The organism is Dermabacter vaginalis (genome assembly GCF_001678905.1).
GTDB lineage: Bacteria > Actinomycetota > Actinomycetes > Actinomycetales > Dermabacteraceae > Dermabacter > Dermabacter vaginalis.
In genome coordinates, this window is record NZ_CP012117.1 from 1,786,406 (window position 1) to 1,901,748 (window position 115,343).

A 115,343-nucleotide genomic window follows, 5' to 3' on the forward strand; every position below is an offset into this window, starting at 1 on the left:
TGAGCGCCTCGGCGAACTCTCGCGTGAACGCCTTCGTACGGGAGAAGAGATGCGGTTGGAAGACGGCGACGAGTTTCCCCTCCTCCGCGCGTTCACGTCCAGCTGCCAGAGCCGCCGCGACCTCGCGGGGATGATGGGCGTAGTCGTCGATCACGGCCGTCCCGCGAACTTCGCCCGCCACCTGGAAGCGGCGATCCGCGCCCGCAAATTCCGCGAGCCCCGTCAGTACTCCCTCACGCGAGATGCCGAGGATATCGAGGGCGGCGAGCACACCGAGCGCGTTCAGCACATTGTGGCGGCCTGGAACGCGCAGCGAGAGGTTGAGGCGTTCCCCGCCTGGGGCCTCGATGTCCACGTGTGCACCGGCGGCGCTCGAGCGATCAGCGGTGATCCGCCACGTCGCTTCGGGATGTTCGCCGTACAGCACCACGCGGTGCCCCGCTGCCCGGGCGTCGCGCGCGAACGCGAGTGAACCGGGGTCGTCGGCGCACGCAACAAGGGTGCCGTTCGTCTCCGCAAGCCGCGCCGCGAATGCGGAAAGCACCGCGCGAAGATTCTCTTCGGTGCCGTGGAAGTCGAGATGGTCGGCCTCGAAGTTGGTGAGCACGAGAACCGAGGGGGCGAAGGCCACAAAGGAACCGTCGGACTCATCCGCTTCTACGACCGCGTACGTGCCCCCTCCCTGGCCCGCGTTCGCCCCCAGCTGGGGGACGGCAGCGCCAACGGCCCAAGCCGGCTCAGCGCCTGCCGCTCGCAAGGCGAGTGTGGCCATCGCACTCGTCGTGGTCTTTCCGTGCGTTCCGGCAACGGCAACGAGTGCCCGATTTTTCAGGAGGCCGGCGAGGCCCGCCGCTCGGTGAATCACCGGAATGTCCAGCTCATGTGCACGGCGTACCTCGGGATTATCGGCGCGCACGGCCGTCGAGACGATCACGAGGTCGGTGCCATCCTCGATATTGGCGGCGTCGAAGCCAACGGTGATACGCGCACCGAGGTCACGAAGGGGCGGGAGGAAGCGCCCCTCTTGCGACTCTGATCCCGTGACGTCAAATCCCGCCTCGAGCGCGAGGCGCGCAACAGCGCTCATACCCGCGCCGCCAATGCGGATGACGTGGATTTTGCGCACGTGAGTCTTCGGCCAGGCAGCGTCGGTGACGACCGCACCCGGCCTCAGCATCGTGCGTATCTCCCCCGGGGAAAATGGCCGAAGATCGTCGAGAAGATCAGTGGTGGGCATCACCGGGCACCTCCCTTGGGGCGCTGCGTTGCAAGGGTCGGAATCGACGCCGCAATGCGGTCGGCGACCCTCTCGGCGGCATCGCGCTTACCGAGTGCGAGCGCCGCATGTTCCATGCGAGTGCGCACCTCGGTGTCGAGCATGCACTCGGCAACGGTTTCGATGAGAAGTTCGGGAGTGAGAAGGGCGTCCTTAATCATGCGCGCACCGCCTGCCTCGACCATATCGGCGCCGTTGAGCGCCTGCTCACCATTGCCGATGGGGAGGGGAACAAAGAGCGCGGGCAGCCCCACGGCTGCGACCTCGCACACCGTTCCGGCTCCCGAGCGCGTCACCGCGAAGTCCGCCGCGGCGTAGGCATCCTCCATCCCGTTCACGTACTCGACCTGCACGTAGTGCTTCCCGCTCACGGGAATCTTCTTGCCCTTACCCGTCACGTGGAGGATCTGCACCCCAAGGCCCTCGAGCGGCACAATCGCGGAGGTGAGTATTTCGTTGAGGCGCTGCGCTCCGAGCGAGCCTCCCGTCACGAGGAGGGTCGGCATATCGGGGTCAAGACCGAATGACTCGCGTGCCGCCGCACGGCGCGCTTCGCGATCGAGGTGGGCAATTTCCGGCCTCATGGGCATTCCCACCCATTCGGACTTCGAGAGCGGTCCCGACGTCTCACTCATATCGAACGCGGTCATGACTTGCGCGCCAAGCCTTGCGCCGAGCCTATTGGCCATACCGGGCCGCTTGTTCGCCTCGTGAATGAACAGGGGAATTCTCGCGTGCTTGCCCGCAATGTAGGCGGGCGGGCACACGTAGCCCCCGAATCCAGCGACAGCATCAACGTCTTCGTGGCGAATAAACCGGCGAACATCGCCAAGACCGCGCCCGAACTCGCGAGGGAAGCGCAGCGCGGCAGCGTTAGGTCGGCGAGGAAAAGGCACCTTGTCGATCGTGAGCAGCTCAAAGCCGGCGGCGGGCACGAGATCTGCCTCGAGGCCCACTTTCGTGCCGAGAGCCACGACTCTCACGCCTTCGTAACGCTCGGTGAGGGCACGCGCGACCGCGAGCATGGGAGACACGTGGCCAGCGCTTCCGGCTCCCGCCACGAGAACGGTCGCGTTGGTGCGCGCGTGGGTGCTGGCAGTGGAGGTCATGAGCGCGGTCCCTTCCTGGTCAGTTGTGCCGACGCCGGCTTCGCGACAACCGTTGCCGATTTCTTCGAGTAGCGAGCGTGGGCCCGTAGTGCCTCCTTCGCACCGGGTTCCGACTTTGCGAAGGCGAGCAGCACGCCTAGGGCAAGCATCGAGGCAATGAGGGCTGAGCCTCCTGCCGAAACGAACGGCAGCGGCACGCCCAGAACGGGCAGGAGTCCCGTCACAACCGCCATGTTCACGAATGCCTGGGCGAGAATCCATGACGTGATGCCCGCGATCGTGATCTGCACGAACGGGTCGCGAATACGGAACATCATGCGATAGAGAAAGATGGCGAGCAGTGTAAAGAGGAAAACGATCAGGAGGGTGCCAAATAGGCCGAGTTCCTCGCCGATGATCGAGAAAATAAAGTCGTTGTCGGCCTCGGGGACACGGCCCCATTTCTGGCGAGATTGCCCGATGCCCACGCCCCACCAGCCGCCGGTGGCAAGGGCCATGAGGCCATTGTCGGCCTGGTAACACGAGTCTCCGGCGCACTCACCGTGCAACCAGTTGAGGGCGCGCGCCATGCGATTCGGGCTCGCGAGCACGAGGCCGAGCACGACGATAGCGGCCCCGCCACCGGCTGCGAGAAACCAGCGCTTTGGCAAGCCGGCAACCCAAAATGCTCCCGCGGCAAGAATGCCGACCATCATCATCGTGCCGAGGTCACGCCCCAAGATGATCAGGCCGAGCGCCGCTCCCGTACCAACAAAAGCGGTGCAGAGAACTGGAAACTCACGTAGACGGTGACGATTTTTCGACAGAAAAGCACCCAGCCACACCGCGAGCGCGAGTTTGAGAAATTCCGATGGCTGGCCGCGGATGGGACCGACCTGAATCCAGTTCCGGTTACCACCCTTACCGAGCCCGAGAGGGGTAAACACGAGACTCTGAAGGAGAAGCCCGAGAAGTAAGAGCGCTGAGGCTACGGCAATGTTCTTGTACCACCTCACCGGGGTGAGGGCTGCAGCGATGAGTAGAACGAGGCCGATGACCGCGAAAACACCCTGGGTTATGAACGACGCATAGGGCGAATGTCCCTTCGCGATGTTGGTCACCGATGAGCTTGAGAGCACCATGACGAGACCGATCGTGATGAGGATCCCGCCGATCGCGGCAATCGCGTAGAAATCAAGAGCAGGGGATTGAAGCCAGCGGCCGAGTGTTGATTTCACTTCCCCGCCGACGTCACCGAGCGGGCGCTCCTCGCTCGGGCGCTGCCTCGCGCGCTCGTTCACGCGCCGCTCCCAAGGTCCCGCGCCGCTTCGGCGAAAAGGTTGCCGCGTTCGGCGTAATTGGCGAATTGGTCGATGCTCGCGGCGGCCGGGGCGAGCAGCACGATGTCGCTGTCGCTCGCGTACGAAGCCGCCGCTTCCACAGCCTTGTGCATGAGGATACGTGTGTCTTCGCAATCTGCGGGGTCGATCCACACACGGGGGACGTTCGGCGCGTGGTCGTCGAGCGCTGTCGTGAACGGTGTGGGGTCGAGCCCGATGAGCACGACGGCTTTGAGGCGCGCTGCCTGCGCGGCGATGAGGCCGTGAAGATCCGCGCCTTTGGCGTCTCCCCCGGCGATCCACACCACGGAGGGTGCGGCGCCGAGCGCTGCGGCAGCCGAATCGGGATTCGTGGCCTTCGAGTCATCAACAAAAGCCACGCCGTCTTTGACATGAACGATTTCGCTGCGGTGCTCCCCCGCACGGTAGGCGGCGAGCCCTTCGCGCACGTGAATCGGCTGCACCCCGAACGAGCGCGCGAGTGCAGCGGCAAAAAGCGCATTGAGAACAACGTGGGGCGGGGCGCCGTGCGGTCCAAGGTGAGCCAGCGTGTCGAGGTTCGCGATCTCTGCTGCCTGCGAGTGCCGATTCTCGCAAAAAGCGCGGTCGACGAGGAGATCCTCCACGATGCCGAACTCACTCGGGCCGGGAGCGGAGAGGCTCACACCGATCGCGCGGCAGCCCTCAACCACATCGGCTTCTTCGAGGGCGTGACGCGTGCGCTGATCAGCCTTGTTGTACAGGCACGCGTGCTGCGTTCCCGCATACACCTTTGCCTTTGCCTCGGCGTAGGCGTCCATTCCACCGTGCCAGTCGAGGTGATCGGCGCCGATGTTGATGATCGCGCTCGAGTGCGCACCGAGATTCTCCGTCCAGTGCAACTGGAAACTCGAGAGCTCGAGAGCAATGGCCTCAAAGCCCTCCGGATCGAGCGCCGCTTCGATCAGGGGAAGCCCCACGTTGCCCGCAGCCACCGAACGCACACCGGCGTTCAGCAAAATCGACTCGAGCATCGTCACGACGGTCGTTTTCCCGTTCGTGCCCGTGACAGCGAGCCACTCAGGGCCATCAGCCTTTTGCATGCGGCGCGCGAGCTCGATCTCCGACCAGATTTCGATCCCCGCGTCCTTCGCAGCGACGAGGAGGGGGTGGTCAGGCCGCCACCCGGGAGACGTGACAACGACGTCGAACGGGGAGCCGTCGGAATTTTCAGGCAGCGCGCGCGTGTGCTCTTCGCCGAGCAGGATCCGCGCACCGAGAGTCTCGAGAACCTTGGCGCGCTCAAGGTTTGATTCTGAACGCGAAGCGTCCACCGCGGTCACATGCGCGCCGCGCTGAAGTGTTTGGTCCACAATCGCGTACCCCGAAACCCCGAATCCCGTCACGAGGATGCGGGCGCCCGAAACGTCAAGGCCCGGGAAGGGACGCTCGGGAAGTCGCACAGAAGTTTCAGAAGAAGTCACGCGATGACACCTGGCAATAGGTCGAAAACGGATGGATTAGATGAAGCGCAAAGCATCGAGGTAGAACAGGCCGAGGCCGAGCGCCGCGAACATGCCCGCAATGATCCAGAAGCGCACGACGATCGTCACCTCATTCCACCCCTTGAGCTCGAAGTGGTGCTGGAGGGGAGCCATGCGGAACACGCGTTTGCGCGTGAGTTTGAAGCTCGTCACCTGGATGATGACCGAGAGCGAGATGATGACGAAGAGCCCTCCGATAATTCCGCCAACGAGCTGCGTGCGCGACAGGATTGTGAGGGCCGCAAGCACGCCACCGAGGGCAAGCGAGCCCGTGTCTCCCATGAAGATGCGCGCGGGCGAAGTGTTCCACCAAAGGAAGCCCACGCACGCGCCGAGAACCGCGGCAGCGACGATCGCAAGATCAAGCGGGTCCCTCGCGGCGTAGCACGAGCGGAGCTCTTCAATACCGCACTGCTGGCGCCACTGCCAGAAGGAAATGAGCACGTAAGCGCCCGCGAAGATAATGGTCGCGCCGGAGGCAAGGCCGTCGAGCCCGTCCGTGAGGTTCACGCCGTTGGACCACGCGGCCACAAGGAAGTTCGCCCAAATCGCGAACAAAACGATGCCGAGGGCCGTGCCGGCAAAAGCGAGGTTGAGCCAGGGAATATCTCGCACAAACGAGATATGCATCGACGCGGGCGTGTGCCCCCAGCGATCGGGGAACTGAAGTGCGAGCACGGCGAAGGCCGTGCCGATGAGTCCCTGGCCCACGAGCTTCGCGCGGGGAGAAAGGCCGAGCGACTGTTTCTTCGCGATTTTGGCGTAGTCGTCCATGAAACCGAGAATGCCGAGCCCCACCATGAGTAAAAGCGCGAGCATGCCCGAAGCCGAGGGCGCTCGAAAAATACTCAGATGCCCAACCGCGTACCCGACGAGGGTTGCCAGGATAATCATGACGCCGCCCATCGTGGGGGTTCCACGCTTGGTCGCGTGCGTCGTGGGCCCATCGTCTCGCACGAACTGGCCATACTGCTTCTTCACGAGGAAGCGAATGTACAGCGGGGTAAGAGAGAACGAGAGCACCGCGGCCAAGGCCCCGGCGACCAAAATTCCGATCATTCCTTCTCTCCTCGGTTATCCGCCTTCGTGGACTCGGCTCCCCACGCACGCACGAGAGATTCGCCGAGCTTCGCGAGGCCCGCGCCGTTGGACGACTTGAGCAAAAACGTGCTCTCGGGCCTCCTCAATGTTTCTAGCACAGCGGGAGCATCCTCGAGGCTTTCGACATACACGGCCCCCTCGTGTTCACCGCGGGTTTCGGTCACACCTTCGTAAATGTCCCGTGCTCCCTCACCGACCGCGACAACCACATCGATCCCGCTGCGAGCAGCATAGGAGCCTATATCGCGATGCGCTTTCGCGCTTTCGTCCCCGAGTTCGAGCATCTCGCCGAGCACGGCAATCGTGTGGCGTTCACGACCGAGAACCGCAAGCGCATTAAGCCCCGCGCGCATCGAATCGGGATTAGCGTTGTACGCATCGTTGATGAGCGTCACTCCGTTTGGCAGCTCACTCACCTGCATGCGTCCCGGGGAACGCTGCTCGGCGGCGTTGAGGCCCGCGGCAATCTCCTCGAACCTCACGCCCGCCGCGGAAGCCGCAGCGGCTGCCGCAAGCGCGTTTTTCACGTGGTGTTCTCCCGTGAGAGTAAGCGCGATAGGCAGCTCGCTGCCGCCCATGTGGAGCGTGAAGCTCGCACGCGCCAAGGCATCGAGCCGCACGTGATCGGCATAGGCCTCGGCAGAGCAATCGTTTAGGGAGAAATGCGCGAGATGCGCTCGCGTGCGAGTTCCCATCGCTTTCACTCGAGCGTCGTCGGCGTTGAGAACTGCCGTTCCGCTTTCCTCAAGCGCTTCCACGAGCTCCCCCTTGGCCCGCGCGATGTTCTCCACACCGCCGAACTCGCCAACGTGGGCGGAGCCAACATTGAGAACGACAGACACATCCGGGCGCGCGATATCCGTGAGGTGGCTGATATGCCCGATACCTCTCGCCCCCATTTCAAGGACGAGAAAGCGCGTCGTCTCTGTCAGCTCAAGGACCGTGAGCGGAAGGCCGAGCTCATTATTGCGGCTGCCCACGGGGGCAATCGTTTCTCCTACGGGTGCAAGGATCGCGTGCAGCAGATCCTTCGTACTCGTTTTCCCGTTGGAGCCGGTCAACGCAATAACGATGGGCGGCTCCGCACTTGCGCGCGCGCTCTCAAGTTCGTGACGGGCGAGGATGTCGAGAGCAGCGAGAGGATCCTCGACCTGAATCGCGGGGAGGGCGAGGGCCTGATCCGTTTTCGTCACGAGCGCCGCGGCAGCACCGCCCTTTTCGGCGGCGCTCACGAAGTCGTGGCCGTCGACGTGCTCGCCTTCGAATGCCACGAAAAGATCACCTGAATCGATGACGCGCGAATCGACGCTCGCCTTTCCGTGCACACACTCCTCCCCCGTCGCGCCCCCAACGAGGCGGCCACCCACGAGGCGCGCGATTGCCCCTGTCGTCGTCTTACGCATCGTGGTCCTCCTTCATCATCCTGGTGGCGTTCCTCTTCGCCCATGTACGAAGCGCATCGCGTGCGTGCACGCGATCATCAAAGTCGATCGTGTGATCTGCGAGCACCTGCCCGCTTTCCGCTCCCTTTCCCGCGATGAGCACAACGTCATTGATCTTGGCCTCACCGATGGCTCGTGCGATCGCCTCGGCTCGATCACCAACGTTCTCGACTCTCGCGCGAGAGCCCTCCGGGATTCCCGCAAGCACGTCCTGCCTAATCAACGCGGGCTCCTCATCGCGCGGATTGTCGTCCGTCACGAACACGCGATCCGAAAGTCGCGCCGCGACTTCCCCCATAAGTGGCCGTTTCAGCGCATCGCGGTGCCCCCCAGCACCAAAAACTGTGACGATTTCCCCCACGTTCTCAAGGGTGTGGAGAGTCTCGAGGGCGTGCTCGAGCGCATCGGGCGTGTGCGAATAGTCCACGACGACACGCGGGCAAGCGTCGGACTGACCGACCCTTTCCATGCGACCGGGCACCGTGCCCGCGGCCGCGAGCGCCGTGCGAACTTTCTCGCCCTCACAACCGAGCGCACGAAGCACAAGGGCAACCGCGAGAGTGTTGGCGACATAGTGGGTGCCGGGGAGTGCACTTTCGAGCGTGAACGGCGCACCTTCCGACGGCTGCACCGTAAACACCGTGCCATATTCACCGCGATTGATTTCCCCCACCGTGAAATCAGCTTCGTGCCCGTACGCCGAGTACGTGGTGACCGGGATCGTGGCCCGTTTGGCGAGCCGGCGCCCCCATTCATCGTCAACGCACACGATGCCGCGCCTCGCATGCACGGGGGTGAAAAGCGAGGCCTTCGCCTCGAAGTAGTCCTCCATGTCTTTGTGGAAGTCGAGGTGATCCTGGCTGAGATTAGTGAAAACCGCGACGTCAAACGAGACTCCCGCGACCCTGTGGAGAACCATGGCGTGACTCGAAACCTCGAGCGCAGCGGAAGTCATTCCTTCGTTCACCATGTGGCGCAAGAGCGCGTGCACGTCGGTGGCTTCGGGAGTTGTGCGCTCCGTGGGAATCTTTTCCTCGCGCCCGCCCGCCCACGCGAGGAAGGTGCCGTTCGTGCCAACAATGCCGGCATTCTCGCCAAGTTCCTGAAGCGTGCGCGCACACATCGTCGTCACGGAAGTCTTCCCGTTCGTGCCAGTCACGCCGACAAGCGGAATCTCGTGCGAAGGCTCCCCGTACACAAGATTCGCGGCAAAACCCGCGAGCGCTCGAGGATCCTCGCAAAGCAGAAGCGCACACTGAGTTTCTGGGTGATGGGCACTCACGATCGAAGCTCCCGCTTCGTCCGTGAGAATCGCGCGGCAGCCCTGCGCGAGAGCCGCCCCAGCGTAACTCGCGCCGTGGGCGTTCTCGCCCTGGACCGCAACGAAAAGGGCCTTCTCCCCCGCCTTGCGGGAATCGATCGTGACACTCGAAATCGGCACGCTCTCACCGCGCAACTCGAGCGCTCCCGACCCCGGGGCGCCCTCGAGTTGGCGAGCGAGGTCTCCCAGCATGAGATTGGTGCGAGCACTCACGACTTTCACTTCCATTCGTTTTCAAGTTCGGTACCGGGGTGCCCCGAAGGTGCGATCCCGCGGCGTTGCAGCGCGTAACCGAGAAGCTCCGAAACGGCAGGACCCGCAACCGTTGAGCCGGACTGGAACCCGTTGATCCCGTACACGAACACGCCCACTACGAGCTGCGGATCGTCCATGGGCGCCATCGAAATGAACGAAGACGTGTAGGTTCCGCCAGGGACCTGCGCCGTTCCCGATTTTCCGCCAACGGCGTATCCCTCAACGCTGCCCGCGGCCTTGCCGTTATCGTCGATATCGTTATCCATGAGATCGCGCATTGTCGCAGCCGTGTCGCTTGAGACGACGCGCGTGTGCTCACCTTCCGGCTCGGGGGTGAAGGAATCGTCCGTTCCCACCCGCCCTTTGACGATGCGAGGCTCGATGCGCACGCCATCGTTGCCGAAGGCGCCCACCGCCGAGACTATCTGCAGCGCCGTAACGGCATAGCCCTGCCCGAAAGCGGTCGCGTATTGCGTGCGACCACGCCAGTCCTTCGCGGGGTGCAGGATTCCCGCGGATTCTCCGGGAAGGTTGACATTCGTTTTCGCGCCAAACCCGAAATTCCGCAAGTACTCCTCGCGCTTCTCGTTCGGGATCCTTCGTGAAACCTCAACCGTGCCAACGTTCGAGCTGTACTTGAGCACTCCGGCAAGCGTGTAATAGCGCTCGGGGTGCTCGTGCGAGTCCTTGATGCTCTCCCCGCCGAAATCCTTTCGGTACGGGATCGAGAAATGATCGTCGACCTTTGCCTTCCCCTCGTTGATCACCGACGCCATGGTGAAAAGCTTGCCCGTCGAACCAGGCTCGAAAACATTCGAGATGGATTGATTACCGCGATACTTCGCGTCAGTCGCGCCGGGATTGTTCGGGTCGTACGTGGGGTAGTCGGCAAGGGCGAGCACGTGGCCGGTTTTCGGGTCAATCACGACGGCAGTGCCGCCGCTACCCCCAAAATCCTTGACCCGCTGCGCAAGAATCTCCTGCGCACGGTACTGAAGGTCTCTATCGATCGTCAGTTCAATACTCTCGCCATCGATCGCAGCCTTCTCGCTGACCTGCGCCGAGGGGATCAATTGTCCACCTGCACCGCGCTCATACTGACGCTCGCCATCGGTTCCGCGCAGGGCCTCGTCGAAGGAGAGTTCGGCGCCCGCGAGGGCCGTACCGTCCGAACCCGTGAAGCCCACGATATTGCCCGCAACTTGGCCCGCCGGATACAAACGCTCGGCAACCCGCTCGGATGTCACGCCACCGATGCGAAGCTGCTTGACGGCAGCTTCGACCTCGGGGCTCACGTCCTTGGCAAGGATCGTGTACCCCGACTTGCCCGTGAGCTTCTGTTCGAGCTCATCAACGCTCATCGACAGCAGCGGTGAAAGTTCCATCGCGACCGCTTTCACGCCCTTGACCTGCGCAGTTTGGGACTTTTCGCGGTACCTGGGCATCTGCCGCTGATCCACGATGATGGTATAGCGTTCGGTGCTCGTGGCGAGCACCTCGCCGTTCGCGTCAAGAATGTCGCCGCGAAGCGCGGGCACTCGCTCGGTGTGGAGGCGATTCGCGCGTGCCTCAGCCGCTAACTGAGCAGAATTAATCCCCTGGATCCACACGAGGCGCATGCTGACCGCAAGGGCGGCGATGAGCATGAGCACCACGATCACGCTGTGGCGGCGATGCGGCTCGTAGCCATTGCGGCGCGGGTGCGCTCCCGCTCTCGACTTTCGAGGAGCGTGAGAACGCCCGTCACGCACTTTGCGCGCCGGGCGGCTGCGAGAGTCTCGCGGCACACGAGAATCCGGCACGTTTAGCGCGCCCTCTCATTACCCATGCCGTAATCGTAAAGATTCTTAGGCGCTTTCGCGACGTGTGGAATGAGCGCTGTCGCCCCCTGAGCCGCGGCTGCCGGCTCGCCGATAATGCTTCCGTTTGCGAGGTCAATGTAGGCAACTTTTCCCGCGGGCACCATTCCCAGTTCGCGCGCCTGACGTTCAAGCTCTTGAGGTGTTCCGAGTAGATCCGTCTTTTCCTCGAGCACCTGGGTCTGCTCGCTCAGCTCACGAGATTCCCGCTGGAGCTTCGTCACCTCGTAGCTCATGTTCGTCATCGAAATATTGAGCATAAGGGTCGCGATCACGGCAGTGAGCAGCACGAGCGTGCACAGCACCGTGAAGGGGAGAGAGCTGCGCTGGATATTCGGGCGCGCGACAAGCGCGAGGTTCGCCGATCGCGCGTGCGCGGGAGCGATGCCGGCACGCCTGCGGGAGGCGGGGGTAGCTGCGAGCTGTGCCATGGCTATGAAATCTCCGGTGGTGTCGTGCGTTCGATGGCGCGCAAGCGCACGCTCGCCGAACGCGGGTTGGTTTCTTGCTCGTGTGCGGGCGCCTTCATGGCTCCGCGCTTGACGAGCGAAAAGTTCGGGGCAAACTCTGCGAGGTCAACGGGAAGGCCCGCGGGAGTTTTCGAGGTGCTCGCCGCCACGAACGCTTCCTTGACCATGCGGTCTTCGAGTGAGTGGTAAGACTCGATGACGAGCCGACCGCCGAGCGCTAGTGCCCCGAGGGCACTGTCGAGGGCGTCGCGAAGGATATCGAGCTCCTCATTCACGGCAATCCGCAGCGCTTGAAACGTACGCTTGGCCGGATGGCCACCTGAGTGGAGGGACTTCGCGGGCAGGGACCGCTCGATCGCGCTCACAAGCTGGGGCGAACGCTCAAAGAGCTCCGACGCCCGCTCTTGCACAATTGTGCGCGCGATCCGCCTCGAGAATTTCTCTTCTCCATAGCGGTACAGGATGTTCGCGATGTCCTGCTCGCTCCACGTATTAAGAATGTCCGCGGCGGTAAGCGAGTCGCCGTCGGGATTCATGCGCATATCGAGAGGAGCGTCAACGCTGTAGGCGAAACCGCGCTCGCGTGTATCAATCTGAAAACTCGAGAGACCGAGGTCCATGAGGATACCGTCAGCCTTCTCACGCCCCGCTTCCGCTAGCGCATCCACGATTCCGTCGTAAGTGGTGTGCACGAGTGTGAAGCGCCCGTCGAAGCCTTCCTGGATCAGGCGCTCGCGAGCGAGGCCGAGCGCTGCTGCGTCACGGTCGATCCCCACGAGGTGGGTGTTCGGAAACGCCTCGAGAACAGCGCACGCGTGTCCCGCCATGCCGAGGGTGCAGTCCACGTAGGTGGAGTTCGCGCGCTCGAGTGCGGGGCGTAGGAGCTCGAGGCACTCCTCGCGCATCACGGGTGCGTGAAGCTGGGACGCGTCCATCGTGCCTCCCCTCGCTCGCTATCGCCATTCGGCGTCGGTTTCCTGATCGTTTCGCGGGTGACGTCATACCGTCAGACATCTCCTCGCTTGCGTCCCGCCACCGGGGAAGATGCGTCGGGGCGCAAGCGAAGAGATGCCTCGCGGCACGTCGTCTAGAACAAACCTGGAACGATCTCGGTTGCCGTTTGAGCGAAGGCCTCCTCGGTCTCTCCCAGATATGTCTCCCACGCTTCGCTCGACCAGATTTCGATGCGGTTGCCGGCACCAATAACCGTGCATTCGCGATCGAGCCCCGCGTATGAGCGAAGGTGCGAAGGAATGGTCACGCGGCCCTGCTTATCCGGCACGACGTCTTCCGCTCCCGAGAGGAGCACGCGAAGGTAATCGCGCGCATCCTTGCTCGTGACCGGCGCCTGGCGCAACTGCTCGTGAAGGTTCTCGAACTCCCGCATCGGGTACACCGTCACGCAGTGTTCCTGACCTCGGGTCATCACGAGCCCCGCCGCGAGCTGATCGCGAAACTTTGCCGGAAAGATGAGCCGCCCCTTGTCGTCGAGCTTGGGCGTGAAGGTGCCAAGAAACATGGGCACCTCCATTCCCCGTCTCGATCCGGGTGGACCTCTCCTTACGCCCCCACTTTACCCCACTTCCCACCACAAACAACACCCCATTCACCACATCGTCACCAAATCAGCATAAAAACGCAGGCCAGAAAGGTGGAGGTAAGTGGAGGAGATTCGCCGCACAACCCCTTCAAGGGCCACAATTGGAGGGATTTCCCAGGGAAAACCCGTCGAACGCATCGTCGAGCTCGAGCGCCCCGCAGACTCAACCTATCTCCTAAACATGCAGGTCAATACGCAGTTTTTGGGTTGCATAAGACCCCGCGCGCCAGTTGGAGGAACCGCGGCGGGGTGAGGTGGTGGAGGAAAGTGGAGGCAGTGGAGAGAAGTGGAGGTGGTGGAGGGAAATGGAGGCAGTGGTGGAAAGTGGAAGCCGCGGATGGGCATCGCTCGCAGAGGGGCATCGAGGTTGAGAAAGTTGCAGGGGCACGCCCGAAATCACGGCCTCGAGGTGAGTGTTCAACACCCTCAAAAAGAGCAAGCGCTGATGGATGCTGATTCAGCACCCGCGCTTAGCGCTCGTGTCTCACGCTTATGGCTAGCGCTCGCGCCCGCGTTCGTCCCATCGCTGCTCGAGCTTCTTCATGAAGCTCGACTGTGCCTTCGAACCTTTTGCGCCTCGCTTCGAGGCCCCAGAAGTAAAGGACGGATGCATACGGCGCGGATCATCCAAGGGGATCTGTTTTGGCGATTCCGATGAGAGGCACACAAACGCGCCCACCACCATCACAACGAAGGCGAGAACGCCCAGCCACACCGCGGGAAGTGACACCGCGAAAATGAGGAGTGCGAGACCGGCGACGATAACGCCACCGCCGAGGGCAAGGCGGCGGGTATTGAAGGACGACGATTTTTCGGGCTCACCGAACTGGTGCGCGAGCGTGGGATCATCACTCGAGAGCTGCTTCTCGAGCTCATCGAGAATCCTCTGCTCCTTTTCGGAGAGTGGCATTGGTGCCTCCTTACACCGAAGTACAGCGGGCCCTACGAAAGCGCGCGGATGAGGGGTGCTGCTCGGCGGATCGTCGTGGTCTCAGTGTAGGCAGCAAACCTGAGATTTTCGAAACCGCGTTCACCTAGGAGCACACGACCTCAGGCATCGCCATTGCCCGAGTCAGTGCCGTCTTTCGCCTCGAGATCGCGTTTTTCGAGGCCCGATGCGCGAGCGAGTGCGCTCACCCCAAAGCGTTCCCGGGCACGATCCATGGCCCGATCCACTTCGCCCCACGTTGCAGATCGCCCTTCGAGATCGCCTTGCGCATGGACGCTCGAGGCGAAAACGAGATGCTCCGCTCGAACCCCGAGCAAACGCACGGCACCTACGCCCGCGAGTGCTCGCTCACACACCACGAGGGCACGCTCACGAAACTCCTCACTCTCGTACACCGGGACGGGGAAGCTCCCCGTGCGCGTGAGAGTCGACCAATCGGGCCGGCGAACCTTGATCGAGACGCTTTTCGCAGCCAACCCGCGAGTGCGCAGCCGATAAGACACTTCATCTGCCATGCTCGTCGCGATCGAGCGAAGACGCACCGGATCGGCGATATCGGTCGAAAAAGTGCGCTCCTTGCCAATGCTCTTGTCTTTTGCATTCGCCCCCACGGGCCGCGAATCCTCCCCGCGCGCAAGCGCGAGCAACGCGGGAGCGCCGGAGCCCACAGCCCTGTGGACAACGCTCGGCGGGAGCGCCGCAAGCTCGCCGACGGTTGCCACGCCCAGGTTCGTAAACTTCTTTTGCGCAACGGGCCCCACGCCCCCGATGGCCGAAAGCGGCAGTGGTGCGAGGAACGCGGCGGTGCGTTCAGGCTCGACCACGTCAATCCCGTGGGGCTTCGCGCGCGACGAGGCGATCGTCGCAACGGACTTCGAGATTCCCACACCGACGGAGCAGGTCAGATGAACCTCGTCCCACACGGCCTGGCGGATGGCCCTCGCGATTTCCTCTGGAGCGCCAAGGAGCCGCTGCACACCGGAGATATCGAGGTAGGCCTCGTCAACGCTCACCGCCTCCCGAAGCGGCGTGAAACGATCGAGCACCGCCATGATCTGTGCGGAAACTTCACGGTAATGCGCGTGACGACCGGGCAAGACGATGAGGTCAGGGCAGAGCGAGCGCGCCCGGCTCATAGGCATCGCCGAGTGCACGCCGTACCGGCGAGCTTCGTAACTTGCCGTCGCGACGACGCCTCGGGGGCCGTCCCCTCCTACCGCAAGGGCACGGCCTCGAAGGCGCGGATCATCGCGAACCTCAACAGAGGCGAAGAACGCATCCATATCGACGTGGGCGATGGCACGCGGCCACGGCTCAATAGGCACACTCTCACCTCCTCACACTCGAAAGTTAACCCTACGCGTTTAGGCGGCGAGAGCCTCGAGACCAAGGAGTTCCTCCTTGACCTCGTAGAGATAGGCGAGGGTTTGCTCGGCATGTTCGCGAACATCCCGTTCGCTGATCGCCCCCGTTGATTCCCAGTACGAGCCGGCGGTGCGGCGAAGTTCCACGAAGCGCGCGGCCTCGCGTGCGCGCACGCGATGCACGCCGCCCATGCGCTCGAGCGCCTGCCACACGTTGAGTGGGAGCTTTCGCTTTCGTTGCGCATTTGCGCGCTCAATCGCAAGCCCCGCGACCTTGAGTGCCGCGCGGTGGACGCGTTCGAAGCGCTCCGCCACGTTCAATTCCCTCTCGGCGCTGCTCTCGCGAATGTCGGTTTCAAGAGCGTCGAGCCGATCAAGGCTCGCATTGAGCTGCCGAATTTCCCTGAGCGCCGAAGGCGCCGCTGAGGTCAAGGTGAGTTGTGGTGTCGATGTCATGCTGCTTCCCCTTTCTCGACACCCACGACAATAGAAAGGGGGTGAGACATTTAAACTCGAGTCATGGCACGCAACCGTCGACCCAACCGCCTTCCGCTTACCCTCCCCTTCTTTGAGGACATCGACACGACTTTCGGGATCGTACGCCTTGAGCCAGAAACAGACGGCTCCTACACCGTGATCATCGACGGTATGGAGAGCTCCCACATCCACCCCGACCCCGAGAACCTCGTATTCGAGTACATGAGGTGGATCGCCTCAATAATCACGACAACCTACCCGAGCGAAAGCCCGCTCAACATCGCCCACCTCGGAGGCGGCGCCGCCTCGCTCCCCCGCGCACTCGCGCACCACTTCCCCCATTCACGCAACTCCGTGGTCGAGCTCGACGCGAAACTCATCAGCCTCGTTCGGGAATGGGTCGACCTCCCCGCCTCTCCACGCGTCGCCATCCGCGAAGGTGACGCCTTCACCGTTCTCCCCACGCTGCGCTCGGCGCGCTTCGACATCGTGATCCGCGACGTGTTTTCCCATTCCCGCACGCCACTTCCCATGCGCAGCCTCGAGGCAGGGCGCGAGCAGCGCCGCATTCTGAAGGACGACGGCATGTTTCTCGCGAACATCGCCATGGATCGTGACCAGCGCGAACTCGCCGACGAGATCGTCACCCTTCGCGAGGCCTTCGGCGACATCGAGCTCATTGCTGAGCCAAGCGCTATAAAGAAAAGGCGCCGTTCAAACTGCATTGCGGTCTACACCCCCGGCGGGCTGAGCGCCGCCGCGCGCCGCGCGATTCGAACCGACGCCGTCACCGTACGCACGTTGGACCAGAAAACCGTCGATCGGCTCGCGAGCGGGGGAACCATCGTCGAGCTCGGCGACGATGCGGGCGCGGCAACCGTCGGACATTAAAAAAGTTCCGCACCCGAAACGGGTGCGGAACGAAAGCCTAGTGAGGCGAGCTTACGCGAGCGAGCGCACGTGCGCGGCCTGCGGTCCCTTGTCGCCGTCGACGACCTCGAACTCGACGCGCTGGCCCTCGTCGAGCGTACGGAAACCATCCATGTCGATGCTCGTGTGGTGAACGAAGACATCGGCGCCGCCGCCATCAACCTCGATAAAGCCGAAACCCTTTTCGGCGTTGAACCATTTAACTGAGCCCTGTGCCATGCGTGGACTCCCCTTACTTCTCGTACCAAATTGCGCATAAACACGCGCACCCACCATCATTCCACGCCATGCACATGCGTACACAGTTTCCACTCAGCGTGTCGACGCAATTCTCCACTTCGATAGCCGCGGCAGCCTAAGGTTGGAACGCTCATGAAAAGCGACCATAATGGAATGTCGCTTATGCCCCGCACGGGGCATGCAAGTGGATCATGTCCCATCCTGGAAGGACCCCACGTGGCTTCCTCTGACGAGCAGATTGCCCTCGAACAGCGCTACTCCGATCGAGTCTATGCACGCATCGACGAACAGATTGCGCGCCTCGAAACACAGCATTCGAGCGTGATTGGCGCTCAAACGGCGAGCACCCACCAAAACCGCAGCGAGCGGGATTCCTTCGCCACCTTCTACGAGGACCGCATCGGGCTCCTCAGGTCGGTTTCGTCAAACGCCATTTTTGGCCGGCTCGATAGGTCCGACGCCAGCCGGCACTACATCGGCCGCATCGGTGTGTTCACCGCCGAAGGCACACAACTTCTCGTTGATTGGCGCGCACCTGCCGCCGCCGCGTTTTATCAGGCAACGCCCAAGTGCCCGGGCGGGGTGCGGCTTCGCCGCCATCTCGTGACGTCGGGGCGCACCGTCGTGGACATTGAGGACGACGTTCTCGACGGCTCGCTTCTTGACTCGGATGAGCACCACTCGAGCCTCCAGGGCGAGGGTGCTCTCCTCGCGGCCGTCTCCGCGAAACGCACTGGCCGCATGGGCGACATCGTCGCCACCATTCAGGCCGAACAGGATCGCATCATCCGCCACGAAACCCGCGGCGCACTTGTCGTCCAAGGCGGCCCCGGCACGGGCAAAACCGCGGTTGCTCTCCATCGCGCTGCCTACCAGCTCTACACCCACCGCAAGAGGCTCGAACACTCGGGGGTGCTCATCGTTGCTCCTACGCGCGGGTTCCTCCGTTACATCGAGCGCGTGCTCCCGAGTCTCGGCGAGACAGGCGTCGTGACGCTCACACCAGGCGAACTCGTTCCGGGCATACGGGCTGACAAGCGCGACCGCGAGGAAGTCGCGCGTGTGAAGGGATCTCTCGCGATGACGAAAGTTCTGCGTCGCGCGATCAAGGCCCGCCAGCAAATCCCCAAAGCTCCCATCGATCTCAACATCGACGGCGTGCACATCACTCTCACGCCAAAGGACGTGCGCGCTGCACGCGCCGAGGCCCGTGCCACCGGCAGACCGCACAACCTCGCGCGCACGACCTTCGTGCGCGCTGCACTTGAGCGCCTCGTGGAAACCTATTGCGCGGAGCTCACACGCCTCGAGCGGCCGTGGGCTGAGGAAGATCGCGCGGACCTCCTCCATGACCTGCGCACGAACCACGACGTCAAGGTCGCGCTCAACCGCTGCTGGCTGCCGTACAGCCCGCAGTCTTTCGCCCGTTCGTTCTTCGCGAGCAAGGATCGGCTCGTACATGCCGCCGGCGAGCACATGAGCGCACGCGAGGCGAAGCTGCTGCATCGCTCGAAGGACGCCGAATGGACGGTCGACGATGTCGCTCTGCTCGACGAGATTGCCGAACTTCTTGGCGACGACGACAGTGCAGCGCAGCGCGAACAGGACAAGGCCCGCGCTGCCGAACGCTCGAACCTCGAATACGCCGAGAAAGTTTTGAGCATGATCGACTCCTCCGAAGGCATCGTGAGCGCAGCTGAGCTCGCGGCTCAGGTGGGCGCCCGGCGCGATGGCCGCTCTCTTGCGGAGAAAGCCGCAGCGGATCGCGCATGGACATACGGCCACATCGTCGTTGATGAAGCGCAAGAGCTCTCCCCCATGATGTGGCGCGCGCTCATGCGCCGAAATCCCACAAAATCGTTCACGATCGTGGGCGATGTTGCTCAGACCTCTTCAATTTCGGGGGCGGACTCGTGGGACTCGGCGCTTTCGCCGTTTATCGACGATCGCGCATGTATCGAGGAACTTACGGTCAACTACCGCACGCCTTCGCGCATCATGCGCCACGCTTCTACGCTCGCCGCCGCTCACGGACTCAGCGTGACGGAAGTAAGGAGCGTGCGTAAGGGTGAGCATGACGTGCGATTCATCGAGGCGCCCGAGGCCGACCTCGTAGAAAAGACCCTCGTCGAAGCCCGCACCCTCGCTGACCTCACCCGCGGCCGAGTCGCGATTCTCTGCCTCGATGACCATCTCGATGCTGTGCTCGCGGGTGCCTCCAGCCTTTTCGGCGAAGCGGCCGTGGGGCGCGGATCAGTGGGTATCGACCGGGAGGTGTCGGTCATGACTCCCACGGATGCCAAGGGCCTCGAATTTGACGCTGTCGTGATCATGCAGCCCCGTGAGATTCTCGAAAGTCACGCTCGTGGCGCGAATGATCTCTACGTCGCACTCACGCGCCCAACGCAGGCGCTCAGCGTGGTCTACGCAGGCAATTTGCCCACCGGCCTCCAGCCGTAACGGCGCGCCTCGCGCACACCCGCGTAAACGGGCATAAAAGAACCGATGGCCGCGGCTTCCCCTCCGCGACCATCGGCCAAGAAAATCATACAGGGTTTTTGGAGGGCCCCCGACCACTTTCACAGGAATCTCAGGCTTCGCGGTTCCGCTTCTAGCGCGGCGAAGAGTCTTCGCTCTCGGCTCGTAGCTCTTCAATGGCCGCCTCGAAGTCTTCAAGGCAATCGAATCCGCGATACACGCTCGCAAAACGCAAGTAGGCAACGAGGTCAAGTTCCTTGAGCGGTTGAAGAATCGCGAGGCCCACGTCGTGAGCATCGATCTCGGAGACGCCCTTGAGGCGAATCGCTTCCTCAACGCGCTGCGCTAGCACCGCGAGTTGGTCGTCGGTCACCGGCCTCTCCTGGCAGGCCTTCCGTACCCCCGAAATCACTTTCGATCGCGAGAACGGTTCGCTCACTCCGGAGCGCTTGTGCACGGCGAGCGACGCCGATTCCGTTGTACTGAACCGCTTATTGCATGCGGGGCACTGCCGACGGCGGCGGATGGTCATGCCGTCGTCAGCGGTTCGCGAGTCCACAACGCGCGAATCTTCATTCCTACAAAAAGGGCAATGCACCCCGCAATTCTACCAGGGTGCCTGTCAACAGGCGCCATGCGGCCGGGGCCTAAAGGTTCGGGAGGGCGAGCTCCTGACCCGGATGGATCACCGATCCTTCGAGATTGTTGATGTCCTGGACCAGCATGAGGTAATCACGCACATCAGTTCCTGCGGGCGCGCTGCTCGACGCGATACCCCAGAGGCTCTGCCCCTCCTCAACTCGGACGGTCGTGTATGCCATTGCGCCATCGTCGCCCGCGGCCGCGGAGGGCGAGAGCGCGACTGCGCCGGCAACGAGAACGACGGCAGCAAGGACGAAGGTGACCAGTGCGACGACGGCGACGCGGCCACGGCGCGTAAGACGAAGGCGAACATTCTTTCGAACCGGCTGGGCGCTATACGTAGAAGTGCTCATTTTTAGAATCCTTGTTCGATTGACGATATGACGAGCGTACGATCAAGCGTTCGAAAAAGTCAAGACATTTTCGAACACCTGTTTGGAACAAGCGTTCTGTTCCGGTACCTTTGAGGTACGCCTCCACTCAACAACGGGGGTGAGACATTTAAACTCGCCCCACCGAAAGGATCGGCGCATGGCCTCCTCTGCACACGGCACCTCAGCCGGCTCCCCGGCTCTCACCGAACGCCAGCAGCGCATCCTCGACACGATCGCGCGGTCCATTCGCGCGAACGGATACGCACCCACGATGCGCGAAATCGGTGAAGCCGTCGGCCTTCAGTCGCCGTCGTCGGTCTCACATCAGCTTTCCGAGCTTGAGCGCAAGGGCTATATCCGCAAAGACCCGAAACGCCCTCGCACGCTTTGGCTCGTCGATATGGACGATGAGGGTGACCCACTCCCGAGCGAGTACGACGCACCGGGTTCCCCCGCCGTCAACGTCCCGCTCGTGGGCACTATTGCCGCAGGAATCCCGATCACCGCGGAAGAACAGGTGGAGGACGTCTTCGCCCTACCCGCGCAGCTCGTGGGTGATGGGGAGCTCTTCCTTCTCAAGGTTCAGGGCGATTCGATGATCGATGCCGCTATTTGCGACGGCGACTGGGTTGTTGTGCGCCAGCAGAAAGTGGCGGAAAAAGGCGAAATCGTCGCGGCCATGATCGACGGTGAGGCGACCGTGAAAACCTTCGCCCGCAGCGATGGCCACGTATGGCTCATGCCCCACAACCCGGCCTTCACACCAATCCTCGGCGACGAAGCCGAAATCCTCGGCAAGGTCGTCGCCGTTCTCCGCTCGGTCTAGTCCTCGATCTAGTCCTCGGTCTGATCCGCAGCTACTCGGAGAGCTCGGAGCGCAATCGTTCGAGCGCGGCAATCGCCACTTCCGGCTCACGCGTGGCCCACAGCGGCGGGATTGCCTGGCGAATCGCCGAACCGTAGGACTTCGTGGCGAGCCGCGAGTCGAGCACCGCAACCATCCCGCGATCGGTTTCCGTGCGGATCAGGCGCCCCGCGCCCTGTGCCATGCTCAACGCCGCGGATCGCACTGCAACCTCGTAAAAACCATTGCGTCCGAGCCGTGCAAGCCGCTCCTGACGCGCCGAAGCGAGCGGGTCATCCGGCCGTGGGAACGGGATCCGATCAATAATCACGAGCCGGCACGCCTGCCCCGCAACGTCGATGCCCTGCCAGAAGGTCCGCGTTCCAAAAAGACACGCGTCACGGCTTTCCCGGAACCTCGCCGCGAGCGCCGCGTTCGAATCTTCCCCCTGAAGCAGCACTGTCCGGCCCGTCATCCGTCGGACATACTCCGCGGCCTCCTCAGCTGCTCGCCGAGACGAAAAGAGCCCAAGCGCCCCACCCCCGGAAGCTTCGATGAGTTCGACGATGTGCTCGAGCATCTCACTCGAGGTGCCGTCGCGACCCGGTGCCGGCAAATGGGAGGCGACGTACAGAATTCCCTGCCGCGCATAGGCGAATGGCGAACCAACATCGAGCGCCGACCACCACTCGCGCGGCCCTTCTCCACTGCTCGCTCCCACATCACTCTCGAGCTCCGCCCGCTTCTCACCGCGAAGCCCGAACGAGTATGCGGCGCTATCGAACCGCCCGTTGAAGGCGAGCGTTGCCGAGGTGAAAATGGCGGTGCGCTCATCGAGGATGCCGTGCTTGACGAGGCCCGCAACGCTGAGCGGGGCGACGTCGATAAAGGTTCGGCCGAGAGCTTCACTGTGGTTGAGGTAGATGACGTCGTCCTCATGCGGGTCGAGAAGTCGGTCGCACACGTTGAGGATTTCGGCAAGCCTCGCGCGCACCGAGGCCCGGGCACCCGCCGTTGATATCTCGGCGGCATCGCCGGCATTTTTCACGTCATCGCGCGCAGATTCAGCTTCGGCGCGAATGATCGTGAGCGTGTCGCGAAGTCGGGGTTCGAGCTCGCCGCGCACGCGTCCATCGGGAAGCGGCGAGAGCGCCTCTTCGAGGGCCACTCCCGCATCGTCGAGTTCAATGGCCGTGATCCCGAGCCTTCGCAGCTCGCGCACGGCCCCGCGGATAGCACCCTGGTGAAGTGATTCGGTCACTGAGGACGTCACGCGATCCACGAACTCGTGAGCCTCATCCACGATCACCACATCGTGTTCGGGGATGATTCCATGCCCGTCAAAAGCATCGATCGCGTAGAGGGCGTGGTTCGTCACCACGACATCTGCTTCGCGTGCGAGCGCCCTGTTGCGTTCGGCAAAGCACTCGTCGTGAAACGGGCACGACGTGCCGATGCATTGCGAACCAGTGACAGAAACCTGCCGCCAAGCGCGGTCCGACACGGGTGTGTCGAGCTCGTCGCGGTCACCGGTGTCGGTTGCCTGCGCCCACTCGCGAAGGCGCTGCACCTGCGCACCGAGGCGTTCGGAGTCATGCTTCACGCCCGTCACGGACGCTTCGGCGAAGAGGGCTCCGGGGTCGAGATCATCGGGGTAGCCTCCCTCAAGTTTGTGGAGGCACACGTAGTTGCCGCGTCCCTTGAGGAGGCTGTAACTGGGCACGCGGCCGAGGTCGGTTCCGAGCGCCTCGACGATGCGCGGGAGGTCCTTCGCGACGATCTGACTCTGAAGCGCGAGGGTCGCGGTGGTAATGACGACGGGTGTTCCGCGCTCGACGGCACGCTTGAGTGCGGGGACGAGGTAGGCGAGCGACTTGCCCGTACCGGTGCCTGCCTGAGCGATGAGGTGCCGGCGAAGATCGATGCTGCGTTCGATCGCGCTGGCCATGGCGCGCTGCCCGGGCCTATCGGCTCCTCCGACCGCTTCGACAGCCGCGGAGAGCAGCTTCTCGAGCCCCGGATCCGAATCGTTCACTGGCGCGCGGAAGCGAGATCGGCGGCCAGGGATTCGTCGACTCGTGCCACAAGGCGCGTGCCCTCGGGAAGAAACTCCTCGCTCATGAGTTCGCCCTGGGTGTGCACACGCGAGACGAGGTCACCTCGGGTGTAGGGCACGACGATATCGACTTCGACCGAGGGGCGCGGAAGCATGTCGGCGATCAGTGCGCGTAGCTCTTCAATTCCCTCACCCGTGCGTGCCGAGACGACTGCCGAATGCTCCACTTGCGAGCGGAGCCGCGCGAGAGTTTCGGGGCTCGCGAGATCAGCTTTGTTGAGGGCCACAATCTCGGGCACGTCAAAGCCGTCGATATCGGAGAGCACGGCACGGACCGCGCGAATCTGCCCCTCCGGGTCGGGGTGGGAGGCATCGACGACGTGCAAAAGCAGATCCGCCCCGGCAACTTCTTCGAGTGTGGAGCGGAACGCCTCCACGAGCTCGGTGGGCAGAGAGCGCACGAATCCAACGGTATCCGCAAATGTAAATTCACGGCCGTCAGGCGTCACCGATCGCCGCACTGTCGGGTCGAGTGTGGCAAAGAGGGCGTTCTCTACGAGGACGCCGGCACCCGTGAGCCGGTTGAGAAGCGAGGACTTCCCGGCGTTCGTGTAGCCCGCGATCGCAACAGAGGGGACCTTGTTGCGCTTGCGGTCAGCGCGCTTCGCTTCGCGCGAAGGTGCCATCGCCTTGATATCGCGCCTGAGTTTCGCCATACGCGTGCGGATGCGCCGGCGATCGAGTTCGATTTTCGTTTCGCCGGGGCCGCGCGAGCCAATCCCCGCGCCGCCCGCAACGCGGCCGCCCGCTTGCCGGGACATTGATTCGCCCCAACCGCGAAGGCGCGGGAGGAGATATTCGAGCTGCGCGAGCTCCACCTGGGCTTTACCTTCGCGGGACTTCGCATGCTGGGCGAAGATGTCGAGGATGAGCGCGGTGCGATCGATGACCTTGACTTTGATGATGTCCTCGAGCGCACGGCGCTGCGACGGGGCAAGCTGGCCGTCGCAGATCACCGTATCGGCCCGAAGATCAGCGACGATCTCGGCGAGCTCTTTCGCCTTGCCAGAGCCGAGGAAGGTCGCGGGGTCAGGATGAGCGCGGCGCTGCATCACACCGTCGAGAACCCGCGAACCGGCAGTTTCGGCGAGTGCGGCGAGTTCACGCATGGAGTTTTCAGCGTCTTCAACGTTGCCGGTCGTGAAAAGGCCCGCGAGTACCACGTTTTCGAGTCGAAGCTCGCGGTACTCGACCTCGGTGACATCCTCGAGATCGGTACGGAGCTGGTCGACGCGACGAAGCGAGTGACGCTCGGCAAGATCGAGCTGTTCGCCATCGGCATCGCTCTCATATGTGGTCGCCGAGATCGACGCGTCACCTCTCGAGAGCACGCGCTCCATGATCGAAGCTTCGCGCGCTCCACTGCTCGCACCTTCAGGCTCCACTGCCTCGCGCGGTGCGTTGGGGGTCTCGAACTCGTGATCGGGGACGAAGGGGGTCAAGTGCGCGTGTACTCCAGATTCTCTCGTGCGGGGCCTCGCATGAGGCATGCGTATAAGTGTGTCACGTCCTTCCCGCCAAGGGGAGCTTTTCGCGTGCTGCGCCACTACACTCCTCACTGTGACAAGCCACGCCCACTATTTCTCCCCCACGCCCGGCAAAGACCTCGAACACCGCGCCCTGCGCGTGCACCTCGCAGGTGCCGAGCGAAGCCTCGTGAGCGCAAAAGGGCTCTTCAGCTTCGACGGGCTGGATAAGGCCACGGCGGTTCTTCTCGCGCACACGGATCTTTTTGCGCCGATCACGCCGGGCAGCGAGATTCTCGATGTCGGCTGTGGCTGGGGGCCGATTGCCTTGAGCCTCGCATTGCTCCAGCCTGACTGCCATGTCACGGCAATCGACGTCAATCCCCACGCGCGCACCATCACTCGCGAGAATGCTAAGCGTCTTGGCCTCACGAACGTCACGGTCGCCGCTCCCGAAGACATCCCTACGAGCGCGCGCTTCGATGCGCTCTGGTCGAACCCCCCGATCCGCATCGGCAAGAGCGAACTCCACGCCCTTCTCACGCGGTGGATCGGGCAGCTTCACAGCTCGGGAAGCGCCGCGATGGTGGTGGGCAAGAACCTCGGTGCCGATTCGCTCGCCACGTGGATGGAAAAGCAGTTCCCCGCACGCCCGGTCGAAAAGGTCCACTCCTCGAAGGGCTTTCGCTTGCTCGCGGTGGGCCCGGAGCGTTCGGAAGGCTAGACAAGCGCGGTGGCACGGGTGGCGTCGGAATTCCGACGCTTGCCTAGCCCTCGTGTTCCCCGCGCGCTCGGGCGGGACCGCCGGCCTTGAGATCGCCGAGCTCCGCAGGGCCCGTGAGGGTCATGTTTCCGTAAGCATCCCAGCCGATCTCGAGGCGCCCTCCGCGCACGTCCACGAGCCACGGCTCGCGCGTCTCGTCTCCGCGCGCCGCCGCAAGCGCGGCCACGACCGCGGTCGCGCCCGTTCCGCACGAGAGGGTCTCCCCCACGCCCCTCTCGAAAACGCGCATGGCGACGTGCCTCTTTCCCTTCGTCTCGACGAACTCGATATTCGTACCGTTTTCGGGCTCGGGCTCAAGATCAGGGCGCTCGGCAAGGTCGAGTTTCTCGAGTTCAAGATTTTCGGGCAATTCGACGACCGTGTGGGGGTTGCCAACGTTGACATCGGTCCCCTCAAGGAATCGGTCACTCACCCGCACGATTCGCGTCGTCCCCTCGACTGTGGCGGGTCCCATTCCCACGCGTACTCGCCACACTGGGCCATCCTCGAGCACCTCAACGGTGCGCACGCCCGCGCGGGTCATCACGTCGAACACCCTATCCTGCACGTAGCCGCGATCCATGAGGAAGGCCGCGTAGGCCCGCACACCATTACCGCACATCTGCGCGATCGTGCCGTCCGCGTTGCGGTAGTCCATAAACCACTCGGGCGGATTCTCGAGACCCGCGCTCGACGGGTCCCCGAGGCAGCGCGTGCGGATCGCGCGAATCACACCGTCGGTACCTGCAGGGCCGGCGAGCTCGCATACGCGTGCGCTGTTGAGCTCTCCGCGACCCGCGGGGTCGTCAATCATCACGAAATCGTTTTTGGTGGCACTCGCGTAGCTCAGGGCTTTGCGAGATTCAGGGCGTGAAGGTGCAGTGGCCATGGCCCGATCATAGGCACGCCCGGGCGGGACCTCACGCCTCAGCGGTGGAGGGGTGCGCGGCGGCGTGCGCAATCTCGCGCTTGATCATCGCGAGAGCGACCTCGGAATCCTCCCCCGGAACCCACGTGAGGCGCTTATCGCGGCGGAACCACGTGTCTTGCTTCCGCACGAGGCGACGCGTGTTCGTGATCGTCGACTCGATCGCCGCCTCAAGGCTCAGCTCGCCACGCACGTGCGCGATCATTTGGGCATAGCCGATCGCCTGGCGCGCCGTTGTGCCTTGCTCGATTCCTGCTTCAAGGAGGGCCTCCACTTCCTCGCGAAACCCGCTCTCCACCATCCGGTGCACTCGCTCCTCGACCCGCTTGTGGAGTTTGCTCCTGTCCAGTTGCACGGCAACGTACGCAATCGCAGGGTCGTGGAACGTGTAGGTGGGCAGGAACGCCGAGAACGGCTTTCCGGTCAAGCGATGGACTTCGAGGGCGCGCACGATCCTCCGTTCATCTCGCGGCGCAATCTTCGCGGCCGCATCCGGATCTGCCGCGGCGAGCTCGACGTGGGCAGCCGCCGTGCCTATCTCGCGCACATGGGCTTCCATCTCTGAGCGCACGGCTGGATCCGACGGCGGAAAGGCCATCACGTCGGTGAAGGCGCGCACGTAGAGGCCCGAGCCACCAACGATGACGGGAAGCTTCCCTCTTTCGCGGATCTCGTTCGCGAGGCGGCGTGCGTCGCGTTGAAAAGTCGCGACGTTTGCTTCTTCGGTGACGTGAAGGATGTCGAGAAGGTGATGGGGAATCCCTCGGCGCTCACGCGGGGTGACCTTCGCGGTCCCGACATCCATACCGCGGTAGAACTGGAGGGCGTCGGCATTGATCACCTCACCGCCGAGCCGCTCAGCGACGTCAATCGCAAGCGCGCTCTTGCCGGTCGCCGTTGCCCCTGCGATCACCAGGAGAGGAGGCCTCTCTCGGGCAGCATCCCCGTGGCTTTGGCCACCCTGTGCGGGGTGAGACACGTGGTCTCCTTTCGATCTCGCCGAGATGTTTCGCGCGGTGCGCCGAAAATCGGTAGCGTGGTTGCGAAACGTCGCATCCCGGCCACCGGGCCGGGCACACAGAAAGGCAGCCGATGCCGAACGGCCACTCGCATGATGCCGCACCCGCCGGCAACAAACTCACGATTGAACGTCTCGAGGAATCACTCGAGCGACTCGGCTACGCCTTCGTCGAAGACGATGACACGCCCAATGTTCTTCGCGCACGCTTCGACCACTATCCTTTCACGTTCGCCGTCGCGGGCGAGCACTCGCACATTCTCGTCGTTCGCGGGCGCTGGGATGAGCTTCTCTCTGTTCAGCAGAAGCTCGAAGCCACGCGCCTTTGTAACCACTGGAACATGGAGCGGATGTGGCCAAAAGTCTATGTGCGCCGCGAGAACGATTCTGCGCTCGGAGTGTACGGTGAGCTGGTTTTCGACTACTACTACGGCGTGAGCGACGAGGCGATCGATCGCGCGATCACCTGCGCTCTCTCGACCACGGTCGCATTCTTCTCGAGTCTCTCCTCGCAAGTGAGCGACCAAGATGAGGCTGACACCTGAGCGGACCCCTCAGAAACTCGCCGTGCCTTAGCTCCCGGGCCGCCTGAGGCGAGGAAGACCGAGGCTCACGGGTCCGCCGGGACCGGGAGTGCCGCACGCATCGGGCTCGTCCTCGCCATTTTCCCGGCGCTCCCACGCATCGCCAGCACGCGTGCGACGCACCTCGAACTCTCCGCCCTCGGCGCCCGAATCGGCAATGAGGTAAAACGGCGCAGCTTTGGTCACCCGCGCGCGCACAACATCGCCGGGACGTGGCCTTTCCGCCTCTGGATACCCTTCGGGAAGCGCAACGTGCACGAGACGACCGTCTTCGGCTCGGCCCGAAATGCGGTGGGTCTCGGCATCGCGGTCTCCCTCGCCTTCGGCGATGAGCACGTTCACTTCAGCGCCAACCTTTTTCGCGTTCTCTTCAGCGGAAATGCGGTCCTGAAGAGCGACGAGACGTTCGAACCGCTCCTGCACAACCGCCTTCGGGATCTGCTCCTCCATTTCCGCGGCGGGGGTTCCGGGGCGCGGCGAATACTGGAACATGAAGGCGCTTGAAAAGCGCGACGCCTCCACCACGTCGAGAGTTTTTTGGAAGTCCTCCTCGGTTTCGCCGGGGAAGCCCACGATGATGTCGGTCGTGATGGCGGCATGTGGGATCTTCTCGCGAACCTTCTCGAGGATCCCGAGGAACTTCTTCGAGCGGTACGAGCGGCGCATAGCTTTGAGCACGGCGTCGCTTCCCGACTGGAGGGGCATGTGCAGCTGCGGCATCACGTTCGGAGTTTCCGCCATCGCCTCGATCACATCGTCGGTGAACATCGCCGGGTGCGGCGACGTGAAACGCACGCGCTCGAGCCCTTCGATCTCACCGCATGCGCGAAGAAGTTTCGCGAATGCCCCCCGGTCACCGAATTCAACACCGTAGGAATTGACGTTTTGCCCAAGCAACGTCACTTCAAGCGCGCCCTGGTTCACGAGCTCCTGAACTTCAGCGAGGATCTCGCCGGGGCGGCGATCCTTCTCTTTGCCGCGTAGCGAAGGGACGATGCAGAACGTACACGTGTTGTTGCAGCCCACCGAGATCGACACCCATCCCGCATAGGCACTTTCGCGCTTGGTGGGCAGTGTCGAGGGGAATACCTCGAGCGACTCGAGAATCTCAACTTGCGCTTCTTTCTGTACGCGTGCGCGATCAAGAAGCACGGGAAGCGAACCGATGTTGTGCGTGCCAAACACCACGTCGACCCATGGGGCGCGGTCGGTAATCATTGAACGATCCTTTTGGGCGAGGCAACCGCCCACGGCGATCTGAAGATTCGGATTCGCATCCTTCGCGGGGCGCAATTGGCCGAGGTTGCCGTAGAGGCGGTTATCGGCGTTTTCGCGCACGGCACACGTGTTGAACACGATGACGTCAACATCGCCGTTCAGCGGATCTGCGCCCTCGGCGGCGGGAGTGTAACCCGCTTGCTCAAGGAGGCCCGTGAGGCGCTCGGAGTCGTGGACGTTCATTTGGCAGCCGAACGTGCGCACCTGGTAGGTGCCGCGCGCCGGCGCGTCATTGTCGTTCAGGATCGCTGTTTCGCTCATCGTGAATCAAGAATACGTAGTTTGCTGCGTGAGGCGGAACTTTCTGTGACGTTGTGGACGCCACCTCGGCACTCCTGTTGTGCCAATTCAAGCCGCGTTCGTTTCCCTCTTCCATCGTGGCCTTGAGGTTGAATCCGGCCTTTCCGCGTCCCTTGGGGTCGACAGGTGCGCGCCACCGACGTGAAGTAACCACCAGGGTGGTGGCACCACAAAAGAGGGTGGTGTTCGCAGTCTCTTGGACTGAGAACACCACCCCGATCACGTGCGTGACACGCGCGAGCAGTGACCGACGGCCGGACTAAGAAAACCTTCTCAGGACTCCTAGCCCGCCCGCTACGGTGCTACGAGCGCCTGCTGCGGCGCCCAGCCACCATGATCACGCAACCCGCAAGAACCGTGAGCACACCAGCCGCAGCACTCAGACCAATCGGCGCACCCGTACGCGGCAGCGGCAAACCAGACACCGGCTTGTGCGGCTTCGACGGCTTCTGCGGAACGGCAGGCGTCTTCGGCTTTTCAACCGTGTTGCACGCCGTGTTATTAGCCGCACCATCAGAATCACCCGCCATGCTCACCTGGTTGAACAAGCCACTCGTGGTGCCATCAGCATCGCACCTCGAGGCCTTCGCCCAGTCAGCGTTTGCGCTGTACGAACCAGAGAGCACGACCGTGAACGACTTCGCGCCACCAAGACCGAGCTCAACACCATCGGTCACCGTAAACGAACCGTCCTTCACGGCAACACTCTTACCGTCAACCGTCGCACCCGTGACAGTAAACCCAGCGGGAACACGGGGCGTGTCCGCCACGGGCTTCGACTTACCAGCACGCTCGCCGGTGTTCGTGACCGTGACCGTGTAGGTCGAGGACCACTCACCGTTCACAGCAGACGCCTTGCCCGATTCCTTCTTCACTGCAAATGCCGGATCCTTCGTCACCGTGGTGCACGCCGTGTTGTTGTCCTCACCGTCAGTATCTCCCGGCATCGCAACCGTGTTGACGAAACCGTGGGCACCTTCAGCGCCGTCAGCACCACACTGACCCGCGGCTGCCCAATCGGCATCAGCCGGCCTGTACGAACCAGAGACCACGACCGTGAACGACTTCGACTCGCCAGGAGCAAGCTCAACACCCTCAGTGACCGTCACCGAGCCATCCTCAAGCGTGGCGTCAGCACCGTCAACCGAAACCTTCTCCACCTGGAACCCAGCCGGAGCAGAAGGCGTATCCGCAACAGGCGCAGACTTACCAGCAAGCACACCGGTGTTCGTCACCGTCACCGTGTAGGTCGAGGACCACTCACCATTCACGGCAGACGCCTCACCGGAGGCCTCCTTCTTCACCGCGAACTTCGGCGCCTTCTCCACCGTCGTGCAGGCCGTGTTGTTGCCCTCGCCGTCAGAATCACCATCGAGCGTGACGCCATTGACGAAGCCATGAGCACCCTCAGCACCATCACCAGCGCACTGAAGAACCTCAGACTCCTTCACCTGGTGAGGATCAAACGAACCCGACACCACGACCGTGAACGACTTCGACTCACCAGGAGCAAGTTCAACACCATCGGTCACCGTGAACGAGCCGTCCTCAAGGGCAACCTCAGTCGCTTCACCCGCACCTTCCTGCTGAACCGTGGCCTTTTCCACCTGGAAACCAGCAGGAACCGACGGTGTATCCGCAACAGGCGCAGACTTACCAGCAAGCACACCGGTGTTCGTCACCGTCACCGTGTAGGTCGAGGACCACTCACCATTCACGGCAGACGCCTCACCGGAGGCCTCCTTCTTCACCGCGAACTTCGGCGCCTTCTCCACCGTCGTGCAGGCCGTGTTGTTGCCCTCGCCGTCAGAATCACCATCGAGCGTGACGCCATTGACGAAGCCATGAGCACCCTCAGCACCATCACCAGCGCACTGAAGAACCTCAGACTCCTTCACCTGGTGAGGATCAAACGAACCCGACACCACGACCGTGAACGACTTCGACTCACCAGGAGCAAGTTCAACACCATCGGTCACCGTGAACGAGCCGTCCTCAAGGGCAACCTCAGTCGCTTCACCCGCACCTTCCTGCTGAACCGTGGCCTTTTCCACCTGGAAACCAGCAGGAACCGACGGTGTATCCGCAACAGGCGCAGACTTACCAGCAAGCACACCGGTATTCGTCACCGTCACCTTGTAGGTCGAGGACCACTCACCATTCACGGCAGACGCCTCGCCCGAGGCCTCCTTCTTCACCGCGAACTTCGGCGCCTTCTCCACCGTCGTGCAGGCCGTGTTGTTGCCCTCGCCATCAGAATCACCATCGAGCGTGACGCCATTGACGAAACCATGAGCACCCTCAGCACCATCACCAGCACACTGAAGAACCTCAGACTCCTTCACCTGAGCCGGATCAAACGAACCCGACACCACAACCGTGAACGACTTCGACTCACCAGGAGCAAGCTCAACACCATCAGTGACCGTCACCGAGCCATCTTCAAGCGTGGCGTCCGCACCGTCAACCGAGACGTTCTCCACCTGGAACCCAGCCGGAGCAGAAGGCGTATCCACGACAGCCGCAGACTTACCAGCAAGCACACCGGTATTCGTCACCGTCACCGTGTAGGTCGACGACCACTTACCGTTCACAGCGTTCGCTTTGCCAGAAGCTTCTTTCTTCACCGCGAACTTGGGCGCCTTCTCCACTGTCGTGCAGGCAGTGTTGTTCTTCGCACCATCCGAGTCACCCTTCATCGTGACCTGGTTGAAGAACCCGCCCTTGGATGCATCCTGAACCGCAGCATCACACTGCGACGCAGCAGCGCCATCAGCCTGACCAGAAACATACGTTCCCAACACCACAACCGTGAACGACTTCGACTCACCAGGAGCAAGCTCAACACCCTCACTCACGGTGAACTCACCGTTCGTCAGCGTCACAGGCTCACCCTTATCGATCTTCGCACTCGTGATCAAGAAACCCTTCGGCGCAGCCGGTTTATCCGTCACTACAGGAGACTTACCAGCAAGCACACCGGTATTCGTCACCGTCACCTTGTAGGTCGAGGACCACTTACCGTTCACAGCGTTCGCTTTGCCAGAAGCTTCTTTCTTCACCGCGAACTTGGGCGCCTTCTCCACTGTCGTGCAGGCAGTGTTGTTCTTCGCACCATCCGAGTCACCCTTCATCGTGACCTGGTTGAAGAACCCGCCCTTGGATGCATCCTGAACCGCAGCATCACACTGCGACGCAGCAGCGCCATCAGCCTGACCAGAAACATACGTTCCCAACACCACAACCGTGAACGACTTCGACTCACCAGGAGCAAGCTCAACACCCTCACTCACGGTGAACTCACCGTTCGTCAGCGTCACAGGCTCACCCTTATCGATCTTCGCACTCGTGATCAAGAAACCCTTCGGCGCAGCCGGTTTATCCGTCACTACAGGAGACTTACCAGCAAGCACACCGGTATTCGTCACCGTCACCTTGTAGGTCGAGGACCACTTACCGTTCACAGCGTTCGCTTTGCCAGAAGCTTCTTTCTTCACCGCGAACTTCGGCGCCTTCTCCACCGTCGTGCAGGCCGTGTTGTTGCCTTGGCCGTCAGAATCACCATCGAGCGTGACCCCATTGGCAAAGCCCTTACCGTCCGAAACACCTTCCTCGCCGGTGCAGTGAAGAACCTCAGACTCCTTCACCCGTGCCGGATCAAACGAACCCGACACCACAACCGTGAAAGTCTTCGACTCACCAGGGGCAAGCTCAACACCATTAGTCACCGTGAACGAGCCGTCCGTCAGCGTGGCATCCTTACCGTCAACCTTCGCTCCCGAGACAGTGAAACCAGCAGGAACCGCTGGCGTATCCGTCACAGCCTTCGAGGTGCCCTTCACCTCGCCAGTGTTCGACACCGTGACCTTGTAGGTCGAGGACCACTTGCCGTTCGCGGCAGACGCCTCTCCCGAGGCCTCCTTCTTCACCGCAAACTTCGGGGCCTTCTTCACAGGATTACACGCTGCGTTGTTCGAAGTGCCGTCGGTGTCGCCATCCATCGTGACCGTATTGACAAGACCACCCGTAACGGAACCGCCGCCAGCAGTCTCACACTTCGCCACCGACGCCCAATCAACGTCAGCCGCCTTATAGTCACCGGAGATCTCAACCTTGAAGGTCTTCGACCCACCCGGCGCAAGCTCCACACCATCAGTCACAGGGAACGAACCAGACTTAGCATCAACCGTCGCCCCATCAACCTTGGCCCCCGAGAGTGTGAACCCCTTCGGAAGCGAAGGCGTATCCGCCACTGAAGCAGACTTCCCCTCAAACGGCCCCGTGTTCTTCACTGTCACCGTGTAGGTGGAGGACCACTTACCATCCTCAGCAGACGCCTTCCCAGACTTCTTCTCTACCGCAAACTGGGGTTGAGCGACACGAGCAGCACCAACCTTCGGCGCCTCAACAGGAGGCAAGGACTGACCGCTAGCAAAGCTCGCCTTCGCCGCCACCGAATTCCACAACACATCCGTCGGTTTCATTACTGGAACGGAGATCGTGTACTCGAGCGCCAGAGTTTGCTTCGGCTTTAGCTCACCGTCATACACAAACTTCAGGGCTTTCACATTCTTCGGAGCAGTTTCCGACCAGTCATTCACGCAACCGCTATTGGCGGCATTCGGGAATACTTCCGGACGGCAAGGGTTCAGTGAGGGCGAGTAGTAGACCTTCACTCCCTGAGGGACCTTCGTCATTTCAGTGAACGAGCCAGACTGCGTCGACCCACGGCTCTGATCCGCAAGTTTCTCGCTCACACCCGTATCTCCCTTATGCGGGAGCACGTCGTAAAACACGAGTCCGTTCGTTGCATCGCTCGAAGAGTTCGTAGCCTCAATGCGATACGTGACCGGACCGCCCTTGGCAGGAACGACCGCTTTCTTTGGGGTGTAGGCGAAAGAGGCGTCTTCTGGACCTTTCACCGCCTTCGCAAGTGAGAGCGCTCGATAGCCAGCAGGGGCGTCGATCGACCAGGAAGAGGCGCCGTGGCAGGCTTTAGCGGTGGCGCTATCCTCATCCAGATTGAGGACGTCCTCGGGCGTGTCTAACGCGCACCGGAAATTTGGCTCCGCCGCATCCGTCAGGTACGCATCGTTGGTATAGGAGCCGGCATAGCGGGGCTGCGCAGCGAACCGGAAACGCCCGACCACATCGACATTGCCGGACGGATCGGGATCGGCCCACGTATGAGGGATCCTCCACTGCACGAGCGTGCGGCCGTCCTGGTAGTTCTCCACGACCTTGGTCTCGACTTTCCGCTTCGAGGCGCCGCCGCTTACTCCTCGAGTGAATTCAGCCTCGTCATAGGTGTAGACCGCATCCGTGATATCACTTTTTCTATGAATTTTGGAAGGGTCGGTCACGATTTCCATGCCGCGCGGAAGGAGGTCGCTGACGACAATATCTCCAGACGACTGCGCCTTGCCACGGAAGGAGAAATCGACCTGCCAACGGATACCGGCCTTCGAAACCTCATTGTTTGGCTCAAGTGGAACGAACTGGTTTCTAATGGAAAACCAGGTTTTCTCCACGTGATGAAGGCTCCCCAGAAGGTGCAAATCTGCAATAGGAGAACGTCCGTCGATAAACGGTTTAGTTTGCTTGTTGGCAGTGACCGTCACTCGCGCTTTCTGATTGCGCAGGATCGCGTCGCCGCCGAGTTTCTCGTCAGCGAAGCCGCCGATCGTCATCTTCCAGGTTTTTGCCCCGTCGAGTGGACGCCCCGGTGCAGCAACGATCCTCGCTACCTTGCCACGTGCGCTCTCGGGAACCGAGTACACCACGGAGCCAATCCGCTTCGGCTTGTCTTTTTCTGCAACCTCAACGTCCCCCAGTTTCTTAAGGGAGACTCGACTTCCATCCGTCAGAACGGCGACCGGCACGAAGTCTCCAACGCTAAGGCTGCCGGGGGCGTCAGTACGGATCTCCACCGCCGTCACGTGAAACGCAGGGCGCTGGCAAAGTTTGCCATCGGTCCGGGACGTGTACAAGACGCCTTCTTGCACGGTCGCCGGATCCATACACGGCACATCGTCTTCGTAGCTTTGGGTCAACGGAAGCAGTGAACTTCCGTCCTTCACTGGAGTGTCTCCCTCTTTGACAGCCACGTCGACCGTATAGCCGCCCGCGACCAACGAGGAACGATCACCGTTGAGACGGTCATCGGCGTCGTGGGCTTCTTGCGGCGTCCGCCACAAAGCTTTGCCATCCCAGTTTTTGTCGTTGGCGTCTTGATAGCGGAGGGGAAAAATGCCCTTTCGGGTCTCGTCGCCTTCCTTCACAGAAACCCCGAGGGCGGTCTTACTAATGACTCCATCGGCATCCGGGCGCCCCGCGAGAGATACGGACGCTTGAGCATCCGCTGTGAGATCGTCAGCACCGTTATAGTGCGCCGTTGCCGTTACCGCATTTTCGGACTTACCTACGCACGGTTCAGGCTTCCCCTGACAGGCTGCAGAGGTGACTTTGGTGTGCACCTCAAATTTGTATACGTCATTCGCTTTGTCACGTTCCGGAACTTGAATTCCCTCAACCGACCATTGCAGCTTTCGGTTCTTATTGTCGTAGGTAAATTCGACGTTCTGACCTGCATACTGGATCTCAGTCGGCTCAAACCCAATCGGGAGGACGTCAGAAAACTCCAGCTTCAACGGCCGGTGAACGCCCAACCCTTCGTATTTCTGACCATCGTTGATGTCCGCCGCGACTTGCCACACGACGGTATCGCCAATCCATGTTGACTGCTGAAGCGCCTTCTTATCGAGTTTAAGTTTTCGGTTAGCTACGGCAGTAGTGTGAATGGTTTCGCTCTTCAGCGGGTTATTGAGCTGATCCGAAGTCAGGTTTGCCGTCAAGTCCCACGAAGTATTGTTTGGCGTGACATAGTTCGGCGGAGTGACGGAGACTTCAAACGAGAACGTCGCCCCCTGTTTGCCGATGGTTTTGACATTCGCAGTGCGGCGCCCGCTATTAACGGAACTGAGTTGATCACTGCCGCCAATTTCGAAGTTCCAGCCGTCCGGAACGCCGTCAAACTTCAATACGCCGCCCGTAAGGCAGTCGTCTTCGCTTTCCTGACCGTTCAGGTATTCACATTTGACGGTTACCTGGTACCTATTTTTGAAGCCAGTTGGCCGATTGTCGTCGGTGAGTCGTTTGAGCGTGATCTCGATGTTCGGTTTCGCGGGCTCGGCGAGGGCGCCCGAGCCGCCCCCGAGCAACGATTGCATGACCAAGACGCATGCGAGCGCCATCGCGAAAAGCACTCGCACGGCGGCATGACGATAGACCTGAGGGGATTTCATCGTGGACCTTCTTCACAGGGAAAGAGACAGTGGCACGGGCCGATAGTAACCCACTATTACAAGGGGCGCAATACCTCGCACATTGCAATCGAGTGCAGTCTCGACAGACGACCACGCACCGCATCCATGCAAACGGCGACTACCCTTATAGTTTGTCTCCCACTCAGGCTCAAACCCCTGCAGAAAATCAGGTGCTGAACATCGTCAGCACGCTCACGAAATTTCATGCCCGTAGGCATCCGGGTAGCGGGTTCGGGTCCCTCGACAGGGATCGATCAGGACCAGGTCACTCCTGCCGCATCGAGCTCACGGTTGAGCACGAAGAGCGTGAGGTTCTCCGAGTATCCACGACGCGCGAGCGCGCCACCGATGCGCCGTAGAGCTGCCCCACGATCAAGGCTCTCCGCCCCGCCGCCTTTGCGCAGTTCCTTTGCGAGCCGCTCGCGGGCGAGGGTCTGGCAGCGCTCCTTTTCACTGTCATAGGGAGCCGCTTCCTCGAGAACCGTGTTGATATCGCGCGACGAAACGCCCTTGCCCTCAAGTTCGCGTCTCAGAGCGGCAGTCGCGAGGAGCTTATGGGCGCGTCGCTGCTCAATCCATGCCCGCGCAAAAGCTTCGTCATCGATGAGCCCGGCACCATCGAGGCGCCGCATGATCTCCTCGAGAATCTCCTCGTCACACACACGCTCAGCAAGTTTGGAGCGAATCTCGGCTTCACTTCTGCTCCGATGGGCAAGAAGGCCGAGCACATACCGGCATTCCTTCACGACAGCTTTCTCCGTATCGCTGTCGCGAAAAACCCCTCCGCGATGCGGGTTGCTGCCCTCCCCAGGTGCGGCTTCCCCCGCTTCTATCGCGGCGATGTGCTCGGCAAGCTCCTCGATGACGCCCTCGCGCCAGTCCCCCTCCCCCTCAGGGTGTGGGGACTGGCACTCAGATTTGTGCGGGTGCTTCATCGTCAACGAATTCGCCATCCCCCACAGGCGCATCGGCCGCAGCCTGCTTGGCCGCCTCGTCTGCATACTGACCGATGCCGAGCTTCATGAGGATCTTCTGCTCGATGTCGGCGGCGAGATCCGGGTTGTCTTTAAGGAACTGACGCGCGTTTTCCTTGCCCTGGCCGAGCTGGTCGCCATCGTACGTGTACCAGGCACCAGACTTGCGCACGATGCCGTTCTCGACGCCGAGATCGATGAGGCCGCCTTCGCGCGAGATGCCCTCCCCGTAAAGGATGTCGAACTCGGCCTGTTTGAAGGGCGGAGCCATCTTGTTCTTCACGATCTTCACGCGAGTGCGGTTGCCAACGGCATCCGTGCCCTGCTTGAGGGTCTCGATGCGCCGGATGTCCATGCGCACCGAGGCGTAGAATTTGAGCGCCTTGCCGCCCGTGGTGGTTTCGGGGCTTCCAAAGAACACGCCGATCTTTTCGCGGAGCTGGTTGATGAAGATCGCGGTCGTGCCACTCGAGTAGAGCGCACCCGTGAGCTTACGGAGCGCTTGCGACATCAGACGTGCCTGAAGGCCCACGTGGGAATCGCCCATTTCCCCTTCAATTTCCGCTTTCGGCGTGAGGGCGGCGACGGAGTCCACAACGAGGACGTCGATTGCGCCGGAGCGCACGAGCATGTCGGCGATTTCGAGGGCCTGCTCACCGGTATCCGGCTGCGACACGAGAAGCGCGTCGATATCAACGCCGAGTTTCTTCGCGTATTCCGGATCGAGCGCATGCTCCGCGTCGATAAAAGCCGCAATACCACCCGCACGCTGTGCATTGGCAATCGCGTGGAGAGCGACCGTAGTTTTACCACTGGATTCCGGGCCGTAGATTTCGACCACGCGACCGCGCGGGAGACCGCCGATGCCGAGCGCCACGTCAAGTGCGACCGATCCTGTGGGAACGACTTCAACGGGCGGGCGTGTGTCATCGCCGAGGCGCATAATCGAGCCCTTGCCGAACTGGCGATCAATCTGCGCGAGCGCATTTTCGAGCGACTTATCGCGATCCTTGGCGGCAGCTGCCATGGCAGTTCCTTTCGTTTGTCACCCCGTTCCGAGGCGCCCTCTTACTGGACACACTCAACGGTAGACGTGGGTGAGACATTTAAACTTGACCCCGGCGCGGATGTGGAGCAACGGCCACTGTGGAGGTCGAACAGCACCATCGTAAACGAACACCTGTTCGATTTACACTCTTGGGCGCACGCGTGTTCGATTCGTGTCGCGCCTCTCACGCGCGCACTATGCTCTCGGGCGCGCCTCGGGCGGAACTTCCCAGCGCCTGTGCTGCGGGACATCCATGTCATCGCAGAGCGCGTGCCACACTTCTTTGACGGGGTAGCCGGCTTCGATCGCCTCGTTTGCGCTGAGATTTCCGCAGGCAACAAGCGTGAGTTCACGGCAGTATGTTTGCGCGAGCTCACTACCAAAAACATGGGCCGCGAGCTCGCGAAACTCGCTTCGCCTCACGCGAGTTACCGCGCGAGCGCGTATTCGGCACCCTGGACGCCGCGCTCGAGCTCGGCGGGAACGGTGTCGGGAATGACGATGCCTTCCGCGAGGGCCACGCGATCGGCAACCTCGCGAAGGATGACGGACATCGGGTATCCAAGCGCCTCGGTGACGGAGGCGAGCAGTTCGCTCGACGCTTCCTTTTGGCCACGTTCAATCTCACTCAAATATCCGAGCGACACGCGGGCGTCGGCTGACACCTGGCGCAGGGTCTTTCCCTGGCGGCGGCGCGCATCGCGCAAAACGCCGCCCAGTTCCTGGCGGAAGAGCACCATGCGAGTTTCTCCCTTCCTCGTCGGTGTCATGTCCTTCTTTGTGGCCGGCCTGCGGCCAAGAACGGACGTGGGGCGTGGCTGCGAGGCTCGCACCCAGTTTCGCTGTATGGGGGCACCGGCCCCCGCATTCTTGTTCGTGTTCACGTCCGTTCAACGCACGAACATTTCTTCTTGTTCCGCCATCCTATGGCGCGAGGAGGCGTCGGTTTTCAGGTTACATACACGTCAAAGGCGCGACGCTTCCACGTTTTCGCTGGTCAGCGCTTCAATCGCGAGCGTGATGGCGAAATCCACCACTCCCGCACGGATCTCCGAACGAGTTCCCCTGAGGCGTACTTCACGCACAATTTCACGATCAGGCGCACTCACGGCAACGAACGCAAGCCCCTCGGGGTTGCCGTACTCATCGCTCCCGGGTCCCGCAACGCCCGTCGTCCCTATCGTGAGATCCGCGCCGTACACACGTCGGGCGCCGCGTGCCATGGCACGCGCCACCTCGCCCCTCACGGCACCACCTTCTCGCAGATCCGTGAGGTCGAGCCCCAGCAGAGAGGCTTTCGCCTCAAAGCTATAGGTGCATGCACCACCCTGCACAACCCGGCTCGCGCCCGGCACATCCACGAGCCGTGCCACGAGCATCCCGCCCGTAAGCGATTCGGCGGTCGCGAGGCTCAGCCCGCGTTCCTCGCACGCGGCAAGGAGAGCATGTGCCGACGCTTGCTGCACAACCGGTGCCCCCATCGTTCTTATGCGTTGTTCTGCGCGAGGGCCTCACGACGAAGGCGCAGACCGTCGTTCACGTTGCGAAGGCCCGACCACAGCGTGAGTACGAGGGCGATCACAATGAGCGTGATCCCGATCCACCAGGCGGGAGGCCACAGGAGTTCGAAGGGCATGAGGCAGAAGGTGATGCCGATCGACTGCATCATCGTCTTCGCCTTGCCGCTGAAGTTTGCGGGCAGCGCCCCGTACTTGAGGATCGTGAAGCGCATGACGGTAATGCCGATCTCGCGCACCAGAATGAGCACCGTGATCCACCACGGAACATAGTCCCACACGGAAAGCATGATGAGTGCCGCACCCGTCATGGCTTTATCGGCAATTGGATCCATGATCTTGCCGAAATCCGTGATGAGATTTCGCGACCGCGCAAGGTAGCCATCGACGAAGTCCGTGAGCATCGCGAGCACGAAGATCGCGGCGATGACCCACCGCATGGCGACGTCGTCGTGGTACAGCGCGGCCACGATCACGAAGATCGGCACCATGACCATGCGGATCATCGTGAGGATGTTCGCGATATTCCACAGCGGAACGCGCGGGTTTTCGGAGGCGCTCATGGCGTCGTCCCTTCTTTCTCTGCGTGCCCCGAGCCTTTAGCGGCCCGTGAGCTGCCAGGCGTCTTCACCATCGGCATCATCGTCGTCGTAATACTGGGGGCTCACGTCGCCGTCGGAATGATCGAGCGGATCGTGTCCGTAGCGATCAGAGCCCGGGGAAGCGTCGGACTCCCCCGCCCCTGAGCCGGAGCTCTCCTGCGAATCCTCGTACAGGTCCGTGTCCTCGCCCTTGAGGAGTGCGATCGCACGCGGGAGGTCCTCGGGCCGCACGAGCACGTCGCGAGCCTTCGACCCCTCGCTCGGGCCGACAATTTCGCGCGACTCGAGAAGGTCCATGAGGCGCCCCGCCTTCGCGAAGCCCACGCGGAGTTTGCGCTGAAGCATCGAGGTCGAACCGAACTGTGTCGTGACCACAAGTTCTGCAGCCTGGAGGAGCACCTCGAGGTCATCGCCAATGTCGTCGTCGATCTGCTTCTTTTGCGCGACCTGCTGCACGTCCTCGCGATATTGCGGCTTGGCCTGCGCCTTCACATAGTCGACGACCGAGTGGATCTCGGATTCATTGACCCACGAGCCCTGCACGCGCATGGCCTTCGCCTTGCCCATGGGGTGGAAGAGCGCATCGCCCTGGCCGATGAGCTTCTCCGCGCCTGGCGTATCGAGGATCACGCGCGAGTCTTGAAGCGAGCTCGTCGCGAAGGCGAGGCGCGAGGGTACGTTCGCCTTGATGATGCCGGTGACGACGTCAACCGACGGACGCTGCGTTGCGAGCACGAGATGGATGCCGGCGGCGCGCGCGAGCTGCGTGATGCGCTGAATCGAGGCTTCGACGTCGCGAGGCGCGACCATCATGAGGTCCGCGAGCTCGTCAACGACCACAAGAAGATACGGGTAGGGCGCGAGCACACGCTCGCTTCCCGGTGGCGGGCTCACCTGGCCAGCGCGCACAGCCTTGTTGAAATCGTCGATGTGCTTGAAGCCGTATTCGGCGAGATCGTCGTAGCGGTGATCCATTTCCTTCACGACCCATTCGAGGGCCTCTGCGGCCTTCTTCGGGTTCGTGATGATGGGGGTAATGAGGTGCGGGATGCCTTCGTAGATCGTGAGCTCAACGCGCTTCGGGTCAACGAGCACCATGCGCACTTCCTCGGGCGTTGCGCGCATGAGGATTGAGGTGATCATCGAGTTCACGAAGCTCGACTTACCGGCGCCCGTCGCACCAGCGACAAGAAGGTGCGGCATCTTCGCGAGATTCGCAATCACAAATCCGCCCTCGACATCCTTGCCGAGGCCCATCACCATGGGGTGTTCGTTGGCGGTGGCTACGCCGCTACGCAGCACGTCGCCGAGGGCAACGGTTTCGCGGTCCGCATTCGGAATCTCGATGCCGATGGCCTTCTTGCCGGGGATCGGCGAAATGATGCGCACATCGGCACTCGCGACCGCGTAGGCAATATTGTTCGAGAGGGCCGTGACCTTTTCGACCTTCGTACCGGGGCCGAGCTCGACCTCGTAACGCGTCACGGTCGGGCCGCGCGAGAAACCCACGACCTCGGCGTTAACGTTGAACTGCTCGAAGACCTCGCCGAGAGCGTCAACCACGCGATCGTTCGCTTCGGAGCGCGCCTTCGCGGGCGGCCCGGCCACGAGCATGTCCGGGCTCGGAAGCGGGTAGGCAGTCTCGACCTCGAGCTCGGGCTGCGAGTGTGGGCCCTTCAGGCCCTCCCCCTTCGGCGGGGTGAGTTCCCGCGTGGGCTGGGCAGGCGCGGGCACGCTCGGCACGGGAGCGGTCGGGGCATTTTCGAGTTCCGACGCTCGCTTCGCCGCCTTCGGAAACTCCTTCTTCCGGCTGTTCTCAGCGTCGAGGTAGTCGTAAGGAGCAGTGTCGGCGCCGCTCTTCTCGGTCGCGGCGGGGGCAGAGGCGCTCTTCGGGCGCTGTTTATTCGCGGTGCGCGGAAGCGCCGTCGTCTCGGCGCGCTCGCTCTCGGCGCCCTGGCGATAGGCCCCGTCGCCTTCGTAGCCGAAGGCGTCATGGTCGACGCTCGGCTCGAGATTTTCGGTATCGCCATCGCCGCCGTGCTTCTTGCGGCGCAGCACCTCGCTCAGGCGGCGAGTCTTCGTTGAGCCGCCCTCGGTGTTGTCCTCGGCAGCGTGGAGAGCCTGCTGGCGTCGGCCCAAGCCGAAGGCCTCGCGTTCCGCCTCCTCGCGCTCTCCCCGCCCCACGAGCGCCCCGTAGACCCCCGCAAGGCGCGTGCCGATCTGGCCGAGCGGCGTTGCGGTGAGCACGAGAATGGAGAACAGGGCAAGGACGACCCCAAGAGTGACGATCAGCCAGCCAGGCAGGACGGTCGCGAGCGGCGCCGCCACGAGATAGCCACACACGCCACCGCCGCGTGCAAGCGCTTCCACGCCGTCAGAAGGAGTGGGGATGCGCGCGCTTACCGACGAAACCGTGCACAGCGCGAACACGAACATGAGCAGCCCCGCAAAGAGACGACCGTTGGCGTGAACAAGATCGGGCCTGCGGAACATGCGAACCGACCAGAGCCCGAGAAGCAGGGGGAGCAATACGGCAATCGCCCCAAACGAACTTGCGGCAACGGTGTGGATCCAACCGAAGCCCCACTCGCGCACCTGGAACCACTCGGGAATGATAAGCACAAGCGCAAGGAGACCCAGGAAGAACGCGAAGCCATCGCGGCGCTCCTCGTAAGCCACCTCCCATCGCTGAATGCCGATGCCTCGAACGAAGCCGCCGACAGCGCGGGCAACGCCAAGGTACCCGACGCGCAGTGCGCGCACCGGGAGTGGAAGCGTCGAGGGATCCGTAGGCGCACCCTTCGTGCGCGAGGTCCCCGAGGACGAGCCTCGGGAGGTTCCTTTCGACGCACGTGCGGGGGAAGTCGTACGTGTCGCCATGTTTTCAATCTACCCGGCGAAGGGCACAATCGTCACGAGATCGGCCCCGGCGTGTGAATCACACGGGGGGTCGATCTCGTGAATTGGAGGGGGCCGGTCTCAGGCCTCGACGACCACGGGAATAATCATGGGCTTGCGGCGAAGGCGCTGCGAGAGGAAGCGACCCACGACGCGCCGCATCGCCTGCTGAAGCTGATGCGTGTCGTGGCCCTTCTCGTCTTCGATCGCCTTGTGAAGTGCCTTGATGATGTCGGGCTTGATCCGCTCAAACACCTCGTCGTCCTCGGCGATGCCTCGCGAGTGGATCTCGGGCCCGGCAATAAGCTCGCGCGTTTCACTATTGACCACGGCGAACAAGGAAATGAAGCCTTCTTCGGCGAGGATGCGGCGATCCTTGAGATCGGCCTCGCTCACTTCGCCCACACTCGAGCCGTCCACGTACACGTAGCCGACCTCAACCTCACCGACCGCGCGCGCTACGCCATCCTTGAGGTCCACGACCGTGCCGTCCTTCGCGAGCACGATGTTCTCGCGCGGGATGCCCGACGACTGCGCGATTTTGCCGTTCGCGATGAGGTGTCGCACCTCGCCGTGCACGGGCATCACGTTCTTCGGGCGCAGGATGTTGTAGCAGTAGAGCAGTTCGCCTTCGCTCGCGTGACCGGAGACATGCACGCGTGCATTGGCCTGGTGCACGACCTCGGCGCCAAGCTCCATGAGTCCATTCATCACGCGGAAGACATCGTTTTCATTGCCCGGAATGAGCGAGGAGGCAAGGATGACGATGTCTCCCTCCCCCACCTCGACGCGGTGGTTACGGTTCGCGATACGCCCGAGCGCCGCCATCGGCTCACCCTGGCTGCCCGTGCACATGTACACGATCTTGTGGTCGGGAATGTCATCGGCTTTTTTGAGGTCGATGAGCGTGTTCGGGGGAACCCTGAGGTAGCCCATATCAGCCGCGATCGTCATGTTGCGTACCATCGAGCGGCCCACAAAGGCGACCTTGCGCCCGTGCGCGTACGCCGAATCGAGCACCTGCTGCACGCGGTGAACGTGGCTCGAGAAGCTCGCGACGACGATCTTCTGCCGTGCACGCGCAAAGAGACTATCGAGCACGGGGCCGATTTCGCGTTCCTTAACCGTGAAGCCGGGGACCTCGGCGTTGGTCGAATCCACGAGGAACAGATCCACGCCCTCTTCGCCAAGTCGCGCAAAAGCGCGAAGATCGGTCAGGCGGCCGTCCAGCGGGAGCTGGTCCATCTTGAAGTCGCCCGTGTGCAGCACGGTACCGGCCTCGGTGCGGATCGCGACCGCGAGCGCGTCCGGGATCGAGTGGTTCACGGCGACGAATTCGCATTCAAAAGCGCCGAACTTCTCGACATCGCCTTCCTTGACGGCGAGTGTGTACGGCTTGATGCGGTGCTCGCGGAGCTTCGCCTCAACGAACGCGAGCGTCAGCTGACTGCCCACAAGAGGGATGTCCGGCTTGAGGCGCAAAAGGTATGGCACCGCACCGATGTGGTCTTCGTGGCCGTGCGTAAGCACGATGGCGGCGACGTCATCGAGACGGTCCTCAATGGAGCGGAAGTCCGGGAGGATGAGGTCGACGCCCGGCTGGGCCTCCTCGGGGAACAGCACGCCGCAGTCAACGATGAGGAGCCGCCCCTCGTATTCGAAGACGGTCATGTTGCGGCCGACCTCGCCGAGACCGCCGAGTGGGGTCACGCGGAGGGTGTTGTTCTTGAGCTTTGGAGGGGTCCCAAGTTTCGTGGAAAAGGGTGTAGTCACGGTGTCCTAGATTCTTCAGCTGGTGTACTGCGCGAGGACGCCCTCGTAGGCGTCCACCGCGGCATGGATGCGGGCCGCAACCTCCGGCTCGACTGTTCCGAGCGGGGCGCGGCAAGCGGCGTGCGGGAGCACGCCGAGGTGTGTGAGGGCCTCTTTTATCGCCATGGTCCCCGGGCCCTGGTTCATGATGGCGTCAACAAAGTCCACGCGCGAGGCGTGGAGGCGCTGCGCGAGCGCAAGGTCGCCACCCTCGAGAGCGTCGAACATGAGGCGGTCGAGCCTGCCGGTGAGGTGGCTCGTGACGGACACGGTTCCAACCGCACCGATTGACAGCCACGGCAGGTTGAGCGCGTCTTCACCCGAGTAGATATCGAGGCTCGTGTCACGGATGAGCTTGGAGGCCTCATGCATGTCGCCCTTGGCTTCCTTGAGCGCAACGACGTTTGGATGCTGCGAGAGCTCAACGGCGCTCTCGTATTCGATCGGGATGCCCGAGCGCCCGGGGATGTCGTAAAGCATGACGGGCAAATCCACAGCATTCACGATCTCGAGCGTGTGGTTAATGAGGCCGCGCTGCGTGGGCTTGGAGTAGTACGGGGTAGCGAGCAGGAGGCCGTCGGCGTTGCCGCCCTCTTCGATCGCGCGTGCGAGCGCGACCGAGTGACGCGTATCGTTCGTGCCCGCACCTGCGAGGAGAGTGACATCCGCACCGACTGCCTCGCGCACGGTCCCGAGGATCGCGAGCTTTTCCTCATCGCTCGTGGTGGGCGATTCACCCGTCGTGCCGTTCGCGACGATGAGATCGTGGCCTTCGTCGACGAGATGGCGCGCGAGGCCGGCGAGAGCTTCGTGATCGACCTTCTCGAGATCCTCGGTGAAGGGCGTGACGATAGCGACGCCGAGACGCCCAAAAACCGGTGCTTCTTGACTCACGGCGCCACCCGCCCGCCCGCGTTAAACGCCTCGTAGGTGAGGGGCATCGCCTCGGCGAAGTATTCCTCGATCTTTTCGGCGACCATCTCAATCTCGCGTTGCGGGAAGGACGGGAAGTGCGAGCCCTCGCGCTTGGTGCGCAGCGACAGGAAGTTCATCATGCTGCGGGCATTGACGGTCACGTACATCGAACTGAACAGCGTGAGAGGAAGAACGCCGCGCGCGACCTCGCGTGCCACGCCAGCCTCAAGCATCTCGAGATAGGCGGCGTAGGCGCTCTCACACTGTGCTTTGTAAGCCTTCGTGACGAGCGCGTGCTGCTCGGGGCTGCCCTCATAGAAGTCGTAGGCACCGGGCTTGCCTTTTTGGACGAGCTTGCGCTCGGGCCCGGGCACGTAGAAAATCGGGCGCATCTGGCGGTACCGGCCCGACTCTTCGTTGTACGAGGCGATGCGGTGGCGCATGAACTCGCGGAACACGAAGATCGGCGCCTCAACGTAGAACGTGAAGCTGTTGTGCTCAAAAGGCGAGCCGTGCCGATCGCGCATGAGGTAGTTGATGAGGCCCTTGTCGCGATCGGAGGCATCGGAGCCCACGGCACTCTTCGACTTCTCCCCCTGAGTCGAGACTCGCGCGGCAAAGATGACATCGGAATCGGAGGCCTGCGACCGCACAAGGTCGACCGTGACGTCGGATCGGAACACTATTTCGCTCATATGTCTCACCCTAATTGACCAAGCAGTTCAAATACCGGAAGTTCCCGCGTGGCGCTCACCGCGCAAGGAGCACAAGCTCACCCTCGCGGGCTTCGATCGACACATCCGCGAGTGAGGGGATCACGAGATCAGCGAGGGGGCCGACGGTACCTTCGCCCGCGCTGTTGAGAACACTCACGACAAAGGCCCCCGCCGCGCGAGCCGACTCGAGACCGCCCGGAGCATCCTCGACCACGAGGCAATCCTTGGCCTCAACGCCAAGCCGCTCCGCCGCGAGGAGATAGGGCTCGGGATCGGGCTTGCCATGCGTGACCTGGTCCGCCGTCACAAGAACCAAGGGAAATGGGAGCGAGAGGGGCCGATAGCGCGCCTCAAAGAGAGGGCGCGTACAACTCGTCGCGATTGCCCAGCACTCGCGCGAAAGCGCTGCCTTCGCCTTCTCGAGCTCGCTGAGGAAGCGCGCGGTGCCGTCAAACGCCTCGACGTCGCCCGCACTCGCGATCTCGTAGCCCTCGACCCGGCTGAAGAGTTCCTCGAGTCTTTCTTCGCTGATTTCGGGTATTGCGAGGCGCAACACCCGCCTCGCCGGTTGACCGTGATAATGCTTTTCAAACCGCCCCGCGCCCTCGTCACCGAGGAGTTTGTCCCAGCTCGCCTCGACGCTGCGCGTGGAATCGACGAGAGTGCCATCGGAGTCGAGAAGGATCGCCTTTGCGCGCGCGAGAACCGTTCCCGGTGCGCAATCGTCGAGTGTCGCCGCCTTGTGTGCCACGTGTGACTCCTTGGTCGAGGTGTGGACGCCCGCCTACCGGGCATCCTCGAAGAGGGCATTCGCACGCCGGAGCATTTCCGCGAACTCCCCTCTCACGAGGGTATCGTCCGGCCGGAATTGAGCGTCGACCACGGGCGAGGAAGCGTCGGACCCGCCCCCACCGGGGGCCTCGCGCTGCACGAGATCCCGCCCGAGAACCCCGGCTGCACGAGCCCACTCGATATCCTTAGACCGCGCGTGGGTCTCGGGTACGTCCACGAAGGAGTCGATCTCGGGTGCGAGCGCTGCGCCTCCCGCCGCGAGGTGTGCGGTAAGCATCCCGCGAAGCAGGCGCGCGAGGAAGGAACATCCCTCGGCACGCGTCACGGGCTCGGTCGGCTGGAACGTCGCGTCGTACTCTCCGAAGAACAGCGCCTGACCGCGCATCCACATGATTTCGCGGTAGCTTCGAGCCGTTTTTTCAATATCGCGGTACGGCTCGAGGTCGAGAGTTTCGCGCTCGGGAGCGCCCGCGAGCCGATAAAGCATGATTGCGGCGTCCTCGCGCGTGACATCGGCTCCTGGAAGGAACGTTCCCTCGCGCGCCGTGTCAAAAAGGTCATTGTCAACGAGCCATTGGATCGCCTCGGCGTATGTCCCCGAGGGGTCGGCGACGATCTCAGCCGCGGGCTTCGTCGCGGTCGCGGGCCGCAGCTTGAGCGCGGCAATCCCCGCGATCCCCACAAGCGAAGCGAGCAGCGCGCGTCGCGTCGTGATGAGACCCGCCGCGTCCGAACGTACCCCCCTCACGCCATCCACTTGAGCTCCTTCATTTTCTCGATGAGCGCCCACGAGACAAGAAGGTTGCCCCACCCGCTCAAATGAATACCGTCGCTCCCCCTGAGCGGAGTCGGGACGATTCCCTGGTCGAGCTCGGTGCGCGTTTCGGTACGGTCCTGGAGCTTGAGCGAGGCAATTGGCTCCGCGCGAAGAGCCTCCTCGCTCGTCAGGAGGGCTTGCACATCCACGAAGCGGGCGCCGTAGGCGGCACGCTGCGCGGCGTTGACCGCATGGATTGCCTTGATTTTCTCGGGTGCATCGAGGTCATTTTTCGTGACCCACTGGCCGAGCACGATCGCGTCCGTTTCCGGGGTGCGTGCCGCGGCAACAAGCCGCTCAACATCGCTCAGAACTCGCTCCCGCTGCACGATGTTGTTCTTGCCCGTCCACACCACGTGGCGCCACGTCTCAGTCGTGGCTTTCCACGACGACGTGAATTCACCCGATGTGGCCGGGCCTCCGTCGGACTCAAAAAACCACTGATTCTCCGGCGTACCGGTAAGCGTTCCGCTCACCCCACTCGACAGCCGCCCGTGGCACGTGAAGGACCACATTCCCGGGACATCCGCGTCCACGCGCACCTTGACGCGTCCGCCGCGGTACCCCTCCGGGATATGCACCATGGGCGTGTCGAGTCCACGAAGAATCGTCGTGTGCCCCGAAAACTGCGCGCCGTACGCGAGATTCGTGACCGGGACGGGGTTCATTGCATTCGCAACTTCCTCGTGGACGTATACCGGTCGAGGCGTGTGCTCGGCACCGAGACCGCCTTCCATCGAACTCGAGCCCCACAGGGCGAGGGGCCGCTCGGGCGCGAGTGCCGCGAACGCGCGCGCAAGGGCATGCGTGGGCGGGTTCTCGGGCATAGGGCAGAGCCTCCTCGGGCAAGCGTGCGGGCGTAAGAGGTGGGCGGCAATTCCGACGCCACCTACCTTACAGCGAAAGGTAGTTCTCTAGCCCCACCGTGAGACCGGGATGAGAAGCTACCTCGCGCACGCCGTGGAGCACGCCGGGCATGAAACTCACGCGATCGAAAGAGTCGTGGCGGATCGTCAGCTGTTCACCAGCATTGCCGAAAAGAATCTCCTCGTGCGCCACGAGGCCGCGCAGGCGCACGGCGTGCACGTGCACGCCATTGATGTCGGCGCCACGCGCACCATGGGGGTCTCGTTCGGTTGCGTCAGGGGCCGGGCCGAGCCCGCCGTCTGTGCGCCCCTCGGCGATCGCACGAGCCGTATGGAGCGCGGTCCCCGACGGCGCATCGAGTTTGTCGGGGTGGTGCAGCTCGATAACCTCGGCACTTTCGTAAAAGCGGGCAGCCGTGCGCGCAAAGCTCATGGCGAGGACCGCCCCGATCGCGAAATTCGGCGCGATGAGCACGCCCGTCTCGGGAGAAGCCTTGAGGGCGGCGCGAACCTCGGCGAGCGCGTCATCGTCCCAACCCGTTGCCCCCACAACCGCGTGGATGCCGTGCTGAACGAGCCACAGCACATTCGCCTTCGTCACGCTCGGAAGCGTGAAGTCCACGGCGACGTCAACGAGGCGTGCGCCGTTCTCGTCGAGCAGCTGATCGAGGGAGTCCTCCGCCGTAATTCCCCGCACGAAGTCGAGATCGGAGGCCGCCTCGAGAGCGCGAACAACCTCGCTTCCCATACGCCCGGCTGAACCAATAACTCCAACGCGAATGCTCATAACCATCCCCTCGTGTGTGTATTCGCGATCAAGTATGTCAGGCGGTGCCGGTACGGCCGACGTCGACGCGCACTCGCAGCGCCGAAGCAACCTCGGAGGCGATCTCACGCACGCTCTCGCGCGTCACACCGTGGAAGGCTTCGAGAGCTTCATCAACCGTTCGATACGAACCGAGAACGAGCTCAGCCGTTGCGAGCCGCGCCATGCGCGACTGCGTGTCCTCGAGGCTGAGCGCCATCGACCCCGAGATGTGCCCGAGCGTCCGCGCAAGCTCTTCTCGTTCAATCCCATCTCTCGCGAGCCTCTGCGTCTCCTCGAGCAAAAGTTTCGCGACCTGCTCAGCGTTCATCGGGCGGCACGCGGCGTAGAGGCCAGCGAGGCCAGCATCGCGATAGGCCGCCGTGAAGCCGTACACCGAATAGGCAAGGCCGCGCTTTTCCCGCACCTCCTGAAAAAGGCGCGAGCTCATTCCTCCACCGAGGATCGCCATGGCGACACTCAAGGAATGCCGCCGCTCGTCCCACGCCGGGATCGCAGGGCCGCCAAGGAAAAGATGCGTTTGCTCCGTCTCGCGCACGAGACGCTTCGTGACCGCACCGGCCTTGAGTGCCTCGACGCCACGATTCTCGCCGCTCGCCGTCGGGTAGGCAAAGCCTTGCTGTGCCCGGCGCGGGCGCGGAGCCTCACCGCTGTTGAGTTTCCAACCACCTTTTGCGAGGTTCTCGAGAAGCATGGCGGCCACCTCGTCGTGATCGACGTCCCCCACTGCCGTAACCACGAGGTTCGCGCCGACGTAATGCGCGCGATAGTGCTCGCGCACGGACTCAACTGAGACATCGTTAATCGTGGCGGGCGTTCCGCCCACTGGCCTCCCGAGCGTCGTGCCCTCACCGAGCACCGAGGCAATGAGAGCCTCATGGCCCACATCGGTGGGATCGTCCTCGGCCATCGCAAGTTCTTCGAGGATCACCTCGCGCTCCGTTGTAAAAGCGTCACTCGCGATCGACGCGCTCGTGACCATGTCCGCGAGGGTCGCCAGGGCCATGGGCAAGTCGACCGAGCGTACACGCGCGTAATAGCACGTGTGCTCCTTCGCGGTCACGGCGTTCGATTCGCCGCCCACCTCGTCAAACGCTCGCGCGATGTCGAGCGCACTCCTCGTGGGCGTGCCTTTAAAGAGGAGATGCTCGAGAAAGTGAGTGGAGCCGGCGTGCTCAGGTTTTTCATCGCGCGAGCCCACGGGGAGCCAGAATCCGACGCTTGCCGAGCGCACACCCGGGTCACGTTCCGTCAGCAAGCGCACGCCCCCGGGAAGAATCGAGCGGCGCGTGAAGGCGCCCTCCTGTTCATGGAGAACCTGATCGAGACCTGCCGTAAGGTCGAGCGAAACTGGCATGGAAAAAGCGTTCCTTCGTCTAGTGGTGTGCATTACTCTAAAGGCGCGTGCACTCCGTTGTCGCGCCGTCGTTGTCCATCTCCCAAGGAGCAGGATGTCGAATCCCACTCCAAGTTTCCAGCCGCAGCAGCCTCACGGTTCTCAGCAGCCCCAGTACGGTCAGGGGCAGCAGGGCACTGCTCAGCAGAGCTTTGGTCAGCAGTCATCCGGTCCGGGAGCCGGAAGCATAGAGATCCCCGGTAAGGGTACCCGCACTCTCGCGAGCGTCGGTCAGCGTGCTCTTGCCCGTATCATCGATGCTCTCATTGCCGGCTTCGCTGGTGGCATCGCCGCTGTCATCCTCGGTGGCATCATCGGTGCCATCGCGTCGGCGAGTGGCGGCTCCGATGCCGGATTCGGGCTGGCCATGATCGTTACCGGGGTCGGAATTCTCTTCATCGCGATCGCCGGTCTCGTCTACGAAACCCTCATGCTCGCACGCTTCGGCGCAACTCTCGGGAAAATGGCCATGAAGATCAAGGTTGTGAGCCTCGAGACAGGTGAGGCACCTCGACTTGTCAACGCAGCTCTCCGCTTCGCGCTCCCCGGCCTCATAGGCATCATTCCCATCGTGGGTGGGCTCGCCGCGCTCGCGTGCTGGCTCTCGCCCCTGTTCGATAGCACGGGCCGTCAGCAGGGCTGGCACGACAAGGTCGCGAAGACCGTCGTTATCGCCAATAGCTAATCTTTTCCTCTCATTCAAAGGGTGGGCGGCCAGGAAATCCTGGCCGCCCACCCTTTGGTCTTGCACGTCCGTTCGCGCTGAGGCTTACTTGGCGTCGCCCTTGGTGTCGCCGGTCTCTTCAGCGTCGTCGTCGTCAGCCGCCACCGCGAGCGAGATCTTGCCGCGCGAGTCGATCTCGCGGATCTCGACCTCGAGCTTCTGGCCGACGCTCACGACGTCCTCGACATTCTCCACGCGCTTGCCGCCGTTGAGCTTACGCAGCTGCGAGACGTGCAGCAGGCCGTCCTTGCCCGGGGTGAGGGAAATGAACGCACCGAAGTCGACGACACGCACGACCGTACCGAGGTAGCGCTCGCCGACCTCGGGAACGAGCGGGTTCGCAATCGCGTTGACGGCCGCACGCGCAGCCTCGGCCGAGGGGCCGTCGGTTGCGCCGATGTACACGGTGCCGTCGTCCTCGATCGTGATGTCCGCTCCGGTGTCGTCCTGGATCTGGTTGATCATCTGTCCCTTCGGGCCGATGACCGCGCCGATCTTGTCCACCGGGATGGTGACGGCGAGAACACGCGGCGCGTTGGGGCTCATCTCGTCAGGCTGGTCGATGGCCTGTTCGAGAACCGAAAGGATGTGCAAGCGAGCTTCGCGAGCCTGCGAGAGGGCGCCTGCGAGGACGGAAGCGGGGATGCCGTCAAGCTTCGTGTCGAGCTGAATAGCCGTCACGAACTCCGACGTGCCTGCGACCTTGAAGTCCATGTCGCCAAAGGCATCCTCGGCACCGAGAATGTCGGTGAGAGCCGCGTACTTCGTCTCGCCGTTCACCGTGTCGGACACGAGACCCATGGCGATACCGGCAACGGGAGCCTTGAGCGGCACACCGGCGTTCAGGAGCGCGAGAGTCGAGGCACACACGGAACCCATCGACGTCGAGCCGTTCGAGCCAAGAGCCTCCGACACCTGACGAATCGCGTAGGGGAATTCCTCACGGCTGGGGAGCACCGGAACGAGAGCGCGCTCGGCGAGCATGCCGTGGCCGATTTCGCGGCGCTTGGGCGAGCCCACGCGGCCCGTTTCACCGGTCGAGTAGGGCGGGAAGTTGTAGTGGTGGATGTAGCGCTTGTGATCGACCGGCGAGAGACCGTCGATCTGCTGCTCCATCTTGAGCATGTTGAGGGTGGTCACGCCGAGAATCTGGGTCTCGCCGCGCTCGAAGATCGCCGAGCCGTGCACGCGCGGGAGCACCTCGACCTCGGCCGAGAGCTGGCGAATATCGCGAAGGCCGCGACCGTCGATGCGCACGCCCTCCGTGAGGATCTTCTCGCGCACGACCTTCTTCGTGAGCGCACGGAAGGCGCCAGTAATTTCCTTCTCGCGCTCGTCGAGCTTCTCCGCGAGCTCCTCCTTGACCTGCGCGAGCAGGGTCTCGGTAGCCTCTTCGCGTTCCTGCTTGCCCGCGATGCTCATAACCTCGCGAAGGCGATCGGTCGCCGCTTCGGCAACGAGATCGTACGCATCGTCCTGGTAGTCGAGGAAGAGCGGGAACTCGCGAACGGGTTTCGCGGCCTTCGCGGCGAGTTCCTTCTGCGCCTCGCACAGCGTGCGGATGTAGACCTTGGCAGCTTCGAGGCCCTGGGCGACGACCTCTTCGGTCGGCGCCACCGCGCCTTGCTCCTTGATAAGCGACCAGGCGTTGTCCGTCGCTTCGGCCTCGACCATCATGATCGCGACGTCGTCTTCAACGATGCGGCCCGCGACAACCATCGAGAACACGGCCTCATCGAGCTGGCTGAAGGTCGGGAAGGCGATCCACTGGCCGCCCTCGGCGCTCGGCATGAGCGCGATGCGCACGCCACCGATGGGGCCGGAGAACGGGAGGCCCGAGATCTGGGTCGATGCCGAAGCACCGTTGATGCCCACGACGTCATACGCGTCGTCAGGGTTCACGGCCATCACCGTGAGAACAACCTGGACCTCGTTACGCAGGCCCTTGACGAACGCCGGGCGCAGCGGGCGGTCGGTGAGGCGGGCTGCGAGGATCGCGTCGGTGCCCGGGCGACCCTCGCGACGGAAGAACGAGCCGGGGATTCGACCCGCGGCGTACATGCGCTCTTCGACGTCAACGGTCAGCGGGAAGAAGTCGAACTGCTCCTTCGGCTGATTGGAGACAGCGGTTGCGCTGAACACCATCGTGTCGTCGTCGAGGTAGACGGCGACGGCACCCGCGGCCTGCTTTGCGAGGCGGCCGGTTTCAAAGCGCACCTCGCGCTTGCCGTAGGAGCCGTTGTCGATCGTGGCGATCGTTGAATGAATGTTGTGGCCTTCCATGGTCACTGTCACTCTCTTTCTGTGGTGAATAAGAGTTGTCTTTGCCGTGGGGCCGGCCATCGCCAGTCGCGCACCCCGCTCACGCGGAAGACGTCACTGCCGAGGACCGATCCCCTCTCATCATTGTCGCAAGGAAAACTCTATGGATGGTAAAACGCCGCCCACCCGACGGGTGAGCGGCGGAACGAAGGTCAGCGGCGCAGGCCGAGACGCTGAATCAGCGAACGGTAACGCTCAATGTCGACCGACTGCAGGTACTGCAGAAGGCGCTTGCGGCGACCAACGAGGAGGAGCAGACCACGACGAGTGTGGTGATCGTGCTTGTGATCCTTGAGGTGCTCGGTGAGGTAGTTGATGCGATGCGACAGAAGCGCAATCTGCACCTCGGGCGAGCCGGTGTCGCCCTCGCTCAGACCGTATTCCTTAATGATCTCCTGCTTGACGGAGGAATCGTAAGCCACTGGCTCTCCAATCACCTTGTTGCACGGCGCACCGGGGCCTGTTCTCCCGAGCACTTAGAATCCGTGGCCGATGTAGCACGGCCTTTCAAGGCTAGCAGCAGCGCTACCAACGCGGGTCGGCATGCGCGGCAAGAGTGCTGCGAGTCACGGCAACGTCGCGACGCATCTGGTCGATGAGGGCGTCGATGCCGTCAAAGGCAAGCGTCGGCCTTAGCCGCTCGACGAACTCCACTTGCACCTGCCGGTCGTAAAGCTCGTACTCATGAGACCCGAGCACGTAGGTTTCCACGATCCGATGCGCGGGCCCTTCCTCAAACGTGGGGTTCGTGCCCACCGAAATGGTGGCGGGAACGCGATCGAGGAAGCGATCGCCATCGAGTACCGAAAAGTAGCCCGCGTATACGCCGTCGATGGGCACGGCGCCGCACGGGTGCGCACTGAAGTTCGCCGTGGGAAAACCGAGCTCGCGACCTCGCTTGAAACCATGACGCACGGTGTCGCGTACCGTGTGCCAGCGGCCAAGCATGCGTGCAGCCTCGGGAGTGTTGCCAGCAAGGAGGCACTCGCGAATGAGAGACGACGAGATGCGCTCCCCCGTCTCCGCGTCTCCCCCGAGATCCGCGCCAAGTTCCTCGACACTGACAACCTCGAAGCCGTATTTCTCGCCGAGATCGACCATCGTTTGAAAATCGCCCTCGTTGCGCCGCCCAAAGCGCGAGTCCCTACCAAGGACGACTGCGCGTGCACCAAGGAGCTCCACGAGATACTCGCGCACGAAGTCCTCAGCGGTGAGCTGCGCGAAGTCGAGCGTGAAATGCACGTCGAGGAGGTCGGCAACGCCCGCCGCACACACGAGAGCATTGCGATCCTCGTAGCCCGTGATGAGCATCGGCTGCTCGCTGCCGGTCATCACATGCCGGGGGTGCGGGTGGAACGTGAGAGCCCGTGGCACAAGGTCGTGAGCATTGGCGTAGGAAATGAGAGAGTCAATCACGCGGCGGTGGCCGCGGTGCACACCATCGAAGTTGCCGATTGTCACGACGCCAGGCGCGAGCTGGCTCGGCACCTCGTTGGGGTCATGCCACACGCGCGAGGGGGTCACTTCGTTCACGGCACGCTTTCGTGGGAGGGATTCGAACACATGCCACCTTAACCGATGACCACCCAGGCACTCGGGGAGACCTCCGGGCAACGTCATCCACGACACACGCCCCGCTGACCGTGACATCTTAAACTTTCCGCGCACGTTCGCTAAAGTGACGGTAAACCCCCACTACGAAGTTTAAGGATCAAGCGCATGTCGAACATCCCCGTGACACACGCCAGCGCCCCCAAGAAGCGCGGCCGCACGCTTCTCCTCCTACTCGTTGCCATTGCTGTCGTGATCGCGCTCGTCGTGACCGGCGGCTCGTTCGCTTACGCCAAACAGTTCGAAGGCAAGGCTCTGCCCGGCACGACCGTGAGCGGAGCCGACGTTTCAGGCAAGACCGCCGAGGAAATCCGCGCCATCGTCGAGAAGGACACGAGCGGCGTGAAGGTCACCGTTGAAGCGGGTGGCGAACACACAACGGTACCGCTCGAAGAAGTGGGCGCTCGCATCGACGTTGACAAGACCGTCGAAAAAGCTCTTTCTCGCGATTCGAGTATCCCTTCGGTTGTGAGCGCAGCGCTGAGCGGCAAGCACGATGTCACCCCCGTTGTCACCGTGGATGAAGAAAAGGCTCGCGCCTACGCCGAGTCGCTCGTCCCTGAAAACGAGGTCGAGCCGGTCGACGCAGAAATCGTGCAAGACGACGACACCAAGGAATTCTCCGTAGTCGAGTCGAAGGCTGGCAAGGGTGTCGACCCCTCTGAGTTCGTCGCAAGCGTGAAGAAGAATGCGCCCGAGCTCAAGGATTTCACCGTGACCCAGAAGTTCACGAGCATCGAGCCTCAGCTCGACACCGCCAAGGCCAATGAGACGATTGAGACTCTCGAGGGCATGCTCAAGAGCTCGATGGTCGTGACCGGCCCGGAAGACAAGACCTTCGAGGTCAAGCGCAAGGACCGCCTAGGTTTCGTGTCGATCACCCCGAACGACAAGGGCGACAACTTCGAGATCAACATCGATCAAGAAAAAGTTGACACGTACGTCGGGAAGATCGCCGGCAAGGTTGCCACGACGAAGAAGGACGGCATCGTCGAGGTCGCCGAGGACGGCTCACGCACCGAGGTCTCCCCCGGCAAGGATGGCGTCAAGGTCACGAACCAGAAGGACATCACCGAAAAGCTGACTCACGCACTTTCCTCGGGTGAGAACCTCGATATCGCCATGACCACCGAGGTCGAGAAGGCCGAGGTCAAGGAAAAGAAGGTCGAGAAGGCGCCCGTGGACCCCGAGAAGGTTCCCAGCGAGCTTCCCTCCTACGCTCCCGCCGAGGCCCACAACGGCGAGAAGTGGATCGATATCAACCTCGCGAACAAAACCGTGACCGCCTACGTGGGCGACAAGGCTGTGTGGGGCCCCGTCTCCGTCGTGGATGGCGGCAAGGGCACCGAAACGCCCACGGGTGAGTACGAGATCTGGCACCGTACCGAGGTGCAGAACATGGGCTGCACGCCGCGGTACGACTACTGCACGAAGGGCGTCAAGTACAACCAGTTCTTCCACAAGGGGTACGCACTCCACTCGGCACCGTGGCGCTCGAGCTTCGGTTACTCCGGCTCACACGGTTGCATCAACATGCGTATGAAGGACGCCAAGTGGCTGTTCGAGTGGGCAAGCCTCGGAACGAAGGTCGTCTCGCACCGCTAACTACGGGGAACCGGCGCGCTTGAGAAGCGCGGAATAACGCTCGCGCTCTTGAGCAGCCCCCTCTTGGGGGCTGGTTCGACGATTGCCACGAGCTCACCCGTGGGCGGCACGATGGCAGCGGCAGGGAAGGCTTCGGGGTCAGACGCTTGAGACGCCTCAATCCACTGCCCGTGTCTGAGCGCTGTTGCTTCGCTCTCGCTTACGGCGTGAAGCGGCAAGAATGAGAGGGCGGCCTTGCCAAGCGGAGTGAGTGTGAGCGCCGCCGAAGGGTCCTCCGCGGCACGCGGCGCGTCTCGCTCGGGGATGAGCTGTGCCGCCTCAACGGTGAATCCGCCAACGCGCGTGCGCCTGAGCGCTGTGAGATGGCCGCCCACGCCGAGAGCTGCACCGAGGTCGCGTGCGAGAGCACGTATGTAGGTTCCCGAACTGCAGTCCACAACGCAGTCGACGTCGAGAAATCCTTCCGTCATGCGAGCCTCACGAATCTCGAAACGGTCCACCCGAATCGGGCGCGCGGCGAGCTCAACGCTCTCTCCCCCGCGTACGCGAGCGTACGAGCGTACACCGTTGACCTTAATCGCGCTCACGGCGCTCGGAACCTGCGCGATATCTCCCGTGAGGTCGGCAATAGCGTTCTCGAGCGACGCGTACTCATCGAGGATTGCGCGCAGCTTGTTCTCCGGGGCTGCCTGCCCCACCTGTTCGCCCTCGGCATCGTCCGTCACTGTCGCGTGGCCGAGGCGGATCGTCGCTTCGTAGGTTTTGTCGAGCCCCACGGCGTAGGTCAGAAGCTTCGTGCCGTACCCCACGCCGAGGAGAAGCAGCCCCGTCGCGGCGGGGTCAAGCGTTCCCGCGTGACCCACCTTGCGCGTGTTGAGGTGATAGCGCACTCGGGCGACCAAGTCGTGGCTCGTAAGGCCCGCGGGCTTGTCGAGGAGAAGGAAGCCGTGAGGCCCCTCCCCCGCGTGTTTCTTACTCATCGGCCTCGTCGTCTTCGAGGTGCTCACCGGGGACACGGTAGGGATCAGCTTCGCCCGCGAACTGCTTACCGGCGCGTTCGCGTTCGAGCTCGGTGTCTCGGTGCCGCGCCTCCACGAGGAGGTCTTCGATCGTTTTCGACGTCTCGGGGATCGTGTCTTCAAAAAACTCAAGCGACGGGGTGAGACGTGCGGTGATGCCGCGGCCCACGGCGCTGCGCAGCATGCCCTTCGCCGCCTTGAGCGCGGCAGCGGTCCCGGCGCGCTCTTCATTGCTTCCGTACACGGTATAGAAGATCGAGGCGTGCTGGCCATCGCCCGTGAGGCGGACGTCGGTGACTGTCACGAACCCGAGACGCGGGTCCTTGACTTTTTCGTCGAGCGTACGGGCCACGATTTTCTTGATCTGATCGGCGAGGCGCCGCACGCGAGGGTTGTCGTTCATGGTGTCTCCTTGAGTGAAGTGAAGGTCGGGGTGCTTACGCCTTGCGGGCAAGCGCGATATCACGGTCGATTGAGGCATCGACCCGGTGCCTGAAGTTCATGCCCTCGCCTCGAAGCTCGAACCCGTGCTCCTCGACAATAGCGTGCACGTCATCGGCGGGGGTCGTGTGGCGATTGTAGGCGAGCGCCACGGCGCCGCCCCGCGCAAGCACGCGCGACCATGCGGGAAGGGCCTTCCGCAAAAATTCAAGCGGGGAACGGCGAAGATTCGCACCGACCTTGGAGCCGTGCTGCACGCCGTAGGGAAGGTCCGCGACGATCACGTCGGCGCTTCGAGCCTTGAGGAACGCGTCAAGGCCCGTGGAATCTGCCGTGTAAAGCTCGAGGCTTTGCCCCCTCCCCGCGCGTTGCTCACTTTTTGAACGCGAGAGTTCGGCGTGGAAATGCTTGCCGAGCGCCTTCTTACTGATCGTGAGCTTCGTGTCCGAGGTCGTGTGCTTGAGCCTGTTCTCGCGCATCCACGACTTAAGGAACGCGCGGTAGAGCTCGGCGTCTTTCTTGTCGAGATCGACGCCCACGGGGCTAAGCCCCCACATGAGGGCCTGGTTGAGGGTTGTGCCTCGACCCGCAACGGGATCAAGCACCCGCAACGTCCCCTCGCGCAGTGCCTCGGCCTTTCCCGCGGCGTGGGCGGCAAGGTGAAGAAGAAGCGCCGTGAACTGTTCGTTCGTTTTTCCCTGATATTTGAGCGTCGAAAGCAGAGTGCTCGGGTAAAGATCCACGTTGGGAAGAGGAATCGGCTGGAGCAGGGGAAGCGTCGGACTCTCATCCACGTAACTGCGCTCCGCGTTTGGGGCGGGCATGCGCCCCACCTCCTCAAATGCCGCGTACACGTGCGGGCTATACGCCAGCGAGGAGGTCAGCGCACGCTGATTCTCCGGACTCTCCCATGCCTCGTCGTCGATCTCGAGAGCGAGAAAATCGAGGTTCGCGTCGCGCACCTCGCTCGTCTCGACGAGGGCACCCGGCGCGCTCTCTGCCAACACAAACTCAAGCTCAGCTGCCGCGAGACGCGGCGCCGCCAACCCATACACCCGGTTTGCGCTCGGGGCGATGAGGATGTTGACGCGCATGTTCTCTCCGTTCGTTTCTTTATGCCACCGGGAGTATGCCTCGGGCGGCGAAACGGGCGGCGCCTCGGCCTGAACCGAAGCGCCGCCCGCGCACTGTCACCGAAAGGTGATTAGTCCTTCTTCTTTTCGCGCGGCTTCTCGACCATCTCGTAGGTCGTAATGAGGTCACCCTCCTGCACATCGTTAAAGCTGCCCAGGTTGATACCGCATTCGTAACCTTCGCGAACCTCGGTCACGTCGTCCTTGAAGCGACGCAGACCGGCGATCTCGAGATTCTCCGTGATGACGACGCCCTTGCGCGTGATGCGAGCTTTCGCACCGCGGTTGATGGTGCCGGACATGACGAGCGAACCCGCGATGTTGCCGAACTTCGAGGAACGGAAGATCTCGCGGATCTCGGCGCTGCCCGTGTCCTTCTCTTCGTACTCGGGCTTGAGCATGCCGAGAAGAGCGTTCTCGATGTCTTCGATCGCGCGATAGATCACCGAGTAGTACTTGATCTCCACGCCTTCACGCTCGGCGTACTCCGCGTTCTGCCCCTCGGCACGAACGTTGAAGCCGAGGATCACGGCATCCGACGCGACAGCGAGGTTGATGTTGTTCATCGTGATCGCACCAACGCCGCGATCGATGATGCGCAACTGCACATCCTCGCCCACATCGATACCGAGCAGTGCCTCTTCGAGTGCTTCGACAGAACCGGAGGCATCGCCCTTGAGGATGAGGTTGAGAGTTTCGACCTTGCCCTCTTCCATCGCGGCTTTGATGTCCTCGAGGCTCATACGCTTACGGCGCTTCGAGAGCTGTGCGGCGCGCTGGGCGGCCTCGCGCTTCTCGGCGATCTGGCGCGCCATGCGCTCGTCCGCGGCAACGATGAACGAGTCACCTGCGCCGGGGACAGAGCTCAAACCGAGAACCTGGACGGGGCGCGACGGGCCTGCTTCTTCAAGCTGGTTGCCGTTCTCATCGATCATGGCGCGCACGCGGCCATGGCCGATACCACACACGATCGCATCGCCCACGCGGAGCGTTCCCTGCTCCACGAGCACGGTCGCGACGGGACCGCGCCCGCGGTCGAGGCTCGCCTCGATCGCCACGCCGCGAGCATCCTTGTCCGGATTGGCCTTGAGTTCAAGGGCGGCATCTGCGGTCAGCAGAACCGCCTCGAGGAGGTCATCGATGTGGAGGTTCTCGCGCGCCGAAACGTCAACGAACATCGTGTCGCCGCCGTACTCTTCAGCCACGAGGTTGTACTCGGTGAGCTGGGCGCGGATCTTGTCGGGGTTCGCGCCCTCCTTATCGATCTTGTTGACGGCCACGACGATCGGGACATCGGCCGCCTGCGCATGGTTGAGCGCCTCGATCGTCTGCGGCATCACGCCGTCGTCAGCAGCCACCACAAGAATCGCGATGTCCGTGACCTTCGCACCACGGGCACGCATAGCGGTAAACGCCTCGTGACCCGGGGTATCGATGAACGTGATGGGACGCGTCTCGCCCTCGTGCTCCACCTGCACCTGATAGGCACCGATGTGCTGGGTAATGCCACCGGCCTCACCCTGGCCCACGTTGGCACGACGAATCGCGTCAAGAAGGCGGGTCTTACCGTGGTCAACGTGACCCATGACCGTGACGACCGGCGAGCGGGGCTCGAGGTCCTCTTCGGTTTCTTCGGCAAGTTCGCCTTCGAGGTCGATATCGAACTGCTCGAGAAGTTCGCGCTCCTCGTCCTCGGGCGACACAATCTGGATCTTGTAGCCGAGCTCCTCGCCGAGAAGCTGGAACGTGTCCTCATCGAGCGACTGGGTCGCGGTCGCCATCTCACCCATCGCAAACAGCACGGTGATGAGCGAGGCGGGATTGACGTCAATGCGCTCCGCAAAGTCGGTCAGGGTGGCACCGCGGCGAAGGCGGATAACGGTATTGCCGTCGCCGCGCGGGATCTGCACGCCGCCCGGAGCGGGAGCCTGCATCTGCTCGAATTCCTGACGTTTCGCGCGCTTCGACTTACGGCTCTTTGCGGGCTTGCCGCCGCGACCGAAGGCACCCTGGGTGCCGCCACGACGACCACCGCGACCGCCACCACCGGGGCGACCACCGGGACGACCCGGGCCACCACCGGGGCCGCCACCTGGGCCACCGAAACCGCCGCGACCACGACCACCACGGCCGCCGCGACCACCGTTGCCGCCCGCCGGGCGACCCTGGTTCTCGGCCTGCGGCGAATGCGCGGGCATCATGTTCGGGTTGGGGCGGGGTCCGCGGTTTGACGGACGCGCATTGCCGCGACCTTCACGCGAGGGGCGCGAATCGTTATCGCGGCGTTGCGGGCGCGGACCGCCCTGTGACTCGCCGCCTGGGCGAGGGCCGGGGCGACCGCCGGGACGCGGCATGCCCTGGGAGGAGGCAAACGGGTTGTTGCCGGGACGGCCGCCGGAGCGACCACCCGGGCGCGGCATCCCCTGCGACGACGCAAACGGATTGTTGCCAGGGCGCGCGCCGCCCGGACGCGGGCCGGGGCGCGAAGCGCCAGGCTTGGGCACGGACTGACCGGGCTTCGGCGCACGTGAGGGTTCGCCCTTCGGCTCACCGGACGGCTTAGGAGCGCCCGGCTTCGGGGCATTCACGCGCGCACCGGGCTTCGGCGCGGCACCTGGCTTTGCGGCGGGGGCATCGTCGCTCGACTTCGGCTTCGGTGCCGGGGTTTCGGCCTTAGCCTTCGGGGTCGGTTTCGCCTCGCCCTTCTCGGGCGCCTCGGCGTTTGCCTCAGCGGGCTTCTTGGGGGCCGGCTTGCGCGGCGTAGGCTTCTTGGCGGCGCTCTTGGTTGCCGACGCCTCCTCGCCCTTCTTCTTTCCCGCGTTCGGGAACGCGGCACGCACGCGGCGAGCCACGGGGGCCTCGATCGTCGAGGACGCACTGGTCACGAATTCGCCCATGTCCTTGAGCTTCGCGAGGACTTCTTTACTTGGCATTCCCAGCTCTTTGGCGAGCTCGTGGACGCGAAGTTTAGCCACAATTCTCCTGTCTCGGCCGCGCCGAGCAGGCGCGGTCCACTAGTTCCTGAAGGTGCTCATTTTCGAGTACTCATCGGATGTCCATTGGTGTTATCCCGCTTCCAAATGTGGTTCGGCACCCCAGTTGGGGTGAGTCATCGCTTCACATGCCCTCTCGAGAGTTCCCTCCTTCGCGAGAGCCGCAACGTCGACCGGCGCCCGAAAAGAACGCTGGAAGCCGCCGCGCGTGAGAGCGAAAGCAATGCATGCGCGGTCCGGATGAACCCAAGCTCCGCGCCCGTGGGCACTTCCGCTCGGGTCAACAACGAGGGTCAGGGATGCTCCCCCGCCCTCACGGACCACGCGGATCATGGTGTGGCGATCACCGGATTTCCGGCATCCCACGCACGTACGCGAGGGACGATGCGCCGCATGCGAGCGCCTCGGCGAGTGCGAACTCGACGGGGAAGGACTCGCGATGATGGCGCCATTTCCTCTCAGGTACGAATGATCAGCCCTTCTAGTCTACCCCCGGCATGCGACACCGCGGCGAATTGCTCTCGCCGCCGTGCGCACTATCACGTGAAGAACTGGTCCCTCGTGCGCGACCTCAGCCTTCCTGCCCCTCGGTGCGGATGTCGATCCGCCAGCCCGTGAGCTTCGCGGCAAGGCGTGCATTTTGGCCTTCCTTGCCGATCGCGAGCGAAAGTTGGTTCTCGGGCACAACTGCGCGAACCTGGCGATTGACCTCGTCGGTGACCACGACCGAGGCCACTCGCGCGGGGCTAAGCGCGTTGCTCACGTACGTGGCGGGATTGTCATCGAAATCCACGATGTCGATCTTTTCGCCTTCGAGTTCGCTCATGACTGAGCGCACGCGCGCTCCCATGGGGCCAATGCACGCGCCCTTGGCGTTGACGCCCTCGATGTTGGCCCGCACCGCCATCTTCGTGCGGTGGCCCGACTCGCGCGCAAGCGCCACGATCTCAACCGTGCCGTCGGCAATTTCGGGAACCTCGAGTTCGAAGAGTTTGCGCACGAAATTCGGGTGGGTGCGCGAAAGCGTGATCGCGGGCCCCTTCGGGCCGCGGCGCGTATCAACGACATAGGCGCGAATACGCTTGCCGTGGGGGTAGCTTTCACCGGGCACCTGCTCGTGGGGCGGAAGGAGGGCTTCGACGCTCCCCAGGTCGACCTGGATCATGCGGGCATCGCGCCCTTGCTGGATCACTCCCGAGACGATGTCGTCGGCGCGACCGGCGAACTCACCGAGAACGGCCTCATCCTCGAGCGCACGAATGCGCTGGAAAATCACCTGACGTGCAATCGACGCGGCGACGCGACCGAAGCCCTCCGGGGTGTCATCCCACTCCTCGACTTCGCCATCGACATCGACATCGCGGGCAATGACCGTCACGACGCCCGTTTTCGAGTCGATCTCGACTCGTGCGTCGCGCGCGGGGTGAGGCGTGTGCTGATAGGCGGCAAGAAGGGCACTCGAGATCGCCTCGAGGAGTACCTCCATGCTTATCTCGCGTTCGCGTTCGAGCGCGCGAAGCGCTCCCATATCGATATCCATTGCGTACTCCTTCTGCTCTGTTCTTCAATTATGTGCGGTGGTTGACCGGGACTAACGAAACTCGAGGTGAATTTCTGCTCGGGCGACGTCGGAAACCGGCATCCTGTGTGGGCCGGGCGGAACTTTCTCGGCCCGCGGCGTTTTTGCGTTTTTCCTCGGGACATGCGGCGGCTTCTGCACATCGAACACCAGCTCATCGCCTTCGACCTCTTCGAGTCGGCCGAGGAAGGTGCGGCCCGAGGTGTCTTCGACGTCAAGCAGGCGCGTGCGCGCACGTTTGAAATGGCGAAGCTCTGTAAGGGGGCGGAACACGCCCGGTGTCGTCACCTCGAGCGTCGAAGGGCCCTCGCCTATGAGGCTTGCGTCCGCATCGAGGAGGGCGGAGAGTTCCCGGGATACGTCGGTGACGGTATCGAGGTCGGCGCTTCCAATCTCCTCTTCGGGGAGGTCCACAACGACGTCGAGAAGCGTGGCCGCACCGCGCCTCTGCGTGTCGAGTGATTCGAGGACGAGACCGTGCTTCTCAATGATGGGCTCGAAAACCTTCGAAAGCTGCTCGATCTGCCCGCCCTTGACCGAGGAGGAGTTCTTCTCCACGTTCTGCTCCATAGGGCTCCTTTCGCACGCTCGCGCCTGCCCACTAGAGTGGGATACCGAGATCATAGTGTGCTGAACATCGTGGCACATTCGGGAGCGAGGAGCCACATGAGAAACGCCCGAAAAGTCCTGGCCAGGCGCGGGTTTCTCGCTGGGGCTCTCGCTGCGCCGTTTCTCGCGGGCTGCTCCGGCCCCACACGAATCGCCATCGGGGGGCGCGAGGCCTACACGCCCCCTCCCCCGGGAATCGACGAGATTTATCGCACGGAGCTTCTGGAAGCTGTGACAGATCTCGCCATGAGCCTCGCACACGCCGAAACGCACGGCGATTTCCCCGCCTTCCTCACCGGCCCGCTCGAGACCCATCAAAGGGCGCTACGCACAGGCGCTGAGCAGGAGAAGGCCGCTTCTGCCGAAGCGGAAAGCTCCGCGCACTCCACTTCGCCATCCGAGAGCGCAGTTCGTGGCGCGAAGGAGCCGGTCACACAAGCCATGACGAAAACTTCGCATGACCTCGCCGCCCTCCGCGATCTCTACGCACACGCAGCGATCCAAGTCTCCGGCGACTTCGCCGATTTATGCGCCGCGGGGGCGGCATGGGCCGAGCAGTCAGCCATTCGGCTCGCTCACCGCGCTCATGCCGCGGGCGTCAACGGCGTGAAGGCCCCCGAGAAACTTTCCGATCTGAAACCCGCTCGCGAGGTCCCGGAAATCGACCCGCCCGAACCCGCCACGGCGGACCTCATCGCGACCCCACTCAAAGATGCGCAAATCGACGAAAACTTCGCCGCCTACGCTCTCGAGGTAGCGGCGACCCGTGTCGTAGAGAGCCACCGCGACGCGTACGTGAAGGCCGCGAACGCCCATGCCGCACGTGCCGAGGCATTCGCCGAGGTCGCCGAGCACCTCGGTCTCGATCCCGTCGCGCGCGAGGCAGGGTATGCGCTTCCGCGCCCGCTCGGGGCGAAAGACGCTGCGAAAATGCGCGTCGATGTCGAGGCACAATCCCTCGCGAACGCCGTCGAACTCGCGGGCCTGGCACCGTTTACCGAACGCGCCACATTCGTGCGTGCAGCGCTCGAGAGCGCGAGGGCTCTCGAGCCACTTCAAGAGCGAATCGCCCCGTTCCCGGGGATCGACGCGGGAGAGAACTAGAACAGCGGAACGCGTGACCTACCCGCGCAGATCCTTGAGGATCTCTTCGAGCGCGCTCTCCACCGGAACCTCTCGGCTCTCGCCACTTTGGCGGTCACGCACTTCCACAACTCCCTTCTCGAGGCCACGGCCTACGACGACGGTTGTGGGGAGGCCGAGCAGCTCAGCATCCTTAAACTTCACGCCGGGTGAGACCTTCGGGCGGTCGTCGAAGAGCACGTCAAAGCCCTCTGATTCAAGCGCCGAGGCAATCTCCTCCGCTTTGTCAAACACGTCCTGGTTCTTGCCGGTCGCGAGGACGTGCACGTCGAGCGGCGCGATCGCGCGCGGCCATGCGAGGCCTTTCTCGTCGTGAGAGGTCTCCGCGATGGCGGCAACGGCACGCGTCACGCCGATGCCGTAGGAGCCCATCGTTACGACCTGCTGCTTGCCGTTCTCGTCGAGAACCTTGAGACCAAGCGCCTCGGCGTATTTGCGGCCAAGCTGGAAGATGTGCCCCATTTCCATACCGCGCGTGAGCGTGAGCGGGCCCGAACCGTCCGGTGACGGATCACCGTCGCGTACCTCGGCGACCTCGGCGAAGCCGTCGCCTACGAAGTCGCGACCGGCCACAACACCGAGCGTGTGCTCGCCTTCGCGATTCGCGCCCGTCACCCACGTCGTGCCGTCCACGGCACGCGGATCGAGCAGGAGGCGATAGCCATTGGCCTCAAGCCCCCACCCCTGCGGGCCGATGTAGCCCTTTTTCACCGCCGGATACTTCTCGAAGTCCGCTTCGGTGAAGGGACGCACCTCGTTCGGGGCGAGCGCGGTCTCGAGGCGTTTCTCATCCGCCTGGCGATCACCGGGGATCATGATCAGCAGCGGGGATTCTTCACCTTCGGGGGTCTTTTCGATGTACACGAGCGCCTTGAGGGTGTCGGTCGCTTCCCAGGCTCGAGAGTCTTCTCGCGGCGCGTTCTCGTTGAGGAACCGCACGAGCGCGTCGATCGTCGTGGCACCGGGCGTCTCAATCTCGCGAGCGGCAGGGAGTGCTGCAATGGCCTCCGCATCGAGAGCTTCACCGGCGACCGTCGTCACGGCCTCCACGTTGGCCGCGTACCCCGCGGGACTGAGCGCGAACGTATCCTCGCCTACGGGGGTCGGATGAAGGAACTCCTCGGAGCGTGAACCACCCATCGCACCCGCATCGGCCTTAGCGATGACGATCTCGAGTCCGAGGCGCTCGAACACACGCTGGTAGGCCTCGCGCATGATCATGTAGGAGCGCTCGAGGCCCTCGTCGTTGATGTCAAAGCTGTAGGCGTCTTTCATCACGAACTCGCGAACGCGAAGAAGACCCGCACGCGGGCGAGCCTCGTCGCGGTACTTCGTTTGCACCTGATAGAGGGAGATTGGTAGGTCCTTGTAGGACGTGAAGAGATCTTTCACCGCGAGGGTAAACATTTCCTCGTGGGTGGGGCCGAGAAGCATGTCGGCGCCCTTGCGGTCCTTGAGCCGGAAGAGGTTATCGCCGTATTCGCTCCAGCGGTTCGTTTCCTCGTACGGCTCGCGCGGAAGAAGCGCGGGGAAGAGAATCTCGTGGCTGCCGGCCGCATCCATCTCTTCGCGCACGATCGCTTCGACCTTCCGAAGGACCTTGAGTCCCAGCGGAAGCCACGTGTAAATACCGGGGGCCGTGCGGCGAATGTAGCCGGCGCGCACGAGCAGTTTGTGGCTCGCGAACTCGGCTTCGGCCGGGTCCTCTCGAAGCGTGCGAATGAAGCTCGATGACATGCGAAGCATGGGGCGTTGTCCTCCTGGCAACAGGGGTTTTTGAGGCGAATTCCTCAGGCTCTCACAGTGTAGTGCGCGCACCGCGCACACCCCGTGATATCCCAGGACGCACCGCGTATCGTGGAGTGTCACTCATCACCACGGGAAGGTCGAAATGTCTGAGCCGCTCACGCTTTCGGGTATCGCACCGTCGCCCTCAATCGCGTACTTGCGGGCCCTCATCGGCGAGGGAGAAACGCTGCGCGAAGAGATCGAAGGCGATGCCGACCGGCTCATGCAAATTGTTCGCGAGAAACTCGAGGGATTCCTCATGCCCTACGAGTTCGGCCTGAAGGAAATCCTCACGAAGATCGAAATTCTCTCGGGCGAGTGGGATGTCACGACCCCACACAACCCCATCGAGCACGTGAAAACGCGCGTCAAGTCCATGGACTCGCTGCTCGGCAAACTCGTTCGCACCGGGTGCCCGCCCGATCTCGAGGAGATTCGCCACCGCATCCGCGATATCGGTGGGGCGCGCATTACCTGCAGCTATGTGCAAGATTGCTACCTCGTCGCCCACGCGCTTGCTTCGCAACCCGACATCACCCTTCTCGAGGAAAAGGACTACATCGCGAACGTCAAGCCAAGCGGCTACCGTTCCCTCCACCTCATTCTCGAGGTTCCCGTGTTCCTCTCGACCCGCACGATCGATGTACCGATAGAGGTGCAAATCCGCACGATCGCCATGGACTTTTGGGCGAGCGCCGAACACGAGCTCAAGTACAAATACAAGGGTGAGTTACCCGCCGAGATGCGCGCAAAGCTCGTCCAGATCGCCGCCACCGCCGCAAGCCTCGACGAACAAATGGGGATCGTGCGCGAGCAGATCGAGGGCCCCTCACTGCCCACCCGTGACAACGCCTAGTAAAGAACCGTTGCGAGTTCCCCTATCGGAATGAAGCCCGCGCGCTCATACGCTCGCCTCGCCCGCGTATTAAACGAGTTCACGTAGAGCGTCACGCGCGGAGCATGATCGCGACGAATGAGCTCAGCGGTCTCCCTCATGAACGGTGCGGCGAGCCCCCTGCCGCGATAGGCGGGATCAATCCACACGCCGTGTATTTGCCCGACGCCGCCGAAGAGCGCACCGAGATCCGCCTTGAAAATCACTCTCTCGCCATCACATGCGATGTACGTTCGGCCTTCGTGAAGTAAATGCTCCACACGCGCGCGATACCCCCGGCCGCCATCGCCGCGACACGGATCCGTTCCCACCTCCTCACGAAACATTGCCACGGAGGCGGGGAACACGCGGGGCAGGTCACGTGGCTTAGCGGCCACCACCGTGGTGGGGGTGGGTTCCGACGTTTGCTCGGCGGAATATTCGAGCAGCGGCTGGTGGCCTCGTACCTCGCGCTCGCGGGGCATCCCCTCGCGCATCACCTGCCACATGTGCATGGCGATACTGCGCTCTGCCACGATCGAGGAATAGCGCGTGGAAAGTGAGAGTGCATGCCGAGCAAGGCGGTCGATGGCGTCGAACGACTCGGGGGCGAGAACGCTCGCGCTCACACCGTGCCAAAGGATTCCTCTGAGGTGTGTGCCGTGCACGAGAACCGTGAACTCGGAGCCGCTGCGGCCAACGGCCACGAGTTCCTCAAACCGCGCCGAGGCGAGAGTGCTCACGTGCGCTTCGCGCTGCATGGCTTCGCGCGCGGGGCTGAGCCATTCCCCGTCAAGGGGATGGAGATCCGCGGGGCGCCTCCGCCAAAGGGTGGAAAGTAGACTCACCGGAACAGGGTCACCGGCTTCACGATGTCGGCATAGATCAGCAGCACGCTCATGAGGATAAAGGCTAGCGCGATCACGTTCGTGACGGGCAGCATGCGCGAAGCATCAACTGGACCGGGATCAGGCTTGCCGCGTAGCTTCGCAAGGCGCCGGCGGGCCGCCTCGTAGAGTGCGGAAGCAACATGGCCGCCATCGAGCGGCATGAGCGGCACGAGGTTGAACACGAAAAGGGCCATGTTGAGCGAGCCGAGCATCGAGAGGAATGTCCAGGCTTTCTCCTTGAGCGAGAAGCTCGGCGAGTCATGAGAGACGATCTCTCCCGCGAGCCTGCTCACTCCCACAACGCCCATGGGGCCGTTTTGGTCGCGTTCTTCGCTACTGAAGACAGCCTTGCCGATGTCCCATACGCGCACGGGCAACGTCACGACAACCTTCGCGGTACCCGCGAACTGCTCCCATACGGCTCCTGGGACCTCGGTAAGTGGCCTCGGCGTGAGTTCTTGCGTGCCGGTCACGCCAAGGAATCCGGCCTCGACCGTGGCGTAGGTACCGTCGGCCTTCTTCACCGGCGCACCCTCCGCATCCCGTGCGACGACCTCGTTCGCCACGGGGGTAGCCTTCACGACCATCTCCCTGCCGTCACGCACAAGGCCGATCTCGATGCTTTCGTTCGGGTGCTCCCGGATGAGCGTGCTCATGGCGTGAAAGTTCGCGACCTCGGTCCCGTCTACCGACGTAATCACGTCACCGGGGCGGATACCCGCCGCGTACGCGGGCGCCTCGGGCATCCCCTCGCAGGACGCATCCTTGGGCGCGGTCGCGGGAACGACGCACCGTGACACCGCGTCCACTTCCGAGGTCACGTTTGGCAGCCCGAAGCCGCTCAGCACGATCGCCGTGAGAACGATCGAAATAAGGAGGTTCATCGTGGGCCCGCCAAGCATCACGACGAGCTTCTTCGGAGCGCTCAAGGACACGAACGTGCGGTGGCGATCTTCGGCCGAGTACTGGCTCGAGTCCCACCCCTTCGCTTCCTCGCTCATCTGTTGGAAAAAGCCCGTGGAATCCTCGCGGATCACGTTCGGATCCTCGCCCTTGTGCGGGGGAAACATTCCGATCATGCGAATGTAGCCGCCGAGTGGGATCGCCTTGATCCCGTACTCGGTCTCGCCCTTCACACGCGAAAAAAGAGTGGGGCCAAACCCGATCATGTACTGGGTGACACGCACGCCGAAGCGCTTCGCTGGAACGAGGTGCCCGATCTCGTGAAGGGCGATCGAGAGCCCGAGCCCGGCAACCATCAAACAGATGCCGAGCACATACAAAAGGACCATCACGGAACGGAGGCCATCACGTCAGCAACGTGATCGAGGTAGACGTCAACGACGGCCTCCTGGTAGCCATCGGCGCCTTTGCGAGCGCGGAACGCCGCCCGGCGCACATCATCCACGCTCATCGCGAAGCCATCGGTGAAATACGCATGAAGCTGGTCGCACAGGTGATCGACGTCCTCGCGGTCATAGGCCCGCTCACCCTGGCCCGCCGGGCGGAAGCGCTCACCAGCGGGGCGCGAGAGACGCTCCTGGAGAACCTCCGCGCGTTCGGTGAGGGCCGCAATCCACGCTTCTTCACCATCGCGCTCGATCGCTTCATCGCGATACTGAAGAGCGAAAGCATCCGAGAGCCGGTCGAGAGCCTCATCGACGGCGAGCATGTCGTATCCGCCTCGCACGGTCGAGAACTTCGCCGTAATGACGTCGGCAGGCTGGAAGGAGCCGTCGCGTCCCTCGTACGCCGCACGCGCGCGACGCAGGAATTCGTCGACCTCCTCAACGTTGTAGCCAAAGGTGAAACGCCCGGCACGCTGAAAAGCGGTACTCATCTACTTGCTCCCTCCCTCAACGGGGATGCTCACGCGACACATCCGGGGCGAGTGGTAGACCGCCCCTCCACCACTGTAGTGCCTGGACACGCGAAAGGCGGGCAAGCGTCGGACCCCAAAATCACGCGCCGGTGCCGCGCGCGATCTCCTCAACCCTCGCGACGCGAGCCTCACGGTCCTCACGGCGCGCATCGGTCTCCACCACGGTCGCCGCAAGCTGCCCGCACGCACCGTCGATATCGCTTCCGCGCGTATCGCGGATCGTTGCCGAAATCCCATGCTCGCGCAGAGTTTCCACGAACGTGCGCTCGACCCACGGGTCCGACGCCGTCCACTTCGAACCCTTGACAGGGTTAAGCGGGATGGGGTTAACGTGCACCCAGTGAGCGCCGCCGCGCGCGATGAGACGCTTCGCGAGAAGCTCCGCGCGTTCGGCCTGGTCGTTGATGTCGCGAATAAGCGCGTACTCGATCGAAACGCGTCGCCCCGTCGCCTCGAAGTACTCCCACGCCGCATCGAGAATGTCGTCCACATCGAAGCGCTGATTGATCGGCACGAGCTCATTACGCAGTTCGTCATCCGGTGCGTGGAGAGAGACCGCGAGCGTCACCGGAATCTCCTCCTTCACGAGCTTGCGCACGGCGGGTGCGAGGCCAACGGTCGACACGGTGATGTGGCGCGCTCCCATCCCAAAGCCTTCGGGGGTGGGGGCGTTAAGACGCTGGCACGTCGTTGCCACGGCGCGGTAGTTCGCGAGCGGCTCCCCCATGCCCATAAACACGATGTTGGACACGCGCCCCTCGCCACCGGGGAGCTCGCCGCGCGAAAGAAGCAGGTTCGCGATGCGCACCTGCTCGAGGATTTCCGCAGCTGAAAGATTCCTCGTAAGACCCATTTGGCCGGTCGCACAGAACGGGCAGTTCATGCCACAGCCGGCCTCCGACGAAATGCACAGCGTCACACGATTCGAGTAGCGCATCAGCACAGACTCCACAAGCGAACCGTCGAAGAGACGCCACAGGAACTTCTGGGTCATCCCCTGATCGGCGCTTTGCTGCGACACCTTCGTGAGAAGAGTCGGGAAGAATCGTTCAACGAGTGCCGCCCTATCGCCCTTCGGGAGGTCCGTCATGTCGTCGGGATCAGTCGTGAAGTGCTCGAAATAGTGCGTCGAGAGCTGCTTCGCGCGGAAGGCGGGAAGCCCCATCTCCTTGACAGCCTCGACACGTTCCTCGAGCGTAAGGTCAGCGAGGTGTGCAGGCGGTTTGCCGCGCCGCGAAGGCCGCAACTGCAGCTGGCCGGGGGCGAGCCGAACGGGCTCGCCCTCGACCACCTCGCGCGAAAGGTCCTTCGCCACATCGAGTTTCGGGGTGGGTTTCTCAACCACTGATGGCCTCCACAATCGCGAGAAGTATAAACAGGGTCGGGGCAGTGAGAAGCATGGAATCGAGGCGATCCATCATGCCGCCGTGCCCCGGAAGCAGTTGCCCCATATCTTTGAGGCGAAGGTCGCGCTTCAAAAGGGACTCACTCAGATCGCCGATGGTCGAAACCACGACCATGACGGCGCCGAACGCGAGCGCCCACCACACACCAATCTCAGGCAGCCACATGTGACCAATGAGGCCTGCGGCGGCGATGCCGCCCGCGAGGGAGCCCACAAAGCCCTCCCACGACTTCTTCGGGCTAATACTCGGCGCCATCGGATGCTTGCCGAAGAGCACGCCTACCGCGTAGCCGCAGGTATCGTTCATGATCGGCACAACGAGGGCAAACATCACCTTGTTCGCCCCGTTCGGCTGCGCCATAAGCAGGATCGTGAAACTGGCCATGAACGGCACCCACAAAAGCGCGAAAATTCCCGCAACCGTATCGCGCAGCGCCATGAGGCCAGTCGCCTCGGTTGTGCGCCACACAATGAGGACGAGCGCGCCCACGATCGTCGACACAAGAAGGCCCGAGGCCCCGTACTGCCACGCCGAGACGACAACGCCCACACTCGCGACAAGGAGCGGGATGGCGGGGACACGCAAGCGTGCCCCTTCAAGAGCATTCGCCACTTCGAGAGTGGCGATCACGACGGCGATCGCCACGACGGGTGTGAACAGGATCGGGAGCACGTACAGGCACCCGAATAACACGGCCACGAGGGCGAGGCCTACGGCGATCGCGGCAGGCAGATCCCGCCCCGCGCGCGATGTTCGGGAGTGGGTCGGAGCGGGCCGTTCAGAAACCTCCGCGACGAGCCGCTCCTCGCTCACGAGGGTTGCGGAAGGCGCGAGAGGCACCTCCGGTGAAGCACTTTCAGATACGGCAACGGCCGCGCCCGGCACATTGCTAGGCACGGCGCGTCGACGACCGTGACGTGTGTTCACGAATAACGGAGCAAAGGCCGCTCAAACGGTGAGCAGCTCTTCTTCCTTCGCTTCGAGGGCAACATCCACCTGCTCGGTGTACTTCTTCGTGAGAACCTCGAGCTCCTTCTCGGCGCGGGTGCCTTCGTCTTCGCCGATCTCCTTGTCCTTCACGAGCTTCTCGATCGCCTTCTTCGCGTGGCCGCGCGAACCGCGGATCGCAATACGGCCATCCTCGGCCTTGGTCTTCGCGAGCTTCGTGTAGTCCTTACGGCGCTCCTCGGTGAGGGCAGGAAGCACGATGCGCAGGTTGTCGCCGTTGTTCGTAGGGTTCACGCCGAGATCAGATTCGCGAAGCGACTCCTCAATCTCTGCCATCGCGCCCTTGTCGTACGGCGTGACGATCACGGTGCGAGCTTCAGGGAACTGGAACGCCGCAAGCTGGTTGAGCGGCGTGGGGGTCCCGTAATAGTCGGCGGTGATGCCCTGGAACATCGCGGCACTCGCGCGGCCCGTGCGGATCGCGGTGAACTCTTCCTTCGTGACCTCGACCGACTTCGCCATCTTCTTTTCGGCTTCCTTGAGGATGCTTGCGGTGTCCTCGCTCATGTCTCTCGGTTCCTTCCGATTTATTAAACGTCTCGCCTGGTAAGGGTATCTTAGTCGCCCGTCACCACGGTGCCGATACGGTCACCGCGCATAGCCTTCGTGATATTGCCCGAAGGCTCGAGACCGAAGACCATCATCTGCTGTTTGTTGTCCATACACAGGCTGAAGGCCGTCGAGTCGACAACGCGCAGTCCCTCGCGCAGCGCATCCTTGTACGTCAGATGCTCGAGCTTCGTGGCGCTTGGATCCTTCTTCGGATCCGCCGTGTACACACCGTCCACGCCGTTCTTCGCCATGAGCACCTCGTGGCAACCAATTTCGAGGGCACGCTGCACGGCGACCGTGTCGGTCGAGAAGTACGGCATACCGGCGCCAGCACCAAAGATCACCACGCGCCCCTTTTCGAGATGGCGCACGGCGCGAAGTGGAAGATACGGTTCGGCGACCTGCCCCATCGTGATGGCAGTCTGCACGCGCGTGGAGGTACCCGCCTGCTCGAGGAAGTCCTGGAGCGCGAGACAGTTCATGACGGTGCCGAGCATGCCCATGTAGTCAGCGCGACGGCGATCCATGCCTCGCTGGCTCAGCTCAGCGCCGCGGAAGAAGTTGCCTCCGCCCACCACAATCGCACACTCGACGCCCGAGGCAACACCCTCGGAAATTTCTTGCGCAATACTCGAGACCACATCGGGATCAACGCCCACACGGCCCCCACCGAAAGCTTCGCCCGAAAGCTTGAGGAGCACGCGGCGCGTCCCCTCTTTCGGTTCAATCGTGGGAATCGACGACGTGATGGGATCGGGATCGGTACTCATCAACATTCCTTCCGAGAGCGGGTTCTCGGGGTCTCAGTCTACCGGCCGCGCATCGTTCACTGCTGTGGGGAAGGTCCCCGTGTGACAAGACCAAAAAGAAGCGAGGGCTCACACCGGTCGGTGTGAACCCTCGCGTTGACGCTATGGCAAGCGTCGGAAAAATCAGTTGCCCACGCGGAAGCGCACGAAACCGGTGACCTTGCCACCAGCGGCCTCAACAACCTTGCCAACGCTCTGCTTCGGATCCTTCGCGAAGGGCTGGTCGAGAAGAACGTTTTCCTTGAAGAAGCCGTTCATACGGCCCTCAACGATCTTCGGGAGAGCCTTCTCAGGCTTGCCCTCGTTCTTCGCGGTGTCCTCGGCGATGCGGCGCTCATTCTCCACGACATCCGCGGGAACGTCCTCGCGGGTGAGGTAGAGAGGCGAGTACGCAGCGATGTGCATCGCCACGTCGCGCGCAACCTCGGCACCGGCCTTGTCGGTCGCAACGAGAACGCCGACCTGGGGCGGGAGGTCCTTGTTGGTGCGGTGCATGTAGTTCGTCACGACCTCGCCCTGGACGCGGCCGATGCGACGAACGAGGATCTTCTCGCCCATCGTTGCGCCAGCGTTCGTGAGCGCCTCACCGAAGGAGGTCTCAGCGAGCTCCTCGGGGGTCGAAGCGCCCGACTCGACGGCGGCCGCAACGGCCTCGTCACCGAGAGCGATGAACTTGGCGTTCTTCGCCACGAAGTCGGTCTCCGAGTTGATCTCGACGAGCGTACCGAGCTGGCCGCCCTCAACGTCGCGAACATCGGCGGCGACGAGGCCCTCCGATGCCGCGCGGCCCTCGCGCTTGGCGATGCCCTTGAGGCCCTTGACGCGGATGATTTCGACGGCCTTCTCGTGGTCGCCGTTCGCCTCGTCGAGAGCCTTCTTGACGTCGAGCATGCCCGCGCCGGTCTTCTCGCGAATGTCCTTGATGTCTGCTGCCGTGTAGTTAGCCATTATCTGTCTCCTCTAAATGGTTGTGGGAGCGAACAGTGATAGTCGAAAAATCAGGCTTCTTCGGAGGCTGCTTCGGCAGCCTTGTCCTCGGCAGCGGGCTTCTCGGCGCTCTCCTCGGCCTTAGCCTCGGTTGCGCCTTCGGCCTTATCGGCCTCCTGCTGCTGGACCTCGGACTGCTTGAGCAGTTCCTGTTCCCACTCGGCGAGCGGCTCGGCGTCAACAGCCGAAACGTTCTTCTCGCCCTGGGTCTGCTTCGCGTGGCGCTCCTGGAGACCAGCGGCAGCGGCATCAGCCACCACGCGGGTCAGGAGGGTCACGGCGCGGATCGCGTCATCGTTGCCCGGGATGGGGTACTGAACCTCGTCCGGGTCAGCGTTCGTGTCGAGGATCGCGACGATCGGGATACCGAGCTTGGTGGCCTCGTCAACGGCGAGGTGTTCCTTCTTGGTGTCCACGATCCACACGGCCGAGGGGGCCTTGCTCATGTCACGGATGCCGCCGAGGGTCTTTTCGAGCTTTTCCTTCTCACGGCGCATCATGAGAAGTTCCTTCTTGGTCCACTGCGAGCCGGCGACGTCCTCGAAGTCGATCTGCTCGAGTTCCTTGAGGCGGTCGACGCGGCCGGAGACGGTCTGAAGGTTGGTCAGCATGCCGCCGAGCCAGCGCTGGTTCACGTAGGGCATGCCCACGCGGGTGGCCTGCTCCTGGATCGACTCCTGAGCCTGCTTCTTCGTGCCAACGAAGAGGATCGTGCCACCGTGGGCAACGGTCTCCTTGACGAAGTCGTAAGCCTGATCGATGTAGGTAAGCGACTGCTGAAGGTCGATGATGTAGATGCCGTTGCGCTCAGTGAGGATGAAACGCTTCATCTTCGGGTTCCAACGGCGGGTCTGGTGACCAAAGTGGACGCCGCTCTCGAGGAGCTGGCGGAGTGTCACAACTGCCATGGTCGTAACTACCTTTCTGGGCTCTGGGCTCGCCCGCCTCGCTCACGCACATGTGGCGTGGGTTCGATGGGGTTCTCGCGCAAAGCCTGTTCTCGTTTATTACGGGCCGACGGTTGCCGGCTCGCCCTAGCGCCCTGCGTTTGTGCCGCCACTTCCCTCATGGGAGAGTTGTGGAACGATGGCACGCGCGCGTGAGTGGGCGCGCGAAGTCACCCGCGCATGCGAGTGCTACGGCAACTCTAATACAGCGAACCTGACTCCCGCACGAATCTTGAGGGACGTGTGAGCGAGTCCGCGCCTCACACTGCACACCCCTCGCGTTTCCACAGCATGAGCACCCCCCCTTGGCACCCGCACGAGAGCACGGTGTGCTTGAGGCATGCATATCTCCATCAGGTTCGGCACCCGCGTTCTCGTGATTCTCATGCTCCTCATCGGCGCGGGCGCCCTCGCGTTCGCGCCCGCTCACGGCGCAGGTGAAGAGGACTTCCCGCAGGAGCGCGTGAGCGCGATAATCAATCGTGCCCACCGCGCAGCCTTGGCCTTCGAGGCGCTCGCTTCACCGGAGCCACCACCGCTGCTTGACTCGAGCGCCCACGAGGGCATGTGGGCCTGGCCCGTGGGCCCCGCCCACGAGGTGGTGCGCTTCTTCGAAGCACCCGCGCATCGATACGGGCCGGGGCACCGCGGCCTCGACATCGCCGGTGGCGCCCTCGAGGTTCGAGCCGTGGAGAGCGGCACCGTGACTTTCGCGGGGAAGGTCGCGGGCAAACCCGTGATCGCGATCCTCCACGGCAACGGGCTCACTTCGACCTACGAGCCGGTTCTCGCCTCGGTCTCCAAAGGAGATGCCGTGAGAAAAGAGCAGCTAATCGGGGTTATCGAGCACCCGTCGGAGCACGCCCACTGTGAGGCCGGATGCGTACACCTCGGCGCCAAGCGAGGGAAGGACTACCTGGACCCACTACCGCTTCTCGAGGGGCGTGGACCAAGCGTTCTCCTGCCAGTCGCGTAGCGCCGCACACCACCGCACCCCACGTCTATCTCCGCGCCAGCTCCACACCTTCGAGGGGAGCTCACCGTTTCCCGTGCCTTCGCCGCGAAGTGACGTCGCCCAACGTCGCGCACCCCCTTAGGCTCGGGGATGCGCTTGCTTGACGGCCTCCTTGAGGCGCTCGGCAGAGACGTGCGTGTAGATCTGCGTCGTCTGGAGCGAGGAGTGCCCCAACAAATCCTGAACACTACGCAGATCCGCACCGCCCTCCATGAGGTGCGTCGCGGCACTGTGTCGCCACGTATGCGGAGAGATGTGCCCTTCAAGGCCTCCCTCTCGGGCGGCTCGGTCGACGACAGTCCTCACCGCGCGATCGTTGATGCGACCTCCGCGCACGCCTAGGAAGAGCGCCTCGTGTTCATCACGCACAAAGCTCGACCTCGCGATACTCTCCCAGCGATCAATGGCGTTGAGCGCGGGCACCCCGAGCGGCACAACCCGCTCCTTGTTCCCCTTGCCGATCACGCGCAGCGTGCGATTCTGGCGATCCACGCTCGCACGATTGAGCGCGCACAGCTCCGAGACTCGCAAGCCGGAGGAATAGAGCACCTCCAAGATGGCCGCATCGCGCACGCGCATGGGATAGACCTCGGGCGAACTTTGTGGTCCAACGGCCTTCTCGTGCGCAGCACTCTCCGCTTCCTCGAGGATGTCACGCGCCTGAGCGGCACTGATGACGTGCGGGAGGGTGCGCCCACGCTTGGGGGCCCGCAAGCGCCTGCCGGGATCAAGCTCCACGAGGCCCGCTTCACGCAACCACGCCGTGAACGTGCGCGCGGCAGCGGCACCGCGCGCCAGGGTCGTGGGACTGTGGCCGGCCTCGGCTCTTGCCGCGAGCCACGCGCGCAGGTCCTGGATTGTCAGGTCTCGCGCCCCTCGCTTCTCACTCTCCGCGCTCCCTTGGAACGTAAATTCGAGTAGAGAAACCGCGTCGGAAAGGTAGCCCCGAATCGTGTGCTCGCTGCGCGCACGCTCAAAACGAAGATGCCGCTCGTAGCGTTCAAGAACTTCTGCATCGCCTTCGGCGATGAGGAGCGCGCGGGCCGATCGAGGCGTCCGCGTTTCACTTGTGGGGGTCATAGCTCCAGTGTGGCACGCGCCCCGTTGAAGCCTCGAGCGCCCGCCTCCGCCAATCGCATCAAGATTTCTAGGTCTTTAGTCCCTTTTTCATCCACCTAGGCGGCCGTGCGTTAAGCATGAACATATTGATTCACGTTAAGGGGTCGCCATGAGCACCACATCTACTTCCTCGTCACGCGCTGCAAGCTGGACCGGCCCGATCGCCGGCATCCTCCGCATTCTTGTAGTCGTTGTTGTCCTGCTGTTTTTCGCCGTCAACGCCGCCGATCACCTTGGCTTCGGGCGCGCATGGACGAAACTGGTGGGTGAAAAGAGCATTCTGCGCTGAGGCACTCGCGCTCACGACGAAACACCTCCGCTATGGACTCGCAAGGAGCCAGGGGCGGAGGTGTTTCGTCGTGAGGGGGCAGTTCCAGATTAAGGCACGAGTGAGCGCCTTAAACCTCGTCGCCAGCAGTGATGGCCGAGGCCTCTTCTTGCTGAGTGATGTGTGGCGTTGTCACTCGCGTGAGGAGCTTGTGGCCGCTCACGAGGATCACAATCGACATGAGGATCGCCACTGCCGCGAACCAGTAGGGGCCGCCGGCACCGAGCGCATCCGCAATCGAACCCGAAACCGCCGGGGCAATCGCACCACCGAGGAAACGCACGCCCGAGTAGGTTGAGCTTGCAATGCTGCGCGGGAGATCGGTGGCTTCCATGACCGCCTCGGTGAGGGCGGTGTTGAGAATACCGAGGAACAGGCCCGCCACAACGACGGCAGTGACGAGAAGGGGAAGACGATCCGCGCCGAGCGCCATGGTCACGAGGCACGCCGCGAGGAGCGCGAGCGTCGCCGTCAACACCGGGATGAGCCCGAAGCGCCTCGTGAGGCGCGGAGCAGCGAGAACCGAGGTGAGGGCGAGGGCAAGGCCCCACCCGAAGAACACAAGCCCGAGCTCATGCGCGCCAAACTCAATTCCGGCCGAATGCGCAGCAGCCTCGAGCGGGTAGGGCGAGTACGCAAGAAGCGTGAAGAAGCCGAAGTTGTAGCACAGCGCGGCGGCGCTCAGAAGCAAGAGAGGTGGGCGACTCAGCGCCGCAAAGCCCGCGCCGAGCGAGGCCTTGGTGGGCTGGGCGGCAGGCTTCGGCAAAAGGACGATGATGGCGATCAGGCCGATCGCCATGAGTGCGGCTGTGCCGAAAAATGGCATGCGCCACGAAATCGACCCAAGGGCACCACCGGCGAGCGGCCCCACGGCCATCCCCACACCGAGCGCGGCCTCGTACAGGATGATCGCTTGGCCCGATCCACCCGAAGCAGCACCCACGATCGCCGCGAGTGCGGTTGAAATGAACAGGGCGTTACCGAGGCCCCATCCGGCGCGGAATCCGATGATCGCGTCAACGCTTCCCGCTGTTCCCGCGAGTGCCGCGAACAGCACGATGAGGATGAGGCCCGTGATCAGGGTGCGTTTCACCCCAAGCCTGCTCGAGATGAACCCGCTGAAGAACATCGCAATCGAGGTGACAATCAGGTAGCTCGTGAAGAGCAGCATCGTTTGCGAGGGGCTCGCGTGGAGCTCGCGGCTAATCGCCGGAAGGATCGGATCCACAAGGCCGATCCCCATAAAGGAGACCATGCAGGCGAAGGCGATCGCCCACACGGCCACGGGCTGATGCAGGATCGAGGGCGCCTTCTCGGGCTTCGGTGCTTGCGGCGTGTGAGCACCTTGGTCGTGTACGCGAGTGTGCTCGGGGGCAGCAACGGACATTCGAATAAAACTCCAATCTGACGATTTTCGGGCGCGTGGTTGCGCACGAGGAGAATGGTGATTAGCGGTGGCGGCGTGCGAGAATTTCGGCGAGGTCGCCGAGAAGCACCGCCGCGCGTTCAAGGGTGCGGAGATCTTCCGCTTCGAGCGTGGCGAGCGCGGGGCGTATGGATTCGGCCGAGGCAGCGCGAGAGCGCTCAAGTTCGGCCAGGCCCGCGTTCGAGAGTGCGATGACGCTTGCACGAGCATCGCTCGCGTCCGAGCGCCGTTCGACGAGGTCATCGGCCGCCAGGCGATTGACAATCCCCGTCATCGTCGGTTGCGAAACCGACTCGCGTGCGGCGAGTTCGCCCACGCGAAGAGGACCTCCATGCCGAAGGTTTGCGAGAACGCGCACCGAAATAAGCGAACGGTTTCCTCCTGCGCTACGCCCTGCGGCACGGCCGAAGCGAAGCCCGTTCGCCACGAGGGTATTCGCCAGTTCGTCGAGCGAATCATCGCTCGAAGCGCCGGCTTCACGCCCGTCGAAATCCCCTTTTTGCATAGCCTCACTATATAGGCAACCTAAGTATCTTCTCAACGTCGCTTGCGTAAGAAAGGTCGCACCGCCGCCGGGCTAGGCGCTCTTCACATCCAAGCGGCGCACACTGTGACCCGAGTTCTCCGCGAGCCCAAGCAGTTCGAGGCGTGCGAGACTCGCGCGGACCTGCTCGCGATCAAGCGCGCACTGCGTAGCAAGCTCCCGCACCCCAATTGAGGAAAACCGCGGGATTCCATCAAAAACAAGGCGATCGAGGGGCCCGAGAAGCTCGACATCAAGCGGCAGCGCGCCGCTGGCATCGGCGGGGTTTTCGGCTCCGACGGATCCCGCGACCCCGGATGCTCCGGAAATCATGAGTTCGATGTCCTCGACCCGTGAGAGCAGCTGTGCCCCTCGTTCGGCAATGAGGCGATGGCACCCGCTGCTTTCTGCCGAAGTGACGGGCCCAGGGACGGCGCCTACGGGAAGCGAGAGAGCATCGGCGTGCGCTGCGGTGGAAAGCGCACCCGAGCGCCACGCCGCCTCGACCACGACCGTGGCCTCACTTGCCGCCGCAATGAGGCGATTACGCGAAAGGAAACGCCACCTGGTAGGCCGCGCTCCAATGGGGGCTTCGGAAAAGAGCCCTCCCTCACCCCGAACTCGCGTAAGGAGTGCGGCGTTTGCCCGCGGGTAGTAATCGTCGAGCCCACCCGCGAGGAAAGCGGCGGTGCCGCCACCTCCTTCGTGCACGCTTCGGGCAGCGAGTGCGCCCGAGTGCGCCGCCGCATCGATCCCGAGCGCGCCGCCGGAAACCACGCGTACTCCGTGCTCCGCGAGCGCCGATGCGAAATCGTAGGCGACGCTCGTCCCGTATCGAGTCGCGCCGCGCGATCCCACGAGCGCAACAGCCTTCCGCTCCTCCAACCCGCCACGGCTTCCCGCGTGCCACAGCGCAAAGGGGGCGTTAATTCCAAGCCTAGTGAGCCCAGATACCCAGCCAACCTCACCTGGGCGCACAAGCGAGATGCCGCTTTCCCTTGACCGTTCGAGGACATTTCGTGCTTCTCCCGCACGTTCGGACCACGCTGCCTTCGCGCGCTCGGCAGCCTGGCGCGCGTTGCGGATCCTCATTGATTCGTGAGCGGCCGTCACGTGGAGCCTCTCGGCCTCCGGATCAGCTGCCGCTTCCTCTAGTACATTGGCGATTTCGCGTATCGTCCCCTCGAGTGCGAGGCTCAGGGCCTCCACCGGACCTCGCGCAAGCCACAAATATCGAGCGGCCGCATCGGTGGATTCGGCGAGGGCGCTCCACACCGCTCTTGCACGACGATCGGCTTCAGCCTCCGCACCATCCGCGGGAACTGCGCTCGGCTGCCAAAAATACCCTGGTGATGCCCCTACACGATGCTCTCCCACGTGCCCAGCGCTCATGCGGCATCCTCCCCTCGAAGCTCGAGAGCCGAAGCAACATGCGCGCTCGTGGGCCGAGCGGCGCCGGCAAGGTCGGCGAGAGTCCACGCGACTCGCCGCACGCGATCGCGGCCCCTCATCGTGAGACGCCCTCGTTCAACGGCGCGCACCAAGATTGCCTCATCGCTCTGCTCAAGCGGCATCTCTTGGTCGAGAAAACGGCCACTCAGCTGGGCATTCACAACGTAACCGCTGCCGTCGAGACGCCGATTTTGCGCCTCTCGGGCCGCGCATACTCTCTCGCGGATGTCGGCACTCGATTCCTCGTGCGATGCGCCGCTGAGCGTGCGTACGGGTGTAAGCCTGAGGCGAAGGTCGAGGCGATCAACAATCGGGCCCGAGAGCCTCGCCATGTAGCGGCGGCGCTGCATGGAGGTGCAGCGGCATCGGTCGCCGCGCGCATCGGCGTTTCCACACGGGCAGGGGTTCGCCGCAAGCACCAACTGAAACGCGGCTGGGTAGGTGGCGACTCCACGCGTGCGATGAAGAGACACCTCTCCCGTTTCAAGCACTTCCCGGAGCGACTCGAGAACTTTCGGCGCAAATTCGGGCGCTTCGTCGAGGAACAGCACTCCCCCGTGGGCGCGCGAGACCGCCCCGGGACTTGCGAGATTACTGCCGCCGCCAATGATGGAGGCGACGCTTGACGTGTGATGCGGCGCGATGAACGGCGCCTCGCGCACGAGGCCGCGCGTGGCATCGAAGTCTCCCGCGATCGAGGAAAGCGCGCTTAATTCGAGGGCGCGTTGAGCCTCGAGTGGAGGGAGGATGCTGGGCAGACGTGAGGCGATCATACTTTTGCCCGCACCGGGCGGTCCGAGTAGGAGCATGTGATGCCCGCCTGCCGCGGCAACCTCTGCCGCTTCGCGCCCGCGTTTTTGCCCCTTGACATCGAGAAAGTCGAGGCGTTCGCGCTCGGTGTCCGGATCCTCACCCTCATCCCTCTCCTCGCGTTCCAGCACATCAAAGAGCGCGCGCCGCGACCATTCGGCTCTACCGCCGAAGCCCTCGATGACCTCCCCTAGGTGCCGCGCCGATCGAACCTCAATACCGGGCACGAGCCGCGCTTCTTCAGCATTGGCCGCGGCCACGACGACGCGCCGCACCCCACTCTTTTCCGCCGCGAGCACGGCGGGCAAAATCCCCGGAACCGGCCGGAGGCTCCCGTCCAGGGCAAGCTCGGCAACGAACAATGTGCTCTCGAGGTTTCCCGGCGGGAGAACACCCTTCGCGGCGAGGGTCGCGACGGCTATCGGCAGGTCGAATCCCGAGCCGCTCTTTTTCATCCACGCCGGCGAGAGATTCACGGTGACCTTCTTCTCCCCCACGGCATGGCCGGCATTGGCACACGCGCTCTTGACGCGCTCGCGCGCCTGGAGGGTCGAGGAATCGGGAAGTCCCACGATCACAAATGCGGGAAGCCCCCGACTAATTTCGCATTCGACCTCGACAATGCGCCCTTCAAGCCCCCACAGGCTCATGCCCAGTACGCGCGCGACGCTCATGCTCCCACCGCCTTGAGATGTGTGACCTCGACGAACCCGCCGGGCATCACGAACACACCGAAAGCATCGAGTCGCACCTGGGAATGCCGGGGGCTTCGCTCGAGGAAGTAGGCGCCGATCATCGTGCGAAGCTTGCGCACTTTGCGCGCATCAACCGCACCCACGGCAGAGCCCATCACGAGGCTTCGCCGCGTTTTGACTTCGACAAACACGAGGGTGTCACCGTCGCGGGCGACGATATCGATTTCGCCGTGGCGCGTGCGAAAATTCCGTTCGAGAATTTCGTAGCCCGAACGCGCGAGGATATCGGCGGCGATGTCCTCGCCGAGGTTGCCGAGTTTCTTGGTGGGGAGCTTATCGGCACCGCGGGTGTCGACTCCTGTCGTGATCGTCATGCCTCACACGATGCCGAATGCCCGCGTCAGTGTCAGCCGCCACCTTGCGACTTGTGGACGGACGAGCGCTGTGGGGCGCGAGCCACCCCTTCGCGGTCGACTTCTTAGATGTCGAACGCGGGCTTTTCGAGCTCTTCAACGTTGACGTCTTTAAACGTCAGTACACGAACGGTGCGCACGAATCGCGAAGTGCGGTGCACATCCCACACCCATGCATCGGCGAGGTTCAGTTCGTAAAACACCTCGCCGCCTGCGTGCTGAACGTGCACGTCGACCTGGTTCGCGAGATAAAGCCGGCGCTCGGTCTCGACGCGGTAGGCGTAGGTTCCCACGACATCGCGGTATTCGCGATAGAGCTGGAGCTCCATGTCGGCCTCGTAGGCGTCGAGATCATGCACGTTCATGTTGCTCTCTCCCTCACGTCGAAGGTCGTGTACTCATACGGAAACGCGCGGCTTCCACGAGTCTCAAGATTACAGCGGCAGGTCGAGTACTTGCTGCTCGGCGGGCACGAGGTTCCAACTCGAGCGGTGCTCGGCGTGGAGACCAAGCCGCACGATCGCCTCGCGGTGAGCTTTCGAACCGTAACCTTTATTACCCGCCCATCCGTACCCGGGTGCTTCAGCATCAAGCGCAGCCATGTGCCGATCCCGCGCGACCTTCGCGAGGATGCTCGCGGCTGCAACGGCGGCGCACGTTTGGTCGGCCTTAATCACGACGTCCAGCGGGCAGCTGAGCGGCGCCGCGAGTCCGCGCGTCACGTAGTCAAGGTTCCCGTCAAGAATGACACCGGCAAGCGGCACATCGAGCACCTCGCGTACGGCTTCGAGCGCCCGATTCGCCGCGAGCGTGAGAGCCATGGAAATACCGTGCTCATCAATTTCCCGGGCGCGCGCGGTTCCGACGGCGGCTGGGCAGCTCACACTGCCGCACGGGCAAATCGGGCCGAGCGGAAGGGGAATTGAGCGCCCCTCTCCCACGAGAGCGGCAAAGGCCGCCTCACGCCTTTTTGGGCTGAGGAGCTTTGAGTCTTTGAGTCCGGGCGGAAGCTCGGCAGGCGTCGGAACCGCGCCTTGAGCTCGTTCGCACCTAAGGGCGAAGGCCCCCACCGCAACCGGGCCGGCGAGCGCACCGCGCCCAACCTCGTCAAGACCGATGACCGCGCACGAAGCGGCATCGGGGTGCGCATCAAAGAAGGCTTGCGCACGGTGCAGTTCGCGCTCGGGGGTCGCAGTGGGGCTCGGCATAGGCATCACGCGGCGAGCGCGTGGTGCGTGAGGCCGTTCGTTCGCCCCGTTTTGACGCTTGCCGAGCTCTCGGCGCTGTTCACTTTCTCGAAGACCTTCTCGCCATCCTTGAGCGTGCTCCATCGATCGAACGGGAGGAACAGCAGAACCGCCTTGCCCGTGACCTTTGATTCATCGACGAAGGGGTCTTCGCCACGCGCGTAGTGTTCGGAAGAGTCGGCGCTATTGAAACGGTTATCGCCCATGACCCACAGCTTTCCCTCGGGAACCGTGACGTCGAAAGACACCTGGCAGGCACCATTGCCGGGAACGATGTACGTTTCGTTGAGCTCGATGCCGTTGACCGTCATCGCGCCGCCGCGCTCCTTACACACGATGCGGTCGCCGCCCGTGCCGATCAGGCGTTTGACGAGGTGATTCTCGGTGGGGTCGGGGGCGAGGCCCACGTAGCTGAGGGCCTTCGACACCTGCTGGCCGGTTGTGAGAGGCCCATCGGAGTTGCCGCCCACCCAATGACCCGGATCTTGGAAAACGATGACGTCGCCTCGGTGAAGATCGAGAACTCCCGGGTGGAGCTTGGAGACGAGGATCTTGTCGTCCTCCATGAGGGTTGGGTGCATCGAAGCCGAGGGAATGAAGAACGGCTGCACGAGGAAGGTTTTAATGAGCACGGCCACGACGAGCGCCACGACGATCGTGATGGTCCAGTCGAGCACGGTCGCGAGAGCCCCGCCCCTTCTCTCACGCGCACTTCCGGCAGCTCGATGCGTGGGCACCTCGACGGCATCGACGGCGCGGGAGGCAGTCGATGGTTCTCCCTGCTCGGGAGCCGCGGCGGCGAAGTTATCGTGCTCAGACATCTGTTCCAGTCTAGTGGGAGATGTTTCGCGCAACGGTGAGGGGCCACACGACACGCGTCACGTGCCCCCGCGTGCGCTCCACTGGCACCATTCCGCCGCCGGGATCGCCAAGGTGGTTGCGCGAATCGGAGGAGTCGTTGCGAGAATCACCAAGGAGAAACATCCGCCCCTCGGGCACGGCAACATCGAAGTCAATCGCGCTTGCGCGCGAGAGGGAAGCCGGGAGGTAGGGCTCGTCGAGGGGGTGGCCGTTGACCTCGAGTTGGCCGTCATCGGTGCAGCAGCGTACGCGGTCGCCACCGATGCCGATCACGCGCTTCACCCAGTAGCGGGAAGAACCTCCGAAATACCCCTCACCGTCAAACACCACAACGCTTCCGCGCGTAGCGGTGCCTCGCGTCGTACGGTCCACGAGGATGTACTCCCCCGACTCGAGCGTGGGAGCCATCGAACCGCTCGGCACGTGGTAGGTCTCGGCAACGAAGTGCCGCACCCCCAACACGGCGAGAAACACCACGCATAAAGCCGCGGCGATCACCCACACGAGGGGCGATCGCCGCGGCTGAGATTGGGACGGCAAAGCGCGAATCAGGAGTGCTCGCGCTTCTCGCGGATACGAGCCTTCTTGCCGGTGAGGCCGCGCAGGTAGTAAAGCTTTGCACGGCGAACGTCACCGCGGGACACAACCTCGATCTTGTCGATCGTCGGGGCGTGAACCGGGAACACGCGCTCGACGCCAACGCCGAACGACACCTTGCGAACGCGGAAGGTTTCCTTGATGCCGCCACCCTTGCGGGCGATCACGTAGCCCTGGAACACCTGGATACGCGAGCGGTTACCTTCGACAACCTTCACGTGCACCTTGACGTTGTCGCCAGCACGGAAATCGGGAACGTCGCTCTTGAGGTGAGCCGCATCGAGTTCATCGAACTTCTGCATGAGTTTTCTCCTGCCTCCCGCCCCGGGTCGGACGGCGAATGGTTTACCCCCTGGCGGCGGAACAAGCCCGCCGAGGGCGTCTGTGAATCATTCAAAGTGTGCCGGGCCTCTGGCCGCCATTCCGGTGGCGACGGATCTGCCCTGTTGCCTCGTGCCGCAACCCCCCGAGGCAGGTGACGGCGCAACACGCACGGTCATCCATTCTGCCACTGCTCTAAGCAGCACGCAATAAGATATGCCGCGACAAAGGATGCGAGCTTGCTCGCACGAAAGGAGCCTCACGTGAGCGAGAAAGACAACCGCGATGCCGACCAGCGTCGAGGATCGCGCCGAGCCACCGCGAGCGAAGGCCTCACGCGCGCGGAGGCCCGAAAATTCGTCGAACACTCCACCAAGGAGCACGTCTCAAACCTCGTCTCGTTCGTGCTTGTACTGCTCGCACCCGCAGCGCTTTTCTGGACCCTCGCCCTCCTCCCATGGACCGCGGAGGATCCCGCACTCGCGACAATCGTGGGACTCGCCGTCGCGCTCATCCTTGTGATCGCGGGACTCGTGGTGCACTTCGTTGTGCCGCGAAAGCGCCACGGGGTGCTCGAGGCGGTCGAAGAAGGACACGTCGAGCCGACACCCGAATCGGCAAAGGTGGCGAAAGCTCACCGCGAGAAGGCCAAGCCTCTCAACGCCGTTCTCCTGGGGGTCGGCTTCCTCGCTGTGCTCGCGTCCCTTGCCTGCGCGGTCCACGCTTTCATGACGAGCGGCTTCTGGCCGCGCATTTTCCTCGACATCGGCTGCGCATTCGGCCTCGCAGCAGTCGCCTTCGCGGCCTTCTACTGGCCGTTCACCACGCGCCGCCTCGCCCGTCACCTCGGCGCGGCACAGCACCCGAGCGAAGAGCACGAAGAAGGCTAACGAGAGCCCGCCTCCCCGGGGAGTGCACGGCCCTCGAGAAGATCCGGCCGCCGCTCGGCCGTGCGTTCGAGGGACCGCTCACGCCGCCACTCATCGATGCGCGCGTGGTGGCCACTCAAGAGCACCTCGGGCACGTCACGCTGCACCCCGTCGGGCGAAGTCCAGCTCGCGGGCTTCGTATAAAGCGGGTACTCGAGTAGCCCGCTCGTATGAGACTCCTCGACGATCGATTCGGGGTTGCCGAGCACGCCCGGCACGAGCCGCACGATTGCTTCGGTCATCGCGAGTACCGCGACCTCACCACCGTTGAGCACGTAGTCTCCAAGTGAGCTGAGCGCGACCCGCACCCCCTGATCACCAAGGTATTCGTACACGCGCTCGTCGATGCCTTCGTAGCGACCGCACGCGAAGATGAGCCACGGCTCCTCACTGCGTTGTTCGGCGGCGCGCTGCGTAAACGGTTCACCCGCGGGATTAGGGAAAATCACGAGCGGTGACGTGAGGGCGCCGTCGGACTCCCTCTCCCCCGAAGCGAGCACGTCCGCGAAGGCCTCCGCCCACGGCTCGGGCTTCATCACCATGCCGGCGCCTCCGCCCACGGGAGTGTCATCAACCGTGTGGTGGCGATCATGGGTGTAGTCGCGCAGGTTATGCAGGCGCAGATCCACGAGCCCATCCTTGCGGGCCTTACCGATGAGGGAGAGTTCGAGCGGAGCAAGGTACTCGGGGAAGATCGTGATGACGTCGATGCGCACGAAGCCCTAGCCTTCCGCTCCGTCACGCTCACTGAGCGCATTCTCGGGATCAAAGAGCCCGCCGGGCGGGTTCGCCAGCACAAAACCGTTGTCGATGTCGACCTCGGGCACGAGTTCCTCAACAAACGGAAGCATGATGCGGCGCCCGTCGCCCCCGCGAACGAGCAGAACGTCCTGCGCGGGATAGTGCTCGAGACCGATCACGGTGCCGAGCACCCGGCCGTCTTCCGTGCGCACTTCGAGGCCTTTGAGCTCCTCGGGATACCAGGCATCGGGGTCCTCTTCGAACTCTTCTTCGCGGTCGAGCTCAAGCGTGAGATCGGCGCCGCGAAGGCTCTCCGCAGCGGTGCGGTTGTGAATCTCCGCGAATTTCACGTACCAGCGCCCCTGCTGCGTGCGTGTTGAGGTGAGGGTGAGCCGTGCGGGCACCCCCTCAGGGCCATCCACGTCAAACTCGGCGCCCCTCACGAGACGCTCCTCGGGGATATCCGTGCGCACCATGAGCGACACCTCGCCCTTGAGACCGTGTGCCTTGCCGATCGTGCCCACGACTACCGTGACATTCCTATTCACCGGCGAGCTCACCTCCCTCGGTGCCTTCACCCGTCTCGCCCGGATCCTCCGCGGGAAGGTCCACGGCGCCCTCGTAGCCCGCAGCCTCGCAGGCGGCACCGAAGCCATCAAGCTTCTTGCGCGAACCGCTCGAATCACGGTCGCCGTCAAGCACGGAGCGGAACGGCTCTTGCACCTCGATCAGGGCGTTCTTCACGCCCTCGTCATCAACGTTGTCAATCTCGTTTTGGAGGAGATCGTTGAGGTTCCGCACCTTGGGAAGGTCAGATTCCGGAACGTGCTTCCCGTAAAAACCCACGGCCTTGAAGGAGTTCGAGGTGAACACGTTGCCGTTGCGGTACTCGGTGAACAGTTGCGGCCTCGTCGCGAGCTCAGCGCACACGAGCTTTGCGGGTTTCTTCCCCTTCTCCCCGCCGCCGCTCGCCCAGGTTGCGTGAACGGACATCGGCGCGCACGCCGAGGCAAGCCCCTCGAGCGCTCCCTTGAAGGCGTCGGTATCGGCGTCCTTCCCCTTTGCGGATTCCGTTTCGATCCAGTCGGCGACCGCGTCTGCGGCCCCCTTCACGTCTTCGGTGGATTCCTCGAACGTACCGCGCAGCTCTTCGGCGGCACTCTGGAACAGGTACTCGTTCGTGCCGCCGATCTCGAGCGCGCTCGCCCCCATGGCGATCGCCTGGAAATACTCGGGTGAGACGTAATCGGGGTCGCCGAAGAACTGCGTGCACGCATACTCGGTGGCGGGATCGGTCTTCGGCTTTTTGGCCCCTACCTTCGTGACTTTCACGGTGCTGCCATCGGCGGGCTCGCCACCCTTCTGGCCAATGGCATCGCACCCGGCTGCACCGAGCACAAGAAGGGCTGCCGCGCCGAAGGCGGCAAACGGGCGAAGAATTCGGGAGAGCGTCATGGGGTCCTCACTCACGGGTCTCATAAGAAAAGGCGGCAGCCGCGCCACACTGTAGCGTTGCTGCCGCCTCAAGGTGCATTGTCACCGTTAGCGCTTGTCGGTGTCCACGATGTCCACGCGAATGTCGTCGTCGGACAGTGCCGTGGTCACGGTGCGCAGCGCGCGGGCGGTGCGGCCCGAACGCCCGATCACGCGCCCGAGGTCATCGGGGTGAACGCGCACTTCGAGAAGTGGCCCACGGCGGGTCGACTTCTCCTTGACGCGCACGTCATCGGGGTTGTCGACGATCCCGCACACGAGGTGCGCGAGAGCTTCGGCGCCAGCACTCATGCTCAGGCCTCTTCGGTGGTCTCTTCGGAAGTCTCGGCTTCGGTGCCCTCAGCCGACTCCTCGGAGGACTCGGCGTTCTCGGCAGCCTCGGCGGCTTCCTTCTCGGCGGCAGCTTCAGCCTCGGCCTTTTCCTTGGCGGCCTTGACCTCTTCGCGCTTCTCGGCGGCGGCCTTATCGGCGGCAGCGATGCGCTCCTCGGCGCTGAGCTTGGCTTCCTTGGTCTTGAGGGTGCCTTCGGTGCCCTCTTCGCCCTTGAACTTCGCCCATTCGCCAGTGACCTTGAGGATCGCGGCGACCTGGTTGCTCGTCTGAGCACCAACGCCGAGCCAGTACTGCGCGCGCTCCGAGTCGATCTCCATGAACGAGGGCTGCTCGTTCGGGTTGTACTTGCCGATCTCTTCGATCACGGCGCCGTCGCGTTTCTTGCGCGAGTCGACAACAACGATGCGGTAAACCGGTGCATGGACCTTGCCCATGCGCTTAAGACGAATTTTGACGGCCACGAGGCTGTCTCTCCTTCTGCATAAGAATGGGTGAGATTCGCGCTGCCCGTGGGGTCAACATAAGCTGCGCGTTTCTCGGCTGGACGCGCCCGGCCGGGTAGAGGGCTCCGGAGCGGGCACATACAAGCGTCAATTATGCCTGAAACCGCCCCCTCGGCGAAAGGCCGTTGGGTGTGCCTCCGGGCACAGTTATGGGTCCGACGGTGGCCGCGCCCCGCTCGTTACTCACCTGAAAGCGGCGCGGAGCAATAGTCAGAGATACTGAGGGCAAAGAACCGATCGACGGCGAACGCGGGATACCCCTCGCCGTCGGCCCCCGCACCGGTCTCCCAATCGCCGAGTCTCACGAGGTTCAGTCTCGCGCGAAAGTCTCGCAATTTGCGGTGCGTCTCGTGCGTGTCACCGGCCTTCGCGATCGCGCGAAACTCGGCGAGTGCTTCTTCCACACTCGCGCGCTCATAGAGCTTCACGCTTCCACCCACGGCACCGGCCTGCGCCGCCTCCCACGTGAGCGGTCGGTGTGCGCCAAGGAAGTCCTCCACAACGATCACGAGGGCGTTCTGCTCGCTTAGCGGATCGGCGCGCAGCTCCCGCACGATCGCTTCGAGCGCTTCGTCAACCGCCGCGACCTGGTAGCCCTCGCGCATAAAACCCACGCGCGGAAACGTTTGCCCTTCGATGCTCTCGGCAAGAGCCAGCGAGCGCTCAACATCCCCCTCGGTGAGCACGAGTTCTTCATCGAGCGTGTCGAGGAAGCGATCGACATCCTCGATGCAGTAGCGCGCACCGCGCTTCGAGGTAGGGAATCGAAGCCCCGATGTGAGGGCGGGAAGACTGCCGGTCGTGACGGTGGACATGTGCGCTACTTTCCGAGCATCTTTCGCAGTTCGGGCGGGAGCTGGTTCATATCAAGGTTCGACAGATCCGAGGCGGCGTCGGCCCCCTGCCCCGTGCCACCGAAGGCACCGCCGCCGAACGCCGCACCCTTTTTCTGTGCTTGCTGCTCGGCCCAGGCTTTTTCTTCGGCTGCGCGCTTCGCAGGGTTGCCCGAGCGAGATTTCTTCTTGTTTTTCTTCGGTGACTGCATGCGCCCGCGGGACTTTTTACCAAAGCCCATGCCCGGGGCGCCCATCGCTCCGCCGCCGGCCATGCCTCGACCCACCGAGCCCATCATCTTCTGCATTTGCTTGAACTGGTCAAGAAGGCGATTGACCTCGGTCACGGTCGTGCCGGAGCCCTTCGCGATGCGTGCACGGCGAGAACCGTTGATTTCCTTGGGGTTCGCGCGCTCGAACGGGGTCATCGACTGCACCATGGCTTCGATACGCGTGATCATCGAATCGTCGAATTGATCGATGGCCTGCTTGTACTGGCGCATATTCGGCATCATGCCGAGCATCTTCTTCATCGAGCCCATAGATTTGATCTGCTGGAGCATCGACATGAAGTCGTTGAGGTTGAACTCTTCGCCCTGCGCAAGCTTCGAGGCGACCTTCTCGGCCTCCTCGCGGTCCATGCGCTTTTCGGCCTGCTCGATGAGGGTGAGCACATCGCCCATGTCGAGAATACGGCTCGCCATGCGGTCCGGATGGAAGCGCTCGAAATCGCCGAGGGCCTCGCCGGTCGAAGCGAAGAGGATGGGGCGGTCGGTGATGCCCGTGACGGAGAGTGCCGCGCCACCTCGCGCATCGCCATCGAGCTTCGACAGCACGACGCCGGTGAAGCCTACGCCGTCGCGGAAGGCTTCGGCGACGCGCGCCGCGTCCTGACCGATCATCGCGTCGACCACGAAGAGAATGTTGTGCGGCTCCACAGCGTCGCGGATGTCGCGCGCCTGCTGCATCATTTCCTCGTCGACGCCGAGGCGGCCCGCGGTATCGACGATGACGACGTCGTACTGCTCGCGTGCCGCGGTCGCCACGCCATCGAGGGCAACAACGACGGGATCGCCCACGCCGTTGCCGGGCTCGGGAGCGAAGACCTTGACGCCCGCACGCTCACCGACGATCTGGAGCTGGTTGACGGCGTTCGGACGCTGGAGGTCAGAGGCCACAAGGAGCGGCGTGTGTCCCTCCTCTTTGAGGTGTTTCGCGAGTTTTCCGGCGAGGGTCGTTTTACCGGCACCCTGGAGACCCGCGAGCATGATGACGGTGGGCGGGTTCTTCGCGAACTGGAGCTGGCCGGTCGCGCCACCGAGAATCTCCACGAGTTCGGCGTGGACGATCTTCACGACCTGCTGCGCGGGGTTCAGGGCCTTCGACACTTCTGCGCCGAGGGCGCGTTCACGCACGCGCGACGCAAACTGCCGCACGACGGGAACGGCAACGTCCGCATCGAGCAGTGCGCGGCGAATCTCGCGCACGGTCTTGTCGATATCAGCCTCGGTAAGGCGGCCCTGGCCACGCAGGCCCTTGAGGGTTTTACTGATGCGATCGGAGAGATTGTCAAACACGAAAAATTAGCCTCGGGAAAAATTGGGGCGGCGAGCAAGGTGACGGCGCGCACCCGTGGGGGCGCACCTCGCGAGCCGGAGCGCACCCATTGTAACGGGGCGGGCGCCCTCCGGCTCGCGTGAAAGAGGTGAGGGTAACTACTCGAGAAGGGCGTCCACGAACCCGTAGGGATCGAACGGCGTGAGGTCATCCATGCCTTCGCCGAGACCCACGAGTTTCACGGGCACGCCGAGCTCGCGCTGGACGTTGACGACGATGCCGCCCTTCGCGGTGCCGTCAAGCTTCGTGAGCGCGATACCCGTGACATTCACGGCCTCCGCAAACACGCGCGCTTGCTGCATGCCGTTTTGACCGGTCGTCGCATCGAGAACGAGGATGACCTCCTGGATCTCGGCACCCTTGAGGGCCTTCGACGCGACGCGGCGGATCTTGCCGAGCTCGTCCATGAGGCCCTTCTTGTTCTGGAGGCGGCCGGCGGTATCGATCACCACGACGTCCACCCCCTGCTCGATCCCCGCTTGAATGGCGTCGAAGGCGACGGAGGCCGGGTCGGCATTCTCGCGCTCGCTTCGCACGGTCGTCACGCCCACGCGTTCGCCCCACGTTTGGAGCTGATCGGCAGCCGCGGCGCGGAAGGTATCGGCCGCGCCAAAGAGCACCGTGCGCCCCTCGGCGATGAGCACGCGACCAAACTTGCCGGTCGTCGTCGTTTTACCGGTGCCATTGACGCCCACCATCATGACGACGCTCGGCACCATCGAGCCATCGGGCGCTTCGATCGCGCTCGCCGCAAGACGACGATCGAGATCGGGGTTCACGAGCTTCACGAGCTCCTCGCGAAGCACCTCGCGGACCGCATCGGGATCCTTTGTGTTAAGCACTTGCACACGCTCGCGAAGCGCGTCCATGAGTTCATCTGTGGCGTCCGGGCCGAGATCAGCCATGAGGAGGGTCTCCTCGATCTCGTCCCACGTATCCATGTCGATCTCACCGCTCGTGAGCAGCGCGAGGATGCCGCGGCCAATCGCACCGGAGCGCTGGAGGCGCTCGCGAAGGCGCACCATGCGGTCGGCGGTCGGCTCTGGCGTTTCGACGGCGGCCTGGGGCTCGGTCCCGGGCGCGGGCTCCTCGGATGGCGCGGAAGGCGCGACAGGCTCGGCGGGCGCAGCACTCTCGGCTGGGACCGGCTCGGCTGGCTGCGCGGGCTCGGCTGGTGCGACCGACTCAGCTTGTGCGGCGGGGGCGGCGGAGTCGACCTTTTCGGCGGGCTCCACGGCTGCCGGCTCAGCGGCCGGCTCTCGTACACCAGACTCGGATGGCTCGGCTGGTGCGACCGACTCAGCGGGCGCGGTGGTTGCTGGCTCATGCGTGTCTGACGCCTGCGGGGCCGCCTCGTGTGAGCCTTCGCGTGCGGTGGGAGCCTTGGAAGCGTCGGAAGTCTCCCCTTCCTCGCCCTCCTTTTCGCGAGCGGGCTTTTTGGCGGGCGCCGAAAGCGTGTCTCCCCACGTGGGGGCCGCCGGGCGCTCGGGCCTCGAAGGCTTTTTCTCCTCGCCCTTCGCACCCTTCTCAGGGGCGTCCTTCGAGGCGTCCTTATCGGTGTCGGTTCCCGACGGCCGCGTGAGCGCCCACAGCCCCGCAGCGATGACGGCGATCCCGCCGCCGCTCGCGGCGAGGGTCAAGATCAGTTCGTTTAAGTCCATCGGCCCTCCTTAAACACCCGCGCACGAGGAAGCGCGCGGCAAAAGATTTCCTCGCCATTGTACGGAAACGACCCGCGCGGGGCGCGGGTCGAGAAACGTGGGGAGAGGCGAGCGGGGGCCTCAAGACGCGAGACGAAGCGGCTCTCGCTCAGCTTCATCCTCGCCCTCGTGCACATTTTCCCGGCTCTCGCGCGATTCGGTAGCGGCGCGCTTTTCACCTTCACGAAGGGGCCAGGCTTGCACGGGAACACTCGCCCGCATCGATGCCGAGGGGGTGCGGCTCACGGCTTTCGAGGACCCCTTCGTGCGCGAGGGAGCATTGCCCGTGTTCTTCTGCGCCATCACGACGACCGCGATAAGACCCGCGGCGAGCGCGACGGCCACGAGCATAAAGAGGATGACAGGTCCCATGCCCAATATTTTGCCTCATCTTTACTCGGAAAATCGCCATTGTGGCCCGCGAGTCCCAAAGCTGCGTGTGTTTTTCGCGATATAGACGCCCGAGCGTCGCTTCGCGTTAACCGCGATTCACGCGGCGAGCGAAGGGAACCAGATGCCGATTTCCCGGGCGGCCGATTCGGGTGAATCAGAGCCGTGGATGAGGTTCTCAATCACGGGCTTGTCCCATGCACGACCGAGGTCACCGCGAATCGTGCCAGGGGCCGCCTGCGTTGGCTGCGTAGCCCCCATGAGCGAACGCATCCCCGCGATGCATTCATCGCCTGCGACGACGAGTGCGACGAGCGGACCCGAGCTCATGAACTCGAGCATGGGAGGAAAAAACGGCTTGCCCTCGTGCTCAGCGTAGTGCGCCGTGAGTTCCTCGTGGCTTGCGGTGCGTTGATCGAGCGCGAGGATGGTGTAACCCTTTTGCTCGATGCGACGAATGATTTCGCCGCGCAACTGACGCTTCACGGCATCGGGCTTGAGAAGAATGAGCGTGCGTTCTTGTGTCATGCCTCTCACCTTAGCGTGCGGCGGCATCATCTCCCAGAACACGGCGATCGATCGCGTCCTTCTCGCGGTCGAGCTGGCGCCCCTTGACCACACCGAGCCAGTAGAGCACCGCGAAGAATGCGCCAACGACGTACATGGCGGGCACGAAGAGTCCAAAAAGGATGAGCGGCGCTTGGAGCGCGAGGCCGAACCAGTAGGGCCAGGCCTGGCCCTTCGAGAGCAAGCGCGCCGCGAGAATGAACACGACGAGCAGCACGAGGGCAAGAATCCAACTCACGAGACGTGTGTCCGGCGCGAGGCCGTGAGCGACGAGACCACCGAAAAGCGCCACGAAGGCTTCGCAGGCAAGAATCGTCGCGCACAGCATGCGCTGCGCGCCCGACTTGCGGGTGGAGGGGGTGATGTCCACGTTCCTCACTCCCCCACCCTGCCAAGAAGCTGGCGCACTTCAGCCGCGAGCGTGATCGAGCCTGTGGCCACGATGCCCGAGAAATCATCCCCGCCCTGTTCGGCAGCGTCCACCGCTGTTTGGATCGCATCGGGCAGGCTCGCGCATTCGATCACGCGGTCCTCATCTCCGAAAATGTCTCGTGCTTCCATCGCCAGCAGATCCGTGGGGATCGCACGCGGCGAAGTGCTCTCGGTGATCACGACGATGTCCAAGAGTGGTTCGAGGATCGCGAGGATTTCGCTCGCGTCTTTCTCCTTGAGGATGCCCACGATGCCCACGGTGCGCGTGAACCGGAAGCTCTCGCGTACCGTTTCAACGAGCACTTCGGCACCTGCGGGGTTATGCGCGGCGTCAACGAGGATCGTGGGTGCCTGGCGCACGACTTCGGCGCGGCCCGGGGAGGTCACGCGCTCGAGTCCCGCGCGCACGAGTTCACCATCGAGCGGGGCATCGCCGCCGGTGAGAATCGCTTCCGCCGCGGCGATCGCGAGAAGAGCGTTGTGGGCCTGATGAGCGCCGAGAAGCGGAACGAAGATCTCTTCGTAGCGCGCGGCGATGGACTGCACGGCGATCACCTGCCCGCCGACCGCGGGGACGCGATCAATGACGCCAATCTGCTCCCCCTCGATTGCGGCGGTCACGCCGAGTTCGGCGCAGCGGTCTTTAAGGACGTCGAGCGCGCCGGGGAATTGCTGCGCCGCGATGATCGCGAGTGCACCCTCTTTAAGGATCCCGGCTTTCTCCCCTGCGATCTCCTCGATCGTGTCACCGAGGTAGTCCTGGTGGTCGAGGGCGATGGGGGTAATGACGGTGACATCGGGGTCGATGACGTTGGTCGCGTCCCACCGGCCACCGAGTCCGACTTCCACGATGGCAACATCCACGGGAGCGCTCGCGAACGCCTGAAACTGCATCGCCGTGAGGTACTCGAACATGCTGATTCGCACGCCCGTTTCCGCATACTCGCGATCGACTGCCTCGGCGAACGGGAGCACGTCCTCGTAGGCCTGCACGAATCCTTCTTCGCTTATGGGTGCGCCATCGAGCGCGATGCGCTCCGTGGGGGTGTGCATGTGGGGGCTCGTGAGGCGGCCCGTGCGAAGTCCCGCCTCGATAAGGAGGGCCTCGGCGATGCGTGCCGTAGAGGTTTTGCCGTTCGTACCGGCGATGTGGAGCGTGCGATAGGCGCGCTCGGGGTGCCCCATGAGTTCGAGGAGACGTTCGATGCGGGTAAGACTCGGTTCGATCTCGTTTTCGGGGGCGCGCGATTGAAGGTCTGCCCACACCTTCGTGAATGCCTCACTGTGCTCGATGCCGCTGGGCCGTGCCATGGACTGCTTCACTCTGCCTTTCGCGCCGGTGGTTCGTGGCCTTCAGTGTAGTGGCATACGCCCTCGGCGCGGGCGTGGGCGGCGTGCGCAAGGCCCGGCTCGTGCTCCACACCTCACGGTGATCCCCGGGAAGGCTGATCGTGGGGCTTCACTTTCCGACGCTTGCCTACGCTCAAGAGCAGGGCACGGCACCGGCTGTTGCCGTGTTTCGGGGAATGCACGAAGGGGAAACGGCGTGGGGAATTTTTTGGGAATGGACACCGCGCAGGTGCGCGGAGCAGCTCACGCGCTCGATGAACTCGCGGGGCGCCTGAACACCGAGGCAGGCCACGTGAAAGAGGAAGCGGGCGCGGTCCCGTGGGAAGGCGCCGATGCGGAAGCCTTTCGCGCGCGCATGGCAGGCGTCTTTGCTCCACAGGTCCACGCGGTGATCTCCCAGCTCTTTTCCCTCGCCCACACACTTGAGAGCAACGCCCTCGAGCAAGATTTGGCGTCCAGCCAGGGCGGTGCCCAGGTCGGCGGCGCCGGAGCATCTCCCCTGGCCCTTGCGGGAGCTGCGCAGGCACACATGCTCGGTCTTGGCATTCTTGCCGCCCAGGGCGCTCGCGCGCGCGATCTTCTCGGCCTCACGTCGCGTCGCGTACGAGGAATCGGCACAGAGAACACCCACACGTTCAACCCCACCGTTGGCCTGACTGCACTTGCCGCTATGAAGTATTTGAGCAGCACAGGGAAAACCTGGTTCCTCAACCCTCACTTCGAGGTGACCCCCACGACCCGGCCGAGCACGCTCGTGGGCATCTCCGCCTACCGAGATTCGCACCCACCGCGCGAGCTCGCGGACCTCCTCGAATTCACCGAGGAGGCACGCCACGCACGCGGCGCGGGTGAAAATCGCGAGAACTACCGCGTGCAGCACTTTCGCACCGCCGCGGGAGAAGAAACCTATGTCCTGTACATGCCTCCCACCCAAATCGCCATGGAGAAAGAAAAGGCGTGGGATGGAACCGCGGGCAACTCGCGCGATTGGGCCTCCAACATCGGGATTATGACGGGAATGGAGGTGACGACAATGAAGAACGCGCGCGCCGCGCTCGAAGCCGCGGGCGTTCCCAAGGGCGCGAACCTCATGCTCGTCGGCCACTCGCAGGGAGGTCTCGCGGCGGCATCGCTCGCGTCGCGATCCGACTTTAACGGCCAAGGCGGCTACAACGTCACGAACGTCGTCACGTACGGCTCCCCGGTCGACGCCTTCACGCCCGCACAATCGAACACCAAGGTCTTCGCGATAGCGCACAAGCAGGGACTGCGAACCTACGCGGAAAACATTCTTGGTGGCCCCTCGCGCTCTGGCATCTCCTTTACGGTCGACCCGGTTCCGCTCCTCGATCTCGGTGGACTAGGCCGCCCACATTCACCGCAGGTCACCAACATTGACCTCACCCCCGCGACGGACCACGACGCGGGTCTCAACACCGGAGTCTCCTTTTTCCAACCGGGGCAAGCACCGGTGGACGTGAAGTTGCCGGGCTACGATCTGGGCGCCGCTCACGACTCACTTCGGCGCCTCCCCGACGGCTCGATCGACCCGCACTACGGCTATTACCCAACGCTCCTCGCGCAGCAGGAACTCAATCCCGACCTGCTCGAAGTCAAGGGGGACATCGACGGTCTCTACATGGGCGAAGGTGTCACCCTGATTGACGACACGAACGTGCAGTTCGTGCGCGCCCCCGACAACACCAGCGCAGATGGCGCCACGCACGATGACGGGGGCACCGATCGCTCGACGCCCCCGTCACCGGAGGAGTTTCTCGACAGGTGGCGTTAAGCGCGCTTCACCTGCACGGTGACGCTCGCCCCCGTGACCTTTTCCTCGGTCGTGAAATCAGCGTCCGCGAGCGCACCCTCGCCATAGGCAACGCTCGTCGCGAGAACCTCGTGGGCAACGAGGGTCTCGAACGCGCGCACGGCCTCGAGAACACTCTCGGATCCCGCGACACCGAGCGAAATGCGGTCCGAAACCTCGAAGCCCGCCTCGCGGCGCGCCGACTGCACAACGCGCACGACGTCGCGCGCAAGGCCTTCGGCCTCGAGCTCGGGGCTCACGCGAGTGTCGAGAACGATGAAGTCACCACCGCGCAAAACCCCGATCGAACGGCCTTCCGCATCTGAGCTCTCGCCCGCAACGAGGTCGAGCGTGTACTCGCCCTCGACAAGGTCGAGGCCGCCCGAGGTGACGGTGCCGTCCTCGGCGACGCTCCAGTCGCCGCTCTTCGCGCCCTTGATCGCGCGCTGCACATCCTTACCAAGGCGTGGGCCGGCGGCACGGGCATTCACGCTCAGGCGCTGCTCGACGCCCATCTTTCCGGCTTCTTCACTCGCCACGTCGAGCAGGCGCACAGCCTTGACGTTGAGCTCATCGCGCACGATGTCGACAAAAGGCTCGAGGCGTGCGGCATCGGCGGCAACGACGGTGAGCTCCGCGAGCGGAAGGCGGGCACGCAGGCCCTCCTTCTTGCGCAGCGCGTTGCCCTGCGATGCCACTCGGCGCACGGTTTCCATTTCCTCAACGAGGGCCTCGTCCACGGGGAACAGGGAGGCCTCGGGCCAATCGGTGAGGTGCACGCTGCGCTCGCCCGTGAGCTCGCGATAGATTTCCTCGGTCACGAGCGGGAGCAGCGGCGCAGCTACGCGCACGAGAGTCTCGAGGCACGTGCGCAGCGTGTCGATCGCGGCCTCATCCCCCTCCCAGAAGCGTTCGCGCGAACGGCGCACGTACCAATTCGTGAGCGCATCGAGGTACTGCGCAATCGCCTCGCCGGCATCGGCAACCCTCAGCTCGTCGAGGCAGGTCTGCACCTCGCGCACAAGCTGACCCGTGCGAGCAAGGAGGTAGCGGTCCATGACGTCCTCGGAGTCGTAGCGCACCTTGGCCTCGTAGCCGGTGGGGCGGCCGTCGGCATCCTTCTCCCCCGCCGCATTCGCGTAGAGGGCGAGGAAGTACCACGTGTTCCACAGAGGAAGAACCGTGGTGCGCACGGCGTCGCGAATGTTGCTTTCCGCGACAATGAGATTGCCGCCTCGCAGAATTGGGGACGTCATGAGGAACCAGCGCATCGCGTCGGCGCCGTACGCCTCATACATGTCGCGCACGTCCGGGTAGTTCCTGAGCGACTTCGACATCTTGTTGCCGTCGTCACCGAGCACGATGCCGTGGCAAATGACGTTCTTGAAGGCCGGGCGGTCGAACAGCGCGGTCGAAAGCACGTGCATGACGTAGAACCAGCCGCGAGTTTGGCCGATGTATTCGACGATGAAGTCCGCCGGGTTATGCGAATCGAACCATTCTTCGTTCTCAAACGGATAGTGCACCTGGGCAAAGGGCATCGAACCCGAGTCGAACCACACGTCGAAAATATCCTCGATGCGACGCATGGTCGATTTACCCGTCGGGTCGTCGGGGTTCGGGCGCGTGAGGTCATCGATGTACGGGCGGTGGAGGTTCACCTCGCCGTTCTCGTCGCGGGGAAGCTCACCGAAGGCTTTCTCAATCTCGGCGAGCGAGCCGTACACCTCGATGCGCGGGTAGTTCGGATCGTCGCTCTTCCACACGGGGATCGGCGTACCCCAGTAGCGGTTGCGGGAGATCGCCCAGTCGCGTGCGCCCTCGAGCCACTTGCCGAACTGGCCGTTCTTGACGTTACCGGGAACCCAGTTGATCTCCTGGTTAAGCTCGAGCATGCGCTCGCGCTGATCGGCAACCTTCACAAACCACGAACCCACGGCCTTGTAGATGAGGGGGTTGCGGCAGCGCCAGCAGTGCGGGTAGCTGTGCACGTAGCTCTTCTCCTGGAAGAGCCGGCCATCGCTTTGGAGGAGGCGAATGAGGGGGCGGTTCGCCTCGAACACCTGCAGGCCCACGATCGAATCGAGCGCGGTGCCGCGGAACGTCTCGAGGAACTTCGCGCCCTCGTCAACGCTCACCACGACCGGGATGCCGTACTCGGCGTTGATCTTCTGGTCGTCCTCACCGTAGGCGGTCGCCTGGTGCACAACGCCCGTACCATCGCTCGTGGAAACGTAATCGGCAACGGTGATGATCCACGCGTTCTCAAGGCCCCACTTTTCGCAGTCTTTCGCGTACACGTCCCACAGCGGTGTGTACTCGACGTATTCGAGCTCGGAACCCTGGTAGGTGCGCTCGCCGAGCGCCGCGGTGACGTCGTCGGCGCTCTCGTAGCCGAGTTCCTTCGCGAACGCGCCCGCGAGGTCCTTCGCGAGAAGGTAGGTTGCACCGCCGGCGGGGGTGCCGTCGGCACTGCCGTTCGGGCCTGCCGGAACGGTCACGTATTCGACCTCCGGTCCCACCGCAAGCGAGAAGTTCGTGGGGAGGGTCCACGGGGTCGTCGTCCACGCGAGCGCTGTCACGCCCTCGAGGCCAAGCTCGGCAGCTTTCTGGCCCGCGAGCGGGAACGTCACGACGACCGAGGCGTCCTGGCGGTCCTTGTACACGTCGTCGTCCATGCGCAACTCGTGGCTGCTGAGCGGGGTCTGGTCGACCCAGCAGTACGGGAGAACCTTGTAGCCCTCGTACGCGCGGTCCTTGTCGTAGAGCTGCTTGAACGCCCACAGAACCGACTCCATGAACGTCACGTCGAGCGTCTTATAGTCATTCTCGAAATCGACCCAGCGCGCCTGGCGCGTCACGTAGTCGATCCATTCGTTCGCGTAGGTGAGAACCGAGCCGCGCGCCGCGTTGTTGAACGCCTTGACGCCCATGTCCTCGATTTCGCGCTTCTCGGTGAGGCCGAGCTCTTCCATCGCCGCGAGTTCGGCGGGAAGGCCGTGCGTGTCCCAGCCGAAACGGCGCTCCACGAGGTTGCCACGCATGGTGCGGTAGCGCGGAACAACGTCCTTCGCGTAGCCGGTGAGAAGGTGGCCGTAGTGCGGAAGGCCGTTCGCGAAAGGCGGGCCGTCATAAAACACGAATTCCTCGGCGCCTTCGCGGCGGCGAATGGACTCGGCGAACGTGTCGTCTTCCTTCCAGAAGGCGAGCACCTCTTCCTCGAGCTTCGGAAGGTTCGGCGAACTCGTGAGGCTCTTACCGTTCTTGGGGTATGCCATGCGCGCTCCTCGGCGTTGTGCGTGGCCCGGGGCCACGACCTGAGTGTTTGGTCTTCGGGCCCGAGGGCGCACGGAGCGCGGTACCACCTCGGTTAGCGCGCGGCTCGCGGGGCTTCGCCGTGCGCTCACTCATTCTTCAGCTGTCACGGGCTGGTCCCGGCGGGTTCTACTTGGCGGCGTGGAGCGTGTTCATTCCGACGCTTGCTGTTCTTCCCGCGGCTTCCCGGTGATGGCCGGATCGACGCCGTTTGAGATCAAAAGTATCACGAGGTGGGAGCGTCAGGCTCGCTTTCGTGATCGCTGTCGCTCCCCGAGGGTCGCGGCCTGTCGAAGGAGCTGAGCAGCATGCACACGCACAGGATCACGATGATCCCTGCGGCGGTGACCCACGAGGGTATCGCCCCGCCGAGAATGAGCACGAGGGCAAGAAAGGCGGTCATCGCGACGAGGAAAATCCCGAGGGCGAATGTCGTGGAATCTCGTCTCATCGGTCCGCTCCTTCGCGCACGTAGGTGACATCGCCAAAGATCGTGCGGCCGTCGATCTGGATCGTCACGTGCGAAGGATCCCACCTGCTGTAGCCCTTCGCCTCGGAGTTTGTGGTGGTGCCGAGGGTCGACGCGAGGGTCGAGTTCACGCGCCAATCCTCTTCGGGCAAAATCACTTCGATGTTGCCAACGGGGCGATTGCACATGATCGTGAGCGAGAGATCCACGAGCAACGGATCCGGCTCGCCATTCGCCACCGCCCATGTGCCGCGTGCTTCTTCATCCGTTGGCGGCTCCCCGAGCTCGCTCAGGTCAATGACGACGGGCCGCGACCATTCGCGGATCCCGCCGGGCGTGCATTCGAGATAGGAGCCCGGCTGGAATTCGTCGACGCTCATGTAGATCGGGGTGTTGCCTCGCGAATCGGTGAGGCGCACCCACGCCACCGACACGGAAAAGACGAAGAGGGAGGCGAGGCCGAAGGCAAGGATTTGCCGGCTTCGTTTGCCTCGCGCTCCCGCGATGATGAGCACCGTTCCCGAGGCGAGCGCGATCGCCGCGGCGCCCACGCCTATGCGCGGGATGACCTCGAGCGGGCCGTTTGGGTTGAGCGCGGGGAAAAGGCCGGGAAGGTAGCTCACGAGCGAGAATACGGCGACCCCGAGGAAAATGAAGGCGGCAAAGAGCCACAAAACGGTGCGGCCGCGCAACCGTGGCGCAGCGTGGGCACCGTGCGCTCCCGGGCCGAACAGGTCGCCCTCCACTCCCCACGCGCCGGGGGCTTCACGCCGAAGTCGCGCAAGTGTGCGCAGTGCTTGGCGTTGATCAATGATGCCGGCCTGCTCAGCGAGGCGCATGAACAGGTAGGTCGTGCGCGCTCGGCTGGCGCGCCACCCGCCCCACACGACGATCACGCCGAGCACGAGGCTGATGGGAACGAGGAAGGCGAGGACGATCGGAGCGTAGGCGACGTACGCCCACCCGATCGCGACGCCTAGCGCGAGTGCGGGGAGCGCGAGGAGTGCCACGATGAGGTCTCCCGGCTGGGGACGGCGGCGAATGATCGCGCGAGCGGGAGTGTCGTACCGGGCTTCTTCTACGTTCGTGCGAATATCGGCGCCGCCTCGCGCACGCGTGCGTTCCGGGCGCGGAAGCGCGAGGTAGAACACGAGGTATACGAACAGGCCCGGGCCAAGGAGTACGAGCGCAAGAGTCCACACGCGCACGAGCCGCACGGGAAGCCCGTACGCGTGGGCAAGCGCTGTGCACACGCCCGCGGCGAGACCTTCGCCTGGGCGTCGCGCGAGCCCGTAGCGAAGCGCGAACGTCGTTGCATCGGATGCTGCTTGCGCGGTCGCGAGCGCCTTGATCGTGCGGTCGGGGCGCTCAGCCTCGCGAGGTGGCTCGCGGTGCGCCGAGGGGGATGTCATGCCACTATGGTCGCATGAGCGAACTTCTCCAGCCGAGCGCCAGCGCGTGGACGCGCGAACGTGCCGGCGCGGAGCTCACGGGCGTGTGCGCCGCGCTCGCGAAAGCCATGGGTGTTCCAGTGGGCGCCATTCGCGCCTTCTTCACGCTCGGTGGCCTCGCTCTTGCGTGCGTTCTTCCCGCAACGTTCCTTCTGCACCTTGCCCCCCTTGCGCTGTATGCGCTCCTCGGTATCGGCGGAAGCGTCATGCTCGTGTACGTTCTCGCGTGGTGGGCGCTTCCCCTTGACCGCGAGCACGAGCGCGAGGTTCTCGCCGAGCTGTCACATGCACCCGTGCGCGGAAAGCCCGCGCTCCGCCAGGCTTCCCTCACATTCGCGAGCGGCCACACGCCGTTCGGGACGGCGGTGCGATGGGCAATCCTCGCGGGGATCGTGGGCGCCTCGGTCGCGATCGTGAGCGTTGGGGCCCTGCCCGCACTCGTTCCCGATCTGCATACCGAGGTTCCGGTGGCGATCGGCGCTGGCATCCTCTCCGCCGGTATTGCGCTAGGCACGCTCCCGCTCTCGAGCGTCGACATGGCCCGCTGGACGGGGCGGGTCTCGAGCCTTCCCCTCGCCGTGACGGGCGCCGTTCTCCTCGGGGGGCTCCTCCTCGTGGGCGGGGCTCTCGTGATCGTCGGTGCACTCCTTGGCGTGCGCGCGATGAGCATCACCGCCGCGGCAACCCTCTTCTCACTCCTTCTCGCCTCGATCCTCGTGGTGCCGTGGGCCAGGCGACTGTGGGCGGGCATGCGCGAAGAGTCCCGCGAGCGCGCCCTCGCCGATCACCAGGCGGAAATCGCCTCGCACCTTCACGATTCGGTGCTCCAAACCCTCACCGTGATCCAGCGCGAATCAACCCCGCCAGAGCGTATGAAGCACCTCGCGCGCCAACAGGAAACTGAGCTTCGCCGCTGGCTGTACGGCAACATCACTCCTTCCTCTGCACCGCCGTACGCAACCCCGCGCGCCTCGCACGCCGCTCCGCTCACCCTTCGCGAAGCCGTCACCCGCATTGCGCAAGAGACCGAGCGGGTGAATGAGGTGCCGATCGAGGTTGTCTGCGTGGGCGATGCGCCCTTCGCAAAGGGGTACCAGCCGCTCCTTCTCGCCCTTCGCGAGGCCGCGAGCAATGCTGCGCGCCACGGCAAGGTGGGGGTGCAGGTGTTCCTCGATGCCGCGGGGGAAAATATCGAAGTATTCGTGCGCGACCGCGGCGAAGGCTTCGACATGAACGCGATCCCTGAGGGGCGCCTCGGGGTGCGCGAGTCTATCCTTGGACGCATGGCCCGTGCTGGCGGCTTCGCGAGTGTGCGAGGCGCGATCGGTGGCGGCTGCGAAGTGACCCTCGTGCTCGAGAGACAGGAAAAGGAACGCCATGGCTGAGAACGTTCGCGTGCTCGTGGTCGATGACCACCGGATCTTCGCCTCGGGGGTGAGCGAGGAACTCAGCCGGCTCGGGGGCGTCGAGATCGTGGGGATCGCCCTCACCGTCGAGGAGGCAATCGACAAGGCCCGCGAGTTGCGCCCGAGCGTGGTGCTCCTCGACGTGCACCTGCCGGGTGGCAACGGTGGCGGCGGTGCGGAGGTCGCCGAGACTCTCGAGTCGCTCACGACGGATACGGGCGAGCCCGTGCGTTGCCTCGCCCTCTCGGTTTCGGATGCCGAGGAGGACGTGATCGCCGTGATTCGCGCGGGTGCGCGCGGCTACGTCACGAAATCCACGACCGGCGAAGAACTCGCGGCGGCACTCCACAAGATCGCCGAGGGCGATGCGGTGTTTTCGCCTCGCCTTGCTGGTTTCGTGCTCGATGCGTTTCGCGGCCAGGCACCGTCGATCCCGAGCGAGATGGATCTGCTGAGCCCGCGCGAGCAGGAAGTCATGAAGCTCATCGCGCGCGGCCACACGTACCGCGAAGCGGCCTCGGCACTCTTCATTTCTGATCGCACGATCGAAACCCACGTCTCGAACGTGCTCAAGAAGCTTCAGCTCACGAACCGCTACGAGCTTTCGCGCTGGGCGCGCGAGAAGCGCGTGATTTAGGCTTGTGTGTCATGCTTGAGGGCGTTCATCCCTCATGATGCTTCGCAACAAGGAGATTTTCCGTGGGCCTCTTCGATAAGGAACCGTTCACCGCCACCGCAACCAAGTCCAACGTGACCGTTGAGGTTGACGAAGACACGTCGCTCCTCCAGGCACTTCTCGATGCCGGCGTTCCCATGAAGTATTCGTGTGAGGGAGGCACGTGCGGCACGTGCGTCGTCCCGCTCGTGAGCGGCGAGGTCGAATACGAGAACGAGTACCTCGAGGAAGACGAGCACGGCACGCGCATTGCGTGCTGCGTCGACCGCGGCGTGGGCCACATCGAGGTGGAGGCCTAAGAGCCTTACGCCTGCCGCCCACCCGTCGCGAGGCGGCTAAACTCGCCGCCCGCGGCACGCAAGTCGTCGAAGGTGCCGCGCTCGCAAATGCGCCCTGCCTTCACCACGAGAATCTGATCGGCATCGCGCACGGTCGAGAGTCTGTGCGCGATCGAGATCGTCGCGCGCCCCTCGCTGAGACTGCGCAGCGCCCCTCCCATGGCGCGCTCCGTCACGGTGTCAAGTGCGCTCGTGGCTTCGTCGAGAAACAGAATGGGCGGGTCGCGAAGGATCGTTCGCGCGATCGCGAGGCGCTGCTTTTCCCCTCCCGAAAATCGGTATCCACGCTCCCCCACGATCGTGTTGTAGCCGTGCGGGAGCGCCTCGATGTGGGCGTGGATTTGCGCCATTTCGCAGGCCCGCACCATGTCGGCTTCGCTGGCGTCGGGCTTTACGAACCGCAGGTTGTCGGCAATGCTCGCGTGGAGCAGGTAGGTCTCTTGCGTCACCACTCCGACGGCGCCTGCGAGCGAGTCGAGCGTCAACTCCCGCACGTCGATGCCGTCGATCAGGACTCTCCCCGAGCTCACGTCGTAGAGCCGTGAGAGGAGGTAGCCGAGAGTCGTTTTCCCACTTCCCGTGCTGCCTACAATCGCCGTGTGCGTGCCGCGAGGCACCTCGAACGTCACTCCTGCGATCGTGTCGCGTTCCGCGCCCGGGTACGCGAAGTGCACGTCCTCAAAACTCACGTGACCGCGGGCGCGCCCGCCGGGGAAGGTTTGCGCCTCTTCCGCTTCTTTGATGGGGACCTCGAGATCGAGGTATTCGAACACGCGCGTGAACAGCGCAAGGCTCGCGCGCACTTGGGTTGCGACGCGCAAAAGGGTGTTGAGCTGCGGGAAAAGCGTCGTTTGCATTGCCACAAAAGCGACGAGCGTGCCAATCGTGAGATCCCCGAGGCCCCGAATGAAGAGCACCCCGCCAATGAGGTAGGTGAGGGCCGGGATGATCCACAGGAGCACGGAGTAGAGGCCTTGCATCCAGCGGCCCGCCATTTCCGATTCGACTTCGAGACGCGAAAGGTCGCGCGATTCGTTCTCGAACGCTTCGATGATCGGTTCGGAGCGACCAAGGGTCGTGGACAGCAGGATTCCGGAGACGGAAAGGGACTCTTGAATGTGGGCGGAGAGATCAGCGGCGGCTTCTTGCCGACGCTTGACGAGTGCCCGGCGCCGCTTGCCCACACGTCGATTCAGCACCGACGCGATCGGTGTGGTGACGAGGGAAAAAAGGAAGAGTCTCCAGTCCATCGCGATCATTGCGATTGCGCTCATGAGGATCGTGGCGCTCGCCGAGACGATTTGGGTGGCAACGTTCGTGACGACCAACTGCATGGCGCCGATGTCGTTAAAGATGCGTGACTGAATCTCGCCGGTGCGCGTCGAGGTGAAGAACGGCAGCCCCATGCGCTGGAGGTGCGCGAAAACCCGCACTCGCAGGTCGTGCATGATGGCCTGCCCCACGCGGGTCGAGAGGAAGGATTGCAGCACCGTGAAGATCGCCCCCGCAACGTACACGGCGATCATGCCAAAAGCGCACCAGGCAAGAAGCGCAACGTCGCCTTCGGGCAGCGCAACATCGACGATCTCGCGCACGAGGAACGGCGAGATCACACCGGTGAGGGCGCCGAGCGCGATGAGGGCGAGAACGATGGCAAGCGTTCCCCGGTGCGGGGAAAAGAGCGCGAGGAAGCGTGTCGTTTCGACCTTTTGGCCGTCGCTGAGTCCCGTATCGGGGAGCTCGAGAGGCCTCACGTGGTGCGAATGAGCTTGTGCTGCGCCGCTTGCGCGAGCGGCCGCAGCGTCACGAGGTCGAGGTTCACGTGGTGCGGGAGATTGACGGAATACGCGATGACGTCGGCGACGTCGTCGGCCGTGAGCGGCTTCTCCACGCCTTCGTAGACCTTGTCGGCGGCGGCCTGGTCACCGCCGAGGCGCGTGAGGCTGAATTCCTCAGTTCGCACGAGCCCGGGAGCAATCTCGATGACGCGGATCGGCTTGCCCGCAAGCTCAAGCCTGAGTGCAGAGGCGATCATGTGCTCGCCGGCCTTCGCGGCGTTGTATCCGGAACCGCCTTCGTATGCTGCTTGACTCGCGGTCGAGGTCAGGAACACGACGTCGCCGTGACCGCTTGCCTCGAGTGCGGGAAGGAGCGCCTTTGTCACGCGGCCCGCGCCGATCACGTTGGAGCGGAACATGCCCTCCCACTTGTCGAAGGCGGCGTCGGCGACCTGCTCGACGCCGAGGGCACCGCCGGCAATATTGCACAGCGTCGTGAGTTTTCCGGCGAACTCGCGCTCAACGTACTCGGCGACGCACAGAACGTCGCCGTCAACGCTCACGTCGCAGGCGAGGACAGCAAACATCTCGGGGTCGTTCACCATGCGCGCGAGCTCCTCGAGTCGCTCGCGCCGGCGGGCGATCGCAAGAATGCGGTACCCCTCCTCGTAGAGACGAAGCGCCGTGGCGCGCCCAATTCCGGAGCTCGCGCCAGTCACGACCGCCGTCCGTGTCTCTCGCCAAGACATATCCATCACATCTCCGTGTTTTCAAGGGCTTCGAGGAGCTGCTCGCGCATGCGTTCGAGCGGCGCCGCATCATATTCGGCGTCAAAGTCGTGCAGCGCTTTCGCGAGGCGTTCGAGCCTCGAGAGCGCAACGTCGGCATCGATCACCGACTGACTGAAGTGGGGTTCAAGTGCCGCGGCACGCTCGGAGAGATCCGTGCCCTGCTCGAAGGATTCGTCGAGGAAGTTATCCACGAGCTCACGCCGCTCGTGCATCTTCGCGCTCACGCTTTCGATCGAGGTTCGAGCTCGGTGAATCGCGACGTGGAGCGAGCCAATGTGCTGGAGCATGACGTCAAGATCCGCGAGGAGCGCGGAAACGAGGTCGCGGATCGCACTATTGGCCTCGGCGCGCGCGGCCGGCTCTTCGATCTCGAAGCGCTCGTCCGCAAACTGCGTGACCATCGCGGCCTGGAGGCGTGCGAGGGAAATCTGGAACTGCGTTTCGCGCGAGAGCGCTGCGAGGGTCGAAAGCTCACCCGTGAGGGAGTTGAGCCGCGGGCGCAGGGCGTTGTCGCTCGAGTCCCACAGGCCGAGCTCGGCGGCGGCCTGAAGGTCGATGTCCTTGCGGATGCGGCGCAGAACCGAGTCGGTGTAGCTGGCGATTGTTTCGAGGGTCTCCTGATCGAACGACAGCACGCTCACTTCGGCGTGGATGCCGAGGGCAGCGCGCACGATGAGGTCGATCGTATTGGTGACGACCATGCCGAGGGTTCCTTCGAGAGCCTCCTCGCGCAGCATGACCTCGCGAAGGAGCGCCTTGCGCTGGAACATGTCGTAGCCGTCGTAGCCGAGATCGCGCACGGCGTTGTCCACGAGTTTCGCGCCCACGCCCGCAACCTCGCGCGCGCTCCTTCCCTGATCGCGCAGCTTATTTTCTTCGGCGACGATGACCGCGTAGGCCTCGAACACGTCGTCGAAAGTCGCGGTGCTCATCGGCTTCGAACGCACCGAGAGGTACCCGCCTTCGGGAAGTGGGGTGACCGTGGCAAAGACGTCGTAGTGGCTACCGTCGGCTGAAAGGTTGCGAATGTACCCCGCGAACGGCTGGCCCTTTTCCACCGATTCCCAGAGCAGGCGGAACACGCCAGAGGGCATGTCGGGGTGGCGAATGATGTTGTGCGGAGCACCCTTGAGCTGGTTCGCCTCGTAGCGCGAGAGCCGCACGAACACGTCGTTGGCCTTGTCGATGTGGCCGCGCTCGTCGGTAGTAGAGAAGAACAGCTCACCCGCCTCGAACTCGAGTTCGTGGCCGGTGGGGTCGGGGCGCTTCATGGGAACCTTCCGCTTGCGGGCGTCGTGAGGGCCGGGCGTGGGAGTCCGACGCCGGCTCGCCCCTATAGTATGCCGCGTCTAGAGGCCTACAAGGCACAAAAGGCCCAGCGTGAGACTGACCTTTTCAGCGCTTCTCGTTGGGGCATCTCACGCCGGTTTTCTTCATGCCGCATAGGTGCGCGTGAAACAATGGGCGCATGAGCGAAAACAGCCACGACGCAGGTCACGACTCGACCGCCCAACCGATGAGCCCCGCAATTCCCGACCGCCCGAGCCTCGATGGTCTCGAGGGCATGTGGGATGCCGAGTGGGAGAGCGCGAAGGTGTACGCGTTTAACCGCGAGACGAGCCGCGAGAAGGTCTTCTCGATCGACACTCCCCCGCCCACCGCTTCGGGCTCGCTGCACATCGGTCACGTGTTTGCGTACACGCAGGCCGATATCCTCGCACGGTTCCAGCGCATGGCCGGCAAGGACGTGTTCTACCCGATGGGCTGGGACGATAACGGCCTGCCTACCGAGCGCCGCGTGCAAAATTACTTCGGCGTGCGCTGCGATCCGAGCCTTCCTTACGTCGAAGGTTTTGAGCCGCCGCACCGGGGCGGTAACGCGAAGACTTCAAAGCCGCAGAACCAAATGCCGATCAGCCGCAAGAACTTCATCGAGCTGTGCCTCGAGCTGGCAACGGAAGATGAGAAAGCGTTCGAGCACACGTTCCGCACCCTCGGCCTTTCGGTCGATTGGAACCTGCGCTACCAAACGATTGACGACAACTCCCGCGCCGTGAGCCAGAAGGCCTTCCTCACTCACCTGAAGAACGGCCTGGCCTACCAGGCCGAAGCGCCCACCCCGTGGGACGTCACGTTCCGCACCGCGGTCGCGCAGGCCGAGCAGGAAGACCACGATCGCGAGGGCGCCTACCACCGCCTGGGCTTCACGCGCGTGGATAATGGCGAAAAGGTGTTCATCGAGACGACCCGCCCGGAGCTTCTTCCCGCGTGCGTTGCCCTCGTCGCCCACCCTGACGACGAGCGCTACAAGCCGCTGTTCGGCACGAAGGTGCTCTCGCCACTCTTCGAGGTTGAGGTGCCGGTTCTCGCGCACCCGCTCGCGCAGGCCGATAAGGGCGCCGGCATCGCGATGATCTGTACGTTCGGCGATGCGACCGACGTGATCTGGTGGCGCGAACTCGACCTTCCCACGCGCGCCGTGATCGGCCGCGATGGCCGCTTCCTCGAGGACGCCCCGTGGATCACGAGCGAGGCGGGCCGCGAGCGCTACGCCGAACTCGCAGGCCTCACCGTGTTCAGCGCGCAAAAACGCGTCGTCGAGATGGTCACCGAAACGGGCGACATGGTGGGCGAGCCGAAAAAGATCACCCACCCGGTCAAGTTCTACGAGAAGGGCGATAAACCCCTCGAGTACGTCACGAGCCGCCAGTGGTACATCACGAACGGTGGGCGCGATGAAGCCGACGGCACTTTGCGCACG

Annotated in this window: 104 protein-coding genes (2 of these 104 running past the window's edge); 17 read left to right on the forward strand and 87 right to left on the reverse strand. The window is 63.4% G+C overall.

Annotated elements, in window-relative coordinates; translation table 11 throughout:
- From murC to DAD186_RS07950, 14 genes are all read right to left on the reverse strand, one after another.
- Positions 1–1,237 carry the 5' portion of a UDP-N-acetylmuramate--L-alanine ligase gene (gene murC / locus DAD186_RS07885; protein ID WP_082991142.1) on the reverse strand. It extends 242 nt beyond the left edge of the window, so the window shows 1,237 of its 1,479 coding nt (coding positions 1–1,237); its start codon is at positions 1,235–1,237; its stop codon lies off the left edge, out of view.
- Positions 1,237–2,385, reverse strand: a complete 1,149-nt coding sequence (gene murG, locus DAD186_RS07890; protein WP_065248197.1) for an undecaprenyldiphospho-muramoylpentapeptide beta-N-acetylglucosaminyltransferase — start codon at positions 2,383–2,385, stop codon at positions 1,237–1,239. The genes murC and murG overlap by 1 nt, the downstream gene beginning before the upstream one ends.
- Complete coding sequence (locus tag DAD186_RS07895; protein WP_065248198.1) at positions 2,382–3,665, reverse strand: FtsW/RodA/SpoVE family cell cycle protein; 1,284 nt, start codon at positions 3,663–3,665, stop codon at positions 2,382–2,384. Before DAD186_RS07895 ends, murG begins: the two co-directional genes overlap by 4 nt.
- Positions 3,662–5,167: a UDP-N-acetylmuramoyl-L-alanine--D-glutamate ligase gene (murD, locus tag DAD186_RS07900; RefSeq protein WP_065248199.1), complete on the reverse strand. Its 1,506-nt coding sequence runs from the start codon at positions 5,165–5,167 to the stop codon at positions 3,662–3,664. The genes DAD186_RS07895 and murD overlap by 4 nt, the downstream gene beginning before the upstream one ends.
- A gap of 36 nt (positions 5,168–5,203) precedes the next feature.
- Positions 5,204–6,286 (reverse strand): phospho-N-acetylmuramoyl-pentapeptide-transferase, encoded by a 1,083-nt coding sequence (gene mraY / locus DAD186_RS07905; RefSeq protein WP_065248200.1) that lies wholly within the window; start codon positions 6,284–6,286, stop codon positions 5,204–5,206.
- The gene (locus DAD186_RS07910; RefSeq protein ID WP_065248201.1) at positions 6,283–7,731 is read right to left on the reverse strand and encodes a UDP-N-acetylmuramoyl-tripeptide--D-alanyl-D-alanine ligase; all 1,449 of its coding nucleotides are present in this window, start codon (positions 7,729–7,731) and stop codon (positions 6,283–6,285) included. The genes mraY and DAD186_RS07910 overlap by 4 nt, the downstream gene beginning before the upstream one ends.
- Entirely contained in the window at positions 7,724–9,304 is a 1,581-nt protein-coding gene (locus DAD186_RS07915) for a UDP-N-acetylmuramoyl-L-alanyl-D-glutamate--2,6-diaminopimelate ligase (protein WP_167550775.1), read from the reverse strand. Before DAD186_RS07915 ends, DAD186_RS07910 begins: the two co-directional genes overlap by 8 nt.
- Before the next feature lie 5 nt (positions 9,305–9,309).
- A complete protein-coding gene (locus tag DAD186_RS07920; RefSeq protein WP_236886233.1) occupies positions 9,310–11,148 on the reverse strand; it encodes a peptidoglycan D,D-transpeptidase FtsI family protein in 1,839 nt (612 codons plus the stop codon).
- A gap of 2 nt (positions 11,149–11,150) precedes the next feature.
- Positions 11,151–11,636 carry a cell division protein FtsL gene (ftsL, locus tag DAD186_RS07925; RefSeq protein WP_065248203.1) on the reverse strand — a complete coding sequence of 162 codons (486 nt, stop codon included), beginning with the start codon at positions 11,634–11,636 and terminating at the stop codon, positions 11,151–11,153.
- Between the two features lie 2 nt (positions 11,637–11,638).
- Positions 11,639–12,610 carry a 16S rRNA (cytosine(1402)-N(4))-methyltransferase RsmH gene (gene rsmH / locus DAD186_RS07930; protein ID WP_065248204.1) on the reverse strand — a complete coding sequence of 324 codons (972 nt, stop codon included), beginning with the start codon at positions 12,608–12,610 and terminating at the stop codon, positions 11,639–11,641.
- Positions 12,611–12,762: 152 nt separating this feature from the next.
- Positions 12,763–13,194 carry a division/cell wall cluster transcriptional repressor MraZ gene (mraZ, locus tag DAD186_RS07935; protein WP_065248803.1) on the reverse strand — a complete coding sequence of 144 codons (432 nt, stop codon included), beginning with the start codon at positions 13,192–13,194 and terminating at the stop codon, positions 12,763–12,765.
- A 577-nt stretch (positions 13,195–13,771) separates the two neighbouring features.
- A complete protein-coding gene (locus tag DAD186_RS07940; protein WP_065248205.1) occupies positions 13,772–14,185 on the reverse strand; it encodes a DUF3040 domain-containing protein in 414 nt (137 codons plus the stop codon).
- A gap of 140 nt (positions 14,186–14,325) precedes the next feature.
- On the reverse strand, positions 14,326–15,549 hold the full coding sequence (gene dinB, locus DAD186_RS07945; protein ID WP_082991143.1) for a DNA polymerase IV: 1,224 nt from the start codon (positions 15,547–15,549) through the stop codon (positions 14,326–14,328).
- A 39-nt stretch (positions 15,550–15,588) separates the two neighbouring features.
- Entirely contained in the window at positions 15,589–16,044 is a 456-nt protein-coding gene (locus tag DAD186_RS07950) for a hypothetical protein (RefSeq protein ID WP_065248206.1), read from the reverse strand.
- A 63-nt stretch (positions 16,045–16,107) separates the two neighbouring features.
- On the opposite strand from DAD186_RS07950, the gene DAD186_RS07955 reads away from it, so the two are divergent.
- A complete protein-coding gene (locus tag DAD186_RS07955) occupies positions 16,108–16,956 on the forward strand; it encodes a spermidine synthase (RefSeq protein WP_065248207.1) in 849 nt (282 codons plus the stop codon).
- A 51-nt stretch (positions 16,957–17,007) separates the two neighbouring features.
- On the opposite strand, the gene DAD186_RS07960 is transcribed toward DAD186_RS07955, so the two are convergent.
- Positions 17,008–17,214, reverse strand: a complete 207-nt coding sequence (locus DAD186_RS07960) for a cold-shock protein (RefSeq protein ID WP_016663000.1) — start codon at positions 17,212–17,214, stop codon at positions 17,008–17,010.
- A 237-nt stretch (positions 17,215–17,451) separates the two neighbouring features.
- Between DAD186_RS07960 and DAD186_RS07965 the strand changes: the two genes are divergently transcribed.
- Complete coding sequence (locus tag DAD186_RS07965) at positions 17,452–19,695, forward strand: HelD family protein (protein ID WP_065248208.1); 2,244 nt, start codon at positions 17,452–17,454, stop codon at positions 19,693–19,695.
- A gap of 151 nt (positions 19,696–19,846) precedes the next feature.
- Here the strand turns inward: DAD186_RS07965 and nrdR are convergent, their stop codons facing one another.
- Both nrdR and DAD186_RS07975 read right to left on the reverse strand, forming a co-directional pair.
- Positions 19,847–20,311 carry a transcriptional regulator NrdR gene (gene nrdR / locus DAD186_RS07970; RefSeq protein WP_065248209.1) on the reverse strand — a complete coding sequence of 155 codons (465 nt, stop codon included), beginning with the start codon at positions 20,309–20,311 and terminating at the stop codon, positions 19,847–19,849.
- A gap of 49 nt (positions 20,312–20,360) precedes the next feature.
- Entirely contained in the window at positions 20,361–20,708 is a 348-nt protein-coding gene (locus DAD186_RS07975; protein WP_065248210.1) for a LysM peptidoglycan-binding domain-containing protein, read from the reverse strand.
- Positions 20,709–20,886: 178 nt separating this feature from the next.
- On the opposite strand from DAD186_RS07975, the gene lexA reads away from it, so the two are divergent.
- Entirely contained in the window at positions 20,887–21,555 is a 669-nt protein-coding gene (gene lexA, locus DAD186_RS07980) for a transcriptional repressor LexA (protein ID WP_065248211.1), read from the forward strand.
- A 31-nt stretch (positions 21,556–21,586) separates the two neighbouring features.
- On the opposite strand, the gene DAD186_RS07985 is transcribed toward lexA, so the two are convergent.
- On the reverse strand, positions 21,587–23,608 hold the full coding sequence (locus DAD186_RS07985) for an ATP-dependent DNA helicase (protein WP_065248212.1): 2,022 nt from the start codon (positions 23,606–23,608) through the stop codon (positions 21,587–21,589).
- Positions 23,605–25,029: a GTPase HflX gene (gene hflX, locus DAD186_RS07990; RefSeq protein WP_236886306.1), complete on the reverse strand. Its 1,425-nt coding sequence runs from the start codon at positions 25,027–25,029 to the stop codon at positions 23,605–23,607. Before hflX ends, DAD186_RS07985 begins: the two co-directional genes overlap by 4 nt.
- A 220-nt stretch (positions 25,030–25,249) precedes the next feature.
- Between hflX and DAD186_RS07995 the strand changes: the two genes are divergently transcribed.
- Entirely contained in the window at positions 25,250–25,879 is a 630-nt protein-coding gene (locus tag DAD186_RS07995) for a class I SAM-dependent methyltransferase (RefSeq protein ID WP_065248213.1), read from the forward strand.
- 43 nt (positions 25,880–25,922) lie between these two features.
- Here DAD186_RS07995 and dapF read toward each other — a convergent pair whose 3' ends face one another.
- Entirely contained in the window at positions 25,923–26,807 is an 885-nt protein-coding gene (gene dapF / locus DAD186_RS08000; RefSeq protein WP_065248214.1) for a diaminopimelate epimerase, read from the reverse strand.
- 31 nt (positions 26,808–26,838) lie between these two features.
- On the reverse strand, positions 26,839–27,825 hold the full coding sequence (gene miaA, locus DAD186_RS08005; RefSeq protein WP_065248215.1) for a tRNA (adenosine(37)-N6)-dimethylallyltransferase MiaA: 987 nt from the start codon (positions 27,823–27,825) through the stop codon (positions 26,839–26,841).
- Positions 27,826–27,938: 113 nt separating this feature from the next.
- On the opposite strand from miaA, the gene DAD186_RS08010 reads away from it, so the two are divergent.
- Complete coding sequence (locus DAD186_RS08010) at positions 27,939–28,409, forward strand: type III secretion system chaperone family protein (RefSeq protein ID WP_065248216.1); 471 nt, start codon at positions 27,939–27,941, stop codon at positions 28,407–28,409.
- A 27-nt stretch (positions 28,410–28,436) separates the two neighbouring features.
- On the opposite strand, the gene miaB is transcribed toward DAD186_RS08010, so the two are convergent.
- From miaB to DAD186_RS08095, 17 genes are all read right to left on the reverse strand, one after another.
- Positions 28,437–29,987: a tRNA (N6-isopentenyl adenosine(37)-C2)-methylthiotransferase MiaB gene (gene miaB / locus DAD186_RS08015; RefSeq protein WP_065248217.1), complete on the reverse strand. Its 1,551-nt coding sequence runs from the start codon at positions 29,985–29,987 to the stop codon at positions 28,437–28,439.
- A gap of 341 nt (positions 29,988–30,328) precedes the next feature.
- Positions 30,329–37,330: a COG1361 family protein gene (locus DAD186_RS08020; RefSeq protein WP_065248218.1), complete on the reverse strand. Its 7,002-nt coding sequence runs from the start codon at positions 37,328–37,330 to the stop codon at positions 30,329–30,331.
- A gap of 275 nt (positions 37,331–37,605) precedes the next feature.
- The gene (locus tag DAD186_RS08025) at positions 37,606–38,286 is read right to left on the reverse strand and encodes a regulatory protein RecX (RefSeq protein WP_065248219.1); all 681 of its coding nucleotides are present in this window, start codon (positions 38,284–38,286) and stop codon (positions 37,606–37,608) included.
- Positions 38,264–39,352, reverse strand: a complete 1,089-nt coding sequence (gene recA / locus DAD186_RS08030; protein WP_065248220.1) for a recombinase RecA — start codon at positions 39,350–39,352, stop codon at positions 38,264–38,266. Before recA ends, DAD186_RS08025 begins: the two co-directional genes overlap by 23 nt.
- Positions 39,353–39,568: 216 nt before the next feature.
- Positions 39,569–39,796 (reverse strand): DUF3046 domain-containing protein, encoded by a 228-nt coding sequence (locus DAD186_RS08035; RefSeq protein WP_065248221.1) that lies wholly within the window; start codon positions 39,794–39,796, stop codon positions 39,569–39,571.
- A 5-nt stretch (positions 39,797–39,801) separates the two neighbouring features.
- Positions 39,802–40,113, reverse strand: coding sequence for a helix-turn-helix domain-containing protein (locus DAD186_RS08040; protein WP_065248806.1), 312 nt, complete (start codon positions 40,111–40,113; stop codon positions 39,802–39,804).
- Positions 40,114–40,338: 225 nt separating this feature from the next.
- Positions 40,339–40,854, reverse strand: coding sequence for a CinA family protein (locus DAD186_RS08045; protein ID WP_065248222.1), 516 nt, complete (start codon positions 40,852–40,854; stop codon positions 40,339–40,341).
- Between the two features lie 5 nt (positions 40,855–40,859).
- Positions 40,860–41,453, reverse strand: coding sequence for a CDP-diacylglycerol--glycerol-3-phosphate 3-phosphatidyltransferase (gene pgsA / locus DAD186_RS08050; RefSeq protein WP_065248223.1), 594 nt, complete (start codon positions 41,451–41,453; stop codon positions 40,860–40,862).
- Between the two features lie 36 nt (positions 41,454–41,489).
- A complete protein-coding gene (locus DAD186_RS08055; RefSeq protein ID WP_065248224.1) occupies positions 41,490–44,372 on the reverse strand; it encodes an FtsK/SpoIIIE family DNA translocase in 2,883 nt (960 codons plus the stop codon).
- 99 nt (positions 44,373–44,471) lie between these two features.
- Positions 44,472–46,163, reverse strand: a complete 1,692-nt coding sequence (locus DAD186_RS08060) for a ribonuclease J (protein WP_065248225.1) — start codon at positions 46,161–46,163, stop codon at positions 44,472–44,474.
- Positions 46,164–46,178: 15 nt separating this feature from the next.
- A complete protein-coding gene (gene dapA / locus DAD186_RS08065; RefSeq protein WP_065248226.1) occupies positions 46,179–47,096 on the reverse strand; it encodes a 4-hydroxy-tetrahydrodipicolinate synthase in 918 nt (305 codons plus the stop codon).
- Positions 47,093–47,812: an FAD-dependent thymidylate synthase gene (gene thyX, locus DAD186_RS08070; RefSeq protein ID WP_065248227.1), complete on the reverse strand. Its 720-nt coding sequence runs from the start codon at positions 47,810–47,812 to the stop codon at positions 47,093–47,095. Before thyX ends, dapA begins: the two co-directional genes overlap by 4 nt.
- A gap of 55 nt (positions 47,813–47,867) precedes the next feature.
- Entirely contained in the window at positions 47,868–48,584 is a 717-nt protein-coding gene (locus DAD186_RS08075; protein ID WP_082991146.1) for an HAD-IA family hydrolase, read from the reverse strand.
- Between the two features lie 33 nt (positions 48,585–48,617).
- Positions 48,618–49,382 (reverse strand): S-layer homology domain-containing protein, encoded by a 765-nt coding sequence (locus tag DAD186_RS08080; protein WP_065248228.1) that lies wholly within the window; start codon positions 49,380–49,382, stop codon positions 48,618–48,620.
- The gene (locus DAD186_RS08085; RefSeq protein WP_065248229.1) at positions 49,370–50,269 is read right to left on the reverse strand and encodes a hypothetical protein; all 900 of its coding nucleotides are present in this window, start codon (positions 50,267–50,269) and stop codon (positions 49,370–49,372) included. The genes DAD186_RS08080 and DAD186_RS08085 overlap by 13 nt, the downstream gene beginning before the upstream one ends.
- A gap of 67 nt (positions 50,270–50,336) precedes the next feature.
- Complete coding sequence (gene dapB, locus DAD186_RS08090) at positions 50,337–51,101, reverse strand: 4-hydroxy-tetrahydrodipicolinate reductase (RefSeq protein ID WP_065248230.1); 765 nt, start codon at positions 51,099–51,101, stop codon at positions 50,337–50,339.
- Positions 51,102–51,132: 31 nt separating this feature from the next.
- The gene (locus DAD186_RS08095) at positions 51,133–52,491 is read right to left on the reverse strand and encodes a M16 family metallopeptidase (protein WP_065248231.1); all 1,359 of its coding nucleotides are present in this window, start codon (positions 52,489–52,491) and stop codon (positions 51,133–51,135) included.
- Between the two features lie 94 nt (positions 52,492–52,585).
- Between DAD186_RS08095 and DAD186_RS08100 the strand changes: the two genes are divergently transcribed.
- Positions 52,586–53,215, forward strand: a complete 630-nt coding sequence (locus DAD186_RS08100; RefSeq protein WP_065248232.1) for an RDD family protein — start codon at positions 52,586–52,588, stop codon at positions 53,213–53,215.
- 84 nt (positions 53,216–53,299) lie between these two features.
- On the opposite strand, the gene DAD186_RS08105 is transcribed toward DAD186_RS08100, so the two are convergent.
- The 3 genes from DAD186_RS08105 to DAD186_RS08115 all read right to left on the reverse strand — a co-directional run bounded on the left by DAD186_RS08105 (position 53,300) and on the right by DAD186_RS08115 (position 57,109).
- Positions 53,300–55,537 (reverse strand): polyribonucleotide nucleotidyltransferase, encoded by a 2,238-nt coding sequence (locus DAD186_RS08105; protein WP_065248808.1) that lies wholly within the window; start codon positions 55,535–55,537, stop codon positions 53,300–53,302.
- Positions 55,538–55,728: 191 nt separating this feature from the next.
- Positions 55,729–55,998: a 30S ribosomal protein S15 gene (gene rpsO / locus DAD186_RS08110; RefSeq protein ID WP_016663029.1), complete on the reverse strand. Its 270-nt coding sequence runs from the start codon at positions 55,996–55,998 to the stop codon at positions 55,729–55,731.
- A 103-nt stretch (positions 55,999–56,101) separates the two neighbouring features.
- Positions 56,102–57,109, reverse strand: coding sequence for a bifunctional riboflavin kinase/FAD synthetase (locus DAD186_RS08115; protein WP_335582185.1), 1,008 nt, complete (start codon positions 57,107–57,109; stop codon positions 56,102–56,104).
- Between the two features lie 186 nt (positions 57,110–57,295).
- Here DAD186_RS08115 and DAD186_RS08120 point away from each other — a divergent pair, with 186 nt between their 5' ends.
- A complete protein-coding gene (locus DAD186_RS08120) occupies positions 57,296–58,792 on the forward strand; it encodes a L,D-transpeptidase family protein (RefSeq protein ID WP_065248233.1) in 1,497 nt (498 codons plus the stop codon).
- Here the strand turns inward: DAD186_RS08120 and truB are convergent.
- From truB to DAD186_RS10990, 7 genes are all read right to left on the reverse strand, one after another.
- Entirely contained in the window at positions 58,789–59,772 is a 984-nt protein-coding gene (gene truB, locus DAD186_RS08125; protein ID WP_065248234.1) for a tRNA pseudouridine(55) synthase TruB, read from the reverse strand. The genes DAD186_RS08120 and truB overlap by 4 nt on opposite strands.
- Complete coding sequence (rbfA, locus tag DAD186_RS08130) at positions 59,765–60,214, reverse strand: 30S ribosome-binding factor RbfA (protein WP_065248235.1); 450 nt, start codon at positions 60,212–60,214, stop codon at positions 59,765–59,767. The genes truB and rbfA overlap by 8 nt, the downstream gene beginning before the upstream one ends.
- Before the next feature lie 34 nt (positions 60,215–60,248).
- The gene (locus tag DAD186_RS08135; protein WP_065248236.1) at positions 60,249–61,346 is read right to left on the reverse strand and encodes a TRM11 family SAM-dependent methyltransferase; all 1,098 of its coding nucleotides are present in this window, start codon (positions 61,344–61,346) and stop codon (positions 60,249–60,251) included.
- Positions 61,347–61,456: 110 nt separating this feature from the next.
- A complete protein-coding gene (infB, locus tag DAD186_RS08140; protein WP_065248237.1) occupies positions 61,457–64,360 on the reverse strand; it encodes a translation initiation factor IF-2 in 2,904 nt (967 codons plus the stop codon).
- A 90-nt stretch (positions 64,361–64,450) separates the two neighbouring features.
- Positions 64,451–64,744, reverse strand: a complete 294-nt coding sequence (locus DAD186_RS10675) for a YlxR family protein (RefSeq protein WP_257737086.1) — start codon at positions 64,742–64,744, stop codon at positions 64,451–64,453.
- Between the two features lie 205 nt (positions 64,745–64,949).
- The gene (gene nusA, locus DAD186_RS08145; protein WP_065248238.1) at positions 64,950–65,918 is read right to left on the reverse strand and encodes a transcription termination factor NusA; all 969 of its coding nucleotides are present in this window, start codon (positions 65,916–65,918) and stop codon (positions 64,950–64,952) included.
- 51 nt (positions 65,919–65,969) lie between these two features.
- Positions 65,970–66,527, reverse strand: a complete 558-nt coding sequence (locus DAD186_RS10990; protein ID WP_065248239.1) for a ribosome maturation factor RimP — start codon at positions 66,525–66,527, stop codon at positions 65,970–65,972.
- Between the two features lie 96 nt (positions 66,528–66,623).
- Here DAD186_RS10990 and DAD186_RS08155 point away from each other — a divergent pair, with 96 nt between their 5' ends.
- Positions 66,624–67,670, forward strand: a complete 1,047-nt coding sequence (locus tag DAD186_RS08155; protein WP_065248240.1) for a DUF4439 domain-containing protein — start codon at positions 66,624–66,626, stop codon at positions 67,668–67,670.
- A gap of 18 nt (positions 67,671–67,688) precedes the next feature.
- Here DAD186_RS08155 and DAD186_RS08160 read toward each other — a convergent pair whose 3' ends face one another.
- Positions 67,689–69,455 (reverse strand): proline--tRNA ligase, encoded by a 1,767-nt coding sequence (locus DAD186_RS08160; protein WP_065248241.1) that lies wholly within the window; start codon positions 69,453–69,455, stop codon positions 67,689–67,691.
- A gap of 145 nt (positions 69,456–69,600) precedes the next feature.
- Here DAD186_RS08160 and DAD186_RS08165 point away from each other — a divergent pair, with 145 nt between their 5' ends.
- The gene (locus tag DAD186_RS08165; protein WP_065248242.1) at positions 69,601–70,353 is read left to right on the forward strand and encodes a GTP pyrophosphokinase; all 753 of its coding nucleotides are present in this window, start codon (positions 69,601–69,603) and stop codon (positions 70,351–70,353) included.
- Here DAD186_RS08165 and DAD186_RS08170 read toward each other — a convergent pair.
- From DAD186_RS08170 to rpsB, 9 genes are all read right to left on the reverse strand, one after another.
- Positions 70,350–71,219 carry a GNAT family N-acetyltransferase gene (locus tag DAD186_RS08170; RefSeq protein WP_082991151.1) on the reverse strand — a complete coding sequence of 290 codons (870 nt, stop codon included), beginning with the start codon at positions 71,217–71,219 and terminating at the stop codon, positions 70,350–70,352. The genes DAD186_RS08165 and DAD186_RS08170 overlap by 4 nt on opposite strands.
- On the reverse strand, positions 71,216–72,553 hold the full coding sequence (locus tag DAD186_RS08175; protein ID WP_065248243.1) for a M50 family metallopeptidase: 1,338 nt from the start codon (positions 72,551–72,553) through the stop codon (positions 71,216–71,218). Before DAD186_RS08175 ends, DAD186_RS08170 begins: the two co-directional genes overlap by 4 nt.
- The gene (locus DAD186_RS08180; protein ID WP_065248244.1) at positions 72,553–73,101 is read right to left on the reverse strand and encodes a DivIVA domain-containing protein; all 549 of its coding nucleotides are present in this window, start codon (positions 73,099–73,101) and stop codon (positions 72,553–72,555) included. Before DAD186_RS08180 ends, DAD186_RS08175 begins: the two co-directional genes overlap by 1 nt.
- Before the next feature lie 121 nt (positions 73,102–73,222).
- Positions 73,223–74,488: a dual-specificity RNA methyltransferase RlmN gene (gene rlmN / locus DAD186_RS08185; protein WP_065248245.1), complete on the reverse strand. Its 1,266-nt coding sequence runs from the start codon at positions 74,486–74,488 to the stop codon at positions 73,223–73,225.
- The gene (locus tag DAD186_RS08190; protein WP_236886234.1) at positions 74,481–75,476 is read right to left on the reverse strand and encodes a phosphatidate cytidylyltransferase; all 996 of its coding nucleotides are present in this window, start codon (positions 75,474–75,476) and stop codon (positions 74,481–74,483) included. The genes rlmN and DAD186_RS08190 overlap by 8 nt, the downstream gene beginning before the upstream one ends.
- 21 nt (positions 75,477–75,497) lie before the next feature.
- On the reverse strand, positions 75,498–76,064 hold the full coding sequence (gene frr / locus DAD186_RS08195; RefSeq protein WP_065248247.1) for a ribosome recycling factor: 567 nt from the start codon (positions 76,062–76,064) through the stop codon (positions 75,498–75,500).
- Positions 76,065–76,114: 50 nt separating this feature from the next.
- On the reverse strand, positions 76,115–76,879 hold the full coding sequence (gene pyrH, locus DAD186_RS08200; protein ID WP_065248248.1) for a UMP kinase: 765 nt from the start codon (positions 76,877–76,879) through the stop codon (positions 76,115–76,117).
- 162 nt (positions 76,880–77,041) lie between these two features.
- The gene (gene tsf / locus DAD186_RS08205) at positions 77,042–77,866 is read right to left on the reverse strand and encodes a translation elongation factor Ts (protein WP_065248249.1); all 825 of its coding nucleotides are present in this window, start codon (positions 77,864–77,866) and stop codon (positions 77,042–77,044) included.
- A gap of 50 nt (positions 77,867–77,916) precedes the next feature.
- Positions 77,917–78,813 carry a 30S ribosomal protein S2 gene (gene rpsB, locus DAD186_RS08210; RefSeq protein WP_065248250.1) on the reverse strand — a complete coding sequence of 299 codons (897 nt, stop codon included), beginning with the start codon at positions 78,811–78,813 and terminating at the stop codon, positions 77,917–77,919.
- A 379-nt stretch (positions 78,814–79,192) separates the two neighbouring features.
- On the opposite strand from rpsB, the gene DAD186_RS11160 reads away from it, so the two are divergent.
- On the forward strand, positions 79,193–79,828 hold the full coding sequence (locus DAD186_RS11160) for a murein hydrolase activator EnvC family protein (protein ID WP_236886235.1): 636 nt from the start codon (positions 79,193–79,195) through the stop codon (positions 79,826–79,828).
- Between the two features lie 117 nt (positions 79,829–79,945).
- Here DAD186_RS11160 and DAD186_RS08220 read toward each other — a convergent pair whose 3' ends face one another.
- Positions 79,946–80,947: a tyrosine recombinase XerC gene (locus tag DAD186_RS08220; RefSeq protein WP_157457120.1), complete on the reverse strand. Its 1,002-nt coding sequence runs from the start codon at positions 80,945–80,947 to the stop codon at positions 79,946–79,948.
- Between the two features lie 148 nt (positions 80,948–81,095).
- On the opposite strand from DAD186_RS08220, the gene DAD186_RS08225 reads away from it, so the two are divergent.
- Positions 81,096–81,275: a hypothetical protein gene (locus DAD186_RS08225; RefSeq protein ID WP_065248251.1), complete on the forward strand. Its 180-nt coding sequence runs from the start codon at positions 81,096–81,098 to the stop codon at positions 81,273–81,275.
- Positions 81,276–81,384: 109 nt separating this feature from the next.
- Here DAD186_RS08225 and DAD186_RS08230 read toward each other — a convergent pair whose 3' ends face one another.
- The 10 genes from DAD186_RS08230 to rplS all read right to left on the reverse strand — a co-directional run bounded on the left by DAD186_RS08230 (position 81,385) and on the right by rplS (position 89,640).
- Positions 81,385–82,701, reverse strand: coding sequence for an MFS transporter (locus tag DAD186_RS08230; RefSeq protein WP_065248252.1), 1,317 nt, complete (start codon positions 82,699–82,701; stop codon positions 81,385–81,387).
- 61 nt (positions 82,702–82,762) lie between these two features.
- Complete coding sequence (locus tag DAD186_RS08235) at positions 82,763–83,245, reverse strand: MarR family winged helix-turn-helix transcriptional regulator (protein WP_065248253.1); 483 nt, start codon at positions 83,243–83,245, stop codon at positions 82,763–82,765.
- A gap of 72 nt (positions 83,246–83,317) precedes the next feature.
- Positions 83,318–84,655 (reverse strand): DNA-processing protein DprA, encoded by a 1,338-nt coding sequence (locus DAD186_RS08240; protein WP_082991152.1) that lies wholly within the window; start codon positions 84,653–84,655, stop codon positions 83,318–83,320.
- A complete protein-coding gene (locus DAD186_RS08245; protein WP_065248255.1) occupies positions 84,652–86,199 on the reverse strand; it encodes a YifB family Mg chelatase-like AAA ATPase in 1,548 nt (515 codons plus the stop codon). The genes DAD186_RS08240 and DAD186_RS08245 overlap by 4 nt, the downstream gene beginning before the upstream one ends.
- On the reverse strand, positions 86,196–86,594 hold the full coding sequence (locus DAD186_RS08250; protein WP_065248256.1) for a YraN family protein: 399 nt from the start codon (positions 86,592–86,594) through the stop codon (positions 86,196–86,198). Before DAD186_RS08250 ends, DAD186_RS08245 begins: the two co-directional genes overlap by 4 nt.
- Before the next feature lie 104 nt (positions 86,595–86,698).
- Positions 86,699–86,998, reverse strand: a complete 300-nt coding sequence (locus DAD186_RS08255) for a DUF2469 family protein (RefSeq protein ID WP_065248257.1) — start codon at positions 86,996–86,998, stop codon at positions 86,699–86,701.
- A gap of 69 nt (positions 86,999–87,067) precedes the next feature.
- On the reverse strand, positions 87,068–87,841 hold the full coding sequence (locus tag DAD186_RS08260; RefSeq protein WP_236886236.1) for a ribonuclease HII: 774 nt from the start codon (positions 87,839–87,841) through the stop codon (positions 87,068–87,070).
- 5 nt (positions 87,842–87,846) lie between these two features.
- Positions 87,847–88,701: a signal peptidase I gene (gene lepB / locus DAD186_RS08265; RefSeq protein WP_065248258.1), complete on the reverse strand. Its 855-nt coding sequence runs from the start codon at positions 88,699–88,701 to the stop codon at positions 87,847–87,849.
- Between the two features lie 10 nt (positions 88,702–88,711).
- A complete protein-coding gene (lepB, locus tag DAD186_RS08270) occupies positions 88,712–89,245 on the reverse strand; it encodes a signal peptidase I (RefSeq protein WP_065248259.1) in 534 nt (177 codons plus the stop codon).
- A 44-nt stretch (positions 89,246–89,289) separates the two neighbouring features.
- On the reverse strand, positions 89,290–89,640 hold the full coding sequence (gene rplS, locus DAD186_RS08275) for a 50S ribosomal protein L19 (RefSeq protein WP_065248260.1): 351 nt from the start codon (positions 89,638–89,640) through the stop codon (positions 89,290–89,292).
- A gap of 282 nt (positions 89,641–89,922) precedes the next feature.
- On the opposite strand from rplS, the gene DAD186_RS08280 reads away from it, so the two are divergent.
- The gene (locus DAD186_RS08280) at positions 89,923–90,549 is read left to right on the forward strand and encodes a hypothetical protein (RefSeq protein ID WP_065248261.1); all 627 of its coding nucleotides are present in this window, start codon (positions 89,923–89,925) and stop codon (positions 90,547–90,549) included.
- Here DAD186_RS08280 and trmD read toward each other — a convergent pair.
- The 12 genes from trmD to DAD186_RS08340 form a co-directional block, all read right to left on the reverse strand.
- On the reverse strand, positions 90,546–91,304 hold the full coding sequence (trmD, locus tag DAD186_RS08285) for a tRNA (guanosine(37)-N1)-methyltransferase TrmD (RefSeq protein WP_065248262.1): 759 nt from the start codon (positions 91,302–91,304) through the stop codon (positions 90,546–90,548). The two genes, DAD186_RS08280 and trmD, sit on opposite strands and share 4 nt — an antisense overlap.
- Positions 91,305–91,310: 6 nt before the next feature.
- On the reverse strand, positions 91,311–91,877 hold the full coding sequence (gene rimM / locus DAD186_RS08290; RefSeq protein ID WP_257737087.1) for a ribosome maturation factor RimM: 567 nt from the start codon (positions 91,875–91,877) through the stop codon (positions 91,311–91,313).
- On the reverse strand, positions 91,870–92,799 hold the full coding sequence (locus DAD186_RS08295) for a hypothetical protein (protein WP_167550778.1): 930 nt from the start codon (positions 92,797–92,799) through the stop codon (positions 91,870–91,872). Before DAD186_RS08295 ends, rimM begins: the two co-directional genes overlap by 8 nt.
- A 72-nt stretch (positions 92,800–92,871) precedes the next feature.
- Complete coding sequence (locus DAD186_RS08300; protein WP_065248265.1) at positions 92,872–93,114, reverse strand: RNA-binding protein; 243 nt, start codon at positions 93,112–93,114, stop codon at positions 92,872–92,874.
- 2 nt (positions 93,115–93,116) lie between these two features.
- Positions 93,117–93,617: a 30S ribosomal protein S16 gene (rpsP, locus tag DAD186_RS08305; protein WP_065248266.1), complete on the reverse strand. Its 501-nt coding sequence runs from the start codon at positions 93,615–93,617 to the stop codon at positions 93,117–93,119.
- A gap of 221 nt (positions 93,618–93,838) precedes the next feature.
- Entirely contained in the window at positions 93,839–94,474 is a 636-nt protein-coding gene (locus DAD186_RS08310) for a hypothetical protein (RefSeq protein ID WP_065248267.1), read from the reverse strand.
- A gap of 5 nt (positions 94,475–94,479) precedes the next feature.
- Positions 94,480–96,069, reverse strand: a complete 1,590-nt coding sequence (ffh, locus tag DAD186_RS08315; protein ID WP_065248268.1) for a signal recognition particle protein — start codon at positions 96,067–96,069, stop codon at positions 94,480–94,482.
- A gap of 138 nt (positions 96,070–96,207) precedes the next feature.
- Complete coding sequence (gene ftsY / locus DAD186_RS08320; RefSeq protein ID WP_065248269.1) at positions 96,208–97,770, reverse strand: signal recognition particle-docking protein FtsY; 1,563 nt, start codon at positions 97,768–97,770, stop codon at positions 96,208–96,210.
- Between the two features lie 120 nt (positions 97,771–97,890).
- Complete coding sequence (locus DAD186_RS08325; RefSeq protein ID WP_065248270.1) at positions 97,891–98,181, reverse strand: hypothetical protein; 291 nt, start codon at positions 98,179–98,181, stop codon at positions 97,891–97,893.
- Positions 98,182–98,298: 117 nt separating this feature from the next.
- A complete protein-coding gene (gene ndk, locus DAD186_RS08330) occupies positions 98,299–98,727 on the reverse strand; it encodes a nucleoside-diphosphate kinase (protein WP_065248271.1) in 429 nt (142 codons plus the stop codon).
- A gap of 10 nt (positions 98,728–98,737) precedes the next feature.
- Entirely contained in the window at positions 98,738–99,136 is a 399-nt protein-coding gene (locus DAD186_RS08335) for a DUF4233 domain-containing protein (RefSeq protein ID WP_082738765.1), read from the reverse strand.
- A 5-nt stretch (positions 99,137–99,141) separates the two neighbouring features.
- On the reverse strand, positions 99,142–100,509 hold the full coding sequence (locus DAD186_RS08340) for a bifunctional folylpolyglutamate synthase/dihydrofolate synthase (RefSeq protein ID WP_065248272.1): 1,368 nt from the start codon (positions 100,507–100,509) through the stop codon (positions 99,142–99,144).
- 235 nt (positions 100,510–100,744) lie between these two features.
- Here DAD186_RS08340 and DAD186_RS08345 point away from each other — a divergent pair, with 235 nt between their 5' ends.
- Positions 100,745–102,340: a WXG100 family type VII secretion target gene (locus tag DAD186_RS08345; protein WP_157457121.1), complete on the forward strand. Its 1,596-nt coding sequence runs from the start codon at positions 100,745–100,747 to the stop codon at positions 102,338–102,340.
- Here DAD186_RS08345 and ileS read toward each other — a convergent pair.
- The 3 genes from ileS to DAD186_RS08360 all read right to left on the reverse strand — a co-directional run bounded on the left by ileS (position 102,337) and on the right by DAD186_RS08360 (position 107,554).
- Positions 102,337–105,636 (reverse strand): isoleucine--tRNA ligase, encoded by a 3,300-nt coding sequence (gene ileS / locus DAD186_RS08350; RefSeq protein ID WP_065248274.1) that lies wholly within the window; start codon positions 105,634–105,636, stop codon positions 102,337–102,339. The genes DAD186_RS08345 and ileS overlap by 4 nt on opposite strands.
- Positions 105,637–105,899: 263 nt before the next feature.
- Positions 105,900–106,124 (reverse strand): hypothetical protein, encoded by a 225-nt coding sequence (locus DAD186_RS08355; RefSeq protein WP_065248275.1) that lies wholly within the window; start codon positions 106,122–106,124, stop codon positions 105,900–105,902.
- Complete coding sequence (locus DAD186_RS08360) at positions 106,121–107,554, reverse strand: PspC domain-containing protein (protein WP_065248276.1); 1,434 nt, start codon at positions 107,552–107,554, stop codon at positions 106,121–106,123. Before DAD186_RS08360 ends, DAD186_RS08355 begins: the two co-directional genes overlap by 4 nt.
- A gap of 14 nt (positions 107,555–107,568) precedes the next feature.
- Between DAD186_RS08360 and DAD186_RS08365 the strand changes: the two genes are divergently transcribed.
- The 3 genes from DAD186_RS08365 to DAD186_RS08375 all read left to right on the forward strand — a co-directional run bounded on the left by DAD186_RS08365 (position 107,569) and on the right by DAD186_RS08375 (position 109,974).
- On the forward strand, positions 107,569–108,978 hold the full coding sequence (locus tag DAD186_RS08365) for an ATP-binding protein (protein WP_065248277.1): 1,410 nt from the start codon (positions 107,569–107,571) through the stop codon (positions 108,976–108,978).
- Positions 108,971–109,636 carry a LuxR C-terminal-related transcriptional regulator gene (locus DAD186_RS08370; protein ID WP_065248278.1) on the forward strand — a complete coding sequence of 222 codons (666 nt, stop codon included), beginning with the start codon at positions 108,971–108,973 and terminating at the stop codon, positions 109,634–109,636. Before DAD186_RS08365 ends, DAD186_RS08370 begins: the two co-directional genes overlap by 8 nt.
- Positions 109,637–109,698: 62 nt before the next feature.
- Positions 109,699–109,974 carry a 2Fe-2S iron-sulfur cluster-binding protein gene (locus DAD186_RS08375; RefSeq protein WP_065248279.1) on the forward strand — a complete coding sequence of 92 codons (276 nt, stop codon included), beginning with the start codon at positions 109,699–109,701 and terminating at the stop codon, positions 109,972–109,974.
- Between the two features lie 5 nt (positions 109,975–109,979).
- Here DAD186_RS08375 and DAD186_RS08380 read toward each other — a convergent pair whose 3' ends face one another.
- The 3 genes from DAD186_RS08380 to DAD186_RS08390 are packed head-to-tail and all read right to left on the reverse strand — an operon-like array spanning position 109,980 to position 113,853.
- Positions 109,980–111,767, reverse strand: a complete 1,788-nt coding sequence (locus DAD186_RS08380) for an ABC transporter ATP-binding protein (RefSeq protein ID WP_065248280.1) — start codon at positions 111,765–111,767, stop codon at positions 109,980–109,982.
- Complete coding sequence (locus DAD186_RS08385) at positions 111,764–112,546, reverse strand: SDR family oxidoreductase (protein WP_065248281.1); 783 nt, start codon at positions 112,544–112,546, stop codon at positions 111,764–111,766. Before DAD186_RS08385 ends, DAD186_RS08380 begins: the two co-directional genes overlap by 4 nt.
- Positions 112,546–113,853, reverse strand: a complete 1,308-nt coding sequence (locus DAD186_RS08390) for a PAS domain-containing protein (protein ID WP_065248282.1) — start codon at positions 113,851–113,853, stop codon at positions 112,546–112,548. Before DAD186_RS08390 ends, DAD186_RS08385 begins: the two co-directional genes overlap by 1 nt.
- 197 nt (positions 113,854–114,050) lie before the next feature.
- On the opposite strand from DAD186_RS08390, the gene valS reads away from it, so the two are divergent.
- On the forward strand, positions 114,051–115,343 hold the start of the coding sequence (gene valS, locus DAD186_RS08395; RefSeq protein WP_065248283.1) for a valine--tRNA ligase. It continues 1,380 nt past the right edge of the window; the window shows 1,293 of its 2,673 coding nt (coding positions 1–1,293); its start codon is at positions 114,051–114,053; the stop codon falls past the right edge of the window.

What these genes read in the sequence shown, in the direction of transcription:
- murG (WP_065248197.1), bottom strand. Translation starts at nt 2,385, where the DNA reads ATGACCTCCACTGCCAGCACCCACGCGCGCACCAACGCGACCGTTCTC.
- mraY (WP_065248200.1), bottom strand. Translation starts at nt 6,286, where the DNA reads ATGATCGGAATTTTGGTCGCCGGGGCCTTGGCCGCGGTGCTCTCGTTC.
- DAD186_RS07910 (WP_065248201.1), bottom strand. Translation starts at nt 7,731, where the DNA reads ATGCGTAAGACGACGACAGGGGCAATCGCGCGCCTCGTGGGTGGCCGC.
- ftsL (WP_065248203.1), bottom strand. Translation starts at nt 11,636, where the DNA reads ATGGCACAGCTCGCAGCTACCCCCGCCTCCCGCAGGCGTGCCGGCATC.
- rsmH (WP_065248204.1), bottom strand. Translation starts at nt 12,610, where the DNA reads ATGGACGCGTCCCAGCTTCACGCACCCGTGATGCGCGAGGAGTGCCTC.
- mraZ (WP_065248803.1), bottom strand. Translation starts at nt 13,194, where the DNA reads ATGTTTCTTGGCACCTTCACGCCCAAGCTCGACGACAAGGGGCGGCTC.
- DAD186_RS07940 (WP_065248205.1), bottom strand. Translation starts at nt 14,185, where the DNA reads ATGCCACTCTCCGAAAAGGAGCAGAGGATTCTCGATGAGCTCGAGAAG.
- DAD186_RS07950 (WP_065248206.1), bottom strand. Translation starts at nt 16,044, where the DNA reads ATGACATCGACACCACAACTCACCTTGACCTCAGCGGCGCCTTCGGCG.
- DAD186_RS07955 (WP_065248207.1), top strand. Translation starts at nt 16,108, where the DNA reads ATGGCACGCAACCGTCGACCCAACCGCCTTCCGCTTACCCTCCCCTTC.
- DAD186_RS07960 (WP_016663000.1), bottom strand. Translation starts at nt 17,214, where the DNA reads ATGGCACAGGGCTCAGTTAAATGGTTCAACGCCGAAAAGGGTTTCGGC.
- DAD186_RS07975 (WP_065248210.1), bottom strand. Translation starts at nt 20,708, where the DNA reads ATGAGCACTTCTACGTATAGCGCCCAGCCGGTTCGAAAGAATGTTCGC.
- lexA (WP_065248211.1), top strand. Translation starts at nt 20,887, where the DNA reads ATGGCCTCCTCTGCACACGGCACCTCAGCCGGCTCCCCGGCTCTCACC.
- hflX (WP_236886306.1), bottom strand. Translation starts at nt 25,029, where the DNA reads ATGGAGCGCGTGCTCTCGAGAGGTGACGCGTCGATCTCGGCGACCACA.
- dapF (WP_065248214.1), bottom strand. Translation starts at nt 26,807, where the DNA reads ATGGCCACTGCACCTTCACGCCCTGAATCTCGCAAAGCCCTGAGCTAC.
- DAD186_RS08010 (WP_065248216.1), top strand. Translation starts at nt 27,939, where the DNA reads ATGCCGAACGGCCACTCGCATGATGCCGCACCCGCCGGCAACAAACTC.
- miaB (WP_065248217.1), bottom strand. Translation starts at nt 29,987, where the DNA reads ATGAGCGAAACAGCGATCCTGAACGACAATGACGCGCCGGCGCGCGGC.
- DAD186_RS08020 (WP_065248218.1), bottom strand. Translation starts at nt 37,330, where the DNA reads ATGAAATCCCCTCAGGTCTATCGTCATGCCGCCGTGCGAGTGCTTTTC.
- DAD186_RS08025 (WP_065248219.1), bottom strand. Translation starts at nt 38,286, where the DNA reads ATGAAGCACCCGCACAAATCTGAGTGCCAGTCCCCACACCCTGAGGGG.
- recA (WP_065248220.1), bottom strand. Translation starts at nt 39,352, where the DNA reads ATGGCAGCTGCCGCCAAGGATCGCGATAAGTCGCTCGAAAATGCGCTC.
- DAD186_RS08040 (WP_065248806.1), bottom strand. Translation starts at nt 40,113, where the DNA reads ATGGTGCTCTTCCGCCAGGAACTGGGCGGCGTTTTGCGCGATGCGCGC.
- DAD186_RS08045 (WP_065248222.1), bottom strand. Translation starts at nt 40,854, where the DNA reads ATGGGGGCACCGGTTGTGCAGCAAGCGTCGGCACATGCTCTCCTTGCC.
- pgsA (WP_065248223.1), bottom strand. Translation starts at nt 41,453, where the DNA reads ATGAGCGCCTCCGAAAACCCGCGCGTTCCGCTGTGGAATATCGCGAAC.
- DAD186_RS08055 (WP_065248224.1), bottom strand. Translation starts at nt 44,372, where the DNA reads ATGGCGACACGTACGACTTCCCCCGCACGTGCGTCGAAAGGAACCTCC.
- thyX (WP_065248227.1), bottom strand. Translation starts at nt 47,812, where the DNA reads ATGAGCGAAATAGTGTTCCGATCCGACGTCACGGTCGACCTTGTGCGG.
- DAD186_RS08085 (WP_065248229.1), bottom strand. Translation starts at nt 50,269, where the DNA reads ATGCCCGAGAACCCGCCCACGCATGCCCTTGCGCGCGCGTTCGCGGCA.
- dapB (WP_065248230.1), bottom strand. Translation starts at nt 51,101, where the DNA reads ATGGTTATGAGCATTCGCGTTGGAGTTATTGGTTCAGCCGGGCGTATG.
- DAD186_RS08095 (WP_065248231.1), bottom strand. Translation starts at nt 52,491, where the DNA reads ATGCCAGTTTCGCTCGACCTTACGGCAGGTCTCGATCAGGTTCTCCAT.
- DAD186_RS08100 (WP_065248232.1), top strand. Translation starts at nt 52,586, where the DNA reads ATGTCGAATCCCACTCCAAGTTTCCAGCCGCAGCAGCCTCACGGTTCT.
- DAD186_RS08105 (WP_065248808.1), bottom strand. Translation starts at nt 55,537, where the DNA reads ATGGAAGGCCACAACATTCATTCAACGATCGCCACGATCGACAACGGC.
- DAD186_RS08120 (WP_065248233.1), top strand. Translation starts at nt 57,296, where the DNA reads ATGTCGAACATCCCCGTGACACACGCCAGCGCCCCCAAGAAGCGCGGC.
- truB (WP_065248234.1), bottom strand. Translation starts at nt 59,772, where the DNA reads ATGAGTAAGAAACACGCGGGGGAGGGGCCTCACGGCTTCCTTCTCCTC.
- rbfA (WP_065248235.1), bottom strand. Translation starts at nt 60,214, where the DNA reads ATGAACGACAACCCTCGCGTGCGGCGCCTCGCCGATCAGATCAAGAAA.
- DAD186_RS08135 (WP_065248236.1), bottom strand. Translation starts at nt 61,346, where the DNA reads ATGCGCGTCAACATCCTCATCGCCCCGAGCGCAAACCGGGTGTATGGG.
- nusA (WP_065248238.1), bottom strand. Translation starts at nt 65,918, where the DNA reads ATGGATATCGATATGGGAGCGCTTCGCGCGCTCGAACGCGAACGCGAG.
- DAD186_RS10990 (WP_065248239.1), bottom strand. Translation starts at nt 66,527, where the DNA reads ATGGAGCAGAACGTGGAGAAGAACTCCTCCTCGGTCAAGGGCGGGCAG.
- DAD186_RS08155 (WP_065248240.1), top strand. Translation starts at nt 66,624, where the DNA reads ATGAGAAACGCCCGAAAAGTCCTGGCCAGGCGCGGGTTTCTCGCTGGG.
- DAD186_RS08160 (WP_065248241.1), bottom strand. Translation starts at nt 69,455, where the DNA reads ATGCTTCGCATGTCATCGAGCTTCATTCGCACGCTTCGAGAGGACCCG.
- DAD186_RS08165 (WP_065248242.1), top strand. Translation starts at nt 69,601, where the DNA reads ATGTCTGAGCCGCTCACGCTTTCGGGTATCGCACCGTCGCCCTCAATC.
- DAD186_RS08175 (WP_065248243.1), bottom strand. Translation starts at nt 72,553, where the DNA reads ATGGTCCTTTTGTATGTGCTCGGCATCTGTTTGATGGTTGCCGGGCTC.
- DAD186_RS08180 (WP_065248244.1), bottom strand. Translation starts at nt 73,101, where the DNA reads ATGAGTACCGCTTTTCAGCGTGCCGGGCGTTTCACCTTTGGCTACAAC.
- frr (WP_065248247.1), bottom strand. Translation starts at nt 76,064, where the DNA reads ATGAGCGAGGACACCGCAAGCATCCTCAAGGAAGCCGAAAAGAAGATG.
- pyrH (WP_065248248.1), bottom strand. Translation starts at nt 76,879, where the DNA reads ATGAGTACCGATCCCGATCCCATCACGTCGTCGATTCCCACGATTGAA.
- tsf (WP_065248249.1), bottom strand. Translation starts at nt 77,866, where the DNA reads ATGGCTAACTACACGGCAGCAGACATCAAGGACATTCGCGAGAAGACC.
- rpsB (WP_065248250.1), bottom strand. Translation starts at nt 78,813, where the DNA reads ATGGCAGTTGTGACACTCCGCCAGCTCCTCGAGAGCGGCGTCCACTTT.
- DAD186_RS11160 (WP_236886235.1), top strand. Translation starts at nt 79,193, where the DNA reads ATGCATATCTCCATCAGGTTCGGCACCCGCGTTCTCGTGATTCTCATG.
- DAD186_RS08220 (WP_157457120.1), bottom strand. Translation starts at nt 80,947, where the DNA reads ATGACCCCCACAAGTGAAACGCGGACGCCTCGATCGGCCCGCGCGCTC.
- DAD186_RS08225 (WP_065248251.1), top strand. Translation starts at nt 81,096, where the DNA reads ATGAGCACCACATCTACTTCCTCGTCACGCGCTGCAAGCTGGACCGGC.
- DAD186_RS08230 (WP_065248252.1), bottom strand. Translation starts at nt 82,701, where the DNA reads ATGTCCGTTGCTGCCCCCGAGCACACTCGCGTACACGACCAAGGTGCT.
- DAD186_RS08235 (WP_065248253.1), bottom strand. Translation starts at nt 83,245, where the DNA reads ATGCAAAAAGGGGATTTCGACGGGCGTGAAGCCGGCGCTTCGAGCGAT.
- DAD186_RS08240 (WP_082991152.1), bottom strand. Translation starts at nt 84,655, where the DNA reads ATGAGCGCTGGGCACGTGGGAGAGCATCGTGTAGGGGCATCACCAGGG.
- DAD186_RS08245 (WP_065248255.1), bottom strand. Translation starts at nt 86,199, where the DNA reads ATGAGCGTCGCGCGCGTACTGGGCATGAGCCTGTGGGGGCTTGAAGGG.
- DAD186_RS08250 (WP_065248256.1), bottom strand. Translation starts at nt 86,594, where the DNA reads ATGACGATCACGACAGGAGTCGACACCCGCGGTGCCGATAAGCTCCCC.
- DAD186_RS08255 (WP_065248257.1), bottom strand. Translation starts at nt 86,998, where the DNA reads ATGAACGTGCATGATCTCGACGCCTACGAGGCCGACATGGAGCTCCAG.
- DAD186_RS08260 (WP_236886236.1), bottom strand. Translation starts at nt 87,841, where the DNA reads ATGCCGAGCCCCACTGCGACCCCCGAGCGCGAACTGCACCGTGCGCAA.
- lepB (WP_065248258.1), bottom strand. Translation starts at nt 88,701, where the DNA reads ATGTCTGAGCACGATAACTTCGCCGCCGCGGCTCCCGAGCAGGGAGAA.
- rplS (WP_065248260.1), bottom strand. Translation starts at nt 89,640, where the DNA reads ATGCAGAAGTTCGATGAACTCGATGCGGCTCACCTCAAGAGCGACGTT.
- DAD186_RS08300 (WP_065248265.1), bottom strand. Translation starts at nt 93,114, where the DNA reads ATGAGTGCTGGCGCCGAAGCTCTCGCGCACCTCGTGTGCGGGATCGTC.
- DAD186_RS08310 (WP_065248267.1), bottom strand. Translation starts at nt 94,474, where the DNA reads ATGTCCACCGTCACGACCGGCAGTCTTCCCGCCCTCACATCGGGGCTT.
- ftsY (WP_065248269.1), bottom strand. Translation starts at nt 97,770, where the DNA reads ATGGACTTAAACGAACTGATCTTGACCCTCGCCGCGAGCGGCGGCGGG.
- DAD186_RS08325 (WP_065248270.1), bottom strand. Translation starts at nt 98,181, where the DNA reads ATGGGACCTGTCATCCTCTTTATGCTCGTGGCCGTCGCGCTCGCCGCG.
- ndk (WP_065248271.1), bottom strand. Translation starts at nt 98,727, where the DNA reads ATGACACAAGAACGCACGCTCATTCTTCTCAAGCCCGATGCCGTGAAG.
- DAD186_RS08340 (WP_065248272.1), bottom strand. Translation starts at nt 100,509, where the DNA reads ATGGCACGGCCCAGCGGCATCGAGCACAGTGAGGCATTCACGAAGGTG.
- ileS (WP_065248274.1), bottom strand. Translation starts at nt 105,636, where the DNA reads ATGGCATACCCCAAGAACGGTAAGAGCCTCACGAGTTCGCCGAACCTT.
- DAD186_RS08355 (WP_065248275.1), bottom strand. Translation starts at nt 106,124, where the DNA reads ATGAGACGAGATTCCACGACATTCGCCCTCGGGATTTTCCTCGTCGCG.
- DAD186_RS08360 (WP_065248276.1), bottom strand. Translation starts at nt 107,554, where the DNA reads ATGACATCCCCCTCGGCGCACCGCGAGCCACCTCGCGAGGCTGAGCGC.
- DAD186_RS08365 (WP_065248277.1), top strand. Translation starts at nt 107,569, where the DNA reads ATGAGCGAACTTCTCCAGCCGAGCGCCAGCGCGTGGACGCGCGAACGT.
- DAD186_RS08370 (WP_065248278.1), top strand. Translation starts at nt 108,971, where the DNA reads ATGGCTGAGAACGTTCGCGTGCTCGTGGTCGATGACCACCGGATCTTC.
- DAD186_RS08385 (WP_065248281.1), bottom strand. Translation starts at nt 112,546, where the DNA reads ATGGATATGTCTTGGCGAGAGACACGGACGGCGGTCGTGACTGGCGCG.
- DAD186_RS08390 (WP_065248282.1), bottom strand. Translation starts at nt 113,853, where the DNA reads ATGAAGCGCCCCGACCCCACCGGCCACGAACTCGAGTTCGAGGCGGGT.